This window comes from Amycolatopsis stemonae (assembly GCF_054781455.1).
In genome coordinates this window covers 165,289-272,126 of record NZ_BAAGUJ010000011.1, presented here as the reverse complement: position 1 = coordinate 272,126, position 106,838 = coordinate 165,289, and the positions used below count along the sequence as shown (strand labels likewise).

At 72.6% G+C, this 106,838-nt stretch carries 117 protein-coding genes and 1 pseudogene (2 of these 118 only partly in view); 51 read left to right on the top strand and 67 right to left on the bottom strand.

Features of this window, described 5'->3' with window-relative positions:
* Positions 1-18, top strand: the final stretch of a protein-coding gene (locus tag ACYVLJ_RS34630; RefSeq protein ID WP_460441839.1) for a hypothetical protein. 1,038 nt of this gene lie to the left of the window's left edge; 18 of the gene's 1,056 nt are visible here — the last part of the coding sequence; its start codon lies off the left edge, out of view; it ends in the stop codon at positions 16-18.
* A gap of 28 nt (positions 19-46) precedes the next feature.
* Positions 47-646: a TetR/AcrR family transcriptional regulator gene (locus ACYVLJ_RS34625; RefSeq protein WP_460441838.1), complete on the top strand. Its 600-nt coding sequence runs from the start codon at positions 47-49 to the stop codon at positions 644-646.
* Here the strand turns inward: ACYVLJ_RS34625 and ACYVLJ_RS34620 are convergent.
* From ACYVLJ_RS34620 to ACYVLJ_RS34605, 4 genes are read right to left on the bottom strand one after another with little or no spacing between them, the layout of a single operon-like run.
* Positions 585-881 carry a hypothetical protein gene (locus tag ACYVLJ_RS34620; protein WP_451985034.1) on the bottom strand — a complete coding sequence of 99 codons (297 nt, stop codon included), beginning with the start codon at positions 879-881 and terminating at the stop codon, positions 585-587. The genes ACYVLJ_RS34625 and ACYVLJ_RS34620 overlap by 62 nt on opposite strands.
* Positions 878-1,306 (bottom strand): hypothetical protein, encoded by a 429-nt coding sequence (locus ACYVLJ_RS34615; RefSeq protein ID WP_451985036.1) that lies wholly within the window; start codon positions 1,304-1,306, stop codon positions 878-880. Before ACYVLJ_RS34615 ends, ACYVLJ_RS34620 begins: the two co-directional genes overlap by 4 nt.
* The gene (locus ACYVLJ_RS34610; RefSeq protein WP_460441837.1) at positions 1,303-1,587 is read right to left on the bottom strand and encodes a hypothetical protein; all 285 of its coding nucleotides are present in this window, start codon (positions 1,585-1,587) and stop codon (positions 1,303-1,305) included. Before ACYVLJ_RS34610 ends, ACYVLJ_RS34615 begins: the two co-directional genes overlap by 4 nt.
* A 32-nt stretch (positions 1,588-1,619) precedes the next feature.
* Positions 1,620-2,285, bottom strand: a complete 666-nt coding sequence (locus ACYVLJ_RS34605; protein ID WP_460441836.1) for a type 1 glutamine amidotransferase family protein — start codon at positions 2,283-2,285, stop codon at positions 1,620-1,622.
* A gap of 121 nt (positions 2,286-2,406) precedes the next feature.
* Here ACYVLJ_RS34605 and ACYVLJ_RS34600 point away from each other — a divergent pair, with 121 nt between their 5' ends.
* The 3 genes from ACYVLJ_RS34600 (at position 2,407) to ACYVLJ_RS34590 (ending at position 5,385) form a co-directional block, all read left to right on the top strand.
* Positions 2,407-3,348: a GlxA family transcriptional regulator gene (locus tag ACYVLJ_RS34600; protein ID WP_460441835.1), complete on the top strand. Its 942-nt coding sequence runs from the start codon at positions 2,407-2,409 to the stop codon at positions 3,346-3,348.
* A gap of 43 nt (positions 3,349-3,391) precedes the next feature.
* A complete protein-coding gene (locus tag ACYVLJ_RS34595) occupies positions 3,392-4,345 on the top strand; it encodes a GNAT family N-acetyltransferase (protein ID WP_460441834.1) in 954 nt (317 codons plus the stop codon).
* Positions 4,346-4,452: 107 nt separating this feature from the next.
* Complete coding sequence (locus ACYVLJ_RS34590; RefSeq protein ID WP_460441833.1) at positions 4,453-5,385, top strand: glycoside hydrolase family 25 protein; 933 nt, start codon at positions 4,453-4,455, stop codon at positions 5,383-5,385.
* On the opposite strand, the gene ACYVLJ_RS34585 is transcribed toward ACYVLJ_RS34590, so the two are convergent.
* Positions 5,365-5,883, bottom strand: a complete 519-nt coding sequence (locus tag ACYVLJ_RS34585; protein ID WP_460441832.1) for a winged helix-turn-helix transcriptional regulator — start codon at positions 5,881-5,883, stop codon at positions 5,365-5,367. The genes ACYVLJ_RS34590 and ACYVLJ_RS34585 overlap by 21 nt on opposite strands.
* A gap of 93 nt (positions 5,884-5,976) precedes the next feature.
* On the opposite strand from ACYVLJ_RS34585, the gene ACYVLJ_RS34580 reads away from it, so the two are divergent.
* Positions 5,977-7,350, top strand: coding sequence for an MFS transporter (locus tag ACYVLJ_RS34580; RefSeq protein ID WP_460441831.1), 1,374 nt, complete (start codon positions 5,977-5,979; stop codon positions 7,348-7,350).
* On the opposite strand, the gene ACYVLJ_RS34575 is transcribed toward ACYVLJ_RS34580, so the two are convergent.
* The 5 genes from ACYVLJ_RS34575 to ACYVLJ_RS34555 all read right to left on the bottom strand — a co-directional run bounded on the left by ACYVLJ_RS34575 (position 7,335) and on the right by ACYVLJ_RS34555 (position 12,134).
* Positions 7,335-8,114 (bottom strand): SDR family NAD(P)-dependent oxidoreductase, encoded by a 780-nt coding sequence (locus ACYVLJ_RS34575; protein ID WP_460441830.1) that lies wholly within the window; start codon positions 8,112-8,114, stop codon positions 7,335-7,337. The genes ACYVLJ_RS34580 and ACYVLJ_RS34575 overlap by 16 nt on opposite strands.
* Positions 8,111-8,965, bottom strand: coding sequence for a helix-turn-helix domain-containing protein (locus tag ACYVLJ_RS34570; protein ID WP_460441829.1), 855 nt, complete (start codon positions 8,963-8,965; stop codon positions 8,111-8,113). The genes ACYVLJ_RS34575 and ACYVLJ_RS34570 overlap by 4 nt, the downstream gene beginning before the upstream one ends.
* 79 nt (positions 8,966-9,044) lie before the next feature.
* Entirely contained in the window at positions 9,045-10,481 is a 1,437-nt protein-coding gene (locus ACYVLJ_RS34565) for an alpha/beta hydrolase (RefSeq protein ID WP_460441828.1), read from the bottom strand.
* 32 nt (positions 10,482-10,513) lie between these two features.
* Positions 10,514-11,233 carry an ABC transporter permease gene (locus ACYVLJ_RS34560; protein WP_460441827.1) on the bottom strand — a complete coding sequence of 240 codons (720 nt, stop codon included), beginning with the start codon at positions 11,231-11,233 and terminating at the stop codon, positions 10,514-10,516.
* Positions 11,234-11,249: 16 nt separating this feature from the next.
* Complete coding sequence (locus ACYVLJ_RS34555) at positions 11,250-12,134, bottom strand: ABC transporter ATP-binding protein (protein ID WP_460441826.1); 885 nt, start codon at positions 12,132-12,134, stop codon at positions 11,250-11,252.
* A 108-nt stretch (positions 12,135-12,242) separates the two neighbouring features.
* Between ACYVLJ_RS34555 and ACYVLJ_RS34550 the strand changes: the two genes are divergently transcribed.
* From ACYVLJ_RS34550 to ACYVLJ_RS34525, 6 genes are read left to right on the top strand one after another with little or no spacing between them, the layout of a single operon-like run.
* Positions 12,243-13,382: a sensor histidine kinase gene (locus ACYVLJ_RS34550; RefSeq protein WP_460441825.1), complete on the top strand. Its 1,140-nt coding sequence runs from the start codon at positions 12,243-12,245 to the stop codon at positions 13,380-13,382.
* The gene (locus tag ACYVLJ_RS34545) at positions 13,379-13,981 is read left to right on the top strand and encodes a response regulator transcription factor (protein WP_460441824.1); all 603 of its coding nucleotides are present in this window, start codon (positions 13,379-13,381) and stop codon (positions 13,979-13,981) included. Before ACYVLJ_RS34550 ends, ACYVLJ_RS34545 begins: the two co-directional genes overlap by 4 nt.
* 42 nt (positions 13,982-14,023) lie before the next feature.
* Positions 14,024-14,338: a DMT family transporter gene (locus ACYVLJ_RS34540; RefSeq protein ID WP_460441823.1), complete on the top strand. Its 315-nt coding sequence runs from the start codon at positions 14,024-14,026 to the stop codon at positions 14,336-14,338.
* Positions 14,335-14,691 carry a DMT family transporter gene (locus ACYVLJ_RS34535; RefSeq protein ID WP_460441822.1) on the top strand — a complete coding sequence of 119 codons (357 nt, stop codon included), beginning with the start codon at positions 14,335-14,337 and terminating at the stop codon, positions 14,689-14,691. Before ACYVLJ_RS34540 ends, ACYVLJ_RS34535 begins: the two co-directional genes overlap by 4 nt.
* Positions 14,666-15,199 carry a TetR/AcrR family transcriptional regulator gene (locus ACYVLJ_RS34530; RefSeq protein ID WP_460441821.1) on the top strand — a complete coding sequence of 178 codons (534 nt, stop codon included), beginning with the start codon at positions 14,666-14,668 and terminating at the stop codon, positions 15,197-15,199. Before ACYVLJ_RS34535 ends, ACYVLJ_RS34530 begins: the two co-directional genes overlap by 26 nt.
* Positions 15,200-15,250: 51 nt before the next feature.
* Complete coding sequence (locus ACYVLJ_RS34525) at positions 15,251-15,937, top strand: GAF domain-containing protein (protein ID WP_460441820.1); 687 nt, start codon at positions 15,251-15,253, stop codon at positions 15,935-15,937.
* Here the strand turns inward: ACYVLJ_RS34525 and ACYVLJ_RS34520 are convergent.
* Positions 15,909-16,817, bottom strand: a complete 909-nt coding sequence (locus ACYVLJ_RS34520) for an SDR family NAD(P)-dependent oxidoreductase (protein WP_460441819.1) — start codon at positions 16,815-16,817, stop codon at positions 15,909-15,911. The genes ACYVLJ_RS34525 and ACYVLJ_RS34520 overlap by 29 nt on opposite strands.
* Positions 16,818-16,946: 129 nt before the next feature.
* Between ACYVLJ_RS34520 and ACYVLJ_RS34515 the strand changes: the two genes are divergently transcribed.
* The 4 genes from ACYVLJ_RS34515 to ACYVLJ_RS34500 all read left to right on the top strand — a co-directional run bounded on the left by ACYVLJ_RS34515 (position 16,947) and on the right by ACYVLJ_RS34500 (position 19,681).
* Positions 16,947-17,639, top strand: a complete 693-nt coding sequence (locus ACYVLJ_RS34515; RefSeq protein WP_460441818.1) for a TetR/AcrR family transcriptional regulator — start codon at positions 16,947-16,949, stop codon at positions 17,637-17,639.
* Positions 17,640-17,943: 304 nt separating this feature from the next.
* Complete coding sequence (locus ACYVLJ_RS34510) at positions 17,944-18,099, top strand: CopG family transcriptional regulator (protein WP_460441817.1); 156 nt, start codon at positions 17,944-17,946, stop codon at positions 18,097-18,099.
* Positions 18,099-18,443 (top strand): VOC family protein, encoded by a 345-nt coding sequence (locus tag ACYVLJ_RS34505; RefSeq protein ID WP_460441816.1) that lies wholly within the window; start codon positions 18,099-18,101, stop codon positions 18,441-18,443. The genes ACYVLJ_RS34510 and ACYVLJ_RS34505 overlap by 1 nt, the downstream gene beginning before the upstream one ends.
* A complete protein-coding gene (locus ACYVLJ_RS34500) occupies positions 18,440-19,681 on the top strand; it encodes an MFS transporter (RefSeq protein ID WP_460441815.1) in 1,242 nt (413 codons plus the stop codon). The genes ACYVLJ_RS34505 and ACYVLJ_RS34500 overlap by 4 nt, the downstream gene beginning before the upstream one ends.
* Here ACYVLJ_RS34500 and ACYVLJ_RS34495 read toward each other — a convergent pair.
* Both ACYVLJ_RS34495 and ACYVLJ_RS34490 read right to left on the bottom strand, forming a co-directional pair.
* Positions 19,668-20,756 (bottom strand): YeiH family protein, encoded by a 1,089-nt coding sequence (locus ACYVLJ_RS34495; RefSeq protein WP_460441814.1) that lies wholly within the window; start codon positions 20,754-20,756, stop codon positions 19,668-19,670. The two genes, ACYVLJ_RS34500 and ACYVLJ_RS34495, sit on opposite strands and share 14 nt — an antisense overlap.
* A gap of 106 nt (positions 20,757-20,862) precedes the next feature.
* Positions 20,863-21,351, bottom strand: a complete 489-nt coding sequence (locus ACYVLJ_RS34490) for a beta-class carbonic anhydrase (RefSeq protein ID WP_460441813.1) — start codon at positions 21,349-21,351, stop codon at positions 20,863-20,865.
* A 155-nt stretch (positions 21,352-21,506) separates the two neighbouring features.
* On the opposite strand from ACYVLJ_RS34490, the pseudogene ACYVLJ_RS34485 reads away from it, so the two are divergent.
* Together ACYVLJ_RS34485 and ACYVLJ_RS34480 are read left to right on the top strand one after the other, a co-directional pair.
* Positions 21,507-21,644: pseudogene (locus ACYVLJ_RS34485) on the top strand (cupin domain-containing protein); the annotation flags it as partial.
* Positions 21,645-21,681: 37 nt separating this feature from the next.
* On the top strand, positions 21,682-22,497 hold the full coding sequence (locus ACYVLJ_RS34480) for a hypothetical protein (RefSeq protein WP_451985087.1): 816 nt from the start codon (positions 21,682-21,684) through the stop codon (positions 22,495-22,497).
* Here ACYVLJ_RS34480 and ACYVLJ_RS34475 read toward each other — a convergent pair.
* Positions 22,494-23,399: a LysR family transcriptional regulator gene (locus ACYVLJ_RS34475; RefSeq protein WP_460441812.1), complete on the bottom strand. Its 906-nt coding sequence runs from the start codon at positions 23,397-23,399 to the stop codon at positions 22,494-22,496. The genes ACYVLJ_RS34480 and ACYVLJ_RS34475 overlap by 4 nt on opposite strands.
* Positions 23,400-23,469: 70 nt before the next feature.
* On the opposite strand from ACYVLJ_RS34475, the gene ACYVLJ_RS34470 reads away from it, so the two are divergent.
* Both ACYVLJ_RS34470 and ACYVLJ_RS34465 read left to right on the top strand, forming a co-directional pair.
* Positions 23,470-24,321, top strand: coding sequence for a Rossmann-fold NAD(P)-binding domain-containing protein (locus tag ACYVLJ_RS34470; RefSeq protein ID WP_460441811.1), 852 nt, complete (start codon positions 23,470-23,472; stop codon positions 24,319-24,321).
* 51 nt (positions 24,322-24,372) lie between these two features.
* Complete coding sequence (locus ACYVLJ_RS34465) at positions 24,373-24,759, top strand: hypothetical protein (RefSeq protein WP_460441810.1); 387 nt, start codon at positions 24,373-24,375, stop codon at positions 24,757-24,759.
* Here the strand turns inward: ACYVLJ_RS34465 and ACYVLJ_RS34460 are convergent.
* Complete coding sequence (locus ACYVLJ_RS34460) at positions 24,752-25,669, bottom strand: aldo/keto reductase (protein ID WP_460441809.1); 918 nt, start codon at positions 25,667-25,669, stop codon at positions 24,752-24,754. The genes ACYVLJ_RS34465 and ACYVLJ_RS34460 overlap by 8 nt on opposite strands.
* Before the next feature lie 85 nt (positions 25,670-25,754).
* Between ACYVLJ_RS34460 and ACYVLJ_RS34455 the strand changes: the two genes are divergently transcribed.
* Positions 25,755-26,339 (top strand): TetR/AcrR family transcriptional regulator, encoded by a 585-nt coding sequence (locus ACYVLJ_RS34455; RefSeq protein WP_451985098.1) that lies wholly within the window; start codon positions 25,755-25,757, stop codon positions 26,337-26,339.
* Here the strand turns inward: ACYVLJ_RS34455 and ACYVLJ_RS34450 are convergent.
* The 4 genes from ACYVLJ_RS34450 to ACYVLJ_RS34435 are packed head-to-tail and all read right to left on the bottom strand — an operon-like array spanning position 26,326 to position 28,090.
* Entirely contained in the window at positions 26,326-26,718 is a 393-nt protein-coding gene (locus ACYVLJ_RS34450; protein ID WP_460441808.1) for a hypothetical protein, read from the bottom strand. The genes ACYVLJ_RS34455 and ACYVLJ_RS34450 overlap by 14 nt on opposite strands.
* Positions 26,715-27,188, bottom strand: coding sequence for a hypothetical protein (locus ACYVLJ_RS34445; RefSeq protein ID WP_460441807.1), 474 nt, complete (start codon positions 27,186-27,188; stop codon positions 26,715-26,717). The genes ACYVLJ_RS34450 and ACYVLJ_RS34445 overlap by 4 nt, the downstream gene beginning before the upstream one ends.
* On the bottom strand, positions 27,185-27,628 hold the full coding sequence (locus tag ACYVLJ_RS34440) for a hypothetical protein (RefSeq protein ID WP_460441806.1): 444 nt from the start codon (positions 27,626-27,628) through the stop codon (positions 27,185-27,187). Before ACYVLJ_RS34440 ends, ACYVLJ_RS34445 begins: the two co-directional genes overlap by 4 nt.
* Positions 27,629-27,637: 9 nt before the next feature.
* Positions 27,638-28,090 (bottom strand): hypothetical protein, encoded by a 453-nt coding sequence (locus tag ACYVLJ_RS34435; RefSeq protein WP_451985106.1) that lies wholly within the window; start codon positions 28,088-28,090, stop codon positions 27,638-27,640.
* 192 nt (positions 28,091-28,282) lie between these two features.
* On the opposite strand from ACYVLJ_RS34435, the gene ACYVLJ_RS34430 reads away from it, so the two are divergent.
* The 4 genes from ACYVLJ_RS34430 (at position 28,283) to ACYVLJ_RS34415 (ending at position 32,225) form a co-directional block, all read left to right on the top strand.
* Positions 28,283-28,834: a Chromate resistance protein ChrB gene (locus tag ACYVLJ_RS34430; protein WP_460441805.1), complete on the top strand. Its 552-nt coding sequence runs from the start codon at positions 28,283-28,285 to the stop codon at positions 28,832-28,834.
* 96 nt (positions 28,835-28,930) lie between these two features.
* Positions 28,931-30,073, top strand: a complete 1,143-nt coding sequence (locus tag ACYVLJ_RS34425) for an MFS transporter (RefSeq protein WP_460441804.1) — start codon at positions 28,931-28,933, stop codon at positions 30,071-30,073.
* Positions 30,074-30,243: 170 nt separating this feature from the next.
* The gene (locus ACYVLJ_RS34420) at positions 30,244-30,420 is read left to right on the top strand and encodes a hypothetical protein (RefSeq protein ID WP_451985112.1); all 177 of its coding nucleotides are present in this window, start codon (positions 30,244-30,246) and stop codon (positions 30,418-30,420) included.
* Positions 30,421-30,446: 26 nt separating this feature from the next.
* A complete protein-coding gene (locus ACYVLJ_RS34415; RefSeq protein ID WP_460441803.1) occupies positions 30,447-32,225 on the top strand; it encodes an HEXXH motif domain-containing protein in 1,779 nt (592 codons plus the stop codon).
* Positions 32,226-32,282: 57 nt separating this feature from the next.
* Here the strand turns inward: ACYVLJ_RS34415 and fxsT are convergent, their stop codons facing one another.
* From fxsT to ACYVLJ_RS34390, 5 genes are all read right to left on the bottom strand, one after another.
* A complete protein-coding gene (fxsT, locus tag ACYVLJ_RS34410; protein WP_460441802.1) occupies positions 32,283-36,476 on the bottom strand; it encodes an FxSxx-COOH system tetratricopeptide repeat protein in 4,194 nt (1,397 codons plus the stop codon).
* Positions 36,477-36,479: 3 nt separating this feature from the next.
* Entirely contained in the window at positions 36,480-37,496 is a 1,017-nt protein-coding gene (locus ACYVLJ_RS34405; RefSeq protein ID WP_451985118.1) for an AAA family ATPase, read from the bottom strand.
* On the bottom strand, positions 37,493-38,974 hold the full coding sequence (locus ACYVLJ_RS34400; protein WP_460441801.1) for a VMAP-C domain-containing protein: 1,482 nt from the start codon (positions 38,972-38,974) through the stop codon (positions 37,493-37,495). The genes ACYVLJ_RS34405 and ACYVLJ_RS34400 overlap by 4 nt, the downstream gene beginning before the upstream one ends.
* Before the next feature lie 291 nt (positions 38,975-39,265).
* Complete coding sequence (gene katG, locus ACYVLJ_RS34395; protein ID WP_460441800.1) at positions 39,266-41,497, bottom strand: catalase/peroxidase; 2,232 nt, start codon at positions 41,495-41,497, stop codon at positions 39,266-39,268.
* A 24-nt stretch (positions 41,498-41,521) separates the two neighbouring features.
* Positions 41,522-41,947, bottom strand: coding sequence for a Fur family transcriptional regulator (locus tag ACYVLJ_RS34390; RefSeq protein WP_451985124.1), 426 nt, complete (start codon positions 41,945-41,947; stop codon positions 41,522-41,524).
* A gap of 276 nt (positions 41,948-42,223) precedes the next feature.
* Between ACYVLJ_RS34390 and ACYVLJ_RS34385 the strand changes: the two genes are divergently transcribed.
* The 3 genes from ACYVLJ_RS34385 (at position 42,224) to ACYVLJ_RS34375 (ending at position 44,444) form a co-directional block, all read left to right on the top strand.
* Positions 42,224-42,694: a hypothetical protein gene (locus tag ACYVLJ_RS34385; RefSeq protein WP_460441799.1), complete on the top strand. Its 471-nt coding sequence runs from the start codon at positions 42,224-42,226 to the stop codon at positions 42,692-42,694.
* Positions 42,695-42,711: 17 nt separating this feature from the next.
* Positions 42,712-43,329: a hypothetical protein gene (locus tag ACYVLJ_RS34380; RefSeq protein ID WP_460441798.1), complete on the top strand. Its 618-nt coding sequence runs from the start codon at positions 42,712-42,714 to the stop codon at positions 43,327-43,329.
* 92 nt (positions 43,330-43,421) lie between these two features.
* A complete protein-coding gene (locus tag ACYVLJ_RS34375) occupies positions 43,422-44,444 on the top strand; it encodes an LLM class flavin-dependent oxidoreductase (RefSeq protein WP_460441797.1) in 1,023 nt (340 codons plus the stop codon).
* Positions 44,445-44,448: 4 nt separating this feature from the next.
* On the opposite strand, the gene ACYVLJ_RS34370 is transcribed toward ACYVLJ_RS34375, so the two are convergent.
* Positions 44,449-45,213 (bottom strand): polysaccharide lyase family 7 protein, encoded by a 765-nt coding sequence (locus ACYVLJ_RS34370; RefSeq protein ID WP_460441796.1) that lies wholly within the window; start codon positions 45,211-45,213, stop codon positions 44,449-44,451.
* 246 nt (positions 45,214-45,459) lie between these two features.
* On the opposite strand from ACYVLJ_RS34370, the gene ACYVLJ_RS34365 reads away from it, so the two are divergent.
* Together ACYVLJ_RS34365 and bglX are read left to right on the top strand one after the other, a co-directional pair.
* On the top strand, positions 45,460-46,260 hold the full coding sequence (locus ACYVLJ_RS34365; RefSeq protein WP_460441795.1) for a S1 family peptidase: 801 nt from the start codon (positions 45,460-45,462) through the stop codon (positions 46,258-46,260).
* 143 nt (positions 46,261-46,403) lie between these two features.
* Positions 46,404-48,656, top strand: a complete 2,253-nt coding sequence (gene bglX / locus ACYVLJ_RS34360) for a glycoside hydrolase family 3 protein (RefSeq protein WP_460441794.1) — start codon at positions 46,404-46,406, stop codon at positions 48,654-48,656.
* A gap of 11 nt (positions 48,657-48,667) precedes the next feature.
* On the opposite strand, the gene mftD is transcribed toward bglX, so the two are convergent.
* From mftD to mftA, 7 genes are read right to left on the bottom strand one after another with little or no spacing between them, the layout of a single operon-like run.
* Entirely contained in the window at positions 48,668-49,861 is a 1,194-nt protein-coding gene (gene mftD, locus ACYVLJ_RS34355; RefSeq protein WP_451985138.1) for a pre-mycofactocin synthase MftD, read from the bottom strand.
* The gene (gene mftF / locus ACYVLJ_RS34350) at positions 49,858-51,288 is read right to left on the bottom strand and encodes a mycofactocin biosynthesis glycosyltransferase MftF (RefSeq protein ID WP_460441793.1); all 1,431 of its coding nucleotides are present in this window, start codon (positions 51,286-51,288) and stop codon (positions 49,858-49,860) included. The genes mftD and mftF overlap by 4 nt, the downstream gene beginning before the upstream one ends.
* Positions 51,285-52,064, bottom strand: coding sequence for an SDR family oxidoreductase (locus ACYVLJ_RS34345; protein WP_460441792.1), 780 nt, complete (start codon positions 52,062-52,064; stop codon positions 51,285-51,287). The genes mftF and ACYVLJ_RS34345 overlap by 4 nt, the downstream gene beginning before the upstream one ends.
* Entirely contained in the window at positions 52,061-52,735 is a 675-nt protein-coding gene (mftE, locus tag ACYVLJ_RS34340) for a mycofactocin biosynthesis peptidyl-dipeptidase MftE (RefSeq protein WP_460441791.1), read from the bottom strand. Before mftE ends, ACYVLJ_RS34345 begins: the two co-directional genes overlap by 4 nt.
* Before the next feature lies 1 nt (position 52,736).
* Positions 52,737-53,912 (bottom strand): radical SAM/SPASM domain-containing protein, encoded by a 1,176-nt coding sequence (gene mftC / locus ACYVLJ_RS34335; protein ID WP_460441790.1) that lies wholly within the window; start codon positions 53,910-53,912, stop codon positions 52,737-52,739.
* Positions 53,912-54,205: a mycofactocin biosynthesis chaperone MftB gene (gene mftB, locus ACYVLJ_RS34330; RefSeq protein WP_460441789.1), complete on the bottom strand. Its 294-nt coding sequence runs from the start codon at positions 54,203-54,205 to the stop codon at positions 53,912-53,914. Before mftB ends, mftC begins: the two co-directional genes overlap by 1 nt.
* A complete protein-coding gene (gene mftA, locus ACYVLJ_RS34325; RefSeq protein ID WP_451985150.1) occupies positions 54,195-54,302 on the bottom strand; it encodes a mycofactocin precursor MftA in 108 nt (35 codons plus the stop codon). The genes mftB and mftA overlap by 11 nt, the downstream gene beginning before the upstream one ends.
* A 106-nt stretch (positions 54,303-54,408) precedes the next feature.
* Here mftA and mftR point away from each other — a divergent pair, with 106 nt between their 5' ends.
* A complete protein-coding gene (gene mftR / locus ACYVLJ_RS34320) occupies positions 54,409-55,050 on the top strand; it encodes a mycofactocin system transcriptional regulator (protein ID WP_451985151.1) in 642 nt (213 codons plus the stop codon).
* Between the two features lie 202 nt (positions 55,051-55,252).
* On the opposite strand, the gene ACYVLJ_RS34315 is transcribed toward mftR, so the two are convergent.
* Positions 55,253-55,690: an SRPBCC family protein gene (locus tag ACYVLJ_RS34315; RefSeq protein WP_451985152.1), complete on the bottom strand. Its 438-nt coding sequence runs from the start codon at positions 55,688-55,690 to the stop codon at positions 55,253-55,255.
* A 49-nt stretch (positions 55,691-55,739) separates the two neighbouring features.
* Here ACYVLJ_RS34315 and ACYVLJ_RS34310 point away from each other — a divergent pair, with 49 nt between their 5' ends.
* The 3 genes from ACYVLJ_RS34310 (at position 55,740) to ACYVLJ_RS34300 (ending at position 59,711) form a co-directional block, all read left to right on the top strand.
* Positions 55,740-56,351, top strand: a complete 612-nt coding sequence (locus ACYVLJ_RS34310) for a TetR/AcrR family transcriptional regulator (protein WP_460441788.1) — start codon at positions 55,740-55,742, stop codon at positions 56,349-56,351.
* Positions 56,352-56,511: 160 nt separating this feature from the next.
* Positions 56,512-58,140, top strand: coding sequence for a GMC family oxidoreductase (locus ACYVLJ_RS34305; RefSeq protein WP_460441787.1), 1,629 nt, complete (start codon positions 56,512-56,514; stop codon positions 58,138-58,140).
* Positions 58,137-59,711, top strand: a complete 1,575-nt coding sequence (locus tag ACYVLJ_RS34300) for a succinate-semialdehyde dehydrogenase (NADP(+)) (RefSeq protein WP_460441786.1) — start codon at positions 58,137-58,139, stop codon at positions 59,709-59,711. Before ACYVLJ_RS34305 ends, ACYVLJ_RS34300 begins: the two co-directional genes overlap by 4 nt.
* Here ACYVLJ_RS34300 and ACYVLJ_RS34295 read toward each other — a convergent pair whose 3' ends face one another.
* Positions 59,712-60,482 (bottom strand): isocitrate lyase/PEP mutase family protein, encoded by a 771-nt coding sequence (locus ACYVLJ_RS34295; RefSeq protein WP_460441785.1) that lies wholly within the window; start codon positions 60,480-60,482, stop codon positions 59,712-59,714. It abuts the gene before it with no gap.
* 63 nt (positions 60,483-60,545) lie between these two features.
* On the bottom strand, positions 60,546-61,823 hold the full coding sequence (eno, locus tag ACYVLJ_RS34290) for a phosphopyruvate hydratase (RefSeq protein WP_460441784.1): 1,278 nt from the start codon (positions 61,821-61,823) through the stop codon (positions 60,546-60,548).
* 232 nt (positions 61,824-62,055) lie between these two features.
* Between eno and ACYVLJ_RS34285 the strand changes: the two genes are divergently transcribed.
* Positions 62,056-63,225 carry an alpha/beta hydrolase family protein gene (locus tag ACYVLJ_RS34285; RefSeq protein WP_460441783.1) on the top strand — a complete coding sequence of 390 codons (1,170 nt, stop codon included), beginning with the start codon at positions 62,056-62,058 and terminating at the stop codon, positions 63,223-63,225.
* Between the two features lie 4 nt (positions 63,226-63,229).
* On the opposite strand, the gene ACYVLJ_RS34280 is transcribed toward ACYVLJ_RS34285, so the two are convergent.
* Genes ACYVLJ_RS34280 through ACYVLJ_RS34270 form a run of 3 tightly spaced genes read right to left on the bottom strand, consistent with a single transcriptional unit; the run spans position 63,230 to position 66,257 of the window.
* Positions 63,230-63,694 (bottom strand): MarR family winged helix-turn-helix transcriptional regulator, encoded by a 465-nt coding sequence (locus ACYVLJ_RS34280; RefSeq protein WP_451985166.1) that lies wholly within the window; start codon positions 63,692-63,694, stop codon positions 63,230-63,232.
* A 29-nt stretch (positions 63,695-63,723) separates the two neighbouring features.
* Positions 63,724-65,280 (bottom strand): amidase, encoded by a 1,557-nt coding sequence (locus ACYVLJ_RS34275; RefSeq protein WP_460441782.1) that lies wholly within the window; start codon positions 65,278-65,280, stop codon positions 63,724-63,726.
* Between the two features lie 32 nt (positions 65,281-65,312).
* On the bottom strand, positions 65,313-66,257 hold the full coding sequence (locus tag ACYVLJ_RS34270) for a LysR family transcriptional regulator (RefSeq protein ID WP_451985170.1): 945 nt from the start codon (positions 66,255-66,257) through the stop codon (positions 65,313-65,315).
* A gap of 82 nt (positions 66,258-66,339) precedes the next feature.
* Here ACYVLJ_RS34270 and ACYVLJ_RS34265 point away from each other — a divergent pair, with 82 nt between their 5' ends.
* From ACYVLJ_RS34265 to ACYVLJ_RS34255, 3 genes are read left to right on the top strand one after another with little or no spacing between them, the layout of a single operon-like run.
* Complete coding sequence (locus ACYVLJ_RS34265) at positions 66,340-67,038, top strand: succinate dehydrogenase cytochrome b subunit (RefSeq protein ID WP_451985172.1); 699 nt, start codon at positions 66,340-66,342, stop codon at positions 67,036-67,038.
* The gene (locus ACYVLJ_RS34260; protein ID WP_460441781.1) at positions 67,038-68,960 is read left to right on the top strand and encodes a fumarate reductase/succinate dehydrogenase flavoprotein subunit; all 1,923 of its coding nucleotides are present in this window, start codon (positions 67,038-67,040) and stop codon (positions 68,958-68,960) included. The genes ACYVLJ_RS34265 and ACYVLJ_RS34260 overlap by 1 nt, the downstream gene beginning before the upstream one ends.
* The gene (locus tag ACYVLJ_RS34255) at positions 68,957-69,694 is read left to right on the top strand and encodes a succinate dehydrogenase/fumarate reductase iron-sulfur subunit (RefSeq protein WP_460441780.1); all 738 of its coding nucleotides are present in this window, start codon (positions 68,957-68,959) and stop codon (positions 69,692-69,694) included. The genes ACYVLJ_RS34260 and ACYVLJ_RS34255 overlap by 4 nt, the downstream gene beginning before the upstream one ends.
* A 123-nt stretch (positions 69,695-69,817) precedes the next feature.
* On the opposite strand, the gene ACYVLJ_RS34250 is transcribed toward ACYVLJ_RS34255, so the two are convergent.
* The 4 genes from ACYVLJ_RS34250 to ACYVLJ_RS34235 form a co-directional block, all read right to left on the bottom strand.
* On the bottom strand, positions 69,818-70,378 hold the full coding sequence (locus ACYVLJ_RS34250) for a class F sortase (RefSeq protein ID WP_460441779.1): 561 nt from the start codon (positions 70,376-70,378) through the stop codon (positions 69,818-69,820).
* Between the two features lie 5 nt (positions 70,379-70,383).
* Entirely contained in the window at positions 70,384-71,172 is a 789-nt protein-coding gene (locus ACYVLJ_RS34245; protein ID WP_460441778.1) for a choice-of-anchor P family protein, read from the bottom strand.
* A 312-nt stretch (positions 71,173-71,484) separates the two neighbouring features.
* On the bottom strand, positions 71,485-71,652 hold the full coding sequence (locus ACYVLJ_RS34240; protein ID WP_460441777.1) for a hypothetical protein: 168 nt from the start codon (positions 71,650-71,652) through the stop codon (positions 71,485-71,487).
* 630 nt (positions 71,653-72,282) lie between these two features.
* Complete coding sequence (locus ACYVLJ_RS34235) at positions 72,283-72,735, bottom strand: hypothetical protein (protein WP_460441776.1); 453 nt, start codon at positions 72,733-72,735, stop codon at positions 72,283-72,285.
* 108 nt (positions 72,736-72,843) lie between these two features.
* Here ACYVLJ_RS34235 and ACYVLJ_RS34230 point away from each other — a divergent pair, with 108 nt between their 5' ends.
* Both ACYVLJ_RS34230 and ACYVLJ_RS34225 read left to right on the top strand, forming a co-directional pair.
* On the top strand, positions 72,844-73,683 hold the full coding sequence (locus tag ACYVLJ_RS34230) for an LLM class F420-dependent oxidoreductase (RefSeq protein WP_451985186.1): 840 nt from the start codon (positions 72,844-72,846) through the stop codon (positions 73,681-73,683).
* 206 nt (positions 73,684-73,889) lie between these two features.
* Complete coding sequence (locus tag ACYVLJ_RS34225) at positions 73,890-74,186, top strand: DUF1540 domain-containing protein (RefSeq protein WP_086673666.1); 297 nt, start codon at positions 73,890-73,892, stop codon at positions 74,184-74,186.
* On the opposite strand, the gene ACYVLJ_RS34220 is transcribed toward ACYVLJ_RS34225, so the two are convergent.
* Positions 74,176-74,511: a hypothetical protein gene (locus ACYVLJ_RS34220; protein WP_460441775.1), complete on the bottom strand. Its 336-nt coding sequence runs from the start codon at positions 74,509-74,511 to the stop codon at positions 74,176-74,178. The two genes, ACYVLJ_RS34225 and ACYVLJ_RS34220, sit on opposite strands and share 11 nt — an antisense overlap.
* Positions 74,512-74,528: 17 nt before the next feature.
* The gene (locus tag ACYVLJ_RS34215; RefSeq protein ID WP_460441774.1) at positions 74,529-75,134 is read right to left on the bottom strand and encodes an SRPBCC family protein; all 606 of its coding nucleotides are present in this window, start codon (positions 75,132-75,134) and stop codon (positions 74,529-74,531) included.
* A 114-nt stretch (positions 75,135-75,248) separates the two neighbouring features.
* Between ACYVLJ_RS34215 and ACYVLJ_RS34210 the strand changes: the two genes are divergently transcribed.
* Positions 75,249-75,878, top strand: a complete 630-nt coding sequence (locus ACYVLJ_RS34210; protein WP_451985192.1) for a TetR/AcrR family transcriptional regulator — start codon at positions 75,249-75,251, stop codon at positions 75,876-75,878.
* Between the two features lie 7 nt (positions 75,879-75,885).
* Here the strand turns inward: ACYVLJ_RS34210 and ACYVLJ_RS34205 are convergent, their stop codons facing one another.
* Together ACYVLJ_RS34205 and ACYVLJ_RS34200 are read right to left on the bottom strand one after the other, a co-directional pair.
* Complete coding sequence (locus tag ACYVLJ_RS34205) at positions 75,886-76,350, bottom strand: hypothetical protein (protein WP_460441773.1); 465 nt, start codon at positions 76,348-76,350, stop codon at positions 75,886-75,888.
* Between the two features lie 36 nt (positions 76,351-76,386).
* Positions 76,387-76,704 carry a hypothetical protein gene (locus tag ACYVLJ_RS34200; RefSeq protein WP_451985196.1) on the bottom strand — a complete coding sequence of 106 codons (318 nt, stop codon included), beginning with the start codon at positions 76,702-76,704 and terminating at the stop codon, positions 76,387-76,389.
* Positions 76,705-76,864: 160 nt separating this feature from the next.
* Between ACYVLJ_RS34200 and ACYVLJ_RS34195 the strand changes: the two genes are divergently transcribed.
* Complete coding sequence (locus ACYVLJ_RS34195) at positions 76,865-77,443, top strand: hypothetical protein (protein WP_460441772.1); 579 nt, start codon at positions 76,865-76,867, stop codon at positions 77,441-77,443.
* Here ACYVLJ_RS34195 and ACYVLJ_RS34190 read toward each other — a convergent pair.
* The gene (locus tag ACYVLJ_RS34190) at positions 77,430-79,451 is read right to left on the bottom strand and encodes an MGH1-like glycoside hydrolase domain-containing protein (RefSeq protein ID WP_460441771.1); all 2,022 of its coding nucleotides are present in this window, start codon (positions 79,449-79,451) and stop codon (positions 77,430-77,432) included. The two genes, ACYVLJ_RS34195 and ACYVLJ_RS34190, sit on opposite strands and share 14 nt — an antisense overlap.
* A 331-nt stretch (positions 79,452-79,782) precedes the next feature.
* Here ACYVLJ_RS34190 and ACYVLJ_RS34185 point away from each other — a divergent pair, with 331 nt between their 5' ends.
* The gene (locus tag ACYVLJ_RS34185) at positions 79,783-80,148 is read left to right on the top strand and encodes a hypothetical protein (RefSeq protein ID WP_460441770.1); all 366 of its coding nucleotides are present in this window, start codon (positions 79,783-79,785) and stop codon (positions 80,146-80,148) included.
* A gap of 330 nt (positions 80,149-80,478) precedes the next feature.
* Here ACYVLJ_RS34185 and ACYVLJ_RS34180 read toward each other — a convergent pair whose 3' ends face one another.
* Together ACYVLJ_RS34180 and ACYVLJ_RS34175 are read right to left on the bottom strand one after the other, a co-directional pair.
* Entirely contained in the window at positions 80,479-80,904 is a 426-nt protein-coding gene (locus ACYVLJ_RS34180; protein ID WP_460441769.1) for a pyridoxamine 5'-phosphate oxidase family protein, read from the bottom strand.
* Between the two features lie 35 nt (positions 80,905-80,939).
* Complete coding sequence (locus ACYVLJ_RS34175) at positions 80,940-81,896, bottom strand: substrate-binding domain-containing protein (RefSeq protein ID WP_460441768.1); 957 nt, start codon at positions 81,894-81,896, stop codon at positions 80,940-80,942.
* An 81-nt stretch (positions 81,897-81,977) separates the two neighbouring features.
* Here ACYVLJ_RS34175 and ACYVLJ_RS34170 point away from each other — a divergent pair, with 81 nt between their 5' ends.
* Together ACYVLJ_RS34170 and ACYVLJ_RS34165 are read left to right on the top strand one after the other, a co-directional pair.
* On the top strand, positions 81,978-82,832 hold the full coding sequence (locus ACYVLJ_RS34170; protein WP_460441767.1) for a LysR family transcriptional regulator: 855 nt from the start codon (positions 81,978-81,980) through the stop codon (positions 82,830-82,832).
* Positions 82,833-82,896: 64 nt separating this feature from the next.
* Positions 82,897-83,439 carry a DUF6328 family protein gene (locus ACYVLJ_RS34165; protein WP_460441766.1) on the top strand — a complete coding sequence of 181 codons (543 nt, stop codon included), beginning with the start codon at positions 82,897-82,899 and terminating at the stop codon, positions 83,437-83,439.
* Here ACYVLJ_RS34165 and ACYVLJ_RS34160 read toward each other — a convergent pair.
* A complete protein-coding gene (locus tag ACYVLJ_RS34160; RefSeq protein WP_460441765.1) occupies positions 83,436-86,246 on the bottom strand; it encodes a helix-turn-helix transcriptional regulator in 2,811 nt (936 codons plus the stop codon). The two genes, ACYVLJ_RS34165 and ACYVLJ_RS34160, sit on opposite strands and share 4 nt — an antisense overlap.
* Positions 86,247-86,557: 311 nt before the next feature.
* Here ACYVLJ_RS34160 and ACYVLJ_RS34155 point away from each other — a divergent pair, with 311 nt between their 5' ends.
* Positions 86,558-86,710 carry a hypothetical protein gene (locus ACYVLJ_RS34155; protein WP_460441764.1) on the top strand — a complete coding sequence of 51 codons (153 nt, stop codon included), beginning with the start codon at positions 86,558-86,560 and terminating at the stop codon, positions 86,708-86,710.
* 63 nt (positions 86,711-86,773) lie between these two features.
* Here the strand turns inward: ACYVLJ_RS34155 and ACYVLJ_RS34150 are convergent, their stop codons facing one another.
* Genes ACYVLJ_RS34150 through ACYVLJ_RS34140 form a run of 3 tightly spaced genes read right to left on the bottom strand, consistent with a single transcriptional unit; the run spans position 86,774 to position 89,738 of the window.
* On the bottom strand, positions 86,774-87,787 hold the full coding sequence (locus tag ACYVLJ_RS34150) for an MDR/zinc-dependent alcohol dehydrogenase-like family protein (RefSeq protein ID WP_460441763.1): 1,014 nt from the start codon (positions 87,785-87,787) through the stop codon (positions 86,774-86,776).
* Positions 87,787-89,148, bottom strand: a complete 1,362-nt coding sequence (locus ACYVLJ_RS34145) for a dihydrolipoyl dehydrogenase family protein (protein ID WP_460441762.1) — start codon at positions 89,146-89,148, stop codon at positions 87,787-87,789. The genes ACYVLJ_RS34150 and ACYVLJ_RS34145 overlap by 1 nt, the downstream gene beginning before the upstream one ends.
* A gap of 17 nt (positions 89,149-89,165) precedes the next feature.
* The gene (locus ACYVLJ_RS34140) at positions 89,166-89,738 is read right to left on the bottom strand and encodes a VOC family protein (protein ID WP_460441761.1); all 573 of its coding nucleotides are present in this window, start codon (positions 89,736-89,738) and stop codon (positions 89,166-89,168) included.
* Positions 89,739-89,862: 124 nt separating this feature from the next.
* Here ACYVLJ_RS34140 and ACYVLJ_RS34135 point away from each other — a divergent pair, with 124 nt between their 5' ends.
* Complete coding sequence (locus ACYVLJ_RS34135; protein ID WP_460441760.1) at positions 89,863-92,601, top strand: helix-turn-helix transcriptional regulator; 2,739 nt, start codon at positions 89,863-89,865, stop codon at positions 92,599-92,601.
* Positions 92,602-92,638: 37 nt separating this feature from the next.
* Here ACYVLJ_RS34135 and ACYVLJ_RS34130 read toward each other — a convergent pair whose 3' ends face one another.
* On the bottom strand, positions 92,639-92,770 hold the full coding sequence (locus tag ACYVLJ_RS34130) for a hypothetical protein (RefSeq protein WP_451985224.1): 132 nt from the start codon (positions 92,768-92,770) through the stop codon (positions 92,639-92,641).
* Positions 92,771-92,870: 100 nt separating this feature from the next.
* Between ACYVLJ_RS34130 and ACYVLJ_RS34125 the strand changes: the two genes are divergently transcribed.
* Entirely contained in the window at positions 92,871-93,467 is a 597-nt protein-coding gene (locus ACYVLJ_RS34125) for a hypothetical protein (protein ID WP_460441759.1), read from the top strand.
* Positions 93,468-93,504: 37 nt separating this feature from the next.
* Here ACYVLJ_RS34125 and ACYVLJ_RS34120 read toward each other — a convergent pair whose 3' ends face one another.
* From ACYVLJ_RS34120 to ACYVLJ_RS34080, 9 genes are all read right to left on the bottom strand, one after another.
* The gene (locus ACYVLJ_RS34120; RefSeq protein ID WP_460441758.1) at positions 93,505-94,935 is read right to left on the bottom strand and encodes an aldehyde dehydrogenase family protein; all 1,431 of its coding nucleotides are present in this window, start codon (positions 94,933-94,935) and stop codon (positions 93,505-93,507) included.
* Between the two features lie 9 nt (positions 94,936-94,944).
* Positions 94,945-95,709, bottom strand: a complete 765-nt coding sequence (locus tag ACYVLJ_RS34115) for a Rossmann-fold NAD(P)-binding domain-containing protein (RefSeq protein WP_460441757.1) — start codon at positions 95,707-95,709, stop codon at positions 94,945-94,947.
* Complete coding sequence (locus ACYVLJ_RS34110; protein WP_460441756.1) at positions 95,709-96,587, bottom strand: dihydrodipicolinate synthase family protein; 879 nt, start codon at positions 96,585-96,587, stop codon at positions 95,709-95,711. The genes ACYVLJ_RS34115 and ACYVLJ_RS34110 overlap by 1 nt, the downstream gene beginning before the upstream one ends.
* Positions 96,584-97,369: a Clp protease/crotonase-like domain-containing protein gene (locus ACYVLJ_RS34105; RefSeq protein WP_460441755.1), complete on the bottom strand. Its 786-nt coding sequence runs from the start codon at positions 97,367-97,369 to the stop codon at positions 96,584-96,586. Before ACYVLJ_RS34105 ends, ACYVLJ_RS34110 begins: the two co-directional genes overlap by 4 nt.
* Positions 97,366-98,547 (bottom strand): CaiB/BaiF CoA transferase family protein, encoded by a 1,182-nt coding sequence (locus tag ACYVLJ_RS34100; protein ID WP_460441754.1) that lies wholly within the window; start codon positions 98,545-98,547, stop codon positions 97,366-97,368. The genes ACYVLJ_RS34105 and ACYVLJ_RS34100 overlap by 4 nt, the downstream gene beginning before the upstream one ends.
* Complete coding sequence (locus tag ACYVLJ_RS34095; protein ID WP_460441753.1) at positions 98,547-99,902, bottom strand: FAD-dependent oxidoreductase; 1,356 nt, start codon at positions 99,900-99,902, stop codon at positions 98,547-98,549. The genes ACYVLJ_RS34100 and ACYVLJ_RS34095 overlap by 1 nt, the downstream gene beginning before the upstream one ends.
* A gap of 10 nt (positions 99,903-99,912) precedes the next feature.
* The gene (locus ACYVLJ_RS34090) at positions 99,913-101,208 is read right to left on the bottom strand and encodes an MFS transporter (protein ID WP_451985239.1); all 1,296 of its coding nucleotides are present in this window, start codon (positions 101,206-101,208) and stop codon (positions 99,913-99,915) included.
* 71 nt (positions 101,209-101,279) lie between these two features.
* A complete protein-coding gene (locus ACYVLJ_RS34085; protein ID WP_451985241.1) occupies positions 101,280-101,879 on the bottom strand; it encodes a helix-turn-helix domain-containing protein in 600 nt (199 codons plus the stop codon).
* Positions 101,880-102,010: 131 nt separating this feature from the next.
* Positions 102,011-102,358, bottom strand: a complete 348-nt coding sequence (locus tag ACYVLJ_RS34080) for an STAS domain-containing protein (protein ID WP_451985243.1) — start codon at positions 102,356-102,358, stop codon at positions 102,011-102,013.
* A gap of 302 nt (positions 102,359-102,660) precedes the next feature.
* Here ACYVLJ_RS34080 and ACYVLJ_RS34075 point away from each other — a divergent pair, with 302 nt between their 5' ends.
* From ACYVLJ_RS34075 to ACYVLJ_RS34065, 3 genes are all read left to right on the top strand, one after another.
* Positions 102,661-103,080 carry a TOBE domain-containing protein gene (locus tag ACYVLJ_RS34075; RefSeq protein WP_451985245.1) on the top strand — a complete coding sequence of 140 codons (420 nt, stop codon included), beginning with the start codon at positions 102,661-102,663 and terminating at the stop codon, positions 103,078-103,080.
* A gap of 106 nt (positions 103,081-103,186) precedes the next feature.
* Positions 103,187-103,657 (top strand): molybdopterin-binding protein, encoded by a 471-nt coding sequence (locus ACYVLJ_RS34070; protein ID WP_451985247.1) that lies wholly within the window; start codon positions 103,187-103,189, stop codon positions 103,655-103,657.
* A 189-nt stretch (positions 103,658-103,846) separates the two neighbouring features.
* Entirely contained in the window at positions 103,847-104,938 is a 1,092-nt protein-coding gene (locus ACYVLJ_RS34065; RefSeq protein ID WP_460441752.1) for a S1 family peptidase, read from the top strand.
* Here ACYVLJ_RS34065 and ACYVLJ_RS34060 read toward each other — a convergent pair.
* From ACYVLJ_RS34060 to ACYVLJ_RS34045, 4 genes are all read right to left on the bottom strand, one after another.
* Positions 104,935-105,201: a GlsB/YeaQ/YmgE family stress response membrane protein gene (locus ACYVLJ_RS34060; protein ID WP_451985251.1), complete on the bottom strand. Its 267-nt coding sequence runs from the start codon at positions 105,199-105,201 to the stop codon at positions 104,935-104,937. The genes ACYVLJ_RS34065 and ACYVLJ_RS34060 overlap by 4 nt on opposite strands.
* A gap of 91 nt (positions 105,202-105,292) precedes the next feature.
* A complete protein-coding gene (locus ACYVLJ_RS34055) occupies positions 105,293-105,664 on the bottom strand; it encodes a hypothetical protein (RefSeq protein WP_460441751.1) in 372 nt (123 codons plus the stop codon).
* Between the two features lie 4 nt (positions 105,665-105,668).
* Positions 105,669-106,034: a DsrE family protein gene (locus tag ACYVLJ_RS34050; RefSeq protein ID WP_451985255.1), complete on the bottom strand. Its 366-nt coding sequence runs from the start codon at positions 106,032-106,034 to the stop codon at positions 105,669-105,671.
* Between the two features lie 65 nt (positions 106,035-106,099).
* Positions 106,100-106,838, bottom strand: the 3' end of a protein-coding gene (locus tag ACYVLJ_RS34045; RefSeq protein WP_460441750.1) for an HD domain-containing phosphohydrolase. It continues 851 nt past the right edge of the window; the window shows 739 of its 1,590 coding nt (coding positions 852-1,590); the start codon falls outside the window, past its right edge; its stop codon occupies positions 106,100-106,102.

Genomic DNA, 106,838 nt, shown 5'->3' with positions numbered 1-106,838 from the left:
GCCCCTGTCCCGGTGTGACCGGTCCCGCTCGGGGAAGATGGGCGGCATGGGGTACCACGGGTGGCGGGGCAACCCGCCCGGCACGGAAGACGAGGCGCGCCGGCGGATCGTCGAGGCGGCGACGGCGTGCTTCGACCGGTCCGGGCTGGCCAAGACCAGCCTGTCCGACGTCGCCGCCGAGGCCGGCGTGACGCGGCAGACCGTCTACCGCTACTTCCCGGGCCTCAAGGACATCCTCCGCGCCGTCGGCCTGGCCGGGGTCGAGGAGTTCGCCGGGCGGATGGAACGCCACCTGGCCGCCTGCGGCAGCGCGGAGGAGGCCGCCGTCGAGTCGGTGGTGTTCGCGGTCCGGACCGTTCCCGGCGAGCCCTACCTCGGCCTGCTCCTGCAGGCGGGCGAAGCCGACTTCTTCACCGACGGCGTCATCTCGCCGCTCGCTTTCTCGTTCGGCACAAGGATTCTGCGCAACCTCCCGGTGGACTGGCGCGCGGTCGGCGTCACGACCGACGAAGACCTCCAGGGGCTCGCCGAGATCCTGATGCGGCTCTTCATGTCCTTCCTGCAGCACCCGTCGACGCCGCCGCTCACCGACGACGGGCTGCGGGCGCTGGTCCGCCGCTGGCTCGGTCCGGCCCTGCGCGGATGACCCGGGCGGCGAGCAGCCCGCCGATCCCGGGGACCAGGGCCCGCAGCCAGACCCGGTGCCGCCCGCCGGCCGGCAGCACCGCGGCGATGACCGTGGCCGTGTAGGCGAGGCCGTGCACCGGCCCGAGGACGCGGGAGAACGCCGGGAGGTGGACGGTGACCAGGTTGAGCAGCAGGAGGACGAGCGTGGTCAGCTCGGCCGTGCCGAGGACGTGCAGGGTGCGGCGCGGGTTCACAGGGTGGCTCCCGTCGTCGAGCCGGGGCGGTAGACCATCAGCACGACCACGGCCACCCACAGCAGGTTGAACAGCCCGGTGGTCATCGCCAGCCGCCGGTCCGGGCGGCCGGTGTCGAGCACGCGCTGCTGGCCCGGCAGGACGACGGCCACCAGCAGGACGGCCGCGGCCGCGGTCAGCACCATCGAGACGATCAGCCACGCGTCGCCGAGCACGCCCAGCGCGGCCGCGGTCGCGATGCCGAACACCGGCACGAAGACCCCGATCACGGCGTAGACGCGGGTGATCCGGTTCAGCACGCCCAGCACCGCCGTCTTCTGGGGCTCTTCACGGGCGGCGGCCGGGAACATGCTCGCGGCGATCGCGACCGGGCCGATCGTGAGGACCGCGGCGACGACGTGGACCGACAGCAGGAACGGGGTCACGCGCCCGTCCGTTCGCCGGTGACGCGGGTGCGGGGGAGCCGGCCCGCGCGGGAGTGCCCGGCGAGGGTGTCGCCGGTGACCGTGACGTCGTATTCGAGGTTCAGCCGCAGCGGCTTGGTGATGCGCTGCCGCCAGGTGACGCGCTCGCCGTCGGCCGTCGCGGTGCGGACGACGTCCTCCAAAGTGGACTCTTCGCCGGCCCCGACGGCGGTGCCGGTGGTTCCGCCGGGGGTTTCGGTGAACCGGTAGCCGGCGTCGATCGTGCCGATGGGGGTCTTCATGCGCAGGCGCCAGGTTCCGGTGATCCCGCTCATCACGCGGCCCCCGTCGCGGCGAGCCCGCTGTGCTTCCACGGGGTGCCCCGGCGTTCGTACTCGAACAGTTCCTCGACGGCGTGCGCGATCCGCGGCCCGAAGTCGCGTTCGAGCAGGTACAGGCCGAGGTCGAGGCCGGAGGTGACGCCGCCGGCCGTGACGAGGTCGCCGTCGTCGACCACGCGGGCGCGCACGGCGGTGACCCCGGCCGCTTCGAGCAGGTCGACGCCGAGGACGTGGGTGGTCGCGGTCCGGCCTTCGAGCAGCCCGGCCATGGCCAGCGCGAGCGAGCCGCCGCAGACGGTCGCCACCGTGATCTCCGGGTTTTCGAGGCACCGGCCCAGCAGCGGAGCCGCGGCGCCGGCGGCGAACCGCGAGAGGAGCACCGGGATGGTGTCGATCTCGTCCGGGTCGCCGTCGACCGGGCCGGCCGCGCCGGGGACCACGACGTACCCCGGCGCGGCCGGGTCGAGCGCGGCGGTCGCGGTGAGCGTGATGCCGGGGGTGCCGGAGACGACCGCCCGGGCGCCTTCGGCGGAGACGAACTCGACGTCCAGCGCACCGCCCAGGAACGCCCGTCCGCCGGAGAGGACCTCGAACGGCGCGACGGCGTCGAGCGGGTCGAAGCCGTCGAAGAGAACGAACTGGGCAAGCGGGTTCGGCATCGGGTGATCCTTTCGGCTGGGTTCGCTGCCATGCTGCGCGTCGCCGGCCACGCCGGACAGTGGCGATCAAGACACAAGACGCCGGTATCTCGCCACGCGGATCACGGGGTACTTTCGGGGCATGTACACGGTTGTGGTGCTCGCCCTCGATGACGTGATCGCGTTCGATCTGGCCACGCCGGTCGAGACGCTCGGGCGCGTCCGGCTGCCCGACGGGCGCCCGGGCTACAAGATCGTCGTCGCCGGGCCGGAGCCGGTGGTCGACGCCGGCCCGGTGCGGCTGGCCGTCGGCGCGGGCCTCGACGAGACCCGGCGGGCGGACCTGATCGTCGTCCCGGGCCGCAACGACCCGTCCCGGCCCACGCCGCCTGACGTCGGCGAAGCGCTGCGTGCGGCCGTCGCCCGGGGAACGCGGGTGGCGTCCGTCTGCGTCGGCGCGTTCACGCTCGCCGAGGCGGGCCTGCTCGACGGGCAGCGGGCGACCACGCACTGGCTCGCCACCGACCACCTGGCGCGCCGGTACCCGGCGGTCCGGGTCGACGCGGACGCGCTCTACACCGACAACGGGCAGATCCTCACGTCCGCGGGTGCTTCGGCGGGGCTGGACATGTGCCTGCACATCGTCGAGCGCGACTACGGCGTGGCGGTCGCGGCCGACGCGGCCCGTCTCGCCGTCGCACCGTTGCAGCGCACCGGCGGGCAGGGCCAGTACATCCTCCGCAACCGCCCGACCTACCAGACCGCGACACTGGAGAAGGCCCTGGCGTGGATCGAGGAGAACGCGCACCGCGCGCTCACGCTCGCGGACATCGCGGGCGCGGCGGGCATGAGCAGCCGCACGCTCTCCCGGCGCTTCCAGGCGGAGACCGGGCAGAGCCCGATCCAGTGGCTCACCGGCGTGCGCATCCGGCACGCCCAGGAGCTCCTGGAGATCACCGACCACACGGTCGACCGGATCGCCGGGCAGGTCGGTTTCCCGTCGCCGAGCAACTTCCGGACCCAGTTCGCGCAGACCGTGGGCGTCAACCCGGGGGAGTACCGCAGGACCTTCCGGCCCGCCTGAAAACCGGGCGACAGCCGTCCCGGGCGCGGATAACGTCCGGCGGATGACCGAACTGACGTGGCGCCCGCTGACCCGCGAGGACGCCCAGGCGTCGGCCGACCTCCTCAACACCGTCGAAACCGTGGACGGGATCGGCGAGAACTACACGGCCGAGGACACCCTGCAGGAGCTGATCGACCCGTACGCGGACCTCGAACGCGCGAGCCTCGCCGCGTTCGACGGGGACGTCATGGTGGGGTACATGAAGATCCGCTTCAAGCCGTCCGCGGAAGAAGCGCACCGGGTGTTCCTCGACGGCGGGGTCCATCCGGCGTACCGGCGCCGGGGTGTGGGCACCTCGCTCGTCGAAGCCGGGATCGCGGCGGCGAAGGTGGTGCACGCGCTGCACCACCCGGACCGGCGGCTCGTGGTCGACGTCCACAAGGCCGAGCACATCGCCGGCCTGCCGGAACTCCTGCGCTCCCAAGGCTTCGCGCCCGTCCGGTACTTCCGGCGCATGGAGCGCCCGCTCGACGTCGCGCCCGGCGACCCGGCCGTCCCGGCCGGGCTGACGATCGAACCGTGGTCGGCGGGCAACGACGAGGACTTCCGGCTCGTCCGGAACGAGTCCTACCGGGACAGCTGGGGCGCGGTGCCGATGCCCGCGGACCTGTGGCACAACAAGATCACCAACCAGACGTTCCGGCCCGAGGCCAGCTTCCTGGTGCGCGCCGAGGTCCCGGTGGGGGTGCTCGTGACCATGCACTGGGAAGCCGACACGGCGGTCACCGGCGTCCGTGACGCGCACTTCATGGTCGTCGGAACCCGTCCGGAGCACCGGAACCGGGGCGTCGCGGGCGCGCTGATCGCGCACGCGCTGCGGGCGGCCGGTGAACAGGGGTACGACCGGGCCAGCCTGAGCGTGGACTCGGCGAGCCCGTCCGGTGCCTCCGGCATCTTCGCGAAGGCCGGTTTCGTGCCGAAGCTGCGTTACGTGCGCTGGGCGCTCGAAGTCTGACCACTCCGCGGCGTCGGCTGCACCCCCAGCGTCAGGATCGACGGATTGTCGACGGCTCGTGCGAACCTGCGGTCAGGTCGGGCCCTGCGCTGGTGAGGAGCTGAACGATGGCACGAGGAACCGATGTCCACCCCTTCTACCAGCGTGGGCTTCGCTGGGACCAGGTGAGCGACATCGCCTTCGCGTGGGTCAAGGTCTCCGACGGAGGCGCGCCCTACACCCGCTCCGAAGGCGGCGTCGTCCACCGGCCCGACACCCATGTGGCCGGCGCGAAGTCGCGCGGCATCCCCGTCGGCGGGTACCACTACGCCCAGCCGTCGCCGGGTGCCGAACAGCAGGCGGACGTGCTGCTCGGCGAAGTCGGCCGGCTCGGGGCGACCGGCGTCGCGCCGATGCTCGACCTCGAAGCGCCGTTCCGCCCGGACGCGGCGGCGAGGTCCTTCGGGATCGCTTTCTGCCGGCGCGTCGCGGCGGCGGGCCTCCGGCCGGCCGTCTACATGAGCGCGTCGTTCGGCGCCGCGCTGCGGCCGGACCAGTGGGACGTGCCGGGCCTGGTGATCGTGATCGCCCGGTACGGCGCGCGCCCGGAGGCAGCGGGCGCGGGCCGGTACCCGGGCCGCTACGACGTGCACCAGTACACCAGCGGCGGCAGCCTGCCCGGCTCGGCGGGCGCGGTCGACCTCGACGAGTCCTACACCGACAACCACCTCAGCCCGGAGGACGACATGGCCTTCACCAGCGACGACTTCGCCCACCTGATGTGGGGCAACGTCTTCGACCTCACCGGAAACCGCAACTACGCGCAGTTCATCAAGGACATGGACGCCAAGATCACGGCGCTCGGCTCGTCGCTGGACGCCGTCACGAAGCTCATCACGGACAGCTCGGCGCACCCGGTCGACCCGCAGCAGCTCGCCGAGGCGCTCGACGGCAAGCTGATCGCCGACCTCGTGCCGGCCGTCACGCAGGCGGTGACCCAGGCGGCGGGCGCCGAGACGGCCGACGAAGTCCGGCAGATGCTAGTGCAGCGGCTGCAGTAGTGACCGCGGCCGCGCCAGGATCGCGGTGACCTGGCCGTCGCCGGGGGACGGCGGGGGCAGGCCCGGCCCGGGGGTCAGGAGGGTGTCGGCGATCGGCACGTCCTTGCCGCACTTCCGGCAGGTGCCCGCGGGGCCCACCTCGCCTTCGCAGGACGCGTGCAGGAACACGCGGCGCCGTCCGTCCGGGGCGTAGTGCTCGTCGCCCCAGGCCGAGAGCGCGCGGACGACCGGCCACAGGCCCAGGCCCTTGGCCGTCAGCTCGTACTCGCTGCGCTTGCCGGGGCCCGGGACGCGCGTCAGGACGCCTTCGCCGACGAGGAACTCCAGTCGTTCGGTCAGCACCGCGCGCGGGATGCCGAGGTGCTCGACGAAGTCGCTGAAGCGGCGGACCCCGAAGACGGCGTCGCGGACGATCAGCAGCGTCCAGCGTTCGCCGACGATCTCGAGGGCGCGGACCATCGAGCAGGACTGGTTGCTGTATTCGCGGGGGAGGGCCACGCCACCAGTCTGCCACAAAAGAGTTCGTTCATCGAACCAACCGTGCTATCGTCGCGGCGAAAGAGTTCGGTGACCGAATCATCTGGAGCCCGCATGGCCGTCCGCCCCGGAGCCGTCCTCGTCGCGTCCGGCGGCGGGACCCTGCTCGCGCTCTTCGTCTTCACGGCGCCGCTCTCGATCGTCCCGGCGGTGGCCGGCGGGCTCGGCGCCGGCGCGGTCGCGACGTCGTGGATCCTCAGCTCGATGAGCCTCGGCCTGGCCGTCGCGCTGCTGCCGGCGGGCGCGATCGGCGACGACTTCGGCCGGCGACGCGTCTTCGTCGCCGGCGCCGTCGTCACCGCCGCCGGGTCGGTGGTGTGCGCGGTCGCGCCCGGCCCCCTGACGTTCGTCGCCGGCCGCGTCGTCGAAGGCCTCGGCTCCGCCGCGCTGATCGCGTGCGGGCTGGCCGTGCTCGGGCCCGCGTTCCCCGAGGCCGCCGGCCGCGGCCGCGCCACCGGCCTGTGGGGTGCCTGCCTCGGCGCGGGCATCGCGATCGGCCCGCTGGCCGGCGCCGCCCTGAACACCGGCTGGCGCGTGCTCTACGTCGTGATCGCGGTGCTGTCCCTCGGGGTCGCCGTGCTCGGGCGCGTCCTGCTGGACGAGTCCGTGTCGGGGCGGGCCCGGACGGTCGACCTGCCCGGCGCGCTGCTGCTGGGTGGCGGTCTCGCCGCGCTGCTGGCCGCCCTCACCGAAGGACGGCAGGGCTGGACCAGCCCGCTCGAACTGACGTTGATCGCGGCCGCGGTCGTGCTGCTCGTCGCGTTCTTCGCCCACCAGACCCGGTCCGGCGGCGGGATGCTCGACCTGGCGCTCTTCCGCCGTCCCGCGCTGGTGTCGGCGACGACCGGCGCGTTCGTCGCGGGCGCCGGGGTCACCGCCCTGATGGCGTTCCTGTGCACGATGCTCGAGAACGGCCTCGCGCTCAGGCCGCCGGCCGCGGCGCTCGTGGTGCTCGCGTGGTCGGCGACGAGCGTGGTTTCCGCGCTGCTGACCCGGCACCTGCCCGCCGCGTTCTCCGGCGGCGCGCGGCTGAGCGCCGGCCTGGTCGTCGTGGCCGCGGGACTGGTGCCGCTCGCGTTCGTCACGCCGGACTCGGGGGCGGCGTCCCTGCTGCCCAGCCTGGTCGTGGCCGGCTTCGGAACCGGCGTCGTGAACGCTTCGCTGGGCCGGGAAGCCGTGGCCAGCGTGCCGCCGCACCGGACCGGGATGGGCAGCGGCATCAACAACACGAGCCGCTACGTCGGCGCGGCGCTCGGCGTCACCGTGGTCAGCGTGCTGTCCGTGCACGGCACGCCGGCCCCGGCGAGCCTGACCGCCGGCTGGGACACCGCGGTGCTCGTCGGCATCGCCGTGTCCCTGGCCGGTGCCGCCGCGATCGCGGGGCTGACCGCGCGGGCCACCGCGAAAGCGGCTCAGCCGGTCCGGTAGCGGCCGGCGAGTTCGGGGCTCTGGCCGCCGAACGCGGCCAGGTCGGCCCGGAAGACGGCGTCGAGGAGACCCGGGTCTTCGACGCCGGGGGCGCAGACGACCTCGCCGAGTTCCAAGCCGCGCAGGGACGCGGTGACGACGTCGGCGGCGCTCATCCGGGGCACCGCGCTCAGGTCCAGGCCCTGCCGCTCGTGGAACTCGGTGGCGACCACGCCGGGGCAGACGACCTGCACCCGGACACCGGTGCCGTCGAGCTCGGCGCTGAGGGTCTGCGACAGCGCGACCAGGTGGGCGAGCGTGCCGGCGTAGACCGCGCGGCGCGGCAGCTGCGAGCTCGGCGCGGGTCCGCTGAAGGCGATCATGCCGGCCACGTTGACGATCGTGCCTTCGCCGCGTTCCTGCATGCCCCCGACGGCGGCGCGGGCGAGCAGCGTCGGCGCGAGGACCTTGACCTTGACCAGTTCGGACGCCTGGGCGGCGGGCAGGTCGGCCAGTGGCATGTAGTGCGCGACGCCGGCGTTGTTCACCAGCAGGTCGAGCGGCTCGGTGGCGCAGATTTCCGCGACGGCGCCGATGCCTTCGTCGGTCGAGAGGTCCGCGGCGACGGCGCGGACCTTGACGCCGGTGTGCGCGGCGGCGAACTCGTCCAGCCGCTCCTGTCGCCGTCCGACGACGACGAGGTCGTACCCGTCGGCGGCGAGGCGGTCGGCGAACGCCCGGCCGATTCCGGAGGTGGCGCCGGTGACGAGGGCGAGCTTGCTCATGCGTGCTTCTCTTCCTGTGCTGGGGATGGCGCGGGGGAAAGGGCGGCGGAGCCGAGGAGCGTGAGCTTGTCGGCGGCGTCCGTGCCGGGGTCGGGGTGGTAGACGGCGAGCACGAGCCCGGGTGCGTCGCTGAGGAGCAGCTTCTCGCGGTTCAGCACCAGCTCGCCGACCTGCGGGTGGTCGAACCGCACGGTCGCGCCCCGCCGGTTCGCCACGTCGTGCCGCGCCCACAGCTCGCGGAACCGCGGACTGGCCAGGGAAAGCTCCCCGACGAGCTCGATGAACCGCGGGTCGCCGGTGTCGGTCCCGACGGCCTGGCGGAACCCCGCGACCAGCCCCCGGGTGGCGCTTTCCCAGTCGGGGAACAGGGCTTTCTCGGCCGGGTCGAGGAAGACGTCGCGCAGCCGGTTGCCGCCGGCCACGAGACGCGGTGAGAGGGCCGCGGCGAGCGGGTTCGCGGCCAGCACGTCGAGGTAGCGGCCTTCGACGAACGCGGGCAGCCCGACCGCGGCCAGGAACTTGACGGTCCCCGGCGGGACGGTCTCCCGGCGACGTCGGCGCCGCCGGCGCCGCGGCGGGGGATCGGCGAGGCCGAGCAGGTACGCCGTGGTGTCGTCGTCGAGCTGGAGCACCCGGGCCAGGGACTCGAGGACCTGCCTCGACGGGTTGCGGTCGCGGCCCTGCTCCAGGCGCAGGTAGTAGTCGGCGCTGATGCCGGCCAGCATCGCGACCTCTTCCCGGCGCAGCCCGGGAACCCGCCGCAGGCCGACGGCGGGGATCCCGGCCTGCTCGGGGGTGAGCAGCTCCCGGCGGGCGCGGAGGTGGTCGCCCAGGAGGTTTTCGCCGGTCATGCCCCGACTGTAGGCCGAGGTGACCGCCGGTGCCTGGTCCTGTCACTCCCAGGAACACCGGCGGCCTCGTCCCCGGCGGTCAGGGGGTTTCCGCGGTGCAGAACCGATCCCGCGCGGGACGCGTGCCCGTCGTGAGGAAGTCCGTCACCGTGGTGTTGCCGCACTTGTTCGGTGCGAACAGGTACGCCCCGTGCCCGCCCTGGTCGATCGTCACCATCCGGGCGCGGTCGCCGAACGCCGCGCGCAGCTCGCGGGCGCCCGCCAACGGCGTTCCCGGGTCACGCTCGTTCTGCACCATCAGCACGTTCGACGGCCCGCGGCCGGTGATCCGCACCTTCGGCTCCAGCGGCGTCGCCGGCCAGAACGCGCAGGCCGCGATGTTCGCCGAAGCCGCGCCCAGCAAGGGATACCGGACCCGGTCGACGGCCACGTCCAGCTGGTAGCCCGCCACCGACCGCGGCCACGCCGAGTCCCCGCAGAGCACCGCGAACCGCGCCGCGAACAGGTTGTCCGTCGGGGCCGTCACGCCTTCCGGCGGCTTCGGTGCCTTGCCGTGGTCGAGGCCCTGCCAGTCCCCGGCCAGTTTCGTCAGATCGTTGGCGTAGAGCCCTTCGAACGTCAAGCCGCGGAAGAGTGAGCCGGTGATCCCCTCGACCGGCGTCCGGTCCAGCCGGGCGGCCAGCTCGTGGAACTTGGCGGTCACCTGCGCCGGCGTCGCGCCGAGCCCGTACTCCGGGTGCGCCGCGGCGAACTTCGCGAAGTCCGGGAACCGGTCCTCCATCCCGCGGCCGAACGCGCGCATCGCGTCGATGTCGTAGCCGCCCGGCCCGAGGTTGCTGTCGAGCACGAACCGGTCGCTGCGGTCCGGGAACATCGTCGTGTACACCGCCCCCAGGTACGTGCCGTAGGACGCGCCGAGGTAGGACACCGTGGACTCGCCGAGCGCCGTGCGGATCCGGTCCATGTCCCGCGCGGTGTTCGCCGTGGTCGTGTAGGGCAGCATCGACCCCGTCCTGGCGTCGGCGCACTGCTCGGCCTCGGTCTTCGCGACCTTCGCCTGCTTCACGACGTCGGCCGGGCCGTGCGCGTACGGCAGGTTCCCGATCATCATCTGCTCGGTCGTCAGGTCGCACGTCACGGGCGTGCTGTGCCCGACGCCGCGCGGGTCGAACCCGATGACGTCGTACTCGTCGAGCACGCTCTGCGGCAGCTTGAAGAGCTTGAGCACCTCCGGGTAGGCGAGGCCTTCGCCGCCGGGACCGCCCGGGTTGGTCAGCAGCACGCCGCGCCGCTTCGCCGGGTTCTTGCTGGGCAGCCGCGAAACCGCGACGTCGATCTCCGGGCCGTCCGGGTTCCGGTAGTCCAGCGGGACCTTCATCGTCGTGCACTGCAGGTCGGGGGTCGGGACGGCCCCGGCGGGGCACGGCCCCCAGTCGAGGCCGGCCGGAGCGGCGGACGCCGCGGGGGCCACGGCCGTCGCGCCGAGCACGGCAAGGGCCAGCAGGGTGGTGCGCATGGTGGTTCCCCTCGTTCGATTCCGGCCGCCGGTCAGCGGCGCGGTTCCCAGCGGAAGAGCCGCGTGGCCAGCGCGACGGCGACGGCGACCCAGGCGAGGGTCGGGCCGAACAGGGCCAGCGAGTCGACGACCGGGCGGCCGCCGTTCCAGGCGTCGAGCACCAGCTCGGTCGCCGATCCGCCCGGGAGCAGGCGCTTGAGCAGCGTGAGGTCGCCGGTGCCGGTGAGCCCGACCCAGCCCGAGACGGCGATCACGCCGACGCTGACCGGCAGCGTTGTCACCTGCGCGTGCTCGGGCGAGTTCGTCAGCCCCGCCGTGGCCAGCCCCAGCGCCAGCATCATGACCACGATGGACACCACGGCCGCGACCAGCAGGAGCGGGTTCGCCGGCTTGCCGGCGACGACCGCCAGCACGCCGAGGATCACCGCGATCTGCAGCACCGACAGCACGGTGATCGGCAGCACCAGGCCGCCGAGGATGCCGGCGTCGCCCGCCGCGGTCGAGCGCAGGCGCTTGAGGAACAGGTTCTGGCGCCGGGCGGCCAGCGTCGTCACCGTCGTGGTGTAGAGCCCGATGCCGGCCACGAAGAACAAGGCCAGCGAAGCGATGTAGCCGAGGCTGCCGGCCTGCGTGAACAGGTCGCGCTTGGCGATGAAGAACGCGCTGAGCGCGGCCGGCAGCACCAGCGCGGTGACCAGGACGAGCCGGTTCCGGAAGATCTGGATCAGCTCGCCGCGAGCGATCGTCCACATGGGAATGGTCCCTTCCTCAGGAGTTTTCGATGGCGCGGAAGACGTCGTCGAGCCGCGTCGGCCCGGCCTGGAGGTCGTGCAGCTCCACGGCGTGGTCCTGCGCCCAGCCGAGCAGCGTGTGGAGGTCCTTCTGCAGGCCGAAGGTCTCGACCAGGAACTGCCCGTCCGCGCCGCGCGTGGCGAGCAGCGGCGGGGCCGGCGTGTGCGGTGGCAGGCCGAAGCGGATGGTCGCCGGCAGGGTCCGCGTCAGCTCGGCGACGGTCCCTTCGCGGTGGAATTCGCCCTGGTGCATCAGGCCGATGCGGTCGGCGCGCTGCTGGGCTTCCTCGAGGTAGTGCGTGGTGAGGACGACGGTCGAGCCGTCTTCGCGCAGCCGGTCCACCGCCTCCCAGAGCGCGTCGCGCGACTGGATGTCGAGGCCGGTCGTGGGCTCGTCCAGGAAGACCAGCTCGGGCGTGCCGTACACGGCGGTGGCGAAGTCCAGCCGCCGCTTCTCGCCGCCGGAGAGCTGGCCGACCTTCGTGCTCGCCTTGCGGGTGAGGCCGACGAGCCCGAGCACGCGCCCGGCGTCGTCGGCCCGCTCGGTGAGCCGCCCGATCAGCCGGACGCTCTCGGCCACGGTCAGGTCGGGGGAGAACCCGCTCTCCTGCAGCATGATCCCCAGCCGCGGCCGGACGGCGGCTCGGTCGCGCGGGTCCTTCCCGAACACCCGCACGGTCCCCGAAGCCGGCTGGCGGTGGCCTTCGACCGTCTCGAGGGTGGAGGTCTTGCCGGCGCCGTTGGTGCCGAGCAGCGCGTACAGCTCGCCGCGTTCCACTTGGAACGAAAGGTCTTTTACGGCGGCGAAACCGCCATAGGTGAGGTTCAAGCGATCGACGTCGATGACGGGTGTCGTGGACATGCTCCGATTCCAGCGGTGCGCACCGCCGTCCGGCAGTGTGCTGACGTCACCCCGACACATGACGCAGTGTCACTGGTGGCGCCCGCCGATCCCGTTACGCTCGGGAGCATGGAGGTGCCCACGATCGCGCGCAGGAGCTCCTGGACCGGCGGGGCGGTCCAGGAGCGGCTGCGCCGGCTGAACCTGATCACCACGATCCCGCCGCTCGCGTTCGTCGGCGTCCTGCTGCTGGTGTTCACGGCCCACTCGTGGTGGCACGTCGTGATCCAGCTCGTCGGGCTGATCGCGGCCCTCGCGACGGCCGAACGCTGGACCGCGGGCGACTACCTCCGCGTCGCCCGCCCGAGCCTGGTCGTCACCGCGGTGGTCTGGCTGGCCGGGGCGCTGACCGACGACACCGCCGCGTTCTACGGGCTGTCCCTGGTCGGCTCGTTCCTCATCCCGCCGCTGCGGCGCCACCGGCTCGCGGCCCTCTTCGGGCTCGGCGGCCTGGTCGCCGTCCTCGGGTCGGCGAACCTGCTGGTGCACGACGACCGGCTGGTGCCCCGCCTGCTGCAGTACGTCGCCATCCCCGCGGTCGCCGTGCTGATCACGACCGCGTTCATGTTCGTCAGCCAGCGGTTCTTCGACCTGATCGCGGAGCTCGAGCAGTCGCGGGAACGGGAGGCGGAGCTGGCGGTCATCCGGGAGCGCGTGCGCTTCGCCGGCGACCTGCACGACATCCAAGGCCACACGCTGCACGTGGTGAAGCTGAAGGTCGCGCTGGCCGAGAAGCTGCTGGACCGCGACCCCGCCCGGGCGCGCGAGGAGCTGCGGGAGGTGCACACCCTGGTCGGCGACACGATCGTCCAGACCAAGGAGCTCGCCTACGCCCAGCGCCGGCTCAACCTGTCCGCCGAGCTGGAGAACGCGAAGAACCTCTTCGAAGCCGCGGGCATCCACGTGCGCGTCGAGCGGGAGGCCGAAGTGGACACCCGCGCGGGCGAGCTGCTCGGCCAGGTGCTGCGCGAGACGACGACCAACATCCTGCGCCACGCCGAGGCCCGGCAGGTGCGGATCACGCTTTCGCGGTCGGGGATCGCGATCGTCAACGACGGCGTCGCCGAGGCCGGCCCGCCCGAGCTCAGCGGGCTTTCGGCGTTGCGGGACCGGGTGGCGGCGAACGGCGGCGAACTGGAAGTGTCGCGTCGGGACGGCCGGTTCCTGACGGCGGCGGCCTTTCCCGGGCCGGAGGAGGACGTCCGATGACCACGGTGGTGCTCGCCGACGACGAAGTCTTGCTGCGGAAGGCCTTGGCGTCGCTGCTGCCCCTCGAAGGCGAGATCACCGTGCTCGCCGAGGCCGAAGACGGCGAGCAGGCGGTGGCGGCGACGTTGCGGCACGAGCCGGACGTGCTCGTCATCGACCTCGAAATGCCCACTGTGGACGGTCTCGGGGCGGTCGCGGAGATCCGGCGGGCGCGGCCGCAGCAGGTGATCCTGATGCTGACCCGGCACGCCCGGCCGGGCGTGCTGCGCAAGGCGCTGAAGCTCGGCGTCCAGGGCTTCGTCAGCAAGGCGGCCGAGCCGGCGCACATCACGTCGGTGATCAGGACCCTGCACGCGGGCAAGCGCTGGATCGACCCGGACGTCTCGGCCCTCGCGGTCGTCGACGACTGCCCGCTGACCGACCGCGAGATCGACGTGCTGCGCGCGACCCGCGAGGGGTTTTCGGTGGCCGACATCGCGGGTCAGCTGCACCTGGCCGAGGGCACGGTCCGCAACTACCTGTCGAACGCGATGCAGAAGACCCAGACGCGCACCCGCCACGAGGCGGCCCGCTACGCCCGCGAGCACGACTGGCTCTGAGCACCTTGCCAAGTATGAACGCGTGTACATACTCTGGCCGGCATGACGTTCGTCGTGCTCGCGCTCGCCATCGCTTCGGGGTTGTCGGGGACGCTGTTCACCCGCGCCTCCCGCGGGTTCGCCCGCCGGGTCCCCGGGCTGGCCGCGATCGCCTCCTTCGCCGCCGCCACCCTGTTGCTGTCCTGGCTGGTCCAGCGGCTGCCCGTCGGAGTCGTCTACGCGGTGTGGACGGGGACGGCGGCCGTCGTCCTGGTGCTCGTCGACCGGATCTTCTTCGCGGTGCGGACCAGCCCCGTGCAGCTGGCGGGCATGGCGCTGACCCTGGCCGGGGTCACGCTGCTGGGGGTGGCGGGATGAGCCCGGCGCGCGGGTGGCTGTGCCTGGCCGCCACCGTCCTGCTGGAGGTCCTGGCCACGCTGACGCTCACGGCGTCCCACGGGTTCACGGTCCTGGTGCCCTCGGTCGTCTCGGTGCTGGCCTACTGCGCCACCACCGTCGCGCTGGCGTTCGCGCTCAAGGTGGTGCCGATGAGCGTCGCGTACGTCGTCTGGACGGGCGCGGGCACCGCCGGGGTCGCCCTGCTCGCGGCGGTGCTGTTCGCGGATCGCCTGTCCCCGGTGGCGTGGGCCGGGGTCGGGCTCGTGGTGGCCGGTGTCATGCTGATCAACGCGCGGAAGGGGACCGGTGCGGCCGAAGAACACCCCGAATGACCCCGAGCGGCGGGAGCGGATCCTCGGTGCCGCCATCCGGGTGGTTCACCGCAGCGGGATCGCGAGCGTCACGGCCCGCTCGGTGGCGGCCGAAGCCGGCGTCCCGGTCGGGTCGGTGGCCTACCACTTCGAGTCCGTGCCGGGGCTGCTGCTCGAGGCGAGCGCCCGAGTGCTGCGGCTGCGTTCCGACACCCTCACGGAGCGGCTCGCCGGGACGCGCCCGCCGGACGTCGTGCGCCGCCTCGCCGAGCTGGTCCACCACCAGCTGACCGAGCAGCGCCCGACCAGCGTCGTCGCCTACGAGCTGTACCTGCTGGGCATGCGGGACGAGGCGTTCCGGCAGGTGAGCCGGGCCTCGAACGCACACCTGCGCGAAGTGCTGGCGGACCTGCTGCCGGCGGCCGAGGCGGCCCGCCTGGCCGCGGCCGCCGACGGTTATCAGCTCCAGTGCCTCTTCGAGGACGAGACGCCCTCGGTGGAGCGGATCCGCCGCGTCCTCACCGGCTGAGCGCACGGTCGGCTTCTGGACGTTTCGGCCGTCACGAGCGACCATGCGAACGTGAGTTATGAAGCGCGGCAACTGCTTGCCCAGGCCGCCGAGCTGCAACGCCACTCCGCCCGGCTGCGCGGGCAGCTCGCGGCCCGGTTCCACCAGAACGTCGTCGACTCCGAGGTCCGCGCCAGCCGCAAGCAGCTGCGGGAGCGGGCCCGCGAGCGCGCGGGCAACGACGTCGCGGTGCTGTTCGACCCCGAGTTCCTCGCCATCGCCGACGCGGCCGGGTTCGTGCACGCCACCCTCGCCGCGGCGCTGACCGCCGCCGACGCGTGCGACCTGCAGTTCCTCGACCGCGGCACGCTCCACATCGGCGGCCACCACGGCTTCACCCAGGAGTTCCTGGACTTCTTCGCCGCCGTCGACGCCGAAACGCTCACGGCGTGCGGCCGGGCCCTGGCCACGGGCGAGCCCGTGCTCGTCGAGGACATCGCCGAAAGCCGGGTCTTCGCCGAGCGCGCCATCCGGGAGACCCTGCTCGACGCGGGCTCCCTCGCCGTGGCCTCCTACCCGCTGCGCACCCCCGGCGGCGAGATCCTGGGCGTGCTGTCGTTCCACCACACCCGCCCGCGCCCGCTGGGTGACAGCCGGGAACGGCTCATCGCGCACGGCGCGAGCGGCGTGCTCGCCCGGCTGCCGAGGCGGGCCTTCGTGGCCCCGGCCGTCAGCCGACCGGGAACTTCACCGCCGTGAGCTCTTCGGAAACCGCCCACAGCCGCTGCTGGATTCGCACGTCGTAGGACTGCGGGCTCGAGGCGACGACCTCCGGGCGGCCGCGGTAGCCACCCAGGCCGGCGGGGCCGTAGTACTGGCCGCCGAGCGCCGCGGGGTCGGTCGCCGCGCGCAGGATCGGCAGCGCGCCCCGCTCCGAGCTCTGCGTGAACAGCGGCGCGACCACCGGGAAGAGAGCGCGGGCGACGGCGGGGGAGTTGCGCATCAGCTCCGTGCGGGCGACGCCGGGGTGGGCGGCGACGGCGGTCGTGGTGCCGTGCGCGGCGAGGCGGCGCTGCAGCTCGTAGTGGAACATCAGGTTGGCGAGCTTCGCCTGCCCGTACGCCGCGACGCGGTCGTAGGAGTTCTCCCACTGCAGGTCATCGAAGTGGATCGAAGCGCGGATGCGGTGGGCGATGCTGGCGACCGTCACCACGCGCGAGCCCTCGACCGGCAGCAGCAGGTCCAGCACCTGGCCGGTGAACGCGAAGTGCCCGAGGTGGTTCGTGCCGAACTGCAGCTCGAAGCCGTCGCGCGTGGTCTGTCGCGGCGGGTACATCACGCCGGCGTTGTTGATCAGCAGGTCGATCTTGGGCAGCGTGCCGTGCAGGTCGGCCGCGGCGGCGCGGACCGAGTCCAGTGAAGCGAGGTCCAGCTCCTGCACGGTGACGTCGGCACCGGTGCCCAGCTTGGCGGCGGCCTGCTTGCCCTTCTCGACGTCGCGGACGGCCAGCACCACCGTCGCGCCGCGCTCGGCCAGCACCTTCGCCGTGTCGAACCCGAGGCCTGTGTTCGCGCCGGTGATGACGGCGACGCGGCCCTTCTGACTCGGCACGTCGCGCTCGGTCCAGTTCTCGCCCATGGTGGCTCCCTTCGTGGCGGCCCTTGCGGACCGGCGGTCTGTTATGTCCCCGACGGTAAGGAACCGTCGGTCTGTTGTCAAGAGACTGCCGGTCTCCAAATTCGTGCGACGCGGGTTACGCTGGGTCGCATGACGTTCCAGCGAGCGCGCAGCGCGGAGCAGCGGGAGGAGCGCCGCCGCACGATCCTCGACACGGCGCTGGCCATGCTCGACGAAATGCCGGTGGCCGACGTGAGCCTCAACGAGCTGTCCCGGCGGGTCGGGCTGGCCAAGTCGAACGTGCTGCGCTACTTCGAATCCCGCGAAGCGGTGCTGCTCGAACTGCTGGACCGGGCGCTGCGGGACTGGCTGGCCGAGCTGGCTGTCGAGCTGGCTTCGGGCGTCGACCCCGACCTGCCCGCGAGCGAGCGGGGGGCCCGGTTCGCGGCCGTCACCGCGCACTCGCTGGCCCGCCGCACGGTGCTCTGCGACCTCATCGGCGCGCAGGCGGGTGTCTTGGAGCACAACGTGTCCGTCGACGTGGTGGTGCGCTTCAAGCGTTCCGCACTGACGGGCCTGGACACGATGGTCACGCTGCTGCGCCGGGCGGTCCCGGAGGTCGGCGCCGAGGCGGGCTCGGTGTGCATGCTGGCGATGATCCTGACGGGCGGCCTCTGGACGCACTGCCGTCCGGCGCCCAGCGCACTGGCGGCCTACGAAGTGGACCCGGCACTGGCCGCGCTGCACCTGGACCTGGCCCCGGCGCTGGAAAACGGCCTGGCGATGCTGATCGCGGGCGCGATGGCCCGCAACCCGGCGCCCTCCGCCGCCGAAAACCGGTAGGACGGCGTCGTCACCCCGGGCGTGGGTGAGGACCAAGCGGGCGGTTGCGGGTTCCCTGCTGTCCGGTTCATGAAGATCGCGGGAGTGCTCGCGGCAGTGGTGGTCCTGGGTGCCGGCCTGGCAGCGTGTTCGAACCCGACGGGCAAGTCATGGGCGATCACGTACGAGGTGACGGGCCAGAACGGCGGAACGCTGTCGAAGGTCGTGACGGCGGGCCAGAAAGCGGAGATCACAGCCACCCCGTCGGAAGGCGCGGCCCTCACGTGCCGCATTTCTTACATTGCGGGCATGCTAGCATGTGAGCATGCCCGCACAATCCAAGCGGCAGTTCAGCGTCTACCTGCCACCCGAGCTGGTCAGGCGGGTGAAGCACGCCTCGGTCGATGCCGACGAGTCGCTCTCGTCGTTCGTGGAGCGCGTACTCGAGGAGTACCTACGACAGAACGAGGAACGTCCCTGATGCGCGTGATGCCGATCCGCTACAGCGAAAACGTCGAGGCGCTGACGCGGTTCTACGAAGCCCTCGGTCTGAGCGTCGGCTCGGTCTCGCGGCCCGGCGGCTGGGTGGAACTGCCCGCAGCGGGCGGGATGCTGGCCCTGCACCGGTCCGAAGCGGACACCGGCCGCTGCGAACTCGCCTTCGAAGCCGACGAACCGCTGGAAGACGTCGCGGCACGGCTGAAGGCGGCCGGGTTCGAGCCGGGGCCCGTGATCGACGAAGGGTTCGGCAGCTCCCTGCGCGTCGAGGATCCCGACGGCGTCCCGGTGCAGATCAACCTGTACGACCGCGAGCTGTACACGTGAGCGTGCTGCCGCGGGGGACGCTGGTCCTCGCGGCAGGCATCGTCGCGCTGGAGTTCGCGGCCGCCGTCACGAGCTTCGTCGCCTCGACGCTCCTGCCGGTCGTAGCCGGGGACCTCGGTGCGCGGGACAGTCTCGGCCTGCTTGTCGCCGGCTCCAGTCTGGGGTTGTTCGTCGCGCTTCCGCTGGCGAGCCGGGTGCTGGGGCGGCTCGGGACGCGAGGGACCCTGGGCGCCGGGATGGTCGCCTACGTCGGCGGGCTCGTCGTCGCGGCGACCGCAGGCACGGCGTGGACGTTCGCCGTGGGGCAGTTCTCCACCGGGCTCGCCAGTGGTCTCCTGGCGGTGTTCGGGGTCGGGTCCGCGATCCGGCACCTCGACGAGCGCGTGCGCATCCGGGTGGTCGCCGCGTCGTCGGCGATGTGGATCCTGCCCGCCCTCGTCGGGCCCGCCGCGACGCTGGGGCTCGAACACCTCGTCGGCTGGCGGTGGACGCTGCTGGTGCCGGTGCCGTTCGTCCTCTTCGGACGGTTGCTCGTGGTGCGCGCCGTCCGGGACGACCCGCCCGGCGACGACGCACGCCGCCCCCTGGGGCGGACGCTGCTGGTGCCCCTGGGTGCGGCCGGGGTGGTGCTCAGCGCGGGGTGGTGGCCCGTCGCGGCCGGCGGGGCGGCCGTCGCGGTCGCCGGGATGGTCGCGATCCTGCCCGCGGGCACCGCGCGCCTCGGGCGGGGGACGCCCGCCGCGCTGGCCGCGATGGTGTTGTTCGCGGTGGGCTACTTCGGCGCGGACAGCCTGATCACCGTGCTGCTGACGGCCGGGTTCGGCGTCGGGCTCGGGCCGGCGGCGATCGTCCTGAGCGCGGCCCCGCTGGCCTGGGCGGTGACGAGCCTGGTGGCCACGTCGGTGCGACCCCGCCCCGCGATCGGGTTGGGCCTGACCGCGGCAGGCACGGCCGTGCTGGCCTTCGGCGGCTCGTTCGCCGTGGCGCTCGTCGCCTGGACCGTGGCCGGGATCGGCGTCGGGCTCGCCTATCCCGGCCTCTACATCCGGGCCACCACGGCGGACGACGGCGGGTTCACCGCCACGGAGCTGGCCACCGCGGTCATCACGGCCGAGTGCGTCGGGCAGCTCCTGGGCCGCGCCGTCGGCGGCGCGCTGAGCTCGGCCGGCGGGCTGTTCGCCTCCTACCTGGTGTTCGGGGCCGCGCTGGCCGCGGCGGCCGTCGTCAGCCGAAGGTGATCCACTGGGACGTCAGCAGCACCAGCCCGAGCGAGCACGCCGCCACCACGACCAGCCCGAGCGCGGCGACGACGAGCGGCCGGAACCCGCTGCGGGCCAGCTGCCGCAGGTCGAAGTTGAGGCCGACGCCGGCGAAGCACAACAGGAACGCCCACTTCGACAGGTTGCCGAGGCCGGCGACCTCGGCCTTGGTGAACACGTGCGCGGTCGCGAGGGCCGAAACGGCGATGAAGCCGAGCACGAACTTCGGGAACGTCCGCCACACGAAGGCGGCGCGCTCCTTCGGTCCACTTGCGACACTCCTGCCGCCGCGGGTGGACCAGTAGGCCGCGTACCCGAGGACGACCAGCCCGATCAGGGCGTTGCGCGTGCTCTTCACCGCGACGGCGACGTCCTGGGCGTGCGGTGAGTAGGCCGCGCCGGTCGCCGTCGTCTCCGCCGTGTTGTCCACCGCCAGGCCCGCCCACAGCCCGAACTGGGTGTCGGTCAGGTCGAGCGCGTGCCCGATCAGCGGGAACGTGAACAGGGCGACGGCGCCGAGCGCGAGGATCGCGGCGATCGCGTAGCCGGAGTCCTCGTCGTCGGCGTCGATGGAGCCCTTGCCCGCGATGATCGCCGACACCCCGCAGATGGACGTGCCGATCGCCAGCAGCGACGACAGTTTCCCGCCGAGCCCGAAGAGCTTGCCCACCAGCAGGATCACGGTGGTGGCCACGGCCATGTCGATCAGGATCAGGCCGAGGCTCAGGCCGCCGAGCTTGGCGAGGTCGCCCAGCACGAACCTGGCGCCGAGCAGCACGATGCCGGTCTTCAGCCAGAACTCGTAGGTCGCCACGCCCAGCCGGAACGCCGCCGGGACGCCGATCGTGTTGCGGATGAGCAGCCCGAGGATGATCGCCCACAGCACGTATTCGAGGTCGGGCAGCGCGGTCCCGGTCGCCTTGCCGATGCTGCGCACGCCGTTCTGCGCCAGCGTGCCGACCACGCCGACGGCGGCGAGCAGCAGCAGGCCGGGGACGTACCGCAGGACCGGGATCGCCGTGAGCCCGCCGCGGCGGGCGGTGTCCGCCGTCATTTGACGAGGAAGGGGATCGTCGGCAGCACGCCGAACGCCGCCAGCAGCACCAGCACCGCCGCGACCGCCACCGCGGCCCAGTCGGCGGTCAGCCGTGGTCTCGTGCTCATGCGACCTCGGCCAGCTTCCCGGTCGCGACGTCGAACACGAAGCCCCGCACGGACTCCTTCTTCGGGATGAAGGGGCTGTTCCTGATCCGCGCGATCGACTGGCGGACGTCCTCGTCGAGGTCGCTGAACGCTTCGGCGGCCCAAGCCGGTTTGACGCCGACGTCCTCCTGGATCGACTTCTTGAAGCCGTCGTCGGTGAAGGTGAGCATGCCGCAGTCGGTGTGGTGGATGAGGATGATCTCCTCGGTGCCGAGCAGCCGCTGGCTGATGGCGAGGGAGCGGATCTCGTCCTCGGTGACCACCCCGCCCGCGTTGCGGATCACGTGGGCCTCGCCTTCGTGCAGGCCGAGCACGCCGTAGACGTTGATGCGCGCGTCCATGCACGCGAGCACGGCGACGTGCTTGGCGGGCGGCAGCGGCAGCGGCCCGCTGAAACCCGCGGCGTAGTCGGCGTTGTTGGCCAGGAGCTCATCGGTGACCGACATGGTGAACCTTCCGGCGTAGGAACGGGTGCGCCGAGTGGACTCGCTTCGCGCACCCGGCGCAACGGCGCCCAGGATCTGGACCCGCCGAGGGGGCGGAACGCCCGCCGGTAGGCCCGGCGTGGTGCCGACGTGGCGCGGGGTGCCGCCTCCGTCCACTGTGGACCGGGGCGGCCGGCGCGCACGCCACCGTCCTGGAGATGGACCACGGCCCCGAGGAGGTGTACGTCGTCGCCGGGACGTTCGACGACGGCGCGCGCGACCACCCGGCGGGCACGTTCCGGCACGCCGCGGCCCTGGTGCCACGCGGTTCACTGCGGTACAACGGGACGCGTGGCCGAGCGCGGGCAGCGCCCCGGCCGGCACGCCGCGGTGGAGCGGGACGTGCTGGTCCGGTACCTCGACGCGTGGACGGCGAAGGTGGTGCGGTCCCCGCGCGGCGGCACGTACGTCGAGTGCGGTGGCTTCGCGGCCGACGCCCTCCGCGTCTTCGGCGAGTTCTCCGACCGGCTCGACGGGCACCACCTGGAACTGGTGGTGGTCGGCTCGGCGGCGCCCGGCGGCGCCCCGGACGGGTTGTCCGTGCGCGAAGAACCGGACGCCGGCGACCTCGAGGTGGCCGGGCCGCTGCTGGCGCATTTGGACGGCCCGGGCGCGTGGCCGCTGCTCGCTGCGCTCGCGCGCGGCAAGGGACACGAGGTGGTCGTCACCGCGCCCGTCCCGGACACGGACTACCGCGCCGGGCTGCGGGCGGCGTGCGCGGTCGAGCTGGTCGCCGACGACGGGGAAGTCCGGCTGCTGGTGTTCGCCACGAGCGACAGCAAGCACCTCGCGACGTTCAAGAGCGAACTGTGGGCCGTGGACGAGTTCGCGGGCATCCGCTACCGCGACCCGCGGGACGCCGAAGGCACGCTCGTCGACATCTCCTTGACGCCGCAGCTGCTGCCACTGCGGCGCGCGCTGGAAGCGGAGCTCGCGCGCCACGGCCGCCGGACGGTCGCGGAGCTGCAGCAGTTCACGCTCCTGGAGACGATCTACCGCCCGGAAGACGCGATCGGGGCGGTGACGTCCGCGGTCACGGCCGGCGAAGTCGCCCGGGAGCCGGAAAAGGGGCGGCTCACCTCGCGGACCGTCATCGGGTTGCCCTAGCGTTCCAGGGCCGCTTCGCGCAGCGCGGCGGCGACGCGGGCCGCGGCTTCCGGCAGCGGCCGCGGGAGGTGGGCGAGCAGGACGCGGCGCTGCTCGCCGGGCCCGCCGCGCACGGCCAGGACACGCACACCGGGCGGTGCGAGGCGGCCGAGCGAGCCGGGCACCGTCGTGATCCCGCAGCCGGCGGCGACGAGGTGCAGCTTCGCCAGCCAGTCGCGCGCGGTGTGGGCGATCTCGGGCCGTTCGTCCAGCCCCGGCCACACGCCCAGTGCCCGGTCGTCGCCCGAGCCCGCGATCCAGCGCTGACCGCGCAGGTCGACGACGTCGATGTACTCCCGGCGCGCGAGCGGGTGGGACTCGGGCACGGCCACGCGCAGGCTGCGTTCGGTGAGCGTGTGCACGGCCAGCGCCGGGGTCTCGGTGTCGGGCGGGCGGAACGGCGGCGCCGAAGCCAGCAGCGCGAGGTCCACGGTGCCGGCCCGCAGGGCCCGGACCAGCGCCGGGGTGCCGCCTTCCCGGCTGAGCACGGTGATGGCGGGGTGGGTGCGCCGCAGCGTCGCGAGGGCCCGGGGGAGCAGCTCGGCGCCGGCGGTCGGGAACCAGCCGAGCCGGACCGTGCCCTGCTCGCCGGGCAGTCCGGCCAGCTCGCGCGCGGTGGCGTCGAGCTGGTCGAGGACGCCCGCCGCCCGGCGCACCACGATCTGCCCGGCCGAGGTCAGCCGCACGCCGTCGTGGCGGCGCTCCAGCAACGGCGTTCCCGCCGCGCGTTCCAGGGACGCGATCTGCCGCGAGACGGCCGACTGCGTGTAGCCGAGCGCCGTGGCCGCGGCGGTGAGCGTGCCCCGCTCGGCGACCTCGCGGAACACCCGCAGGGCGGTCAGGGAGGCGTCGGCGAAAGGCATGACGTTTACGCATACCAGGTCTGCGTTTCTTTCGCTGTTCGCATGCCCGAAACGGTCCTAGCTTGGACTCATGGATGCGAAGCGCACGAAGGTCGCCCTCGTCACCGGCGCCACCCAAGGTCTCGGGCTCGCCCTCGTCGAGGGGCTCGCCCAGCGGCTGTCCACCGAGGACACCGTCTACCTGACCGGTCGTGACGCCGGGCGCGTCGCGCAGGCCGTCGAGGCGATGCCCGCCGGCGGTGCCGAAGTCCGGGGTGAGGTCCTCGACGTCGCCGACCCCGGTGGCGCCGGCCGGCTCGCGGCGCGGCTGCGCGAGCGCCACGGCGGCGTCGACGTCGTGTTCGGCAACGCCGTGATGCGCGTCGGCCCCGACGACGACCCGCGCGCGATCGTGGGCGCCTACGCGGAGGTCAACAACTTCGGCACCACCCGGCTGCTGCGGGCGTTCGCGCCGCTGCTGCGGGACGGCGGCCGGTTCCTCGTCGTGGCCAGCTCGTTCGGCACGCTGAACCACCTCGCCCCGGCGCTGCACGACCGGTTCGACGGACTGTCCTCCCTGGACGAAGTGGACAAGCAGGTCGCTGCCTGGCGCGACGCCGTCGCGGACGGCAGTGCCCGCGGCGGCGACTGGCCGGGCTTCGTCAACATCCCGTCCAAGATCGGCCAGGTCGCGGCGGTCCGCGCGCTCGCCGCCCAGCGGCGCGACGACGACCTCGCGCGGGGGATCCTGCTCGCCGCCGTCTGTCCCGGGATGATGAACACCCCGACATCGGCGCTGTGGTGGGACGTGCGTGACGCGCCCAGCCCGGCGCAGGCCGCGGACACCTTGCTGGACCTGGTGTTCCGTCCGGCCATTCCGGACCAGTACGGCGAACTGGTCCGGAATGGAGCGGTGCTTCCCTGGGCACCGGGCCGGCGGTAGATCGACTAGGCTGGGCCGGGACCTGGGGGCCGCTGGTGGGAGGAGCGACCCGTGCCGACCTTGACCGAACTGCCGCCCTGGACGATCCGCACGTCCGGCGGCGAGGTGACGTTCACCCACGCCGTCGCGCGCGACGGCGTGGCGCCGGGCAGCGACCTGGCCCTGCACCCGCACGACGTGCGGGGGTTCGCGAAGGCGCTCGGCGAGGTGATGAAGCTGCCGGCCTACTGGCGGGCGCGCGCCCGGTCTGCACGGCCCGAGCCGGTCTGGTCGGCGCCGCGGCACAACGCGGACGACGGCTACGTGCACGTCACCGGGCCGTGCCGGCCGGCCGAGCGGAAACCCGGCGCCCGGCCGGCCGGGTCGTTCACCCTCGACCTGGTGGACGTGCGTGAACTGCGGGTCCGGATCGCGGCGTACCTGCAGCAGGTCAGCTGAGCGCGGAGTCCATCGAGCGCGACGGGACCGCGTCCAGTTCGGCGAGCGTCCCGGCGTCGAAGGCGATGTCGCCGGCGGCGATGTTGCCTTCGAGGTGCGCCACGCTCGCGGTGCCCGGGATCAGGTGGACGTTCGGCGCGTGGTGCAGCAGCCAGGCCTGGCCGACCTGCGCCGGGGTGCGGCCGAGGGCGTCGGCGACCGCCTTGACCACGGGCTCGTCGGTCACCTTGGGCAGGGCGGGGAAGGCCCCGCCGAGCGGGAAGAACGGCACCCAGGCGATGTCCTCCGCGACGCACACCCGGAGCATCTCTTCGTCGTCCCGGCTGACGAGGCTGTACGCGTTCTGCACGCAGGCGATGCCGGCCGGGAGCGCGCGGCGCAGGACGTCGAGGGTCACGCTGCTGAGCCCGATCGCGCCGATCTTGCCTTCCTCGCGCAGGGCCGTCATGACCGCGAGCTGGTCGTCGAGGTCGACGACCTGGTCACCCTCGGCCGTGACGCCGGGCCGGCGGTCCGCGCGGCGCAGGTTCACCAGCGGGATCCGGTCGAGCCCGAGCGACCGCAGGTTGTCCTCGACGCTCGCCCGCAGCTCCTCGGGCCGTTGCGCCAGGCGCAGCGGGATGGGGCCGCCGGGGTCGGGATCGGCGCCGACCTTGCTGGCGACCAGGACGTCGTCTTCGGGCCGGATCGCCTCGCGGAGGACCTCGTTGACGAAGCCGTTGCCGTAGAACTGCGCGGTGTCGACGTGGTCGACGCCCAGGTCGAAGGCGCGGCGCAGGAGCGCGACGGCCGCGGCGCGGTCGTCGTGGAGGCGTTCGAGCTGCATCGCCCCGTAGCCGACGCGGGAGACGGTGCGGCCGGCGAGCGTGCCGGTCCCGCCCGGTCGCGGGGCGGTTTCGGTGGAAGGCATGGCTGTTCCCCGTCTTCGTGCGACAATCGTGAAGCGGAGGGACCTCCGCTAAGTCGACCGTAGCACAACCGGAGGTGCCTCCGCTTTGCCATCGCCCGAACCCGAGCGCCCGGTGCGCGCCGACGCGCGCCGCAACCGGGAAAAGCTCGTCGCGGTCGCGCGTGCCGCTTTCGCCGGCGCCGAGGGACCCGTCGCGCTCGAAGCCGTCGCCCGCGAGGCGGGCGTCGGCATCGGCACGCTCTACCGCCACTTCCCGACCCGCGAAGCGCTCGTCGAAGCGGTCTACGCGGCGGAACTCGACGACGTCACGGCCAGCGCCCCGGCCCTGCTCGAGGAGCTGCCGCCCGAGGCGGCGCTGCGCGCCTGGATGGACCGCTACGCGGCCTTCGTGCAGACCAAGCGCGGAATGGGCGACGTCCTGCGCGCGAGCCTGGCGTCGGGACGGATCACGACCCCGGTGACGCGCAAGCGCATCAGCACCGCGATCGGCGCGATCCTCGAAGCGGGCGCGCGGGCGGGCACCCTGCGCGCCGACGCCCGGCCCGAGGACGTCACGCTGATGGTGCTCGGCGTGTTCCTGTCCACCACGGGCGACCAGGACCCGGGACGGATCGGCCGGCTGCTCGACCTGGTCGCGGACGCGCTGCGCCCGGACCTCAGCAGGCCCTGACGACGTCCGACCGGCCGCGCCAGCTGTTCCGGACCGTGCGCACGCTGAGGTAGGCGGGCCTGTACGGCAGGTCGAGGTCGGCCGAGGTGCCTTGCGACGTCGTGAGCACGGTGTAGGCGGTGCTGTCCGCGGCCGGCGCCGCCACGACGTCGAGGCCGGTCCAGAGCCCGGGAGCCGGGTTGGTCCAGGACACCGAGGCCTTCGGCTTCCCGTTGTTGCAGTTGGTGCCGGTGAGCTTGAACCCGGCCGGCGCCGGCAGGCTGTCCGCCCGGGCGGCCGCCGTGCCCGGGCCGCTCTTCTGCCACGCCGCCTCCGCCGTGGCCGTCCCGGTCACGACGAGTCCACTGAGGACGAACGCGGTCAGCGCCCGCCCGTTCACGAGCTCACCGTGACCGTGACCGGGATCGAGAAGACCGCGCCCTGGCAGCCGTCGTCGGCGGTCGTCGCCATCGAAACCGCGTTCGGCAGGGTGAGCGTCGCGGTGCCGCCGGCGGCGATGGCGCTGCCGGGCTGCTGCAGGGTCCAGGTGACGCCGGTGGTGCCGCAGCTGCCGGTCCCGCCGGTGCCGGTGGCCGCGCCGTTCGCCGCGATCCTCGTGACCGTCACGGCGTACGGGTTGGGGTTGGTGATCTGGATCTTCGCGGTGCCCTGGCCGCCGGGGTAGAGCAGGCCGGTGGTGATCGCCGACGCGTCGACGGTCCCGGTGGCGGGCGCCGCCGCGGTGCCGGCTTTCGCGCCGGCGGTGCCCGCGCCGGTGCTCGTCCACGCCGCGACGGCGATCCCGCCGCCCAGCGTCGCGCCGACCACCGTGGTCACCACGAGGGCGCGGCGCAGAGTGGGGTTCTTCATGGCTTGACCGCCGTTCCTGTGTAGCTCAAGGGAAAGGTGAGCGCGCGGCACGCGGGCGGCGCGCCGGGCAGCATGTGGGTCCGGAGGGCGACGTCGGCGCTCCCGCCGCCGGTGACGGGCACCGGCCGCGCGAGGGCGTCGACGCGGACCGACGTCGCCGGGCACGCGGTCACCGGCCGGCCGCGGGCGTCGAGCGGGGTGCCGACCTTCGCCTCGACCGTCTTGACCTGGATCGCGAACTTCTCGGGATTGCTCAGCCGGATCCAGCGGGTTCCGGTCGCGCCGGGGTACAGCGGGCTCGCCCGGCCCGGGAGGTCGGCGATGCCGAACCGCTTGCCGCCGTTCGGATCCGGCCGCCCGGGCTGTGGGGCCCCCGCGCACCCGGCGAGCACCGCGACCGCCAGCGCGGCGGCCGGGGCGCCGTGTCTCCACCTGGGCATCGGGGTGCGTCAGGCGTTCGACGCGAGGGTCGCGGTGAGCGGCAGGCTGAAGGTCTGGCTCTTGCAGGCGTCGTCGGCGGTGCCGCTCATGTGCGCGTGCAGGGTGTAGGTGCCGGTGCCGTGCGCGGCGATGGTGCCGGCCGGTGCGGTGGCGGCGTCGCTGGTGACCGTGCCGGCCGCGCACGTGCCGTTGACGAGCGCGGAGGAGCCGCCGCTGATCGAGGTCACGACCACGGGGTAGTCGTTCGGGTTGCTGACCGTCACGGTGAAGTCCGTGCTCGCCCCCGGGTAGAGCGCGCTGCCCGAAGTGGCGGGCGAGATCGCCGAGTCGACGGAGGTCGTCGAGGTGACCGAGCCGGTGCCGGAGCCCGAGCTCGTCCAGGCCGCGTAGGCGACCCCGGCCACGACGAGGGCGCCGGTGGCGCCGAGGACGACCGCGGACCGCTTGCTGATCTTGCGCATGGATGTCTCCTGGGAGTGCGTTACGGGGAACCCGCCCGACTGGGCTGTCACGAAGAGTGTGCGGAATTCGGGGCGTTCGTCACTGCGGGCTACCGGCCTGACCGTGAAGGCCGGAGTCCCCTTGATCCCGGTCGTCACCTTGTGTTACACGCGAGACCGGTCTCTGATGTAACAGCTGATACATTCGACGTTGTGACTGAGTCTCGGGACACGCCGCGGTGGTCGGTGCTGGTGGTGCGGGTGCCGGCCGAGCCGAGCCGGCACCGGGTCGCCGTCTGGCGTGAGCTGCGGCGGGCGGGCGCGCTGTCGCTCGGGCAGGGCGCCTGGGTCGTGCCGGACGCGCCGGTGTTCGCGGCCGGCGTCGCGCGGGTGATCGAGCTGGCCGGCCGCGGGGACGGCGAGGTGCTCGTGCTCGACGCGACCGGCCGGTCGGAGCCGGATGCCGCGCGGCTGGAGGCCCTGTTCACCGCGGAGCGAGCCGAGGAGTGGGCCGAGTTCCTGGCCGACTGCGGCAAGTTCGACGCCGAAATCGACAAGGAGATCCGGACCCGCAAGTTCACGATGGCCGAGCTCGAAGAGGAAGAGCAGAGCCTGGAGCGGCTGCGGCGCTGGCACCGCGACATCAAGGCCCGCGACGTCTTCGGCGCGCCGGCCGCCGCCGAGGCGGACGAGCGGCTGAAGCACTGCGCCGACCGGCTGGCCGACTACACCGACCTGGTCTTCCAGGCGCTCCACCAGATGTGAGGCCGGCGTGGACTTCTTCTTGACTGTCAACGACTTCGCGCGTGACACGCTCTGGCCGCACGCGATGCCGGCCGGCCCGGCCACGGCGCCGACGTCGTGAAGGGCCGGTTGCTGCCCGTCTACGCGGCGGGGTTCGTCACGGCGTTCGGTGCGCACAGCATCGCGGCCGGGCTCGGGGGCTACACCCAAGCCGAGCACGCGTCGCTGCTCACGTTGGGGTTGCTGCTGGCGGTCTACGACGGTGCCGAGGTGGTGCTGAAGCCGGTGTTCGGGGCCTTGGCCGACCGGATCGGGCCGCGGCCCGTGCTGCTGGGCGGGTTGCTGGTGTTCGCCGTCGCGTCGGCGGCGTTCGTGCTGGCCGGCAATCCCGCGCTGGTCGGCTTCGCGCGGCTCGGGCAAGGCGCCGGCGCCGCCGCGTTCTCGCCGGCCGCGGGGGCCCTGGTGGCCCGCCTGGCCCCGAAAACCGGCCACGGCCGCGCTTTCGGCGGCTACGGCGCGTGGAAGGGCATCGGCTACACCCTGGGCCCGGTCCTCGGCGGGGTCCTGATCACGCTCGGCGGTTATCCGCTGCTGTTCGGCACCCTCGGCGTGCTCGCGCTGGCGGTCGCCGGCTGGGCCGCGGCCGCCGTCCCGGGCGTGGCGCCACTTCCGCGTGCCCGGCAGACGGTGCTCGACCTCGCCCGCCGGCTCGCCACCCGGGGTTTCCTGCGCCCGACGGCGACTCTCGCGGGCGCGACCGCCGCCGTCGCGGTCGGCGTCGGGTTCCTGCCGGTGGCCGGTGCGGGTGCGGGACTCGGCCCGCTGGCCACCGGGGCCGTGGTGTCGGTGCTCGCGGCCGTGGGCGCGCTGGTCCAGCCGTGGGCCGGCCGAGCGCGCGACGCGGGCCGGATCCGCGACGGCGCCGGCATGGCGGGCGGGCTCGCGATCACCGCGCTGGGACTGGCGTCGGCCGTCGTCCTGCCGGGGATCGCCGGACTGCTCGTGGCCGCGCTCGCCATCGGCGCCGGAACCGGGTTGGCCACGCCGATCGGCTTCGCGCACCTGGCCGCCGCGACCCCGCCCGAACGCCTCGGGCAGACGATGGGCTCGGCCGAAGTCGGCCGCGAACTCGGCGACGCGGGCGGCCCGCTCCTCGTCGGGGCACTGGCCGCCGCCGGCTCGCTTGCCGTCGGTTTGTCCGGCTTGGCGGTGGTATTGGCCTTGTTCGCGGTCGCGGTGGCGAGCACGGCACGCCGCTAGTGCCCGGCGTCCGTCAGTTTCCCTGCGAATGGCGAGCTTCGGCGTTGTGGAAACGCACCGTATTCGGACCGGAGCGATTGATCCGCCATGCGGACGCTCACAAATCCCGTTTCGTGTTGCATGATGATTACTCCCCCGATCGCGGGGCGTGTCGTGAGGGAGGACCTGATATGGGACAGGCGCGAGGCGAAGTCACCACGGGCATGGTCGATCTGAGCGCGTTCCCGCTGGCCGATCTGCGCGACAGTGACGACCCGGCGCTGCTCCACTCGCTCCGGAAGGTCGCCGGGCAGGCCGAGTGCAGCCGGACCGGCGTGCTGCAGAACCAGGCCCCGGACGCTCGTTGAGCGGGGGTTAGGGAACCCGCGACCCGATGCTGGACACCCACCGGGTGTCACTGACGAACCTCGACGCGATGGCCGCGGGGACCAGCGACGCGGCCGTCGTCGGGCAGCTCAGGCAAGCCGACCGCAGCAGGCGGCTGACGCTGCTGCGCGCGGTGCTCGACAGTGCCGCCGAGCTGAAGCCCGCGATGTCCCCGCTGTCGCCGCTCGACCAGGCCTGGACGCTGTTGATCGAGGCCCAGCAGCGTGATCCCGCGGCGGCCGACCGCGTCATCGCGCACCCGCACACGGGCCTGTGGGCGGCGAACGTCCTGCAGCGGCTGAGGAACGGCGGCACGGAACCTTCGCCGCTGTGGGCCGAGCTCGGTGGTCTCCACCGGCTGGCCACCGCCGCGGCGATCCGCGCGGGTCACGACTTCCGGTCCCGGGTGCCGGTCTGGCGCGGCCGGCTCATGCTGCCCACCCTGGGCCTCGCCGACGTCCGGAGCCGCCGGGAATGGGATTTCGCGCAGGTGCACGCGGACCGCGGGCACGTCCTGGTGCGGGGGCCGGCCGGGAGCGTGCAGATACCCGACGACAGCTCGGCCGACGGCCCGGGCTGGCTCCCGCTCCGGACGCTGCGCGCCGGCGACGGCGAGCTCTTCCTCGACGACCTCGATCCGTTCCGCCGCTTCGACGGACCCCAGCCGCCTCAACGGCTCGACGACGGCGAAGTCGCGCGGTGGGCGGAAATCCTGACGGAGACCTGGCAGCTGCTGACCGAGCACCACCCGGCGGTCGCGGCGGAGCTTTCCGCCGGCCTCACCACCCTGGTGCCCGCACCCGCCATCGACCGGTTCACGCCGTACAGCGCGTCCCACAACGACGTCTTCGGGTCCTTGGTCCTGTCCCGGCCGCCGGACGCGACGACGTTCGCGGCGACCTTGGTGCATGAGTTCCAGCACAGCAAGTTCGGGGTCCTCCTGGTGCTGGTCGATCTCCTCGATCCGTTGGCGGACAACGAAACCGCACTTCTCTACGCGCCCTGGCGCGACGACCCGCGGCCGGCCGTCGGCCTCCTCCACGGCGCCTATTCGTTCCTGGGGGTCACGGCTTTCTACCGCGAGCACTACCCGGTGGTGAAGGGACTGGCGGCGCGGGCCGCGCAGTTCGAATTCGCCTACCGGCGCGAACAGACCGCGCACGCCGTCGGCACGTTGCTCACTGACGCGGTCCCCTCGGCGCTGGGCCGCCGGTTCCTCGCGATTTCACGGGATCGGCTCCGCGACTGGGCTACCGAGCCGTTGCCGGACGACATCGGGCACGCGGCCTCGCGCGCGAACCTCGACCACCGGCTGGCGTGGCGGCTGCGGCACCTGCGCGTCGCCGACCGCGTGGCGGCGGAGCTGGCCGAGGCCTGGTTGCGCAACCGGCCGTGCCCGCTCATCCCGGCCGCACCGCCGATCCTCGTGCCGGCACCGGGTTCCGCCGGGTCGGCCCGGCTCACGCTCACCCGGACCTGGGTGACGGACCCGGACCTGTACGACGTCTACCGCGCCGAACCGGAACTCGCGATGGCCGAGATCGCCGGGATGTCGGCGGCGGACCTGGCCCTCGTCGACGGCGACACCGGGAACGCGGCCGAGCTCTACCGGCAGGAGCTCGCGACGGCTCCGGACTCCCCGGCGGCCTGGGCGGGGTTCGCCCTGGCGACGCGGTACCCGGTGCTGCTGAACCGTCCCGAGCTGGTGTACGCGGTGCACCGGCAAGTACGCCGGCAGCACGGGATGGCGCCCAACCCGGACCGGCTGGCGCGCTGGCTCGGCTGAACGACGAAGGCCTCCGGCCGGGGGATCCCGACCGGAGGCCTTCGTGGTTGCCGCGAGCTAGATCTGCATCGGGTCGATGTCGCAGTTGGCGCGGTGGTTGAACTGCGCGTCCGCCGTCGCCGGGTGCTCCGACCCGAGGACCTGACGCAGTCGCTGGACCGCGTTCAGCTGCAGGCTGTCCGCCTCTTCGCCCCGGCCGAGCCCGCGCAGGTCGAGTGCCTGGTTGACCAGCAGGGCCAGCGTCGACGGGTGGTCGGCGCCGAGCACGCGCTCGGAGCGTTCGAGCGTCGCCTGGTCGAGTGCGTAGGCGCGTTCGTAGTCACCCGACTCGGCGAGGTCGCTCGCGTGGTTCGTCGCGCAGACGAGCGTGAACGGGTGGTCCGCGCCGAGCGCCTCGGTCATGTCGGTCAGGGCCCGCTCGCCCAGCGCACGCGCCTGCTCGACCGAACCGAGCAGGCGCAGCGTCACCGCGAGGTTCGTCGCCGCGGCCACGCTGAACGGGTGCTTCTCGCCCCAGCTCGCTTCGTACAGGCCCATGACGTGCTCGCCGAGCCGCCGCGCCTCGGCGAGGTTGCCGTCCTGGCGGTGCTCAATCGACAGGTCCATGGTCGCGGACATCGCGTCGGGGTGGGATTCCCCGTACTTGGTGACCAGCCCGTCGGTGGCCTCCATCGCGAGGGTGAGCGCCTTCTTGTCGCGGTGCAGACCCGCCTTGCGGTAGGCGATCGCGAGGTTCTTGATGGCCGAGAGGGTCATCGGGTGCCGGGCACCCAGCTGGGTCCGCATCCGGCGGACGGTGTCCTCCTGCTCGGTGCGCGCCCGGAGGTAGTCACCCGTCTCGCGCAGGTCCACCGACCAGTTGTCCAGCGTCAGCAGCGTGTGCCGGTGGTCCGGGCCCAGGACGGTCTGCTTGCGCTGCGCCGTCCGCTCGTCCAGGTCGCGCGCCGCGGCGAAGTCGCCGACCAGCCGCAGGCTCAGCGCGTAGTTGTTGGCGGCGGCCAGGGTGTCGGGATCTTCGTCGCCGAACCGGTCCAGTGCGCTCAGGTAGGCGAACTCGTTCATCTGGCGCGCCCGCTCGAAGTCGCCCTTCGCCCGCAGGTCCGAGGCGACGCCGTGCATGGTCAGCAGCGTCTCTTCGTGCGTTTCGCCCAGGGTCTCCTGCATCAGGGCCAAGGTCCGCTCCGCGACGGCGCGGCCTTCTTCGAACCGCCCGAGCGCGCGGAGCATCCGGCCCCACCAGCGCGAAACGACGAGCGTGTCCGCGTGCTTTTCCCCGAGCTTCGCGTTCCAGAACTGCGCGTAGTCCTCCGCCATCCGCAGCGCACCCGCCGGGTCGCCGAAGGCGAAGAGGTAGTTGACCGCGTTGATCGCCATCCGGCGCACCCAGCGGTCGGTGCAGTTGCGGGCGTCGACGGCGCGGATGTGCGGGAGCATTTCCGCGTACCGCGCCCAGTAGTCGACCGAGTCGGGCTGCTTGGGGTCCCGGTTGGCGAGCAGGAGGTGGGCGGTGTGGCGCACCCGTTCCTGGTCGTCCGGCCCGAGTTTGTTGCGCAGCACCAGCTGCACGAGGCGGTGCAGCTGGAGCGTGTCGCTGCGGTGGTCGATCTTGGCGAGGCTGTAGCGGTTGATTTCGCGGATCGCCCGGCTCAGCTGGATGGGGTCGCCCAGGGTCTGCTCGAGCGCCTCGGAGGTCGGGACGTTGCGGACGCCGCTGAACATCGCCCGCGGAATGGGTTCCGGGGAGAAGAACGCGCACACTTCGAGCAGTTCCAGTGCGCCGGGGTTCTCCTCGCGCAACCTGTCCAGCGAAACGTTCCACGCCGCTTCGACCGCGACGTCGTAGTCCGCCGGCGGCCGCGACTGCAGCAGTTCGGTGCGCTTGTTCTCGAACAGTTCCAGGTATTCGTCGGTGGCCATCCCCGTTTCGGCGCGCCAAGCGGCCGCCTGCTCGACCGCCAGCGGCAGGTCGCCCAGGACCGTCGCCAACCGGTCGGCGTCCTCGTCGGCGAGGTCGTGGTTGCGGCGCTGGAGCAGCTCCCGGCTTTCCGACCGCCGGAAGACGTCGACCTCGACCGCTTGGGAAACCTCGGACCACTGCGGGTTCCGGGACGTCACGAGGATGTGGCCCTCACCGCGCCGCGGCCAGAACTTGCGGACGTCTTCGGGCCGGTCCGCGTTGTCGAACACCAGCAGCCAGCGGCGATACGGTTCGCCGCCGCCCAGCGCCTCCAGCACGGCGGGCACCGCGGTGTCCACGGACTGCTCCACCGGAAGATCGAGCCGCTTCGCCAGCTTCACCAGCGACGCCTGGATTTCCGAGGGGTTCTCCGACGGGATCCACCAGATCAGGTCGTATTCTTCGGCATGGCGGTACACGTATTCGACCGCGATCTGGGATTTGCCGATGCCGCCCATCCCGTGCAGCGCACCGGGCAGTACGGCCGTACGGGTTGATTTGGAGAGTTCACCGTGCAACGCGCGCAGGATGTCCCCGCGTCCGATGAAGTTGACGTTGCGCAGGGGGACTCCGCCCCAGACGGCGGGCTGCTGGCCGGAGAGGCGGACCTCAGTGCCCGGCTCCGAACTCGTGGTCGTCACTGAGATCCCTCGAGGGTTGATCGGTTCAGCTTGCGGCTGGGACCCTACCGGATGGTGGCCTGGAGTTACCCCTAGGCCTTCCGTCGTCCTAGTCGCGTGCGCACCGCCATCGTTACGGGACCCCCGAAACCGTTCCAAGGCATCACCCAATCGGTTAGCCCTCCGGGTGTACGGACCCGAGAGTGCTCTTAGAACGTCACGTTGGACAGTCAACAACGGTTCAGAGCGGGATGTAACCACCGGTAGAGTGGCGTCGTCCGGAGCGGCCAGCGCGGTGCGCAGATTCGCGACCGCGGGCTCGTCGGGACCCAGCACGTCCTGGACCACTCGCTGCACGCGCGCGGTGTCGGCCCGCGACACCAGGGCCAGCAACCGGCGGCGCAGCCCGGGCGCGAAATCGTACTCGACTGGGCTTTCGCCGCCCGCCGGGACGCGGTGCAGCAAACGGCCCAGCTGGATTTCCGCCAAGTGCACGGGCCGCGCCTGCGGCATCAAGGTGCCGTGCACCGCTTGCATCACGCGGAGTGTGAGGGGTGCTGCGGCGAGCAATCCGGCCAGCCGGATGGCGGGCGAAGTACCCGTGGCGAGGAACTGGTCGAGCCGTTCCGTCGGCGACGGCGGTTCTTCCGTGCTCTCGGCGCCGGCGGCGAGGTCTTCGTCGGACGGCGGCACCAGCACCGGAAGCCGCACGCCGGGAGTGCCCGACACCAGTTCTGCCCAGCGGTGCACGTGCCGGGGTTCCAGCTCCAGCACGGGAATCGGGTTCGCGGTGCCGGGGCGGACGCCGCGCAACGTCCGTGACACCACGCGAACCCCCGTCCAGCTCCAGCGTTCGGCCGGCAGCAGGTGGAACAGGGTGACCTGGCACGTCTTGGCCCACAGGGACAGGAGCCGGAACATCGACCCGCTGCGCCACGCAGGGCCGACGCCGTCGCTGAGCACGACGATCACGCGCCTCCCGGTGGGGTCGGCCAATTGCGCCGGCTCGCACCCCGTGCCCGGTGCGGTTTCCACGGACCGCACGTCGGAATCGTCGGTGTCCACCGAAACCGTCTTGACGTCGGAAAACGCGCCTTGCCTTTCCAGCAGGGCGCGGAAAGCGCGGGAAGTGCGTTCCCAGAGCACCATGGAAGAACCGCGGTCGACGACCAGCACGACCTCGAACGGATGACCCCGGGCGGGCCGGTGCACCGGCAGCCACACCCGCGTTTCGGCCGCGGCGACCGCGGTTTCTTCTTCGTCCAGTTCGGCGCGGTGTTTCAACCGCACGAGCCGGTTCAGCGGCCGCAGGGCCTTGGCCAGTCCCTTGGGGAGACTCGGCGGCAGTACCCGGACGGGTGGCGCCGCCGGCGGCTTGCGGGCACGCGACCGCACCGGGACCGGCTCGAGGGGGAGCGGGGCGGGTTCCGGGTGGTCGGGCGGCCGGGTGGGTTCCTGACGACCCGGCGGCGGGTGCTCGATCCGGTGGTCCGGCGGCGGTTCCGGCTCGGGTTCGGGTTCCGGCGGGGGCGGTGGTGGTGCGGGCTCGGGCCGCGGCTCGGCTTTCACGCGCGGTGGCTCGCTCGCCGCGATGCGGGCGGCGAGCCAGACCGCGTCCGCGATCTCGTCCGCGTGGAGGGCCTCGGTGGCGAGGCGGTCGACCGGGTCGGCCATCGCTCAGTCCGTTCCCCGGACGTTGAGCCGCCGCCACAGGGTGTCGCGCAGCACCTCCCAGTTCGAGTCGTGCTGGTGCGCGCCCGACGTCGTCAGGTGCAGCGCGTTCAGCAGCTGGTCGTTGGCGAGCCCGCCTTCCTGCCCGCTGCTGGCGAGGAACTCGTGGATCAGGTCGTCACTGCGCGAAGGCACGTCGCGGAAGTGGGCCGCGACCATGCTCACGAGCTGTTCGAAACCGGGCTGCGGCATGTCGAGCCGGAGGCAGCGGCGCAGGAACGCCGGCGGGAAGTCCCGTTCGCCGTTGCTCGTCACGACGACGACCGGGAAGGCCCGGCACCGCACGTGCCCGTCCTGCACCTTCGCCCGCCCGCCGCGGTCGTGCGTGAAGACGCTGACTTCCGGCTGGGTGGCGGCGATCCGGGCCAGCGGCTGGATTTCGTAGTCGCCGTCTTCGAACACGGCCAGCAGGTCGTTGGGCAGGTCGATGTCGGACTTGTCGAGCTCGTCGATCAGGAGCACGCGCGGCCGGTCGTGGGGGAGCAGCGCCGTGCCGAGCGGACCGAGGCGGACGAACCCGCCGATGTCCGCGCCTTCCTCGGTCGCCGCGGCCTGGACGCGGCCGATGGCGTCGTAGGTCCACAGCCCGTCGCGGGAGATCGTGCGGCTGCTGATCGGCCAGCGCAGCACCGGGCCGAGCCGCAGCTCCCGCGCGATCTTGTAGGCCAGGCTGGACTTCCCGGTGCCGGGGTTGCCGGTGATCAGCAGCGGGCGCCGCAGGTACAACGCGGCGTTCACGGTCAGGACCTCTTCGAGCGTCGCGTCCCGCGCCGACGCCAGGGCCGGTACGCCGAGCCGCCGGACGAACTCGGCGTCGGACGCCGAAGGGACCGGCAGCGCCGGCCCGCCGTCGAACGTGCGCCAGCTGGGCGGCGCGGGCAGCTCCGGCGCGTCGTCACCGGCCGGCGGCGGCAACCCGTGACCGCGGTAGACGCACCATGGCGGGATCTCGGCACCGCTCATCGGGCGGGCACCTCCTCGATCGGGGCCGCGGGGGGATCCTGCGGCTCGACGGGCCGGTCCGGGTCGTCCCAGAGGAGCGAAACCCGGCTGCCCACGTGGGAATCGGGCCGGGCCGCCTGCCGGGCCCGGCTGCGCAGCAGGCGCAGGTGTTCGACGAGCTCGGGCAGGAAGTCGCGCAGGGACTTGATCTCCGCTTCGAACGCGGAGCGGGCTGACTCGGTGCGGTGCCAGATCATCACCGGGATCCCGGTCCGGACGCCGACGAGCACCTCGCCGGGGTCCGCGCTGTCGGGCACCGACCGGAGCACGAGGGAGACGACCTTCTTCTGCTCGGCGAGCTTGGCGTCGAGCGCGGTCAGGTGCCGCCGCTTCGCGCCGTCGCTCCACAGCCAGTGCTCTTCCGGCGTGGTGAGCCCGGCGGGGACCTTCTTGAGCAGGTCCCACCGCCGCCGCCATTCCCGGTGCCAGCGCGGCGAGCGCGCGCGGTCGAGACTGCGGACGACGACCTGGTAGTGCAGGCCGAGCGGGCGGGGGAGCGAACTGCCCGCCTCGAGGTCCCATTGGTCCACGGGCAGGTTCAGCAGCGAGAACGGGAGCAGGAACTCGATCCGGATGGCGGCGGCGTCCTTGGCCCAGCCGGTTTCGGCTTCGGCGACGAGGTCGGCCACGTGCGCGCGAACGGCGTCGAGGTCACCGGCGAACGGCTCGCTCCGCCGCGGCCGCCAGCCCGTGGGATCGTTGTGCCGCCAGTGCACGGCGACGAGCAGGCCGGTGTCGAGCAGGTCCGGTTCGATGCGGACGACGAGATAGGCGACGACCTCCTCCGGCGTGGCGGGTTCGGCGGCCTGCGCCAGCCGGACGGCTTTGATCTGCTCGGTCACGCCCAGGCGCGCGGCCTGCCGGTCGTTCCAGTCGCGCAGGCCTTCCGCGCGCTGGCCGTCGGCGGCGGCCGCGAGGTATTCGACGAACAGCAGCAGCGGCGGGATCCCGTCGGGCTGCGCGTTCATCCGCTCCAGCGTCGCCAGCGCGTCGGCCGGCCGGTGGTCGGCCGAGGTCAGCTCGGCGGCGGGCCCGGCGGCCGCCCGGACGAGCTCGGCGAGCCGGCTGCTGGGGTTCTCGCCGAGCAGGTTCAGCAGTTCCCGGCGGTCGAACTCGGTGACGAGGTCGAGCGTGGCCATGTCCTCGACGGCCGACCGCGCCCGCTGCACGGGAATCGACCCGGGCTCCATCTGCTCGACGGCGTCGACGAACGCGGCGAGCGCCTGCGGGTGCTGCCGCCGGCAGGCCTGCACGATGCCGATCAGGCTGGCCCGCGTGGTGGGCAGCTCCTCGACGACCAGGGGCACGCCGAGGTGATCGGCGAGCAGCTCCAGGCACAGCCGGCGGCTGCCCGGGTCGCGCAGGGACGGGATCTGCTCCAGGCAGTCGATGAGGAAGCCCAGGGAGCTCGGGTAGTCAGCCCCGTTCCACGACGTCACCCCACCCCTCCCTCGCCCTCCGGAAGTAACGGGATATCCCAGCATCGCCCACCGGGACAACCGCTGGGGTGCGATCTCAACCGGACGGCCTATCGCGCGCGCCCGGACGGGCCCGGGCTCGCCCAGTACGTGACGGACGGCGCGTGACTTCGGTCAGCCGGGGAGGGTGCCGATGGGGTGCTCGGGTGTCCGCCGTTCAGCGCAGCACTTCCGGCCAGTGGTCCAACACCCGCAAAAGAACGGGCCCGGCCGATCGAAAAGATCGGCCGGGCCCGCTCGGCGAACCAGGGATCAGTCCAGGTCGAACCGGTCCAGTTCCATGACCTTCGTCCACGCCTTCACGAAGTCCTCGACGAACTTCTCGCGGGCGTCGTCGCTCGCGTACACCTCGGACAGTGCCCGCAGCTGGGAGTTGGAGCCGAAGACGAGGTCGACCGCGGTGGCGGTCCACTTCACCTTCTCCGTGCTCACGTCCAGGATCTCGTACACGTTCTCCTCGGACTCCGATGCCTTCCACTTGGTGCCCGGGGCGAGCAGGTTGGCGAAGAAGTCGTTGGTGAGCACGCCCGGCTGGTCGGTGAGGACGCCGTGCGAAGAGCCGCCGTGGTTGGTGCCCAGTGCGCGCAGGCCGCCGACCAGGACCGTCATCTCCGGGGCCGTCAGGTTCAGCATGTACGCGCGGTCGACCAGCAGGACCTCCGGCTGGAGCTTCTCGCCGGCCCGCAGGTAGTTGCGGAACCCGTCGGCGCGCGGCTCGAGCACCTTGAAGGAGTCGACGTCCGTCTGCTCCTGCGTGGCGTCCGTGCGGCCCGGGTGGAACGGCACGGTCGTCTCGACGCCGGCGTCGCGCGCCGCGCGCTCGACCGCCGCCGAACCGGCCAGCACGATCAGGTCGGCCAGCGAGATCTGCGCGCCGCCGGCCTCGTTGAACTCGCGCTGGATGGCCTCGAGCTTGTCGAGGACCGGCCCGACCTGGCCGTTGACCTCCCAGTTGCGCTGCGGCTCCAGGCGGATCCGGGCGCCGTTCGCGCCACCGCGCTTGTCGGTGGAGCGGAAGCTCGCCGCGGACGCCCAGGCCGTGCCGACCAGCTGGGCCGTCGTCAGACCGGACTCGAGCACCTTCGCCTTGAGGGCGGCGATGTCGGCCTCGCCCACGAGGTCGCCCTCGACGGCCGGGACCGGGTCCTGCCACAGCTGCGGCTCGGCGACCCACGGGCCGAGGAAGCGGCTGACCGGGCCCATGTCACGGTGCAGCAGCTTGTACCACGCCTTGGCGAACGCCAGCGCGAACTCGTCCGGGTTCTCCAGGAACCGGCGCGAGATCGGGCCGTACACCGGGTCGAAGCGCAGCGACAGGTCCGTCGTGAGCATCGTCGGCTTGTGCTTCTTGTCCGGGTCGAACGGGTCCGGGATGATCTCCGGCGCGTCCTTGGCGACGTACTGCTTGCCACCGCCCGGGCTGGTGGTGAGCTCCCACTCGTAGCCGAAGAGGATCTCGAAGAAGCGGTTGCTCCACTGGGTCGGCTTGTCGGTCCAGGTGACCTCGAGACCACTGGTGATGGCGTCGGGGCCCTTGCCGGAGCCGTACGTGCTCAGCCAGCCGAGGCCCTGGGCCTCCAGCTGCGCGCCCTCGGGCTCCGGGCCGACGTGGTCGTCGGCGTTGCCGGCACCGTGCGTCTTGCCGAAGGTGTGGCCGCCGGCGATGAGGGCGACGGTCTCCTCGTCGTTCATCGCCATCCGGGCGAAGGTCTCGCGGATGAAGTGCGCCGCGGCCTCGAAGTCGGCGCTGCCGCGCGGACCCTCCGGGTTGACGTAGATGAGGCCCATCTCGGTCGCGCCGAGCTCCGGCACCATCTCGGTGTTGGTGGCGTAGCGCTCGTCGCCCAGCCAGTCGTCCTCGGGACCCCAGAAGATCTCCTCGGGCTCCCAGGTGTCGACGCGGCCGAAACCGAAGCCGAAGGTCTTGAAGCCCATCGACTCCAGGGCGACGTTGCCGGCGAGGACCAGCAGGTCGGCCCACGAGATCTTCTGGCCGTACTTCTGCTTGACCGGCCAGAGCAGGCGGCGCGCCTTGTCGAGGTTGGCGTTGTCGGGCCAGCTGTTCAGCGGCGCGAAGCGCTGACCGCCGTCGCCGGCACCGCCGCGGCCGTCGTGGATCCGGTAGGTGCCGGCGGCGTGCCAGCTCAGGCGGATCATCAGGCCGCCGTAGTGCCCGAAGTCGGCAGGCCACCAGTCCTGCGACGTCGTGAGCACCTCGGTGATGTCGCGCTTCAGGGCGTCGACGTCGAGCTTCGCGAACTCCTTGGCGTAGGCGAACTTCTCGCCCAGCGGGTTGCCCTTGGCCGAGTGCGCGTGCAGCACCGAAAGGTCCAGCTGGTTGGGCCACCAGTCCTTGTTGGTGCGCGGACGGCCGCCCGTCTTCGCGGACGGCGAACCGATCGCCGGGTTCTCGCTCTCACTGCCGTGCGCGGTCACGGAGTCGTGCGCGACCGGGCAGCCGGCGTTGTCCTGGGTGTTGCTCATCTACTTCCTTCCGGGCGGGGCGGATCATTTCGGGGTGCGGGTGGTCGCGCACTCGGGGCAGGTGCCCCAGTAGACGACCTCCGCCTGGTCGATCACGAAACCGTGGTCGTCCGAGGCGGTCAGGCACGGGGTGTGGCCGACGGCGCAGTCGACGTCTTCGATCGCACCGCAGGTACGGCACACGACGTGGTGGTGGTTGTCGCCGGTCCGGGACTCGTACCGGGCGGTCGCGCCGGCGGGCTGGATGCGCCGCACCAGGCCGGTGTCGGTCAGCGCCCGCAGGACGTCGTAGATCGTCTGGTGCGAAACCGTCGGGTGTTCGGCCCGGACCAGCGCGATCACCGTCTCGGTGTCGACGTGCGGGTGGTCGCGCAGCGCGGTGAGCACGGCCAGCCTGGGCCGCGTCACCCGCAACGAGACCGCCCGCAGCTGCGCCTCGAAGTCGGTCATCACGAGGAGAACCCTAGAGCGCTTCTCTGGAATGAGTCAAGTTACGACACGCGGAATTTTCATGATCATGTCACCGAGGGTGACGAGATCGACGGCGTGCGTCACCGGGTCGGCGTACTGTACCGCCGGTCCGTCCGGCTCGCACACCGGCGCCGGGGCGCCCAGGGGAATGGGGCAGACCCCGCGGGCCCGACGGGCAACGCGCGCGCATTAACCGTCGGGCCCGACGTATTTTCGAATCATAAGATCGATTCGCAGTCGATGAAAGGTTTTCACATGTCGGGGAAATGGACCAGAAGTGCACTGACGACCATGGCCGTGGCGGCGAGCGCGTCCCTGATCGGCGCCGTTCCGGCGGCGGCCACGCCGGCGACCCGGCACTGCGTGCTGAATATCGGAACCGGGGTGCAGAAATGCACCACGGGCGCGCAGCGTTCCGCGCTCGTCGACGAGAAGGCCGACGGTGTCACACAGGGCACCTTCTTCGACGGGCCCGACTACACCGGGGACTCGCTGACGATCACCGGACCGGAGCTGTGCAAAAAGGACGGTTGGGTGAACTGGCAGTTCGACCTCGGCGACGACTGGAAGAACAAGATCTCGTCCGTGCAGCCGTGGGGGGACTGCTGGATCTGGCTCTACCCGGAGCCGAACCTCGGCGGCGACCGGGACGGCCCGTTCAAGGAGAACACCGGCAACATCGGGTCCTTCATGGACAACCGCACCCAGTCCATCGGGTTCAGCTGAGCAGAGGAGTGACCACTATGACCAGCAAGCGCACCGCGTGGACGGCGGCGGGCCTCGGCCTGCTGACCGCCGCCGGAATCGTGTTGACCGCCCCGGTCGCGTCGGCCGACGGCCAGCCCACCGCCCGGGAACTGCTCGACAAGTGCAACAACGGCACGGACTCCTGCGTGTTCCACCCGGCGGGCCCGCCGGAGGAGCACACCGGGGCCGGGCACCAGGTCGGCGAAGCGGCCTACAACTGCACCGGCGACCTGCAGCGCAGCACGGTGAACTGGTCCGACACGACCGGCGAGTCGAACAGCTTCGGCGTTTCCCTTTCGGCCGAATACGGATTCTCGGAAGTGTTCAAGGTTTCGATCGAGACGTCGTACCAGCACACCTGGGAGTCTTCGCACACCGAAGGGCAGGCGACGAACGTCGACGTGCGGCCCGGGGAAAAGGGCTGGGTGGAACGCGCGCCGAAGATGCAGAAGGTGCACGGCACCTACGAAATGCATTTCCCGGACAAGTTCTACGACCACTACATCTGGTACCAGGACTTCGACGCGGACGGCCCGGTGCCCGGCTCGACCGGGGACATCACGCAGCACACCGCGCCGATGACCGACCAGGAGCGCGCAGAACACTGTGGGTGAGATCCTCCGGCCGCCGCCGCGCTAGGGGTGCGGCGGCGGTCGGGCCGCTCACAACCGGGAATCATTCCCGGCTCCCGGACGCTGAACCGGGTGTGAAAAAGATCGGCTTCCTCTCGTTCGGCCACTGGTCGCCGGGCCCGCACTCCGAGACGCGCTCCGCCGCCGACTTCCTGCACCAGTCGATCGACCTGGCGGCCGCGGCGGAGGAGCTGGGCGTCGACGGCGCGTACTTCCGCGTGCACCACTTCGCGCGGCAGGCGGCGAGCCCGTTCCCGCTGCTCTCGGCGATCGGCGCGCGCACGTCGAAGATCGAGATCGGCACCGGCGTGATCGACATGCGGTACGAGAACCCGCTGTACATGGTCGAGGACGCGGGTGCGGCCGACCTCATCTCGGGCGGCAGGCTCCAGCTGGGCATCAGCCGGGGATCCCCCGAGCAGGTGATCGACGGCTGGCGCTACTTCGGGTACGCGCCGGCCGAGGGCGAGACCGACGCCGACATGGCGCGTCAGCACACCGAAGTCTTCCTCAAGCTGCTCGAAGGCGAAGGCTTCGCGCAGCCGAACCCGCGGCCGATGTTCGCCAACCCGCCGGGCCTGCTGCGGCTCGAGCCGCACTCCGCGGGGCTGCGGGACCGCATCTGGTGGGGGTCGGGCTCCAACGCGACGAGCGTCTGGGCCGCGAAGCTGGGCATGAACCTGCAGAGCTCGACGCTGAAGGACGACGAGACGGGCGAGCCGCTGCACGTCCAGCAGCGCAAGCAGATCGAGGCCTACCGCGAAGCGTGGAAGGAAGCCGGCCACGAGCGGGAGCCGCGCGTCTCGGTCAGCCGGAGCATCTTCGCGTTGACGAACGACGTCGACCGGGCCTACTTCGGCCGCGACCGCCACTCGCGCGACCAGGTCGGGATGATCGACGAGAACACCCGGGCGATCTTCGGCCGGTCGTACGCTGCCGAGCCGGACGAGCTGGTCCGGGAGTTGAAGGAGGACGAGGCGATCCAGGCCGCGGACACCCTCCTGCTCACCGTCCCGAACCAGCTCGGCGTCGACTACAACGCCCACGTGCTGGAGAGCATCCTCACGCACGTGGCCCCGGAGCTCGGCTGGCGCTGACCGGTCAGCCGTGCGAGACGGTCAGGCCGTAGAACGCCACCCGCGCGCCGTTGGTCGTGCTGCTCGACGAGGACTGGTTGTACGAGCCCGCCTTGAAGTACTGCTTGTACGCCTGGAAGGACGACGGGATCGAGTAGTGGGTGGTGCTGCCGTTGACCGTCAGGTCGATGGTGGTGCCGCCCGAGATGCCGATCGTGTACGTCCAGGTCTTGCCGATCGACACGTGGCCGACGGTGTGCGGGGTCTGGCCGCCGTCGGGGGAGTTCTCGGTGCCCAGCACGATGTCGCCGTTGGAGTGGTAGTACAGCTCCAGCAACGGTTTCGTCGAGGAGCCGCCGGTGCCGAGGTGCACCTGGCCGACGCACACGTTCTTCGTCACCGACACCACGCGCAGGGTCGCGTTGAGCTTGTGCGAGCCGCTCAGCGACCAGTTCGCGGCCGAGCCGTCGGGGTTCATCTCGCGCAGCTCGGACCGCGCGTAGTTCGAATTCGGGGTCGTAACGCCCTTTTCCGGCGCCCAGAACGTCATCGCGCCGTCTCGGGTGTCGGTGTAGAAGTAGCTGTCCTGGAAGCCGTTCGGGCCCTTCAGCCGGGACGAAGAGATGGTGGTCGGCGACCCGGGGGAGCCGACCGGCTCCTGCAGCTGCCAGATCGACAGGTCGAAGTTGCCGCCGGGGGCCACGGTCGGGTCGGCCGCGGCCGCGGGCAACGCGACGGCGGTGGCCAGGGCCGGGACCGCCAGCAGGACGAGCAGGGCTCGTGCGCGCATCGAGGTGTCCTTTCACGATGGAACGCTGGACCATTCGTTCACGGCGGTGAGTAAATGGTCTGGACAACCCGGCGGCGTGAGGGAACGGTAAGACGGCGTTGGCGAGTTGTCAAGGATGCCTTCGTCGGACAAAAACCAACTATCGGCCACAAGTGGTCAATAAGCGACTTTCGTAGGTGACCGGCACCCGAGCCGGTCTGGTCTGCTCGTGAACACCACCTTCCAGGTCCCTGAAGGGAGATGTTCATGCAGGTAGACGGACGTTCCGTGGTCCGGCGGGCCGCGACGGTCCTCGCCGCGGCCGCCACCGCCGGAGCCCTCGCGGTCGTCGTCGCACCCGGTGCGTCGGCCGGTGACCCGCGGATCGTGGGCGGTTCGCCGACCACGATCGACGAGTTCCCGGCCACCGTGATCTTCAACGTCAACGGCGCCCAGCACTGCGCGGGCACGCTGGTCGCGAAGAACAAGGTGCTCACCGCCGCCCACTGCACCGACGGCGTCGAGGCGTCGCAGATGCAGATCATCGGCGGCCAGACGAAGTTCAGCGACACCTCGGGTGAGAAGGCCGGCGTCAAGGACGTCTGGCAGAACCCGGACTTCACCATGGAGGGCATGCAGCACGACAACTCCGTGCTGACGCTCGACAAGGACCTGTCGTACCAGCCGGCGACACTGGTGCAGTCGGCGGACGACCCGTCCTACCGGACCGGCGCCGACGTCACCGTGGTCGGCTGGGGCGCGACGTCCGAGGGCGGCGACGTCTCGGACACCCTGCTCAAGGTCTCGGTGCCGGTGGTCGACAACGCCTCCTGCGCGGAGAAGTACACCGCGGCCGGCTCGAAGTACGACAAGGCCTCGATGTTCTGCGCGGGCGTGCCCGAGGGCGGCAAGGACTCCTGCCAGGGTGACTCGGGCGGTCCGGCCTACGTCGACGGCAAGCTCGCCGGCATCGTCTCCTGGGGTCAGGGCTGCGCCCGCAAGGACTTCCCGGGTGTCTACACCAACGTCGGCAACGACTACACGGTGATCAGCTCGCACATCGGCTGACCCCGCCGGACCCCGGACGGCGGTGCGCCGCCGCCGTCCGGGTGCGCGGGGTGCGGAAGGGACGAGCACGGCGTTCAGGCGGAAAAGAACCGGCTTCCGTGCTTATGCTGTCGCCCTCGTTCTCTCGCGAAAGGGTCCCCGCCATGGAACAGCCCGAGAGTCAACCCGCCGACGGTGTCAACCGGCGAAGCCTGCTCACCGGCGTCGGCGGCCTGCTCGCCGCCGGAGGAGTCGCGACGCTGCTCGCGCCGCCCGCCGAGGCGGATCCCGCCGGCTCGCCCGAACGGAACCCGCGGGTCGAGGACCTGCTCCGGAAGATGACGCTCGCCGAGAAGCTCGGCCAGCTCCAGCTGGTCGGCACCGAGGACCTGGCGCGGACTTCCCTCGCCGGCGGCCGGCTCGGCGGGGTGTTCTCCGTGGTCGGTGCCGCGAAGCTCAACGCGCTCCAGAAGATCGCCGTAGAGCGGACGCGGCTGCGCATCCCGCTGATCTTCGGCCTCGACGTGATCCACGGCTACACCACGAACTTCCCGATCCCGCTGGGCCAGGGCGCGAGCTTCGACCCCGGCGTGACGGGCGCCGACGCCACGGTCGCGGCGAAGGAAGCCCGGCGAAGCGGGATCCACTGGACGTACGCGCCGATGATGGACGTGACCCACGAGCCGCGCTGGGGGCGCATCGCCGAGGGGTACGGCGAAGATCCTTATCTCGCTTCGCAGCTCGCCGTGGCGAAGGTCCGTGGCTTCCAGGGCGACGACATCGCGTCGCCGGACCGCCTCGCCGCCTGTGCCAAGCACTTCGTCGCCTACGGCGGGGCCGAAGGCGGCCGCGACTACAACACCGTCGACGTCTCCCTGCAGCGGCTGCACAACTTCTACCTGCCGCCGTTCAAGGCCAGCGTCGAGGCGGGTGTGGCGACCGTGATGGCCAGCTTCAACACCATCAGCGGCGTGCCCGCGCACGGCAACGGCTACGTCCTGCACGACGTCCTCAAGGGCACCTACGGCTTCCGCGGGTTCGTCGTCAGCGACTACACCGGCGTCGAAGAGCTGATCCTGCACGGGCTCGCCGGCGACGGCGCGGACGCCGCGGCCGCGGCACTGCCGGCCGGCGTCGACATGGAGATGGTCAGCACCAACTACGTCAAGTACGGCGAGCAACTGCTGAACCAGCGCCGGATCACCCGCGACCAGATCGACGACGCCGTCCGCCGGATCCTGCTGGTCAAGGTCAAGCTGGGGCTCTTCGAACGCCCGTACGTCGACGAAGCGGGCGAGGTGAAGGCGCCGTCGCCGGCGGCGCTCGCCGCGTCGCGCCAGGCCGCCGCGCGGTGCATGGTGCTGCTCAAGAACGACGGGCCGGTGCTGCCGCTGGCGAAGTCGGTCGTCTCGGTGGCCGTGGTCGGGCCGCTCGGCCAGGCGACCTACGACCTCAACGGCACCTGGGCGGGCCTCGGCACCGGCGCGGGCACGACGCCGCCGGTGACGGTGGTCGACGGCATCAAGGCCGCCGCGCCCGGCGCCCGGGTGAGCTACACCGCCGGCTGCACGGTCGACGGCACCGACACCAGCGGGTTCGCCGCGGCCCAGCAGGCGGCGCGGGCGGCCGACGTGACCGTCGTGGTGGTCGGCGAGACCGCCGCGATGAGCGGCGAAGCGGCCGCGCGCAGCGACATCGACCTCCCGGGCGTGCAGCAGCACCTGGTCGCCGCGATCAAGGAGACCGGGAAGCCGTTCGTCGTGGTCCTGGTCAACGGCCGCCCGCTGACCATCCCGTACCTGCACGACAACGCCCCCGCGATCCTCGAAGCCTGGGCGCCGGGCGTGCAGGGCGGGAACGCCGTCGCCGACGTCCTGTTCGGCACGGTCAACCCGGGCGGCAAGCTGCCGGTGAGCTTCCCGCGCGCGGTCGGCCAGATCCCGGTCTACTACAACCACGAGAACACCGGGCGCCCGGCCGATCCGAACAACAAGTACACGTCGAAGTACCTCGACCTCGAGTCCGGCCCGCTCTACGAGTTCGGCCACGGCCTGTCGTACACGACGTTCCGCATCGACGGCCTGCGGCTGTCCGACACCCGGATGCCGGCCCGCGGCGGCAAGATCCAGGTCACCGCCACGGTGACCAACACCGGGAGCCGGGCGGGCGACGAGGTCGTCCAGCTCTACCTGCGCGACCCGGTCGCGAGCATCGTGCAGCCGGTCCGGCGGCTGCGCGGCTTCCGGCGCGTGACGCTGAACGCGGGCGCCTCGCAGCCGGTCTCGTTCACGCTCACCCCGGACGACGTCGGCTTCTACGACAACGCCGCCCAGTTCCGCGTCGAGCCGGGCAAGATCGAGGTCTACGTGGGCAACAGCTCCGCGGCCACGCTGACCGCGAGCTTCACGGTCACCTGACGCACACCGGATCAGCGTGCGGTGACCGGCGTTTCGGCACCCAGTACGCGCGCGAAGTCCGCCGGGATCCGGACGTCGTCACGGCTCAGGTCGTGCACGCTCCGGTGACCGAGGGCGAGCAGCGTCGAGTCGATGCCGTTGCGCAGGACGTCGAGGACGTTTTCCACGCCCGCCTGGCCGTTCGCCGCCAGGCCCCAGAGGTACGCGCGTCCGATGAGGACCGCGCGGGCGCCGAGCGCGAGGGCCTTGACGACGTCGCTGCCCCGCCGGATCCCGCCGTCCAGCAGGACTTCCACCTGGTCGCCGACGGCGTCCGCGATCGCCGGCAGCGCGCGGATCGTGGCCGGGGTGCCGTCGAGGTTGTTGCCGCCGTGGTTGGACACCGAGATCGCGCTGACGCCGGCGTCGACCGCGCGGCGGGCCTCGTCGACGCGGATGACGCCCTTGAGCAGGAACGGCCCGTCCCACTGCGAGCGCAGCCAGGCGACGTCGGCCCAGGTGGCCGGCGGGGTCCCCATCCACTGGCCGTACGCGCCGAAGAACGTCGGGACCGGCGTCCCGGGCTCGGCCATGTTCGGCACGCTGAGGTCGGGCAGGCGGCGGGTGCGCGCGTAGTCGAGCAGCCACCGCGGGCGGGACAGGCCTTCGGGCGCGAAGCGCAGCAGCTCGCGGAAGGTCAGCTTCTCGGGGATGTGCGGGCTGCCCCAGTCGCGGCTGTGGGAGAACGACCAGTCGAGCGTCAGGATGATCCCGGTGGCGCCGGCGCGCCGGGCGCGGTCCAGCCGGCCGAGGATGTCGTCGCGGCTGCCGGTCCAGTAGACCTGGAAGAACGTGCTCGGGTTGGCGGCGACGACCTCTTCGACCGGCTTGCTCGCGAACGAGCTCAAGCCGATCGCCGTGCCGCGGGCGGCGGCCGCGCGGGCGACGGCGACCTCGCCGTCGGGGTGCACGGCCTGCACGCCGGTCGGGGAGATCACCACGGGCAGCGCGATGTCCTGCCCCAGCACGGTGGTGGCCAGCTCGCGCCGGCCGGGCAGCCCGGCGGTGCGCGGCGCGAACGTCAGCTCGTCGAACGCGTCGAGGTTGTCCTTCAGCGTCAGGCCCTTTTCGGAGCCGGCGATCAGGGCCGAGTAGACGGACGCGGGCAGGCGCTTCTTCGCCCGCCGCTGGGCTTCGGCGATGGACTCGAACCAGGTGGTGCTCATGCGGGGCCTCGCTTTTCCTTGCTGTCGATGCGCAGGGGGCGCCAGGTGATCTTCGGCCGCACCGGCACGGTGGTCCGGTGGGCCAGGCAGCCGGCCCAGACGCCGGTGCCGTAGGCGATGTCGTCGGCGAGCGCGCCGGCGGTGAACCGGACGGGATCCAGGCCGGGCCGGCCGGCGAACCAGCGGCCGAGCGGGGGACCGAGCAGCAGCGACGCGATCGCGGCGCGCCGTCCCCACCGGCGGCGGCCGCCGGGGACGAGCAGGGCCACGAGCGCGGGCGCGGCGAACTGCGTGCCGTAGCGGCCGGTGCCGAGCCAGGTCCGGTGCACGGCGGTGACCGTCGCGCGGACCAGGCCGCCGGGTGGGATGTCGTGGGCCCGCAACGTCTTCAGCATGCTGAGCACGGCTCCGGCGAAACCGCCGGCCGCGAGCACCGGCCGCCGGGCGAGCAGGGCGCCGACGGTCACCGCGGGCCAGCCGTGCAGGACGAGCGGCGCGAGGTTTTCCGGATGCCGCTTCGCGAGCGGCGCCGCGGACGTCCCGTATCGCGCGCGGCGCACGAAAAGCTCGCGCCAGGTCGCCGGTTCCCGGTGGCCGACGTGGACGTCCGGCGCGTACCGGACGCGGTGCTTCGCCGCGTGCAGCCGCCAGACCAGGTCGACGTCCTCGCCGAAGCGCAGGTCCGGGTCGAACGCGCCGGCCGCCGTCACCGCGGCGCGGCGGACGACGAGCGCGGCGGTGGGGACGTAGGTCAGCCGGGTCCCGGGTGCGACGCGGGCGAGCCGGTCGCCGAGGTCGAGGCTGCTGGCGGCGCGCGTGTAGCGCCCGGCCGCCGTGTCCGGGGCGAGGGGGCGGACGCGCGGCGCGACGGCGGCGAGCAGGGGGTCGGCGAAGTGGGCCGCGAGCCGGCCGGCCCAGTCCCCGGCCGGCACGCAGTCACTGTCCACAAAGGCCACCAGGTCGGTGGAGACGTGCTCCAGCGCGGTGTTCCGCGCGGCCCCGGGCCCGCCGTTGACGTCGCGGCGCCGCAGTTTCGCGCCGTGCGCGGCGGCCACCGCGGCGATCGCGGCCGGGTCGTCGGAACCGTCGTCGACCACGAGCACGGGGTGCGTGCCGTCGAGCGCGGCGAGGCAGCGGGCCAGCGACTCGGCCCGGTCGAGGACCGGGACGACCACGGTGAGGTCCGCTGGTGAGTCCGGCTCGGGCGGTACCGGGTGGGCGAGCCCGGTGTCGGTGAGCCGCCGGGCGAGCGTGCCGCCGGCGGTGGAGACGATCGGGCCGGCTTCGAGTTCCCGCCAGGCTTTCCGCCCGGCCGCCGTCAGGCGCAGCACGCGGGCCGGGGAGCCGCCGAACCAGAGGTCCGCACGCAGCTGCCGGGTGTCCTGGTCGAGTTCGACGCGGAAGCCGGCGGGCAGGGGAGCGGTCACAGGGCCAGCCCTCCGTCCACCGGCACGACCGCGCCGGTCATCGCGCTGCTTTCCGGGCCGGCCAGGAAGGCCAGCACCGCGGCCACTTCGTCCGCTTCGAGCAGCCGCTCGACGGGCTGCTGCGCGGCGAATTCGTGCGCGCCGGGCAGGGCGTAGAGGCGGGCGCTCTCGGCGAGGATCGGGGTGTCGGTCGACCCCGGGCTGACGGCGTTGGCGGTGACCCCGGAGTTCCCGAGTTCGCTGCCGAGCGCGCGGACGAGCCCGGCGACGCCGGCTTTCGCCGCGCAGTAGGCGGCCAGCATCGGCAGGCCGCGCGTCGCGGCGGCGGAGGCGACCGCGAGGAAGCGGCCCGACCTCGGCGCCGGCCGGCGCAGCAGCGCCGGGATGGCGACCCGGGCGAGGTTGACCACGCCCCGCAGGTCGACGTCGAGGCCGGCGTCCTCCTGCTCGGCGGGCATCTCCCACAGCGGCACCCCGCCCGCGATGACGCCCGCGGCCGCGACGGCGACGTCGAGCCCGCCCCAGCGGCGTTCGGCTTCGGCGACCGCGTCGGCCAAGGCCACCGGGTCTCGCACGTCCGCGACGTAGGTGCCGACGGCCGGGCCCGCGCGGTCGGCGACCGCGGCCAGGTCCCCGGCGCTCCCCATCGGGTAGGGGAGCGCGGGGTCGTCGGCGGCGAGGTCCACGGCCAGGACCGCGTACCCCTGGCGGGCCAGGCGCAGCACGGTCGCGGCGCCGATCCCGCGGGCCGCGCCGGTGACGAGCGCGGCCCTCATGCCCAGCCGTCCACATGGGACACAAGCTGGGCGGTGAGCTCGGCCAGCAACGTTCGCCCTTCGGGCGCGGTCGCGGCCGTCGGGTCGCCGAGCACCCCGGTCGGGGTCACCGCGCGCACCCCGCCGTCCCGCAGCAGCGGCAGCACCTCGCCCAGCGGCCGCGGGTCGCCGGGTGCCGCCAGGTCCATCCGCACGTCATCGGGCCGCAGGGCCAGCTGCAGTGCGGTTTCCGGGCGCCCGGCGTGCGGGTCGCCCGTCCAGCGGGGCCGGAACACCTCGACGTCCCGCGACTCCGCCCGCAGGCGCGCGACGGCCCGGGCGACCGGCCCGGCGTTGCCGCCGTGGGCGGAGACGAACAGCAGCCGCGAGAACGTCTCCGACGCGGACCGGCCCAGCTCGACCAGCAGGAGCTCGGTCGCCTCCTGGCCGATCGACAGCGTCCCGGCGAACCCGGCGTGCTCGCCGCTGGAGCCGTACGCCACGGCCGGGGCGACGAGCACGTCCGGCCGCTTCTCCGCCAGCCGGTCGCACAGCGCGAGCGCGATGTCGGTGTCGGTGGCCAGCGGCAGGTGCGGGCCGTGCTGCTCGGTCGCCCCGACCGGCACGGCCAGGATCGCGCCGGACGCCGCGCGCTCGGCGACGTCCGGCCAGGTGAGGTCCGCGAGCCGCATGTCAGGGCCGGAACCCGGCGAGCGGGCTTTCGTCGCAGGCGCGCTCCGGCGGGCGGCGCATCCCGATGGTGACCGGGACCGGCTCGCGCTCGCGCGTCCGGTGCGAGTGGTCGAGCGACGGCTTCGGCACGCTGGTGACGGCCGCGAGCGCGAGCTCGCCGTGGCCGCGCACGCATTCCGGGTCCGGGCCGTCGAGCGGCAGGCCGGTGAAGAACTTCGCCGCCATGCAGCCGCCGCGGCAGGCGTCGAACGCCGAACACGACTCGCAGGCGCCGCCGCTCTGCGGACTGCGCAGCTCGGTGAACAGGGCGGACTCGCGCCACACGCTCGTGAACCCGCCGTCGCCGCGCACGGTGCCGGCGAGGAAGGTCTCGTGGATCGCGAACGGGCAGGCGTAGACGTCGCCGACCGGGTCGACCAGGCACACGACGCGGCCGGCGCCGCACAGGTTGAGGCCGGGCAGGCCGCCGTCGCCGTACCCGGCGAGGTGGAAGAACGAGTCGCCGGTGAGGACGTGCTCGCCGCGGGCCACCAGCCAGTCGTAGAGCTCCCGCTGCTGCGCCGCGGTCGGGTGCAGTTCGTCCCAGACGTCGGCGCCGCGGCCGGACGGCCGCAGCCGGGTGATGCGCAGCTGGGCGCCGTAGCGGTCGGCGATCGCCTTGAACTCGTCGAGCTGGCCGGCGTTCTGCCGGGTGACCACGACCGAGATCTTGAAGTTCTCGAAGCCCGCGTCGGAAAGGTGCCGCATGGCGCGGATCGCGGTGGCGTAGGAGCCGGGGCCGCGGACGTGGTCGTTGACCTCGGCGGTGGCCCCGTCCAGGGAGATCTGGACGTCGACGTAGTCGCTGGCGGCCAGGCGCCGGGCCACCTCGGGCGTGATCTTGATGCCGTTGGTGGAGAACTTCACGCCGACGTGGTGCTCGGTCGCGTAGTCGACCAGCTCCCAGAAGTCCGGGCGGACGGTCGGTTCGCCGCCGCCGATGTTGACGTAGAAGACCTGCATGCGCTCGAACTCGTCGATGAGCGCCTTGCACTCGGCGGTGCTCAGCTCCCGGGGGTCCCGCCGGCCCGACGAGGAAAGGCAGTGCACGCAGGAGAGGTTGCAGGCGTAGGTGAGTTCCCAGGTGAGGCAGATGGGGGCGTCGAGCCCGTACTGGAATTCGTCCACAAGGGACATCAGCGACTCCTCGGCTGGATCATGCTGGACGCGGCCAGTGCGGCGAGCGCCGCGCGGTACCGCGGCAGCTCGCCGGTTTCGACGCCGGCTTCGGCGCACGCCGTCCGCGCGTCGGGGTGCGCGGCGAGCCCGCGGACGACGTCCAGGAGGGCCGGGCTCTTCAGGAAGGAAAGCCGGCGGGTGCCGAAGTGGTACAGCAGGGCGCCGAACCGCTCGGGCCGGATCGAGACCCGGTCGTCCAGCCGCCACGCGCCGTCCAGGTCGAACCCCGCCGGCTTGTCCTCAGTAGACACCGCACATGCCGTCGATCGACACTTCTTCGACCAGGAGGTCCTCGGTGAGGGGTTCCTCGGTGGCGGCGGGTTCGGTGGGGGTGGTGTTCTCGGGCATCCTGACTCCTTCGGCAGAGATGATTTACGACACCGAGTGTCGAATAACGGGGAGAGTAGTGTCACACCGTGTCAATAAGCAAGACCCTCGACGGAACGGCACCCGGATGACCGATGACCTGACCACCCGTCCGGCGGCCCGCCGCGGCCGGCCGCCGGGTACGAGCGCGCGGGAGCTCGAGGTCGCGGCCCTGCGGCTGTTCAGCGAACAGGGTTTCCACGAGACGACCGTGGACCAGATCGCCGCGGCGGCCGGGGTGAGCAGGCGGACGTTCTTCCGCTACTACGACGCCAAGGCGGACGTGCTCTGGAACGAGTTCGACACCGAGGTCGAGACGATCCGCGCGCTGCTCGCCGACATGCCGGCGGAGCTGCCGGTCCTGGAAGCCGTGCGGCGGGCGGTGCTCGAGGCCAACCACTACCGCGCCGCGGACGTGCCGGAGCTGCGCACCCGGATGACACTGGTGAGCTCGGTGACGGAGCTCGCCGCGAGCGCGGCCGTCCACTACGACGCGTGGGAGCGGGCGGTCAGCGCGTTCGTCGCCCGGCGGTCCGGGCAGCCGGAGGAGTCGTTGTACCCGCTGGTGGTGGGGCGCGCGGTGCTGGCGGCCTGCCGCGCGGCCTACGAGCGCTGGTCCGCCCGCGCGGACGCCGACCTGACGGTCTACCTCGACGCGGCGTTGCGTGCCCTGGCGGCGGGCTTGGCCGACGACGTGCTGGTGGGCGAGCCGGACCCGGTGCCGAGCTGAGGCGGCGGCCCGTCGCCGCGCGCACCGCTTGGGCGGCTTCACGCACCGCCGCTGCGGCGGGGGCCCGCGCCCTCGGCGGGATCCTGCCGGCCCTGGGCCGCGCCGAGGTCGCCAGAGCGCGCGCCGACCGGATCGTGCCACTGGCCTGCGGTGGCGGGGACCGGTGCCGCGCGGTGGTGGCCCGGCACCGGTCGCCGAGCCGTCACCAGTCGCTCGCCGCGAGCACCTCCGGGAAGCCTTCCGCCAGCATCCGGCGCCGGACCCGGTGGAGCAGCCTGGCCATGAAGAAGCCGCCGACGCCGCTGAACCCCGTGTGCCGGTAGGTGAGCCGGGTTCCCCCGCCGGTCTCGGCGAGGTGGCACGTCACCGTGCTCGGTGCGTCGGTCTCCTGGTTGCGCCAGCTGAAACTCAGCAGCTCGGGCGCGTCGGCCGCAAGGACTTCGCACCGGACGACGCCGTCCCAGCCGGGGACCGGCCTGCCGATGAACCGGAACCGCGTGCCGACCTCCGGCGCGAAGCCTTCGGGACGGCCGCCTCGCCCGGTCGACGTCCAGCGCGGGACCAGGGCCGGGTCGGTCAAGGCGCGCCAGACGCGGGGCCGGGGCTGGGGGTACTCCCGGACGATCTCGAACTCGCTCATGGTGGGTGGCTCCCTTCGTTACAGTCACTGTAAACAGTACACTTGCTGTATGAGTGCCGAGACGCTGCGGGACCGGCGGAAGCGCGAGCTGCGGCAGCAGCTGTCCGACACGGCGGCCCGGATGTTCCTGGAGCGCGGGTTCGAGGCGGTCCGCGTCGCCGACGTCGCACGCGCGTGCGGCGTCACGGAAAAGACCGTCTTCAACCACTTCGGCAGCAAAGAGGCCCTGCTCGCCGACCGCTGGGACACCCAGATCGACGCCTTGGGTACCCGGCTGGCCGACCCGGCGACCACGCCGCTGGACGCCGCGTTGGCGGTGCTCGGCGACGAGCTCGACTTCCTGGTCGCGTCGGCGCGCGAGGAGGGCTGGGACGACGTCCGGCGGTTCGGCGAGCTGATCCGCTCGACGCCGGCGCTGGTGGCCCACCACCGGGAGAGCCGGGACCGGCTGGCCGACGCCGCGGCGGCGGCACTGGCCACGCGGACCGGCGCGTCCCCGGCCGACCCGGTCGTCCGGATCACCGCGGGCGCCGTCGCCGGGCTGTGGACCGTCTACGCCGTCAGCCTGCAGCGGCACCTGGCGAAGGGCCCGGCGCGCGTCGCCCGGGCGGTGCGGGCCGACCTCGCGCGGGCGGCCGAGGCGCTGCGCAACGGGCTTTGACCGGGCGTTGCCCGTCGCCCGGCCGGCGGCGGCGACACCGGGCGGGCCGAGGCCGTGGACGGGAAGCAGGCGTACCCGTTGCGCTCCGAGGCGGCGACGCTATACCGTGAGCAAACTAGAACAGGTTATAGTTTGTGGCGGGCCGGATCGAGGAGCGGACATGGCGAACAGGGCGCCGCGCGGCGACGAGGCCGACTACGTCGTCGTCGGGTCGGGGAGCTCGGGGGCGGCGATCGCGGGGCGGCTGGCGCAGGGCGGGGCCAGCGTGATCGTGCTCGAAGCGGGGAAGAGCGATGAGAAGCTCCTGATCAAGAAGCCGGGCCTGGTCGGCCCGATGCACGCGGTGCCCCAGCTCAAGAAGCCCTTCGACTGGGGTTTCTACGGCGTCCCGCAGAAACACGTTCTCGATCGCCGGATGCCGGTGCCGCGCGGCAAGGTCGTCGGCGGCTCCAGCTCCATCAACGGCATGGTCTACGTCCGCGGCAACCGCGCCAACTTCGACTCCTGGGCCGCCGAAGGCAACACCGGCTGGGACGCCGACAGCGTCAACGCCGCCTACAAGCGGATGGAGGACTTCGAGGACGGCGAGAACGCCTTCCGCGGTGCGGGCGGCCCGATCCGGGTCACCCGCAACAAGATCCCCCAAGAAGGCTCGCTCCAGTTCGTCGAAGCGACTTCCGACGCCCTCGGCTGCAAGATCCTCGACGACTACAACGCCGAGTCCCAAGAGGGCGTCAGCCGGATGCAGCAGAACGCCGCGGACGGCCTGCGCTACAGCGCCTCACGCGGCTACCTGCACAACCTCGCGCCCGCGACGCTCGAAGTGCAGTCCGGCGTGCTGGCGAAGAAGGTGGTCTTCGAAAACGGCCGCGCGGTCGGCGTCGAGGTCGCCGACGGCCGGGGTCACCGCGTCGTCCGCGCCGGCAAGGAGGTCATCCTGTCGGCCGGGTTCGTCGGCTCCGCGCAGCTGCTCATGCTGTCCGGGATCGGCCACGCCGAGCACCTCAAGGAGCACGGCATCGACGTCCTCGCCGACCTGCCGGTCGGGGACAACATGCACGACCACATGTTCCACGCGCTGACCTTCAACGTCACCTCGAGCAAGAACAAGGGGTCGGCGCCGTACTTCGCCCGCGGCCTGGCCCGCGAGCTGCTGAAGCCCGGCACGACGTTCCTGGCGAACTCGGTCTTCGAGGCCGTCGCGTTCCTCCGGACGTCCCAGGCCGGCGCGGTGCCCGACCTCCAGCTGCACCTGCTGCCCTGGGCGTACGTGTCGCCCAACCAGGACGCGCCGATCCGCCACGACGTCGACAAGCGCCCGGCGCTCACGGTGCTGACGACGCTGATCTACCCCAAGAGCCGCGGGACGCTCCGGCTCGCCTCGGCCGACCCGACGGCCGCGCCGCTCATCGACTTCCAGTACCTGTCCGATCCGGCCGACCTCGAAGTGCTCGGCGAAGGCTCGGAAATGGTCCGCGAGATCTTCGCTTCGAAGGCGTTCAAGGGCTCGGTCAAGGAGGAGATCCACCCGGGCAAGGACCTGCGCGGCCAGCCGTTGCGCGACGCGATCCTGAACCGCGCGACGTCGGTCTACCACGGCGTCGGCACCTGCCGGATGGGCGTCGACGAGCTCGCGGTCGTCGGCCCCGACCTCAAGGTGCGCGGGGTCGAGGGCCTGCGGGTCTGCGACGCCTCGATCATGCCGTCGATCACCGGCGGCAACACCAACGCGCCCGCCATCATGATCGGCGAGATGGGCGCGCGGCTCGTCCTCGGGAGTGGATCGTGACCGTGACCCCGCTCGAGCTGACCCGCCCGGCGTCGGTGACCGGCGCGTTCCTGCGCGAGCTCGTCGCCCGCGTGCCCGGCTCCGCCGGCGAGACGTGGAAGCTCACCGAGGTCTACACCGGCGAGCCGCTCGTCGACCTGCCCCAATCGACGCCGGCCGACATCGAGCAGGCCTTCGACGTCGCCCGCGAGGCGCAGCGGAAGTGGGCCGCCACGCCGCTCAAGCAGCGGCTGGCGGTGTTCAAGCGGGCGCACACGCTCTTCGTCGACCACGCGCGCGACGTCGCCGACCTCATCCAGGTCGAGAGCGGCAAGAACCGCCGGATGGCGATCGAGGAGACCTGCGACCCGGCGATGGTGATGAGCCACTACCTGCGCCGGGCCGCGAAACTGCTGGCGCCGACGAAACGCGGCGGTCCGGTGCCGCTGGTGACGACGTCGACCGAGATCCGGCAGCCGAAAGGCGTCGTCGGGATCATCGCGCCGTGGAACTTCCCGTTCGCCACCGGCATTTCCGACGCGATCCCGGCGCTGATGGCCGGCAACGCGGTCGTGCTCAAGCCGGACAACAAGACGGCGCTTTCGCCGCTCTACGGCATCCGGATGCTGGAGCAGGCCGGCCTGCCGGAGGGGCTGTTCCAGGTCGTCTGCGGCGAAGGCCCCGACGTCGGCCCGACGCTCATCGACCGGGCCGACTACGTGATGTTCACCGGCTCCACGGCCACCGGCAAGGTGATCGGCGAGCGGGCCGGCCGCAACCTCATCGGCTGCTGCCTCGAGCTCGGCGGCAAGAACCCGATGATCGTCCTCGACGACGCCGACATCGCGGAAGCCGTCCAGGGCGCGATCTTCGGCGCGTTCGGCAACACCGGCCAGATCTGCATGCACATCGAGCGGATCTACCTGCCGGAGTCCCGGTACGCCGAGTTCAAGGACGCGTACGTGGCCGCCGCGAGCGCGCTGGACGTCCGCGCGTCCTACGACTTCGGGCCCGACATGGGCTCGCTCGTCTCGCCCGACCACCTGCGCCGCGTGAAGGAGCACGTCGACGACGCCGTCGCGAAGGGCGCGACCGTGCTCTGCGGCGGCAAGCCGCGCCCGGACCTCGGTCCGGCGTTCTTCGAGCCGACGATCCTCGAAGGCGTCACCAAGGACATGCTCTGCGGCGTCACGGAAACCTTCGGGCCCGTGGTCGCGCTGCACCGGTACGGCACGGTCGACGAGGCCGTGGACCTGGCCAACGACACCGACTACGGCCTCAACGCGTCGGTCTGGGGCCGTGACGTCGACGCCGCCCGCGCGGTGGCCGCGCGCCTGGAATCGGGCAACGTCAACGTCAACGACATCCTCGCCACGGCGTTCGCCGCCAAAGGGACGCCCTCCGGCGGCGTCAAGAGCTCCGGGGTCGGCGCCCGCCACGGCGACCAGGGCCTGCTCAAGTACACCGACGTGCAGAACCTGGCCGTGCTGAAGAAGCAGGTCATGGGCCCACGGCCCGGACAGGGCTACGAGAAGTACGTCGAGAGCATGCTGTCCGGGCTCAAGCTCATGCGGAAGCTGCGGATCCGCTGATCAGTTGAGCTTGCGGGTGTCGGCGGGCAGGCCGCCGCCGGCGTAGACGTCCTCGGCGAGCTTGGCCAGGGCGGTCAGGGCGACGTTCTGGCTCCACGGGCCGTAGGACACGCGGGCGACGCCGAGTTCCTGCGCGCGCTTGAGCGGGATCGAGCCGGGGATGCCGATGAGGTTGACCTTGCGCTCGCCCAGTTCGCCGACGAGCCGCTCGACCTGGTTCTCGTCGAGCTTGCCGGGCACGAAGAAAGTGGACGCGCCGGCCTCGAGGTAGGCGCGGCCGCGGGTGATCGCCTCGGTCAGTGCCGTCTCCGGGTCGGTCTTGAGGAAGGCGTCGGTGCGGGCGTTGAGCACGAAGTCGACGCCGGCCTTCTCCGCGGCCGCGACGGCGGCTTCGACCGCCTTCACGGCGTCACCCAGCGGCTTCATCCGGTCTTCGAGGTTGGCGCCGACCGCGCCGACGTCGATCGCCCGGGCGATGGTGCCGCCGGGGTCGCCGTAGCCGGCTTCTAGGTCGGCGGTGACAGGCAGGTCGCCCGCCGTCCGCACGATGAGGGCGACCTCGGCGATCATCTCGTCGCGCGGGATCCGTTCGCCGTCCGGGTAGCCGCGCGAGGCGGCGATGCCGTGACTGGGCGTCGCGAGGGCCTGGGTGCCGGGCGTCTCGGCGACGACCTTGGCGGTGATCGCGTCCCAGACGTTGACGACGAGCAGCAGCTCGGGGGCGGCGTGCAGCTCCTGCAGCCGGGTGGCCTTCTCGGCGGTGGAAGTCATGCCGCCAATCTAGGGCTTCCGCGCCGCCGGGGCCCGTCCCGCCGGACGGGCCCCGGGGGTGGATCAGCCGCGCAGGGTGGCCCGGCCGGCGTACTTCGCCTCCGCGCCCAGCTCCTCCTCGATGCGGATGAGCTGGTTGTACTTGGCCGTGCGGTCGGAGCGGGACAGCGAGCCCGTCTTGATCTGGCCGCAGCCGGTGGCGACGGCGAGGTCGGCGATCGTCGTGTCCTCGGTTTCGCCCGACCGGTGGGACATCACGACCGAGTAGCCCGCCTTGTGCGCGGTGTCGACGGTCAGCAGCGTCTCGGTCAGCGTGCCGATCTGGTTGACCTTGACCAGGATCGAGTTCGCGATGCCGCGGTCGATGCCGTCCTGCAGCAGCTTGACGTTGGTGCAGAAGACGTCGTCGCCGACGAGCTGCACGCGGTCGCCGATGGCGTCGGTGAGCTGCTTCCAGCCGTCGTAGTCGTCCTGCGCGAGGCCGTCCTCGATGGAGACGATCGGGAAGCGCGCCGTCAGCTCCGAGAGGTAGGCGACGTGCTCCTCGACACTGCGCTTGCGGCCCTCGCCGCGGTAGTCGTAGACGCCGTTGTCGTAGAACTCCGACGCGGCCGGGTCGAGCAGCAGCGCGATGTCCTCGCCGGGGGTGTAGCCGCTTTCCTCGATCGCGCGGACGACGAACTCGAGCGCCTCGTCGGCCGACGCGAGGTTGGGCGCGAAGCCACCTTCGTCGCCGACGTTGGTGCCGTGCCCGGCCTTGCGCAGCGACGCGCGCAGCGTGTGGAAGACCTCCGAGCCCATCCGCACGGCCTCGGCGAACGTCTCCGCACCGACCGGGCCGATCATGAACTCCTGGAAGTCGATCGGGTTGTCGGCGTGCGCACCGCCGTTGATGATGTTCATCATCGGCATCGGCAGCTGGTGGGCGAAGACGCCGCCGACGTACCGGTACAGCGGCAGGGTGTTCGCCGCCGCGGCGGCCTTCGCGACGGCCAGGGAGATCCCGAGCGTGGCGTTGGCGCCGACGCGCGCCTTGTTCGGCGTTCCGTCGGCGGCGATCAGGGCGGCGTCGACCTCGGACTGCGCTTCGGCGTTCAGCCCGACGACGGCCTCGGCGAGTTCCGTGTTGACCGCGGTGACGGCCTTGCGGACGCCCTTGCCGTGGTAGCGCGCCTTGTCGCCGTCGCGGAGCTCGACCGCCTCGCGCGTGCCGGTGGAGGCACCCGACGGGACCGCGGCCCGGCCCAGCGAGCCGTCCTCCAGCACGACGTCGACCTCGACGGTCGGGTTGCCCCGGCTGTCGAGCACCTCACGGCCACGAACACGGGCGATTGCCGTCATCTCAGCTCCTCGAAGAGTTCCCCAGGGGCGCCGGCGGCGCTGCCGTGCGCGGGTCCGTGCCGGAGGCTAGCAGAGTCCTTCTGAATCGATAAGGGCCATTTCACGTGCGCACCTGTTCGCGTCGAGGGCCCGGCCGAGGAGAAGACGGGGGCGACGGCCGCCCCGGCCAGCGCCGACTGGCGTTCGCGAGGACGGTGCCACACGTGCGCGTCGGTCCACGATCGTGATAGTCATGAATCTGGACCAAATCGAGGGAGCGCGGATGGCCGTCGTCGAACTGACCACCTTCACCGTCCGGCCGGACCGGACGTCCGCGATGCTCGCGGCCCGGCCCGGCATGGTGGCCGCCTTCCGGGAAGGTCGCCGGGGTTTCGTCTCGGCGAAGCTCGTGCGTCTCGACGCCGGGACCTGGCTGGACGTCGTCGAGTGGATCGACGACACCGCGTGGGACGAGTCGAAGGCCCGAGGCGGCGACGATCCGCGGATCGCGGCGTTCTTCGGCACCATCGACGCGCTGGTGAGCGCGCGGCGCGGTGCCCGCTACGACGACGAACAGGACGCGCCGCGGCCGGTGCGCACCGTCGCCTACGGGCCGCACCCGGCGCAGGTGGGGGAGCTGTACGTGCCGGCGGGCGAGGGCCCGTTCCCGGTGGTCGTGCTGCTGCACGGCGGGTACTGGACGGCGATGTTCGACCGCCGCTCGATGACCCGGCTCGCCGACGACCTGGTCGCCCGCGGGTACGCCGTGTGGAACGCGGACTACCGCCGGCTCGGCGACGGCGGTGGCTGGCCCGCGACGTTCGAGGACACCGCGGCCGCGCTCGACGTCGTCGCCGGGGTGGACCCGGCCCTCGATCCCGCCCGGGTCGCGGTGATCGGGCACTCCGCGGGCGGCCACCTGGCGGCATGGACCGCGCACCGCGCGGCCTTGCCCGCCGACGCCGTGGGCGCGGCGCCGAAGGTGGTGCCGGTCGCGGCCGTGTCGCTCGCCGGGGTCCTCGACCTGGCCGAGGCCGACCGGACGGCGTTCGGTGCGCTCCTGGCGGACCCGGACCTCGTGCGCCCGGCGAACGCCCCGAAGCCCGCGGCCCCGGAGTTCTGGCCGGCGGTGGCGGAAGGAGCCGGTGAGGGCGTGGTGAACCTGCTGCTGGGCGGGCACCTCGACCAGGTCCCGCAGCGGTACGCGACGGCGTCACCGAGCGCCCTCGAGAGTGCCGGGGTCCCGGTCCTCGTGCTGCACGGCGACGCCGACGACATCGTCCCGATCGAGTACAGCCGCACCTACGCCGAGCACGCGCCGGACGCGCAGTACCTGGAGGTGGCCGGCGATCACTTCGAGGTGATCGATCCCGCGCACGGAAGCTGGCCGCCGGTGGTCGAATGGCTCCGGACGCGGGTGTAGCCGGTCAGTCCCCGGCGACGGCACCGCGCTGGTGCTCGGTGATGTCGGCCAGGACCCGCTTGAAGTGCTCGTAGTCGGCCCGCCCCAGGCGGTTCGCGTGGCGCCGCTGGATGCCCGCCATGATCGCGTCCGCGGCCTTCATCTGCGCGAGACCGCGTTCGGTGGGGCAGATCAGCTTCGCGCGGCGGTCACTCGGGTCGGGCCGCCGTTCGACGTAGCCGAGTGCTTCCAGCTCGTCGGTGAGCGTGCCGATGATCTGCTTGTACTGCCCCGAAAGCCGGGACAGTTCGGTCGGCCGGACGCCGTCCGGGTCCAGGTAGGCCAGCACCGCGCCGTGCCGGTGCTTCAGGTCGTCGAACCCCTGCGCGGCCAGCGTCGCGAAGAGCTCCCGCTGCACGGCGAACAGCAGCCGTCCCGACAGGACACCCAGGTCGGGGTCCGTCGCGTTCCGCTCCGCGCGGGTGACCATCGGCTGCCCTCCTCACCGTCGAGACCACCCTAACCAGAGCTGGGCAGGAAGGCGGGCGCCCGGCGCGCCGGGGCGGCACGCTCGAACGCCGCGGCGAGGGCGAGCACCCGGGCGTCGGCCCAGCGCCCGGCGAAGAACGAGACGCCGATGGGCAACGGACCCGCGAACCCGGCCGGCACCGACACGTTCGGGTAGCCCGCGACGGCCGCCGGGGTCGACGAGCCGAGCACGAACGCGTCACCCGCGGCGTAGTCCGTCTTCCACGCCGGGCTGTTGGTGGGCGCGACGATCGCGTCCAGGTGCAGCTTGGCGAGTGTCTCGTCGATCGACCGCTTCGCCAGGTCCGTCGCCGTGGCCCGCTGCTGCCGGTAGGCCGGGTCGCTCGGGCCCGGCGCGGCCGCGGCCTGCTCGAACAGCTCCTGGCCGAACTTCGACAGCTCCACCGGATCCCGGCGGTCGAACGCGATCAGTTCGTCGAGCGTCGCGGGGTGACCCGGGCGGTGCGTGAAGTAGGCGTCGAGGTCGCGCTTGAACTCGGTCAGCAGCGCCGGTGTCTCGGCCGCGCCGATCTGGTCCTGGTACGGCAGATCGACGTCGACGACGGTGGCGCCCTGCGCGGTCAGCGTCCGCACGGCGTCGCCGACGACCCGGTCGACGTCGGCGTCCAGGCCGGCCAGCCGCCACACGCCGATCCGGGCCCCGCGCAGGGCACCCGGGTGCAGCAGCGCGGCGTAGTCGCGCGGCTGTCCCGCGGGGATCGCCGCGGTCGCGGGATCGGCCGCGTCACGGCCCTGCAGCACGGAAAGCGTGATGGCGGTGTCGACGACGTGGCGCGCCATCGGCCCGGCCGTGTCCTGCTCGGCGGAGATCGGGACGACGCCGGTCCGGCTGACCAGCCCGAGCGTCGGCTTCTCGCCGACCACGTCGTTGGCGCCGGCGGGACACACGATCGAGCCGTCGGTTTCGGTGCCGATCGCGACCTGCGCCAGCGTGGCGGCCACGGCGGCGCCGGAGCCCGACGACGAGCCGCACGGGTTGCGGTCGAGGACGTAGGGGTTGTTCGTCTGGCCGCCGATCCCGGACCAGCCCGACGTCGAGTGCGTGGATCGGAAGTTGGCCCACTCGGACAGGTTCGTCTTGCCGAGGATGACCGCGCCACCGCGCTGCAGCCGCTCCACCAGCGCCGCGTCGGCGGCCGGGCGGCTGCGCGGCAAGCCGCGCGAACCGGCGGTCGCCGGCTGGGTGCGCGTGTCGATGTTGTCCTTGAGCAGCACCGGGATCCCGTCGAGCTGCCCGAGCGGGTGACCCGTGCGGCGGCGCGCGTCGCTGGCCGCGGCGGCCCGCAGCGCACCCGGGTCGACGGCGAGGACCGAGTGGATCTTCCCGTCGAAGGCGTCGATCCGGTGCAGGTAGGCCGTGGTCAGCCGCACGGACGTGAGGCTGCCGTGGGCCATCCGCTGCTGGAGTTCGGGGATGGTGGCGGCGTCGAGGTCGAAGCCGAGGCCGGTGGCGGCGACGGCGGGCACCGGGGCCACGAGAGAACCGGCGAGGACGACGAGCACGGCGGCCGAGCGCAGACGATTCACGGCCTACATGGCACTCCTGAACGCCGCGCCGGTCAACCCTCCGATGGTCGGGTGCCCCCTCTGTCCACAAGGGACTCGATACCGGGCGGGAGGCTCGCCCGGTCGGCCACGAACCCGACGATCGCGGTGCGCAGCGCGCGGACGGCCCGGGTGGGTTCGACCTCGGTCCGGGCGGCGAGCTGCACGATCCGCGTCATGCCCGCTTCGGGCGCGAACCGCGTCCGCCGGAACCGTTCGCCCGCCACGGTGCTCGGCACGACGGCCGAGCCGACGCCGGCGCGGACCAGCTCCAGCACGGCGTCCATCTCGCCGCCCTCGATCGCGAACGACGGCTCGAACCCGGCCGCGCGGCAGGCGTTCACCGTCGCCTCCCGGACGTCGTAGCCGCGACGGAACATCACCAGCGGGACGTCGGCGAGCTCGCGGACGTCGAGCCGGCCGGTCCGCGCCGGCGCGTCCGGCGGGGAGATCACGACCAGCTCTTCCAGCAGCAACGGCGTCGCCGCCAGGTGCGGGTCGCCCATCGCCCGGGCACCGGCCAGCAGCGCCAGGTCCAGCGCGCCTTCCGACAGCCGCTGCCGGAGGTCGCCGGACCCGCTTTCGTGCAGCTCCAGCTGGATGCCCGGGTACCGGCGGCGGAACGCCGACAGCATCGCCGGCAGCAGGCCCGTGCACAGGCTGGGCGGCGCGCCGAGCCGGACGCGGCCGCGGTCGAGCTCGGCCAGCTCCCGGATCGCGAGCCGCGCGCTTTCGGTCTCGGCCAGGATGCGCCGGGCGATCGGCAGCAGGACCTCGCCGGCCTCGGTGAGGGAGACGTTGCCGCGGATGCGGTGGAACAACGGCGCGCCGAGGTCGTGTTCGAGCGCGCGGATCTGCTGCGACAGCGACGGCTGGGCGACTCGCACCTCCTCGGCGGCGCGCGTGAAGTGCCGGTGCTCCGCGACGGCGACGAAGTAGGCGAGCTGGTGCAGCTGCATGCGACCACGATAGCCGATGGCTATCGAATGCAGAGTTATCATGTCTTTGACCTCTGGTGAAGCCGCTCCTACCGTCGGTCAGGTGGTCAACGCCCTCGAGCACCGTTCGAACGTCCGCCGGTTCTGGGACTCGACGATCGGCAAGAAGATCGTCATGGCGGTCAGCGGCGCCCTGCTGCTGGCGTTCGTCTTCGCGCACATGGTCGGCAACCTCAAGACGTTCCTGGGGGCCGGCGACCTCAACGCGTACGCCCACTGGTTGCGGACCCTCGGCGAGCCGGTCCTGCACTACGCCTGGTTCCTCTGGATCCAGCGCGCGGTCCTGCTCGTCGCGCTGGTCCTGCACGTCACCGCGGCGGTCCAGCTCGTGCGGCGCGACCGCCGGGCGCGACCCGTGCGCTACGTCCACCGGCCGCCGGTGCGCGCGACCTTCGCCGTGCGCACGATGCGCTGGGGCGGCGCGACCCTGGCGGTGTTCGTCGTCTGGCACATCCTCGACTTCACCGTCGGCACGGTGAACCGGGACTTCGTGCCCGGCGACCCGTACCACAACCTCGTCGCGGACTTCCGGGTCTGGTGGGTGAACCTGATCTACCTCGTTGCCCTGGCCATGCTCGGCCTGCACATCCACCACGGCTTCGCGAGCGCCGCGCGGACCATGGGCGTGACCAGCGCCAAGCGGGAACGGGCGATCAAGATCCTCGGCAGCACGACGGCGGTCGTGATCGCGGGCGGCTACGCGCTCGTCCCGGTCGCGGTCATGACGGGACTGGTGGACTGATGAGCGACTACACCGTGGGCGACCCGATCGCCGACACCAAAGCCCCGGCCGTCCCGCTGGAAAACCGCTGGGACGAACGGAAGTTCGCGGCGAAGCTGGTGAACCCGGCCAACCGGCGCAGGCACCGGGTGATCGTCGTGGGCACCGGCCTGGCCGGCGGCTCGGCCGGCGCGACACTGGCCGAGCAGGGCTACCACGTCGTCCAGTTCTGCTTCCAGGACTCGCCGCGGCGGGCGCACTCCGTCGCCGCGCAGGGCGGGATCAACGCGGCGAAGAACTACCGCAACGACGGCGACTCCGTCTACCGGCTGTTCTACGACACGGTGAAGGGCGGCGACTTCCGGTCCCGGGAGTCCAATGTGTACCGGCTCGCCCAGGTGTCGGCGCAGATCATCGACCAGGCCGTGGCGCAGGGCGTGCCGTTCGCCCGCGAGTACGGCGGCCTGCTCGACACGCGCTCGTTCGGCGGGGTGCAGGTCCAGCGGACGTTCTACGCGCGCGGCCAGACCGGCCAGCAGCTGCTGATCGGCGCCTACCAGGCGTTGTCGCGGCAGATCGACGCGGGGAACGTCGAGCTGCACGCGCGGACGGAGATGCTCGACCTGGTCGTCGACGGCGGCCGGGCGCGCGGCATCGTGGCCCGGGACCTGGTGACCGGGGAGATCACGACGCACCTGGCCGACGCCGTAGTCCTGGCCAGCGGCGGCTACGGCAACGTCTTCTTCCTCTCCACCAACGCCAAGGGCTCGAACGCCACGGCGATCTGGCGGGCGCACAAGCGCGGCGCGTACTTCGCCAACCCGTGCTTCACGCAGATCCACCCGACGTGCATCCCGCGCTCGGGCGAGCACCAGTCGAAGCTGACGCTGATGAGCGAGTCGCTGCGCAACGACGGCCGCATCTGGGTGCCGAAGCGCGCGGGCGACGAGCGGCCGCCGGCGGACATCCCCGAGGACGAGCGCGACTACTACCTCGAGCGGCTGTACCCGAGCTTCGGCAACCTGGTGCCGCGCGACATCGCTTCCCGGGCCGCGAAGAACGTCTGCGACGCGGGTCTCGGTGTCGGGCCCGGCGGTCTCGGTGTCTACCTGGACTTCGCCGACGCGATCGAGCGCATGGGCCGCCCGGCGATCGAAGCCCGCTACGGCAACCTCTTCGACATGTACCAGCGCATCACGGCGGAGGACCCCTACCGGACCCCGATGCGGATCTACCCGGCCATCCACTACACGATGGGCGGGCTCTGGGTGGACTACGACCTGCAGAGCACGATCCCCGGGCTGTTCGTCATCGGGGAGGCGAACTTCTCCGACCACGGTGCCAACCGGCTCGGCGCGTCCGCGTTGATGCAGGGCCTCGCGGACGGCTACTTCGTCCTGCCGGCCACCTTGAACGACTACCTCGGCGGCACCCGGTTCGACGACGTCTCCCGCGAGACGGTCACGCAAGTGGAAACCGAAGTGCGCGACCGGATCACCCGGCTCTTGTCGGTGCGCGGGACGCGGTCCGTCGACTCGTTCCACCGCGAGCTGGGCCTGCTGTTGTGGGACCGGTGCGGGATGTCCCGCACCCGCGAAGGCCTGCGCAAGGCCCTCGAGCGCGTGCCCGGGCTGCGCGCGGAGTTCTGGCGGGACGTCCGCATTCCCGGCACTGCCGCCGACCTCAACCAGGAGCTGGAGAAGGCGCTTCGCGTCGCCGACTTCCTGGAGCTGGCCGAGCTGCTGCTGATCGACGCGCTCGCCCGCGAAGAGTCGTGCGGCGGGCACTTCCGCGAAGAACACCAGACCCCCGAAGGCGAGGCGCGGCGCGACGACGAGAACTTCGCGTACGTCGCCGCCTGGGAGTACGGGGAGAAACCCGTGCTGCACCGAGAAGAGCTCGTCTTCGAGCACGTCCACCCGACCCAGCGGAGCTACACATGAACCTCACCGTCCGCGTCTGGCGCCAGGCCGGCCCGGCCGCCGAAGGCCGGCTGGTGTCCTACCCGGTCGCCGACGTCAGCCCGGACATGTCCTTCCTCGAACTGCTGGACGTGCTGAACCAGGAGCTGATCGCCGCCGGGGAGGAGCCGGTGGCCTTCGACCACGACTGCCGCGAGGGCATCTGCGGTTCGTGCGGCGTGGTGATCAACGGACAGGCCCACGGCCCGGAGCGCACGACGTCCTGCCAGCTGCACCTGCGCTCGTTCACCGACGGCGACGTCGTGGACGTGGAACCGTGGCGGGCTCGCGGTTTCCCGGTGGTCAAGGACCTGGTCGTCGACCGCTCGGCCCTGGACCGGATCGTCCAGGCGGGCGGCTACGTCAGCGCCCCGACGGGCAGCGCCCCGGACGCGCACGCGACCCCGGTCCCGAAGCCGGACGCGGACCTGGCGTTCGACAACGCGACGTGCATCGGCTGCGGCGCCTGCGTGGCGGCGTGCCCCAACGGCTCGGCGATGCTCTTCACAGCGGCCAAGGTGACCCACCTTTCGCTGCTGCCGCAAGGACAGCCGGAACGGGCCCGGCGGGTGCTGGACATGGTGGACACGATGGACGCCGAGGGCTTCGGCGGCTGCACCAACACCGGTGAGTGCGTGGCGTCGTGCCCGAAGGGGATTCCGTTCGCGAGCATCGCCGGCCTGAACCGGGAGTTCCGGAAGGCCCGGCGCTCCTGAACGTCCCGTTCCCGCCCTACCTCGTCCGCCACGTCGCCGACGCGGCCGGGCGGATCGTCCGCGACGGGCACTGGATCCCGACGAGGCGTGACGATCCGCCGCACCGGCGCCGACGGCTCGGCGTCACTTCTTGAGCTTGGCGTACACGATCACGTTGTCGAGGTAGTTCCGGTTAGCTGCGTCGTACTTACCGCCGCACGTGATCAGCCGCAGCTCGGGCTGGGTCGTGTTGCCGTACACGGCTTCGGTGGGGAACTCCTTCTTCGCGATCTGGTCGACCTTCGTCACCTCGAAGGTCAGCGTGTGGCCGTCGGCGCGGTCGACGTGCACCGGGTCGCCCGGCTTCAGGTCGCGCAGCCGCCAGAAGATGCCCTTCTGGTGGTTGCCGTCGATGTGGCCGAGGATCACCGCCGGGCCGACCTCGCCGGGCGTCGGGCTGTACTCGTACCAGCCGGCCTGCAGCGGCTGGTCGACCGGCGGCACCTCGATCGTGCGATCGGGGTTGAGGCCGAGCGAGACCAGCGTCGACTTCGCGTCGATCGCGGGGACGTCGAGCGCGGTCGGCAGGGACCGCGACAGGCCCGCGGCGGCGGGCACCGGCGGCGGGGCGGCCGGGGTCGTCGTCGCGCCGCAGCCGGCGAGCAGCAGCGCGGAGACGACGATGAGGAGTGCGCGGCGCAGCATCGGGCTCAACGCTCGCCGGCGAGGCTGCCGTCGCCGGTCTGCGGGGCACCGGCGGGGACGACGACGACCTGGCCGGGGCCCTGCGGCTTCGGCGGCGCCTGGGGCGACGGGAGCGACGGGGGCGCCTGCTCCTTCGACGGGCCGCAGGTGACCGAGGCGAGCTTGACGTCGCCGCGGCCGAGCGCGCCGGTGGCGGCGCCGCCGAGCAGTTTGATGTGCAGCGCCGTCACTTCGAGGCTGCCGTCGTAGCGCTGGGTCTGCTCGTTGACGATCACCTCGGCCACGCCGGGGATGCCCAGCTTCTGGTTGGGCGAAGTGGCGACGGGGAGCGTGCCGAGCCGGCCGAGGTTGACGCCCGCGATGTCGCTGCTGCCGGTGACGTGCCCGTCCGACGACGCGCAGCGGGCGCTGATCAGGCGGATCGACGGCACCCGGCCGGCGGCCGCCGCGAGCAGCGGCAGCGTCACTTCGGCGACGCTCGCCTTGGCGGCCACGGAACCCGCGCCGGGCGTCACCGAGCTGGTGATCGCCTTCGCGGTGACGAGCCCCTTGAGCGGGACGTCGGCGACGCTCGCCGTGGCCGGCCCGGCGCTCGTGGTCTTCGCGAGCTGCCCGGTGTCGACGGTGATCCCCTTGCTGTCGGTCAGCACCCCGGGCAGCAGCGAGACGCTGGCCGAAGCTCCGTAGGCGGATCCGGTGACGGCGTCGTCGGCGGTGGCGACGGCGGACGAGCCGGCGAGAACGGCGACGGTCACCCCGGCCAGGCTCCCGGCTCGGAGCAGGGTCGTGCGCATTTGGAAAGTCCTTTCACCGCAAGGGAAAACAGGGAGACGCCGCATCGGGGCACAGCCCGGCGGCGGGGGAAGGCCTGGCCACGCTATCAAAATCGCTACGCGGGGCAAGGATTCGTTGCGGTGGCGGTGTTTGCGCCGGTTTGCCATAAGTGATCTCCAGCTTCGAGGACAACTCGAAGCGGTCACTCAAGCACCGGGATTTTCCGGATTTGTCGACGCGCGGTAACGCGCATTGCGACATTCGAGGCGATTTGACGCCCGAGCAGACACGGATGAGTGATTACCTGGATGGGCGGCGGCGAACACGCAGCGTCATGTGACCACCACGCCTTTTCCGGCCGGCCGGCGCCGGACGAGCCGGTCGAGCTTCCGCCAGGCCGGGGATTCGGCGTTGACGGCCCCTTGGATCAGGCCGGGGATTTCGGAGCCGGTGTCCTGGCCGGGCAGGTCGTCCCCGTAGCGGGCCAGGGTCGCGGCCACGATGCGCTCCGCGAGGTCTTCGAGGGCGGGGTCCGCCGGCTCCAGGTCGTGCGCGCGGTCGTACTCCAGGTACGTCCGCCGCGTCTCGGGCCGGGTGAGCGCGTCGGCCTGGTCGCGGAACAGGGCGAGCGCCGTGTCCGGGTGGGCGGCGCGTCCGGTGAAGCCGAGGCCGGGAAGGGCGTCGAGGTGCGCGGCGACCTCCGGGGGCAGGCCGTGCGGGGGACCGGACTCCAGGCGGCGCAGGCGGTCCCGCGTCTCGCGCAGCCGCCGGGTCCGGGCCGTCAGGTCGGCGTCGACCTGGTGGAGCGCCTGCCGGACCTGCTCGGGCGGCGCGTCGGCGAGGGTGCGGATCTTGATCAGCTCGACGGCGTGCCAGGCGGTGTAGCGCCGGTATACCGAGGCGTCCCGCTCGGGCTCGGGCAGCAGGCCCTTGCCGTGGTAGACGCGGACGGTCTTGGTCGATACGCGAGCGACTCGACGAAGGCAGCACGCACGCGGGCGAGCTGCTGACCCGGCGCGCGGTCGCGGCGCGGAACCTGCGGGAGCTGCAGCGGCTATCCGACGCGGGCTACGACGCGGCGGGCGACGAGCTGGCGCGGTTCCTGTCCGGCCCCTGGCCCGTCCCGGCGGTCAGGTCCGGTACGGGCCGTGGTCGCCGAGGTCCGGGCTCACGTGCGGCGGCCGTCCGTCCTGGCCGGGCACCGGCGTGACCGTCGCCTGCTCGAGCTCGGACGCCACGACCGGGTCGTCGCCCTCCTGGAAGTGTGCTTCGACGATGTGGTCCTGCCGCCGCCGGGCCATCGCCAGCAGCGTCAGCCCGTGCACCGCCGCCAGCATCAGCAGGAAGACGCCCAGCCGGCCGACGAGGGCGGCCGTCGAGCCCGACCAGCCGGGGCCCACCACCGACAGCAGCGCGAGCAGGCCGAACGCGACCAGGTGGAAGACGGTCACCAGCATCCATGCCAGCGAGCCGGCGCCCGCGACGTTGAGGTACCGGCAGCCGCCGCGGTAGAGGACCTGGCCGTCCGCCAGCACGAAGACCAGGCCGATGAGCAGGAACGCCGTGAGTTCGTTGTCGGGCATCGCGCCTCCTCTTTCCGGTGGGGTACCCGGGGAACGCGGCGCGGCCGGGCACTTCACCGGATCGTGCGACCCGCTTCCTGGAGGAACTCCAGGTTTACGATCAAGATCATGCGATTCGCCATCAAGACTTCGCCGCAGAACACGGTCTGGGCGGACATGCTCGCCGTGTGGCAGGCGGCCGACGAGATCGAGCTGTTCGAGTCCGGCTGGACGTTCGACCACTTCTACCCCATCTTCTCCGACTCGAGCGGTCCGTGCCTGGAAGGCTGGGTCACGCTGACCGCGCTGGCGCAGGCCACCCGGCGGCTCCGGGTGGGCACGCTCGTCAGCGGGATCCACTACCGCCACCCCGCGCTGCTCGCGAACATGGCCGCGACGCTCGACATCGTGTCCGGTGGCCGGCTGGAGATCGGCATCGGCGCGGGCTGGAACGAAGAGGAGTCCGGCGCCTACGGCATGCGCCTCGGCCCGGTGAAGGAGCGCAGCGACCGGTTCGAGGAGGCCTGCGAAGTGCTCGTCGGCTTGCTGACCCAGGAGACGACGACGTTCCAGGGCGAGTACTACCAGCTGGCCGACGCCCGGTGCGAGCCGAAGGCCGTGCAGCGCCCGCACCCGCCGATCTGCATCGGCGGCAGCGGCGAGAAGCGCACCCTGCGCACGACCGCGAAGTACGCCCAGCACTGGAACTTCGTCGGCGGCACGCCGGAGGAGTTCGCCCACAAGCGCGACGTCCTCCACCGCCACTGCGCGGACATCGGCCGCGACCCGGCCGAGATCACGCTGTCCTCGCACGTCCGCCTGGGCCCGGACGCCGACTACGCGAAGGTCGCGGCGGAAGCGGAGGCGCTCGGCGAGGCGGGCCTCGACCTGGCCATCGTGTACCTGCCGCCACCGCACACCCCGGCGGTGCTCGAGCCGCTGGCGAAGGCCCTCGAACCGCTCCGCTGAGACTCACGACAACCTGAGCCGCGTCCTGGCATGCCGCGGGGCAGGTCGTCGTGCACGGCGGTGCCCTGCTCGGTCACGAAACCGATTCTCACCCGGGCGTGCGGCCCTGGTCACCCGGCCGAGTTGCCGCGAATTGCGGGACCCCGGACCCGATGGGAGCGTCGGTTCACCGAACTGTTTTCCCACCACGGAGACCGGAGCCGAGCATGACCACCACCGAAATGCCCGCCGTCCACGAATGCACCGTCAGCGGCTGTTCCTACAACCACGACGGCTGCCACGCGTTCGCCATCACCGTCGGTGGCGACAACGGGTCCGCCGACTGCGGCACCTTCGTCCCGCTGAACACCAAGGGCGGCCTGGACCGCGTCGTGGCCCAGGTGGGCGCATGCTCCCGCGCCGACTGCCGGCACAACTCCTCGCTGGAGTGCACCGCTTCGAGCGTCCGGGTCGGCCCGGGCGAGGGCGGCCACTCCGCGAACTGCCTCACCTTCACGAAGTAGCGCGCGGCGCGGTGTCGGCCGGCCGTCGCCGCAGCCCGGCGGCGGCCGCGACACCCGCCACGACCACGGCTCCGGTGGCGACGGGGCCCAGGAACTTCGACAGGCTCGGCGCGGTGCTCGGCCCGATGAGCCAAGCCGCCAGCGGGACGGCGTAGGCCGCCGCCAGCAGGCCGCTCCACCAGCGCGTGGCCCGCGACCCGGCGGTGCGGGCCAGCACGATCGCGACCGGGATCCCGGCGAGCAGGGCGAACTGACCGGCGACCATGACCGGGAACGCCCACGCGGCACCGAGAACGCCCTTCGACGGGCGACTGGTGACAGTCATCTTCTTCTCCTTCGAGCTCAGCAGGGGGCTTCAGCGGCGGTCTTGAGGTCGGCGAGCCACTGGTCGAGGCCCGGCGCGAGGTACTTGATCGCCGTGGCCGGGTCGGCTTCGACCTGGGCGCCCGTCCAGCTCTCTTCGGTGCGGACGACGACGCCGCCGCGGGCCGGCGTGAACGTCCAGACGTGCACGCCCCGGTCGATGCGCAGGCCGTCGCCGATGGCCGGGCCCGACCAGCGGATGCAGTGACCCGGCCGGACCTGCTGGACCGTGGACGTGATGACGAGCGTGGTGGCGGGGGAGGACGGCGTCGCCGGGGCGGGCGTCGTCCAGCGGAACCGCGCACCCGGGTGCAGGGGGCCGGGATCCAGCCGCTTCGCGCTGGTGACCGCGGACTGCCAGGCCGGCCACCCTTCGATGCCGGTCTGCACCTTCCAGACGGTGTCCGGCGACGCCTTGACGAACGTTTCCGTCCGGTAGTGCAGCCGGGCGGCGGGGTCGATGCCCTGACCCCGGCAGGTCAGCGGGCCCGTCGTGGCGGCGTCCGCCGGTGCGGCGGCGAAGAGGGCCGCGGCGGCCAGCGGGACGGCGAGCGCGGCGGACCGCAGCCGGGTGGTGTCGAACATGGGCTTCTCCTCGGGCTTGTTAGTTCATCTCGCGATAGTTAGAAGCTATAACTAACAGCGTCTTAGTGTCAATAAGAAAAGTGATAGCCTCTAACTCGCCGGAAGGAGACACCCATGACGGACGCGGGGCCGAGCTCGCGGGAGCGCTACCGGGCCCAGGTTCGGGCGGAGATCAAGCAGCACGCGTGGGCGCAGATCGCCGCGGCGGGCGTGCCGGCCCTGTCCCTCAACGCGATCGCCAAGCAGCTCGGCATGAGCGGCCCGGCTTTGTACCGCTACTTCGCGAGCCGCGACGAGCTGGTCACGGCGTTGATCCGCGACGCCTACCGCAGCCTCGCCGACACCGTCCGCGAGGCCCACGACGGCGGCGCGGACCTGGCCGGGCTCGCGCACGTCATCCGGGACTGGGCCCGCAGCGACCCCCAGCGCTACTTCCTGATCTACGGCACGCCCGTCCCGGGATACCACGCGCCCGACGACACGACCGCGATCTCGGCGGAGGTCATGGCCGTGCTCATCGAGGCCTGTGACGCGCTGCCGGGAAAGGCGACGCCGTTCGACGCGCACCTCGAGAACCACCGCGCGTGGGCCGGTGACCACCCGGCGCCGACCGCGGTGCTGCACCGCGCGCTGTCGTTCTGGACGCGCCTGCACGGCGTGCTCTCGCTCGAGCTGGCGGGCCAGTTCGCCGGGATGAGCTTCGACACCGATCTGCTGATCGACGAAGAGGTCGCCGCGATCTGAGGGGCGGTCAGCGGGCGAAGCAGCTCAGCGGCGGGAGCGTCGCCAATGCGGGGTCCGACAGCTCGACGAGCCACACGAGCAGGTGAGTCATGGCCCCGATGACGTCTTCGGGCCGCCCCCGCGTGGCCAGGCCGATGTGGATGTCGCGGCTCTCCACGTCCCGGCAGAGGGTTGCGAGGAGCGCGCGCAGGGCAGCGAGCGGGCCGGGCGGGAGCCGGTCCACTTCGACCCGCTGGGCCTGGTCGTCCTCGACGACGACGGTGAAGACCGCGCCGGCGTCGGCCGGGTGCCGGGCGCGGACCTCGGCCGCGCACCGGTCGACGAGCTCGCCGACGACCCCGGCGGGCAGATCCGTCGAGCCGACGCGGCCGAGCAGGTCGATCGCGTCGGCGACGTCGTCGTAACGGCCGTTCACCGCGGCTTCGACGAGCTCGGTGGCGAACTGCCGGACCGCGTCTCCGTTCTCCGTCATCGGGTCGAGGTACCCGGCAGGAGCGCGCCTAACCGGTCAGCCCGGTTCCGGCAGGGCGAAGAGGACGTGCTGGTGCGGATCGTCCGGTTCGCCACCGAGGCGCAGGCACTTGCGGCAGCTGACCGGATCGTGGGTCGGCGTGATCTCGCCGGCGGCGCCCAGCCCGGACCACCCCTGGTGACAGGCGGGGGCGGGCAGCGTCAGGTCGTCGAGCCAGGGCACCCACGTGACCCGGTGGGCGATGCCGGACCGGCCGATGTGCAGCCGCATCCCGGTGAAGAGGCGGTGCTGAGCGTCGGCGAACCGCGCGGGATCGACGCGCGTCACCGGGAACAACGGGATCGGTTCGCTCACCCGTCCAGTATGCGGGGAACGGACCGCTGTGCGCGGTGGCCGGCCGGTCGGGGGGCGTGCCGCCCGGCCACCGCGGCACCCATCGAGAGTGGGGTCCGGCGCGCGCATGACGGCCGGGCCCTGAGTTCACCGATTCGGGTGATGCGGGGAGGATGGTCGGATGACGGACAAGCGGGACCGCGTGCTGGTCCGGCCCGGGTTCCGCGAACGGGTCGAGGATCTGGTGCGCGAAGAGTGGCCGGAACCGGTCGTCGCGCTGCGGCTCGCGGACGACGACCTCGGCTTCGCCGTCCCCGGCCGCCGGCGCGACGGCACCGTGCGTGGCCGGCGGCTGGTGCGGCGGTTCCTCTGGAACGTCGTGCGCGGCGTCGGTGGTGCGGCGTTCTTCCTCTTCGCCCTGGTCAACGGCGGTGTGGTGAACCCGTTCCAGCGCGAAGTCCGCGTCACCGGCCCGGCCGGCGCGATGGCGCTCGGCCTGCTCGACGCGCTGCGCCCGGCGCGGGGGCCGTGGCTGGTGTGCTCGGCGTCGGGGGTCGCCGTGGTGGACAGAGGCCCGACCTACCTGGACCCGGCCGACGCGCCCGCGCCGAGGATCCTTTGGCAGGCAAGGGAACCGGACGCGCCGGAGGTCGCCTTCCGCAAGCGGACGCTGACCTGGCCCGACGGGTCGTGCTTCCGGTTTGCGCTGCACGGCCGCACCGAGGACCGGCACCTGCGGGAGTACCTCAGCCGCCTGTGACGGCAAGCCAGTCGAGGTTCACGCGGCCGGTGTCGCCCGGGCCGTACGACAGGGTGACCACCGGGTCGCGGCCACCGAGCGGGACGTCGGTGAAGGTCGTGGTGCCCCAGGCGTCCCAACTGTCGGAGACCTTCGGGAAGCTCACCTGGCGCACGGCGTGGCCGTCGACGGACAGCGTCATCGTGCGGGTGTCGCCGGTGGCGTTGGCGTACCGCACGGTGATCGCGGCCTGCGCCGTGCCGGACGTCGTGCGGTGCACCGTGAACGCCGACGCGGCGCCCTCGGTCCAGAGCCCGTCGAGGAACGCGCGGCCGGAGTAGCCGGTGTGGTTGTCGTTCGTCTTGACCCCGCCGGTGTTGAGCGCGTCCTCGGCTTCGAGGTGGGTGGGGGACGGGCAGCCGTCGACGGTGCCCGCCGTGTCGGCGCACCGGTCGCGCGAGTCGGGCACGTGGTCGCCGTCACGGTCGCCGTCGGCCGCGCCGGTGAGCGTGATCGCGATGGTGTGGTCGCCGGTCAGCGTGTCCGGGACGGCGTTGCCGGGCGCGGGCCGGCCGTCGACGGTGAACGAGCCGATCCGGGTGCCCGCGCCGTGCAGGGCGATCGTGAGGTTCGCGGCGCGGTAGCGGAGGTTCCGCAGGGTGACGTCACCCCAGCCCGCCGGGAGGTCGGGGGCGAAGGCGAGGCCGTGGTCGGTGAAGGTCAGCCCGAACAGGCCGCTGTGGACCATGTCGAGGAACGCCGTCGCCGACCACGTCTGGTCGGGCTGCGAGCCCCAGTGGAACTTCACGGTGTCGCCGAGCCGCTGCCAGCCGCCGTCGACGACGCCGGTGCCGCCGTTGTGGATCTCCCAGAACCCGCTGTTGTTGCCGGCCAGCTTGGCCAGGCGGGCCGTTTCGGCGGCGAAGCCGGCCTGGTCGCCTTGCTGCGCCAGGGCTTTCGCCCACAGCCCCTGCACCAGCGGCCAGACGATCGCGTTGTGGCGGCCGGGTTGCGCGTCCGAGTAGCGGTCCCAGTTCGGGTAGGTGTCGGGCATGCCCCACGTCAGCTCGCGGGCGTGGGCGAGGATCGACCGGGCCTGGGCCGGGTTCGCGATGCCGAAGACCACGGCGAAGGCCAGCCCGGCGCCTTCCTGGTAGGCGCCGGTGGTGCCGTCGGCCAGCAGCTGGTAGTCGTACAGGCCGGTCTTCGGGTTCCAGAAGCGCTTGGTGATCGCCGCTTTCAGCGCGTTCGCCTTGGCGCGGTAGCCGGCGATCTCCGCGGCGGGGCGCCCGAGCTTCTCGGCCATGTCGGCGGCGCTGACATAGGCGGCGTAGTAGACCTCGTTGGTGCTCAGGTACATCCCGCTCGCGACGCCCGGCCACGGCATGCTGCCGGTGCTGACCGACTCGGTGGCGTCGGCGGGCGGCGCGGGGTAGCCGGCGATGCCGTCGTTGAAGAAGGAGGCGCCGGTGAACAGGCCGTACTTGGCGTTGAAGCCGGCGGTGGTGGCGTGTTCGCGGATGGCCAGGGTGTCGGCGGTCGTCCGGTAGGCGTTGCCGAGGAAGTCCCGGTCGCCGGTGACCAGGTAGTGGTGCCACGCGGCGGTCGCCCAGACGACCTGGTCCCACTGCTGGTCGTCCTGCTGGACGCGCAGCGCCCCGGCGGCGTCCTTGTCGACGACCGCCCAGAGCGTGTTCTCGGCCAGGGCGGGGGAGAGGAGGCTGGTGGCGTTCCAGCTGTTGATCGACGCGTCCCGCGTCCACGGCTGGTCGTACCCGCCGCCGGCGCGGACGACGCCGACGGACGGGTCGAGCAGCCCGCTCTTGTCGTACTTCGCGTCGTAGCCGATGGTGTTGGTGCGCAAGAGGTTCCGCAGCGCGGCGTCGTAGGCGGTGCCGAACAGCGCTTGGCTGCCGGGGTTCGCGAACTCCAGCGACGGCGTCGCAGCCGAGGCCGCGGGTGCCGCGGCGCCGAGCGTGCCGGCCGCGACGGTGAGGGAAACGAGGACCGAGCCGAACCGCTGCCGCATGGTGCGCACCCCTTCCCGGCGCCCGCCTCGAACGGCGACCAGTGCACCACAGGATGGGTGGCTTTCCCCGCCCGCGGGCGAATCCTGTCCATTTCTGTCCGTTGCCCGGCTTTGGCGGTCCGGGTGGCGGGTTGATCACCCAGTGCGACGTCTCTCGTGTGGTGCGGCGTGGGTCACCGTCGTCGAAATCGGGCTTCCCGTGCGGCGTTGACCTGCGGGTTCTCGGATCCAGTGGGTGCTTTGCCCGAATTGCGGGGCGCCGCCACTTGGCCCCGCCCGGCTGCGGGTTGCATACTGCGACCATGGCGCGAGGGAAAGCGGAGACCGCGCGGTGAGTCCCCGGGAGGGGCCGTCCCGCCCGAAGTTCGGCCGGATCGATCCGTACTGCCTGATGGCGGTGCTGCCGGTGCTGCTGGTGGCCGGGATCATCGGGTCGCTCGTCAACGTGATGCTGGGTGTGGTCTGCGCGGTGTTCGCGGGCTTGATCGTGCTGTTCGACTCGTGGGTCAACCGCCCCGCCCGCCGCCCCCCGGCACCCGAGCCGGCGGAGGAGCGCCCGGCCCGAGCCCCGCGCCCCCAGACGCGCCCAGCCCCGGCGGCGGCCCGCGCTCCGGTGCGCCGCACGGGCCCACCACCGCCCCGGCCCCAGCAGCCGCGCCCGGTACGCCAAGCCCCGCGAGGCGCGCCGTACCGCTGAGCCCGGCCGCGGGTTCTGCCGTGTGCGGTGAGGCTGAGCCCGTTGTGGGGTTGCCGGGTTGTGCTGTGTGGCTGAGCCCATCGAGGGTTGCCGGGTTGCGCAGCAGCGCCGAGTAATCGTGGGGTTGCTGCGGCGTGCCGTACCGCCGAGCCCGTCGCGGATTGCCGGGCTGCCCTGTGTGGCTGAGCCCGTCGGGGGTTGCTGTTGTGCAGCAGCCGAGCCATCGCGGGGCGCGAGGTAGCGCCGAGCCCGTCGCCGGTTGCCGTTCGCGATGTACGACTCGGCCCGGCGCGAGGTGGCGGTCAGTCCGAAGTGGACTTCACCGGCCCATCACGACGGGCCCATGTCCAGCGACAGCCAGTGCTCCGGCCGCATGAACACCGCGATGTGCTCGCCGATCTGCGTGCGCTCGAACTCCAGGTACTCCGCCACCTTCTCCGCCGGCAGGTAGCGGGCCGCCAGCTCGTGGGCCAGTTCCGGGGTGTCCGGCTCCGTTCGGGTCACCGGGCCCTCCACCGTCACGTACCTGACCGTCGGCTCGACCCGCTGCGCCATCAGGGTGAACCGGCCCGTCGCGTCGATCGCGCGCATCTTGCGGGAGCCCGGCAGGGTGCGCAGCCACAGCTCGCCGCCCGGGGTGTACTGGTACCACAGGGGAACCGTCAGCGGGGCGCGGTCGGGCCGCTCGACCACCGACAACGCCCCGACGTGCGGTTCCGCCAGGAATTTCTCGCGTTCCTCCGCCGAAAGTGCCATGCGCCCGACGCTACCCGCCACCACCGACAAAACGATCACGTGTCCAGGAGCGCGAAGACCTCCTCGACCGACCACAGCCGCGAGGAGAGGCCCTGCTCGAAGTGGTAACGCAGGTACGTCTCCAGCGCCGGGCGGTTGGCCGAAATCCCGTACGGCCACCACTCCGGGCCGAACTGTGCGGAGTTGCGCTCCACCAGGGCGTTCATCCACGGGACCATCGTCGGCACCTGGTAGAGCCGGCGGTCGCGCCGGTAGCGGTCCGCGGCCGACGTCGCCGCCTCCGAGAACAGCCGGTAGACCTCCGGGGCCCGGTCCAGGAGCTCTCGCCGGATGACGATCGCGTGCATCATCGGGAAGATCCCCGTCCGCCGGTGGTAGTCGCGCTCCACCCGTTCGTAGTCCGGGAACAGGCGCGTGACGTCCGGGGAACCGTCGAGCACGCACTGCGGGACGTTCGCCGAGAACAACGCGTCGATCTCGCCCGCGGCCAGCAGATCGCCGAGCGTCCGGTCCGTGGTGGTCACGGACACGTCGGCGGGGTGCGGGTGCGGGGTGAAGGCGAACGGGGGCGCCGGGTGCTCGAGCCCGCCGATCACCCACCGGTTCCGCGCCGGCTCGAAGCCGTGCTCGTCCGCCAGGATGCCCTTGGCCCACACGCCGGAGTCCTGGCCGTACGTGCCGAACTCGCCGATGGTCCGGTCCACGAGATCACCCGGTCCGGTGATCCCCGAACCCCGGTGGACGAACACGCACGAGTGCCGGAACACCCGGTTGGGGAAGATCGGCAGCGCGACGTACGGCAGGCCCGATTCCAGCAGCCGCAAGTAGAACGTCAGGCCGAGCTCGGCGACGTCGAACTCCTCGCCCCGGACCGCTCGCTCGAAGATCTCCGGCAGCGTGCCCGCGGTCTTCACGGCGACGTCGGCCGGCACCGTCCCGTCGAACAGCGCCCGCGTCGTGTCGTACTGGTAGCACCCGATCGTGAGAGTCATACCCCCGATCGTTCGCCCGGACGGCCCCCGGCGTCCAAGTCCGGCTCGGACCACCCGATACCGCGAAGGTATCGTGGCGCCGTGGATCTGCGTTCGCTGCGGTACTTCGTCGCGGTCGCCGACGAACGGCACGTCGGCCGCGCCGCGAGCCGCCTGCACATGACGCAGCCGCCGCTCAGCCGGGCGATCCGGCAGCTCGAGGACGAGCTCGGCGCGACCCTCTTCGAGCGCACGTCCAAGGGCGTCGCCCTGACCCCGGCCGGCACCGCCCTGTACGGCGAAGCGGACGCGTTGCTGAAGCAGGCCGACCGGATCCGCGGCCGGGTGACCGCCGCGGCGGGCGCGGCGACCCTGACCGTCGGCACCCTGGCCGACGCCGCCGAGCACGTCGGCGGCCGGCTGGTCCCGTTGTTCCGGGAACGCCACCCGCACGTGGACGTCCGCGTGCACGAAGCCGACCTCGGCGACCCGACGGCCGGCCTGCGCGCCGGGCTCGTCGATGTCGCCCTCACGCGAACTCCCTTCGACACCAAGGGAATCGGCACGCAGGTGCTGCGCTCGGTGCCGGTCGGCGTGGTGGTCCGGGACGACGACGCTCTCGCCGGTCGCGACTGCGCGTCATCGGCCGACCTGGCCGGCCGCCGGTGGGTGCGGCTGCCCGACGGCACCGATCCTCTGTGGACGGCCTACTGGACCGGCGGTCCGCCCGGCGCCGCGGCGCCGGTGCTGCGGACCGTCCAGGAGTGCCTGCAAGCGGTGGTGTGGAACGGAACCGCGGCGCTCGCCCCGGTCGACCAGCCGCTGCAGGCCGGCTGGGTCGTCGTCCCGCTGGCCGACCGGCCGCCGAGCGACCTCGTCGTGGCGTGGCCGAAGACCGGCCGCAGCCCGCTGGTCCGCGGCTTCGTCCAGGTGGCCTGGACCGGTTACCGCGAGTAGCGGCGGTTCCGGGATCCGTCGGCCGACCGATGTCTCCGCCCGCCGCGGCGCGCATCGTCGGAGCATGAAGGTGAACGAGATCGACACGACGGCTTTCGGCCGGCCGCTGCCGCTGGACGACCACGACGAGTGGAACTTCGCGGTGCGCCGCGAGACACCCACCCAACGGCTGGACCGCAACTACGCGGAGATACTGCAGGAAGTACGGGTGGCGCAGACCGGCGTGCAGCTGCTGCTCGCGTTCCTGCTGACCGTCGCCTTCACCCCGCGGTTCGCGACGCTTTCGGAGTTCGAACGGCGCGTCTACGTCGGCGCGCTCGTGCTGGGCGCGGCGTCGACCGCGCTGCTGATCGCGCCGGCGGCCTTCCACCGGCTGGTCTTCCGGCGCCGGCTCAAGCGGGAGCTGGTGCTCGCGTCCAGCTGGTTCGCGCTCTTCGGGCTGGCACTGCTGATGCTTTCGATCAGCGCCGCGCTGCTGCTGATCCTCAGCGTCACGCTGGGCGCGGCGGTCGCGACGTGGATCACCGCCGGGACGACGGGGTGGTTCGTGCTGTGCTGGTACGTCGTGCCGTTGTGGAGCCGGCTGCGGGGTTCGCGGCGCCCTTAGCCCGACGCCGAGTTGTTGGCCGCCTCGCGGGCGATGTCGATGCGCGAGTGCACGCCCAGCTTGGTCAGGATGTGCGAGACGTGCGTGCCGACGGTGCGCGGCGACAGGTACAGCCGGGCCGCGATCTGGGGGTTCGACAGGCCCGCGACCACGAGCCCGGCGATCTTGCCCTCGGTCGGGGTCAGGCTGTCCCAGCCGTGCGTGGCCTGGCGGTGCTTCACCGTCGGGCCGCGCCGGATCCCGAACGCGCGGAAGCGGGCGCGCAGCCGGGCGACGTCCCACTGCGCGTCCAGGGCCGTGTAGCAGTCGAGGGCCCGGGTGAACGCCGCCCGCGCCGAACCGCGGTCGTCCGCTTCGGCGAAGGCGACCGCGGCGGCTTCCAAAGCCTTGGCCCGGGGGAGCGGACGGCCCGCGTCGCGGTAGCCGTCGGCCGCGCGCAGCAGCGTCGCCCCGTCCCGCGAAACGAGGCCGTCGCAGTAGAGGGCCAGCGCGTTCCGGTGCGGCACCGAGGATCCCGCGGTGATCGCCCGGACGCGGGACACGAGCCGGGCCGCCGTCGCCGTGTCACCGAGTTTCATCGCCAGGCGGACGGCGTCGCCGAGGAGGGCTTCGCCTTCGTCCTCCCCGGTCAGCCGCGCGGTCAGGGCGGCGAGGGCCCGCGCCGGGGCGCCGGCCTGCTCGGCGGCGAGGCTGCGGGCCTGCGCCAGCGGCTCCACGACGAGATCGCCGATCCGTTTCGTCACCGGCGCCGCGACGGCCAGGTGCTCCCGCGCCGCGGCGGCGTCGCCGCGGTGGAGGTGGATGATCGCGGCGACCCCGTGGTCGCAGCACACCACGCTGGGATCCTTGAGGTCGTCCGGGACGACGTCGACCTCGGCCAGCGCGTCGTCCCACCGGCCGGCGCCCAGCAGCAGCTGGCCCAGCGCGCTCTGGGTCTGGATCAGGCGCACCACGCTGCCGGTGCGGTCGGCCAGCTCGCGCGCCCGCTCGGCGGCGGCCAGCGCCTCCGGGTAGCGGTCGAGCGCGCCGAGGGTGACCGCCTGGTTGATCCGCAGCAGCAGGCTGAGGTCGATGAGGGTGGGATCGCCGTGCGCCACGGAGATCGCGCGCTCGAACACCCGCAGCGCCTCGGCCCATTCCCCCCGCATCATCGCGACCAGGCTCAGCACGTGCAGGGCCCACCCGACGGCCCAGCGGTCGTCGATCCGGGCCGCCTCGGCCAGCGCCTCGGTGCCGGCGCGGCCGGCGAGCTCGACCTGGCCGAGGTTGCGGTGCATCCGCGCGGCGAGCACCTGCAGGCGGGCCCGGTGCCGGGCCTCGACACCGGGCATGGTCATGGCCCGGGTGAGCGCTTTCAGGGATTCCGCGCAGTGCCCGGTCATCCGGTGGCACTGGGTCAGCGTCATGTGCAGGTCGACGAGCAGGTCGGGGTCCGTGACGCGCTTCAGCGCGCGGCCGGCCATCCGCTCGGCGTCGGCCACGTCGCCCACCCGGTAGAGGGCTTCGGCGAGCCGGCAGGACAGCACCCCGGTGGCGTCCGAACCGCGCACGGCGCGCCGCAGGATCGCGACGGCGACCGCGGGTGCCAGGCCGATCAGGGGCGGGGCGGCGTCGGCCAGCCAGCCCGGAACCCAGGCGGGGACGGGGTCGCGGCCGTCTTCGGGGGTCATGGCGGGGAGCAGCTGCCGCGCCACCCGCTCGACGGGCGCGCCGGCCTTGGCCAGTGCCTGCGCGGCGGAGCCGTGCCACGCGACGCGCACCGCGGCCGGCATGTCCTCGTACAACGCCGTGCGGATCAGCGGGTGGCGGAACGCGAGGCCGTCGCCGGCGTCGGCCAGCACCCCGGCAGCCCGCGCTTCGTCGAGAGCCGGCAGCACGCCGGCCAGCCCGGACCCCACGACGGTCGTCAGGTCGCCGACCGAGAAGACCACCCCGAGCAGGGCCGCGGCCCGCAGGACCTCGCGCACGGGCTCCGGCAGGAAGCCGAGCCGGTCCGCGATCGCCTCGGCGAGCGACACGGGCGTGGGGCCGCCGGTCAGTTCCGCGATGCCCGCCTCGTCGACGGCCAGCCGTGAGCTCCGGGCCAGCGCGTCGACCAGTTCCGTGAGGTACAACGGGTTCCCGGCCGCGCCGTCGGCCAGCTCCGCCAGCTGCCCGCCCGGCTTGCCACCGGCCAGCGCCGCCACCAGCTCGAGCACCGCGGGCGCGCCGAGCCGGCCCATCCGCAGCCGTTCGGTCCGGTCGACGGTCCGGCGCAGCGCGCGGAGGTCGTCGCGGCGCGGCACCGGGCGCATCACGCCCACGAGCAGCAAAGGAAGCTGACGGACCGCGCGCGCGAGCCGGCTCCACACCGTCACCGTCGTCTGGTCGGCCCACTGCAGCTCGTCGACGACGAGCACGGCCGGCCCGGCGAGGCAGAGCTCCTCGACGAGGGCGAGCACCTGCTCGGCGGCCGCGGCGGCGAGGTCGATGGCCGAGTCGGCGGCGGTTTCGCCGCGCAGCAGCCCGGCGATGGCGCCGCGGCGCGGGTCCGGCGCGGAGGTCGTGATGCGCAGGGCGTCCAGCAGCGGGAGCAGGGGCAGGGCCTGGCCGAGCTCGTCGCCGGCGCCCCAGTACACCTGGCACCCCGCGTCGGCCGCGATCGCGCAGCCGGCCCGGACCAGCGCGGACTTGCCGATGCCCGGTTCGCCGTCGACCAGCACCGCGCGCCCGCGGCCGCCGGCCACGTCACGGACCCAGTCGGCCAACCGGGACAGCTCGCCGTCCCGGCCGACCAGCAGCTCAGCACCGTCCGTGAGCGGTCGCACACAATGATAATAGAAGTAAAACTCTTGTTGAACAAGAGATGTACGGCGAACGACTGTTCAGTGGTCCGGTCACCGACGGTTCCCGTGGTGGAAACATCGATTTGGGGCGCTGTTCGGACAAATTTCACCCGAGCGATTCCGCCACCGGCAGTTCGACGCTCATTAACCTGATATTGGCCGCCGGTTGTCCCGGTTCTGTCATCGTCCCCAAGCCCGAAAAGTCAGTCACGTACGATTGACCACCCGGAGGAATGATGCGGGTTCGTCGAACGGCCGCCGTCGGTGCCGCGGTCGTTTTGAACATTTTCGCGATGGGTATCCTCAGCGTTTCCGAGGCGAGCGCCACCGGTGGTGTCAGCACCGCGCCGGCGACGGTCAGCCCCGCTGAGATGGGCTACAACAGCGTGACCCTCAGTGAGATGGGGTACAACGCGGTGTCCATGGACGAAATGGGCTACAACTGAGTCGTTTCGACGAAACGGCCGCAGCGGGAACGATTCCCGGCTGCGGCCGTTTCGCGTGGTGAATCATTCCCGGGCGTCGAGGACCACGCGGAACCGCGCCTCCCCGGACATCATTCGTTCATACGCCTTCGGCGCTTCCGACAGGGGCATGACCTCGTTCCGGCTGCGGATCCCGCGGTCGTGCGCCAGCCGGAGGCTGTCCTCGTTCTCGATCGACGAACCCGTCAGGGCGCCGACCACCGAGCGCGTGCCGAAGATCAATTCCGGCGTGCGGATCTCCAGCGGATCCGGGGCGGCGCCGACGACGAACAGCCGTCCGCGGTCGGCGAGACCGGACACGAGCGGTGACATCGACGTGCCGCTGGCCGCCGTCGCGACGATCGCCGCCGCGCCGCCGAGGCGCGCGAGCGCCGCGCCCGGGTCGCCCGCCGTGCTGTCGACGTACTCGTCCGCGCCGAGTTCCGCGGCCAGCCGGGCCTTTCCGGCGCCGCGGGCGATCGCCGCGACGCGGTAGCCGAGCGTCTTGGCGTACTGGATCCCGAGGTGGCCGAGGCCGCCGATGCCCTGGATCGCGACCAGCGAGCCGGGCCGGGCGCCGGCGGTCAGCAGCGCGCGGTACACCGTGAGCCCCGCGCACAGCAGCGGTGCCACGTCCAGGGACTGCGCGCCGTCCGGGATGCGGACCAGGCCGGTGGCGCGGGCGTACGCCACCTCGGCGTAGCCGCCGTCGGTCGTCGTCCCGGTCCACGGCTGGTCGGCGCAGTTGACGAAGTCGCCGCGGCGGCAGGCCTCGCACTGGCCGCAGTGGCCGTTGAGGTAGCCCACGCCCACGCGGTCACCGGCCGCCCAGGCCGTCACGCCGGGGCCCACCGCCTCGACCACGCCGACGATTTCGTGGCCGGGCACGACCGGCACCGACGGGTCGGCACGCAGCCCTTCGACCGCGAGGGTGTCGCTGTGGCAGACACCGCAGGCTTCGACGCGCAGCCGGACCTCGCCCGGCAGCGGGTCGCGGACTTCGCGCTCGACCAAGGCGAACTGCCGCGTCCCGGTCACTTCGAACGCACGGTAGGACATCACTGGGCTCCCAACGGGTTGACCTGGCGGTCGAGATCGCGCAGGACGTGGAGGAACGCTTCGGAGAAGGTCGGGAACGGCTGGACGACGTCCAGCAGCACGGCCAGCGGCACGCGGGCGCGGATCGCCAGCGTCGCCTGCTGGAGCCACTCGCCGGCTTCGGGGCCGACGGCGTAGGCGCCGGTGAGCCGCTCGCCGTCGGAGAAGACGGTCAGGAAACCGGGTCGCGTGTCGTAGGCGCGGGTGTAGGTCGACGTCCGCGGTATCCCGGAAAGCTGCACGGTGGCGGTGAAAGCGCCTTCGGCGGCACCGACGGCCGCGGCCTGCGGGTCGGTGAAGACCACGCGGGGGACCGCCTCGTAGTGCACCTTCGCGGGCCGGCCGAGGATGTTCGAAGCCACCACCCGGCCCTGGTACTCGCCGGCGTGCGTCAGGTTCCACTGCCCGGTGACGTCGCCGACCGCCCACAGGCCGTCGCCGGCCGCCATCCGGTCGTCGACCGGGATCCCGTGCGGGTTCGCCTCGACGCCGACGGTTTCGAGCCCGATGCCGTCGACGCGCGGCCGCCGCCCGGTCGCGACGAGCAGCCGGTCGGCACGCAGCCGCGTGCCGTCGGGGAAGCCGAGCACGTACTCGCCGTCTTCGAGTGCCGCCGCGCTCGCGTGCTGCCCGAGGTGCAGCGCGATGCCGTCGGCGCGCAACGCCTCTCCGACGGCCTCGCCGAGTGCCCGGGGCTCGCGCGGGAGCACCCGGTCGGCGCCGTCGACGAGGGCCACGTCCGCGCCGAGCCGCGTGAACGCCTGGGCCACCTCGACGCCGGTCGGCCCGGCCCCGAGGACCAGGAGCCGGCGCGGAACCTCGGTGGCGCCGGTGGCTTCGCGGTTCGTCCACAGGCCGGGCAGCTCGCGCAGGCCGGGCACGGGCGGGACGACGGGCGCGGAGCCGGTTGCGACGACGATGTGGCCGGCGGTGTACTCCGTCCCGCCGACGGCGACGGTGTGCGGGCCGGCGAGCCTGCCTTCGCCGCGCAGGACTTCGATGCCCGCGCCGTCGGCCCACGCCTGCTGGCCCTTGTCGTCGTACGACGAGACCATGAAGTCCCGCCAGGCGAGCGCCGCGGCGGCGGTCACCTGCCCGGTCACCGCTTCGGCGGCACCCGGGACGGTGCGGGCCGCGGCCACGGCTTCACCCGGCCGCAGCAGGGTCTTGGACGGGATGCACGCCCAGTAGGAGCATTCGCCGCCGAGCAGCTCCCGTTCCACGACGGCGACCCGGAGGCCGCCCGCGGCGATCGCGGCCGCGGTGTGTTCACCCGGTGCGCCGCCGCCGAGGACGACGGCGTCGAAATCGCGTCGAGCCATGACTTCCTTCTTCCGGTTCAGGCGTCCTGGTGCGCGGCCATGTACTGGGCGTACCAGGTGGGCCATTCCTCGTCGTACTGCCCGGTTTCCTTCTCGTGCTCGCCGTGCGCGGCCGCGGCCGCGCGCAGGCCCTGCTCCAGCTTCGCGGTGGACTCGTACGTCACGCCGGTGACGCGTCCGGGCAGCCGCACGGTGATCTCCTGCAGCAGCCAGGTGTTCCCGTCCGGGTCGCTGAACGACGCGAACGACGAGTAGGTGCCGCGGCCGGGGTGCACGCCCGGGGCGAACGCGCCGGTCTCGTCGCGGTGGAACACCTCGCTCACCTCGGCGCCGTGGGCGGCGAGCTCGGCGCGCGCCGCTTCGATGTCGTCGACGACGAGGTAGGTGCCGCGGACCGAGCCGGGGGCGGCGTCGGTGATGCCGGTGCCGAAGTGCACGGACGCCGGCGACCCCGGCGGGGTCAGCTGCACGATCCGCGAGCCGCCGAAGACGATGTCGGCGTCTTCGCGCCAGCCGAGTGCCTTGTAGAAGTGCTTGGTCCGGTCGACGTCGGTGACGGGCAGGACCACGACTTCGAGCTTCATGTCCATGGTGCCAACTCCTTCGTGGGTGGGTGGCGGGTTTGCCGCTCGCCCTCACCCTCGTCCTTCGCCGGGCGCGTTCGCACCAGTGAGACACCCTGGTCGTGCCCCGGGGCCCGGTAGTGTCCCGGGCATGGCGGGCAAGGGGTACCGGCTGCTCGGCCGGGAGGGCGAACGCGCGGTGCTCGACCGGCTGCTCGCCGACGCCCGGACGGGGGAGGGCCGGGTGCTCGTCCTGCGCGGCGAGGCCGGCATCGGCAAGACCGCGCTGCTGGACCACTTCGAGGCGCGGGCGTCCGGTTACCGGGTCGCGCGGGCGATCGGCGTCGAGTCGGAGCGCGAGCTGCCCTACTCCGGGCTGCAGCAGCTGTGCGCGCCGTTCCTCGACCGGCTCGGGCACCTCCCGCCGCCACAGCGCACCGCCGTCGGCACGGCGTTCGGCCTGACCGCGGGCGAGCCGCCGGACCGGTTCCTGGTCGGGCTCGCCGTGCTGACCCTGCTGGCCCAGGTGGCCGAGGAGGAACCGCTGGCGTGCGTCGTCGACGACGCGCAGTGGCTCGACCGCGTCTCCGCGCAGACCCTCGCGTTCGTCGGGCGGCGGCTGCTGGCCGAGCGGATCGCGCTGCTGATCGCGGTGCGCGAGCCCGCCGACGAGCTCGACCTGGCCGGGCTGCCGGACCTGCCCGTCCACGGGCTGGGCGACACCGCGGCCCGCGCGCTGCTCGACTCCGTGATCAAGGGCCCGGTCGACCCGCGCGTGCGGGACCGGATCGTCGCCGAAACCCACGGAAACCCGCTGGCCCTGGTCGAACTGCCGCGGTTCTGGACCGCCGCCGAGCTGGCCGACGGGTTCGCGCAACCCGGCGTCCTCCCGCTGGCCGGCCGGATCGAGCAGTGCTTCCGCCAGCAGGTGGACCCGCTGCCCGCCGACACCCGGCAGCTGCTGCTGACCGCGGCCGCGGAACCGCTCGGGGACGCCACGCTGCTCTGGCGCGCGGCCGGCGAGCTCGGTCTGGGCGCGGACCCGGCGGCCGCGGCCGAGGCGACGGGACTGATCGAGTTCGGCGCGCGGATTCGGTTCCGGCACCCGCTGGTGCGCTCGGCCGTCTACCGCTCCGCCACGGCCGCCGAGCGGCAGGAGGCGCACCGCGTGCTGGCCGACGTCACCGACGCGGCCCTCGACCCGGACCGCCGCGCGTGGCACCGCGCCCAGGCCACCGTGACCCCCGACGAAGACGTCGCGGCGGAGCTCGAACGTTCGGCGGGCCGGGCGCAGGCCCGCGGTGGGCTGGTCGCGGCCGCAGCGTTCCTCGAGCACGCCGCCACGCTCACACCCGACCCGGCGCGACGCGCTCGCCGTGAACTGGCGGCGGCGCGGGCGAAACGCGGCTCGGGCGCGCTCGAAGCGGCGCTCGGGCTGGTGGGTGTCGCGGAAAACGGGCCACCCGACCCCGTCCGCCGCGCGGAGGCGGAACGCCTGCGCGGTCAGGTCGCGTTCGACCAGCGCCGCGGCAGCGAGGCGACGCGGCTGCTGCTGCGGGCGGCCGGCCACCTCGCGCCGGTCGACGCCGAACTGGCCCGCGAGACCTACCTGGAAGCGCTGGGCGCGGCCGTCTGGGCCGGGACCGGGCTCGCCGAAGCGGCCGAAGCGGCGTGCGGCGCACCGCCGGGCCGGGTGCCCCCGAGCGCCGTCGACCTCGTGCTGGACGGGCTCGCGACCCGGCTCACCGACGGCTACGAGGCCGCCGCGCCGGTGCTGCTGCGGGCCGTCGAGGCCGTTTCCGCCCTCGACGTCACGACCGAGGACGCCGCCCGCGTGCTGTGGCTGCTGGGCAACCGGGCGGGCGGCACGCTCGCGACCGAGATCCTCGACTTCGCCGCCGGGCACGCGTTGGCGGCGCGTCAGGTGCAGCTCGCGCGCGAGACCGGCGCGCTCGTCCAGCTGCAGTTCGCGCTCAACTTCCTCGCCAACCACGAGCTGGTGTCCGGCGACCTCGCCGCGGCGGAGGCGATGGTCGAGGAGGACCGCCTGCTCGCCGACGTGACCGGCGGCCGGCCGGTCGGGTACAGCGCGGTCCTGCTCGCGGCGATGCGGGGCCGCGAGGCACCCGCGGCCGAGCTGATCGCCGCCACCGCGAAGGAAGCCGCCGCGCGGGGCCAGGAGCGGGTGGTGACGTTCGCCGACTACGCGAACTCGGTGCTGTACAACGGGCTCGGCCGCCACGACGCGGCCAGGGACGCCGCTCGCCGCGTGTTCGAGCGTGACGCCGTCGGCCACCAGGGCCTCGCCACGGCCGAGCTGGCCGAAGCGGCGTCACGGACCGGCGACGCGGATCTCGTCGAGGCCGCGCTGCAGCGGTTCGCGGGCCGGGTGCGGGTGACGCCGAACGCGTGGACGCGGGGTCTCGACGCGCGATTGCGCGCGCTGGCGGGGATCGAGCCCGGCCGGCACCACCGCGAGTCGATCGAAGCGCTGACCGGGACACCGCTGCGGGTCGACCTCGCGCGGGGGCACCTGCTGTACGGGGAATGGCTGCGCCGCGAAGGCCACCGCGTCGACGCGCGGGAGCACCTGCGCACCGCACACGACATGCTGGCCGCGATGGGCCTCGAAGCGTTCGCCGAGCGCGCCCGGCGAGAACTGCTCGCCACCGGCGAGACCGCGCGCAAGCGCACTCCGGAACCGAGCGGCGAACTGACCCCGCAGGAGCTCCAGATCGCCCGGCTCGCCCGGGACGGCTTCTCCAACCCCGAAATCGGCACGCGCCTGTTCCTCAGCCCCCGCACGGTGGAATGGCACCTGCGCAAGATCTTCGGGAAGCTCGGGATCAGCTCACGCCGTCAATTGCGCGACACGGCGCTGGCGCGCTGAACCGGCCCCGGTGCGCCGGCGCACCGGGGCCCCGGGTTCACTGGCAGGCTTCGCAGTCCGGGTCGTCGATGCGGCAGGCCGCGCCGTCGTCGAGCGGGAAGTCGAAGTCGTCGAGCACGGGCACCACCGGAGTGGTCGACGCTGCTTCCGGCGTGGTGGTGGCGGACATGGCCCTCCCTAGGGTTCGGAACGGTTCCTACCCTCTGTAGCGCCCAAGATCGCCCGGCATTCCGTGACGCGGAGCACACCCGGTGTGCTAGCTTCCCCGCATGCGCCTCGCCTGGGTCCGGACGCTCGCGATCTTCGCTTCCCTGCTCGTGTTTTCCCTGGTCGGCCCGCCCGCGAACGCGTCACCGGCGGGCGGGTGCGCGACCCCGTCGATCGACCGGCTGCAGCAGTGGCTCGCCAGTGGCGAGGGCACCACCGTCCCGGCCACCGGGAGCCTGCTCGTCCGCGAAGGACGGGGCTACGCGGCGAAGATCGACTTCCTGAACGCGGAGTGGCACGTCGCGGTCGTCTGGCTGGGCAACCGGTTCGAGGCGCAGGCGGACCTCGCGCGCTCAGCCGGCTTCCGGCTCACCTACCGCGCGACCGACGACCTGTACGTCCAGCTGCGCCCGGCGTCGCACTGGAGCGGCGGCGACAAGTGGCTCACCCGGGTGCCGTCGACGGGCGGGAAGCTCGTCACGAAGTTCTTCAGCTTCAAGCCGCGCGCCTGGACGTCGCTGCCGGAGCTGGGCACGCCGGCGTACTCCTTCGCCTCCGCACTGACCGAAGCCCGCGGCCTGGTCTTCGTCGGCAAGACCCCGAACCGGCTGGAATTCCGCGGCCTGCGCATCGACGGCTACCGGCCGCCCTGCCTCTGACGGGAACCACGCAGCAATCGCCGGGAACAGCGACCGCTCAGCGGTCGTGTCCCAGGTAGACGGTCTTCGACCACGTGTAGAAGTCGACCGCCGACGGCCCCTGCTCCCGGAACGTGTTGGACGAGGAGTCCTTGACGCCGCCGAACGGCACGTTCAGGTCCAGGCCGGTCGTCGGCCGGTTGACCTTCACCACGCCCGCCTGCGCGTGCGCGGCGAAGTGGTGCGCCAGCGCCAGGTCGCGCGTGCACAGGCCGGCGGTCAGCCCGTACGGCGAGTCGTTGACCAGGGCGAGGCCTTCGTCGTAGCCGTCGGCCGGCAGCACGGCGAGGACCGGGCCGAACACCTCCTGCCGGGCGACGTCGTGGTCGTGGGCGACGTCGACCAGGACCGTCGGGGCGAGGAACGCGCCCTCGGCCGTCCCGCCGAAAGCCACGGACGCGCCCTGGGCCGTGGCGCGCTCGACCGCGGACAGGTCGGTCGCCAGCTGCTGGTCGCTCACCACCGGGCCCATGGTCGCCGCCTCGGCCAGGCCGTCGCCGGGGGAGAACCGGGACGCCTCCTTGACGAGCGCTTCGGTGAACTGCTCCCGGACCCGCGGCGTGCAGTAGACGCGGGAAGTCGCGGTGCAGGCCTGGCCGGTCAGGCCGAACGCGCCCGCGGCGACCACCCGGGCCGCGGCCAGCGGGTCGGCGTCGTCGAGGACCAGGTACGCGTTCTTCCCGCCCATCTCGAGCTGGACGCGGGCCCGGCGGGCCGAGACGACTTCGTGCAACCGCAGCCCCACCCGCGTCGAGCCGGTGAAGGAGATCGCCCGCACCTGCTCGTCCGCGGCGAGAGCCGCGCCGAGCACGGATCCCTTGCCGTGCACGACGTTGAGCACGCCCGGCGGCAGCCCGGCTTCGGTCAGCGCGGCGGCGAGGTGCGTGGCCGACGCCGGGGTCAGCTCGGCGGGTTTGAGCACGACGGTGTTCCCGCTGACCAGTGCGGGCGCGAGCTTCCACGCCGGGATGGCGATGGGGAAGTTCCACGGCGTGATGAGCCCGGCGACGCCGAGCGGCTCGGCGCGGGTGAAGACACTCGTGTCCGGTGTGCCGCTGGGGAAGGCGTCGCCGCCGAGCCGCCAGCCGTGCGAACCGAAGTACCGCAGGACGTCGATGGCCCGCCGGACCTCGCCGCGGGCCTCGCCCAGGGTCTTGCCTTCTTCGCGGACGAGGTCGGCGGCGACGTCTTCGTGGCGTCGGCGCAGGAGGTCCGCGGCGTCGAGCAGGATCGCGCCGCGCGCCGGCGCCGGGGTCACGGCCCAGGCGCGGTGGGCCGCCGAGGCGGCCGCGATCGCGTCCTCCACAGTGGACAGATCGCCGCTCGGGGCCCGCACGGCCACCTCGTCCGGCCGCGCCGGGTTGCGGCGCTCGGTCGTGGGCTCGCCGGTCCATGCTCCGTCGATCAGGTGCCGGACGGTCGTGGTCATGACGCTCCTTCAGAGGGTGGGCACCAGGCCGCCGTCGCAGCGGAGCGCGGTGCCGGTGATGTAGGAAGCCGGTGCGCCGCAGAGGAAAGCGGCCGCCGCGCCGAACTCGGCGGGCTCGCCGTACCGGCCGGCGGGGATGGCGGCCCGCGCGTCGCGGGCGACGTCGGCGACCGGCCGGCCCGCCCGGCGGGCGTTGGCTTCGTCGAGGGTGGCGACGCGGTCGGTCGCGATCCGGCCGGGCAGCAGCAGGTTGACGGTGACGCCGTCCGCGGCGACCTCGGTGGCCAGGGTCTTGAGGTACCCGGCGAGCGCGGCGCGCCCCAGGTTGGACAAGGCGAGGTTCGGCAGCGGCGCGGCGACGCCGCTGGACCCGACGGCGAGGATGCGGCCCCAGCCCCGGTCACGCATCCCGGGCAGCAGCCGCCGCACGAGCTGGACGTGCGGGCGCACCAGCGCGGCGATGGCGGAGTCGGCGTCTTCCACGGTGGTCTCGGCCGCGGTCCCCGGTGGGGGGCCGGGCCCGTTGAGCACCAGGATGTCCACGGGACCGGGCGCGGCGTCGACGAGCCGGTCCGGCCCGTCCTCGCTGGTCAGGTCCACCTCGACGCCGATCGCGCCGGGCAGCTCGGCGGCGATGGCTTTCGCGCGGTCGCCGCGCCGCCCGCTGATGACCACTCGCGCGCCTTCGGCGGCGAGCGCCCGGGCGACGCCTTCGCCGAGCCCGCCGGTCGACGCGCAGACGACCGCGACGCGGCCGGTGAGTCCGAGATCCATCAAGCCTCCACGGCGTCGAGCTGGCGGGCGAGCTGGTCCCGCAGCGGTTCGGGCAGCGGCGCCGCGGGCGGGCGGACGGCCGCGTCGAGGATGAACCCGCGCCGGCGCAGGCACTCCTTGCGGATGGCGAGAGCGATCTTGGCCTGCTGTTCGAAGTTCACCAACGGCAGGTAGGGCAGGAACGCCTTCCGCGCGGCCGGGTAGCCGCCCTCGCGCCACGCGTCGACGCAGGCGAGCAGGCCTTCCGGGTACGAGAAGCCGGTCATCGCGCCCGCGGATCCCGCCGCCAGTTCGTCGAGCAGCCCGAGGCCGCCCAGGCCACCGAACACCGGCACGTCCAGCTTCGCGGTCAGCACGGCGATCGCGGGCGGGGTCGGCGGTGCTTCGGCCTTCACGGCGACGACGCCGGGTGTGTCCGCCAACGCGGCCGCCAGCACCGACGGTCCGATGTGGACACCCGAGACCAGCGGGTAGTCCTGCACGACCAGCCCGGCGCCGGTGGCCTCGTGGACCGCGGTCAGGTGCCGGACCAGAACGTGCGGGTCGGCCGAGTTCACCTGGACCATGACGCCCGCGAGCCGGTCACCCACGACTTCCGCCGCCAGCTCGGCTTCCTCCAGGACCGGCCGTGTCGCCAGGGAGGCCGCCCCGACCACGAGGGGCAGGCCGACCGTGTCCACCACCGTCTCGAGCACGGCCCGGCGCTCGTCAAAAGCCAGGGCCGCGGCCTCGCCGAAGACGCCGAGAACCGTCAGCCCGCTGACCCCGAGACTCTCGTAGTGCTCGACCAGCCGCGCCAGGCTCGGCTCGTCGAGTTCGCCGGTGGACCCGCTGAACGGCGTCGCGACGACGCCCCAGACTCCGGGTGCCAGGCTCATCGGCCCGGCCAAACCGGCGGCCGCTTCTCCTGGAACGCCCGGACGCCTTCGGCGCTGTCCTCGCTGTCGAGCGCGGCCATCAGCGCGGGCAGCCGCGCGGCCCACGCTTCACGGGCGGTCAGGTCGGACGTCCGCTGCACGATCTGCTTGATCGCCCGCAGCGACGTCGGCGCGCAGGCCAGCACGTCGGCGACCCAGCGGTCCACGACGGCGTCCAGCTCACCGGCCGGCGCGACCTCGTTGACCAGGCCCATCGCCTGCATCTCCGCGGCGGGCGCCCGGCGGCCGGTCAGCAGCAGCCCCATGGCCTGGGTGTGGGGAAGGCGCCGGACCAGCTGCGCGACGCCGCCACCGAGCGGGAGGCGGCCCACACGCGGCTCGGTCAGGCCGAACTGCGCGTGTTCGGCGGCGATGACGATGTCGCAGCCCAGCACCATCTCCATGCCGCCGCCGAGGGCGTAGCCGTTGACGCGGGCGATCACCGGGACGTCGAGCGTGGTGCGCAGGCACAGCCCGCCGAACCCGGTCTCCGGCTCGTCGGCCCAGAACTGCAGGCCGGTCTTCCCGATCGCGTTCGCCGACATGTCCGCCCCGACGCAGAACGCGCGCTCGCCGGCCCCGGTCAGGACGACCACCCGGACGTCGGGGTCGTGCTCGATGGCGTCCCAGATCTCCCCGAGCCGGCGCTGGGTGTCCGGCGCGACGGCGTTGAGGACGCCGGGCCGGTCGATCGTCACGCGGGCGACGTGCTTGTCGACCTCGAAGCGGACCTCGTCGGTCATCGCAGGACTCCTGCCGCGGTCAGCGCGGCGATGCGCTCGGCGTCGTAGCCGTGTTCGGCCAGGACTTCGGCGTTGTGCTCGCCGAGCCGCGGCGGCACCCGGCGGACCGACGCCGGCGTCTCCGACAGCCGGATCGGCGCGGCCAGGGCCCGGACCGTCCCGGCGGTCGGGTGCTCCATCTCCAGGACCATCCGGTTGACCGCGGTCTGCTCGTCTTCGAGGGCCTCGGCCAGGCTGTGCACCGGCGCGCACAGGATGTCGACGCCTTCGAGGCGTTTCACCCAGTACTCGGTGGTGTTGGTGGCGAACCGTTCGCGGAAGATCTCCTGCAGCTGCGGCTTGTGCGCGAACTGCTCTTCCAGCGTGGCGTACTCGGGCCGCGCCGAGAGGTCCTCGCTCAGCTCCAGGGCCGTGCAGATGTCGCGCAGCGGGTTCTCCTTGAACGCGCCGACCATGCAGACGGCGCCGTCGGCGGTGGTGAACACCCCGGACAGCGGCATCGCCGCCCAGTTCACCTCGCGGCCGCGGTTGAGCTGCATGCACGCCTCCTGCATCTGCATGTGGAGCATCGAGTCGTACATGTTCACCTCGACCTTCTGCCCCTCGCCGGTGCGCTCGCGGGCCAGCAGCGCGAACAGGACGCCCTGCAGCAGGTGCATGCCGGTGGTGTAGTCGCACAACGTCGTCGGGTACACCGAGAGCGGGACGTCGCCGGACGCCCGCCGCCACATCACGCCCGAGTAGGCCTGCGCGATGACGTCCTGGCCGCCCTTGTGCCGGTACGGGCCCTCCTCGCCGAACCCGGTGCCGGACGCCCAGACGATCCGCGGGTTGCGGGCCCGGCAGTCGTCGTAGCCGAACCCGATCCGCTCCATCACGCCGGAACGGAAGTTGCTGACGACGACGTCCGCGGTGGCGATCAGGTCGGCGATCACCTTCTTGCCGTCCTCGGTCCGGGTGTCGACCGAGACGCTGCGCTTGTTCCGGTTGATGGACAGGAAGATCGGGTTGTCCGCGCCGTCCGGGTCCGGAATGGACGACCGGGACAGGTCACCGACGCCGGGGCGTTCGACCTTGATCACGTCCGCACCGTAGTCGCCGAGCAGCTGCGTGCAGCTCGGTCCCATGTAGACCTGCGTGAAGTCGACGACGGTGACGCCGTCCAGCGGCAGGGACATCAGGCAACCTCCAGTTCCACGGTGGCGTTCGGGGCGGGCACGTCGCCGGGGTCGGCGCCCTGGGCGTGCATCCCGGCTTGGACGAGCTCGGGGTCGACGTCCCGGACGGTGCTCCCGCGGTCGACGGCGATCCCGGCGGCGACGCCGGCCGCCTGGCCCATCGCCATGCACGGCGGGATCTCCCGCGAGATCTTCTGCGCTTCCGGCGTCGCCGAGTAGTGCCGGCCGGCGACGAGCAGCTGGTCGACGTCCCGGGGGAGCAGCGCGCGGTAGGGCGTGTAGTAGTCGCGGCCGCGGGCCACCGAGTCCGGGAAGTGCCGCCGCTGCTGGATGTCGTCCTTGGTGACGACGTATTCCCCCTGCAGCAGCCGGGTCTGGCGCACGCCGATCTGCTCGGCGACGTCCAGCAGGTAGCAGTTCTCGAAGCCGGGCAGTTCGGCCCGGACGTGGTCGAGGACCGCGGAGATGCGAGCCCGGGCGTCGAACTCGGCCGCGGTCAGCGACTCCGGGTCGGCGCCGTCGTAGCCGGTGAGGTGCGGGCAGTTGCACCACACCACGCCCGGCACCGGCGTCTTGAGCCACCACAGTTCCCAGGCGCCGCCGAGCATCCGCTTGACCTTGCGGTTGATCGCGCGGGCCTCGCGCGGGTGCTCCTGCTCGAAGCGTTCCGCGGCGGCCGTGTCGATGCCGCCGAGCCGGAAGACGAGCGTCACGAGGTAGCTGTCGTGGGAGTAGGCGGCGCCCGCGCGGGAGGCGACGTCGATGTCGCCGGTGGTGTCGATGACGACGTCGCCGAGGACGGCCTGCGGCCCGGACTTCGTCTCGCAGACGACCCCGCGCAGGACGCCGTCGTCGACGACCGGCCGCGAGAACCAGCTGTGCAGCCGCAGGTGCACGCCGGCCTGGCGGACGAGGTCGTTCGACACCCGCTTCCAGCCGTCGGGGTCGAAGGCGACGGCGTAGCAGATCGGCTTGGGGGAGGCGTGCGAGTGGAAGTCGAAGGCGCCCCAGCGGCTCCAGCGCCGCCACATCTCCGGCGAGGAGATCCGGTCGGCCTCCGGCGGGAACACCGCCAGGCCCATCCGGTGCATCCGCTCGACGTACTCGGCGACGATGCCGCGCACCGACACCTCGGGGCCGTTGACCATGTCGTCGAGCACCAGCACCATGCCGCCCGAGGCGAGCCCGCCGAGCGCGGCGTAGCGCTCGAGCAGGGTCACCGAGGCGCCGGTCCGGGCGGCGGCGACGGCGGCGCTGACGCCCGCCGGCCCGCCGCCGACCACGACGACGTCGCTGCGCCGCACCACCGGGGCCGTCAGGTCCTCTGTGGACACCGCGAGGTCCGCCAGGTTCATCCGATACTCCTCATTCGCCACGGTAGGTTCCGGTGCGGCGCAGGGCCGCGAGGTAGAGCACCACGCTGATCAGGCACAGCACGGCGGTGTAGGCCGGGAACATCCAGGGGGCGCCGTACTGGCCCAGCCACACCAGCAGGTAGGACGCCGTGCCGCCGAACAGCGCGACCCCGATGCCGTAGCCGAGGCCGACGCCGGTGGCGCGGCAGGGGACGGGCAGCAGCGTCGTGCTGACCACGTTGTAGAGCGTCATGTTGAGCACCAGCACGAGCCCGCCGCCGAGCAACACGGCGCTGAACCCGCCGAGCCCGGGGCCGGCGTAGAGCAGCATCAGGAACACCGACGGCACGGCCAGCAGCCGCGTGACGACGAACGTGCGGGAGAGCTTCTTGCGGTCGGCCAGCATCCCGGTGAAGATCGAGCCGACGACGAGGATCACGCCCAGCGCCGAGGTGACGGCGAAGACGCTCGTCGCGTTCTCCTTGTACGTGCTGCGCGCCAGGCTCGGCAGGCCGACGTTCCACGCGTAGTTGTACGCCTGCGCGGCGCCGACCACGAAGACCATCGCCAGCAGCGCCAGCCAGTGCTTGCCGATGCCGCGCCAGACAGCACGGTTGTCCGCGGCCGGCCGGGTTTCCTGTTCGGTGTTCAGGCTTTCCGGCAGGTTCCGTCGCATGTAGACGATCACGACGCCGAGCACGGCCCCGGCCGCCATCGGGATCCGCCAGCCCCAGTCCTGCATGGCCGGGCCGCCGATCGCCGCGCTCGTCGCGAAACTGATCAGGGACGCGGCGAGGATGCCGGTGTTGACGAACACGCTCATGACGCCGGCGGCGCGGCCTTCGCGCCCTTCGGCGGTGAGCTCGACCGCGTACGCAGTCGCAAGCGGACCTTCGACACCGGTCGAAATCCCTTGCACCACGCGGCAAAGAAGCAGGATCACCCCGGCCCACACGCCGAGGGTGCGGTAGCCGGGCAGGATGGCGATGACCGCGGTGGCCGCCGCCATCGCGGCGACGGACCCGAGCATCACGCGGCGCCGGCCGAACCGGTCGGCGACCATCCCGAGCAGCACGCCGCCGAGCGGCCGGAAGACGAACCCGACGGCGAACACGGCCAGCGCGCTCAGCGTCGCGGCGACGGGGTCGGAGTTGGGGAAGAACTCGGGGCCGAGGAAGGCCGACAGCAGGCCGAAGATCTGCCAGTCGTACCACTCGAGGGTGCCGCCCAGGCCGAGGGCGACAAGGGGCCGTCGCGCGGCGAAGGTTCTGACGTCGTCGGATTGACGGGTCGACAAAGAAGCCATGGTTTCCGCCTCGCGGGAAAGTGGCTGATAAAGGGGAGGGAGGAGACGCCGCTACGAGGAGCGACCGGTGATCACCAGGTGGGGGGCGTGATCACCCAGACGGCGACGCAGGTTTCGTCGCCGGAGTTGACGTACCAGTGGGGGATGGTGGACGCGTAGCGGATCGAGTCGCCGGCCTCGAGGTGGTGCCGGACGCCGTCGAGGTACACGTCCTTGGCGCCGGAGAGGATGAGCCCGAACTCCTCGCCGTTGTGCCGGTAGGGGGTTTCGCTGCTGTCGTAGCCGGGCGGGGTCTCCACCCAGGTGGCCTCGAGTGCCCCGTTGAGGTCGGGGGTGAGCAGTTCGTACAGCCCGCCGTCGCCCTCGGCGAGCCCGTGCCCGTCGATCCGGCGGCGTTCGAACTTCCGGACCACGGGCGAGCGGTGGTCGTCGCCGTCGAACAGGCGGCCCACGGAGATGCCGAGCCCGTGGGCGAGCTGCACCATGGTCGAGAAGGACGGGTTCGCCTTCCCGCGCTCCACCTGGCTGACGATGCCGGTCGAGACGCCGGAGAGTTCACTGAGGCGTTCGACGGTGAGCCCGCGTTCCTTGCGCATGGTGCGGATCTTCGCCCCGATGGCGGTCAGCATGGAGGCGGTGGGGAGCCCGTTGCCTTCTTCCGCTGACACCATCGCCGACCCTTCAGTTTCGTGATGTGAATGTCAGCATAATGACGGTCTTCACTGAGTCAAGGGTTTCGTTCAACTTGTTGAAGACGAATGAGCGGCCGTACTGCGGACTCGCCCGCCGAACGAGAGCCGGCTCAGCCGTGGGCGGTGATCGCGGCCTCGGCCGTCGGGTAGGTGACGAAGAATTCCGCCAGCCCGGTCAGCTCGAACGTCCGCGTGATCCGGGCGGGGACTGCCACCAGGGCGACCTCCGCGTTCGCCGCCTGGGCCGCGTTCCGGGCCGCGATGAGCGCCGAAATCCCGCTGGAGTCGCAAAAGGTCACCCCGGCCAGGTCGACCACCAGCAGCTGGCCCGCGTCCAGGGTGAGCTCGCCGATCCGGGTGCGGAGCTGGGGCGCGGTGGCCACGTCGAGCTCCCCGCGGACGGTCAGGACCGGGCCGCTGCCCGCCGAAGCGGTCGAAGTGGAAAACGGGCTCGTCACAGTTGATCGCCTCCGCGCAGTGGGGACCGCCAGCCTCTCTTCCCGGCCGGTGACGAGCACGCCGTGCATGCTCACCGCCACATCCTGCCACTCGCGCCGCGGTGGCGTCGGGTGACCGTCGCTACGGCGCCCTTGCCGACGAGGCGCGGCGGGCAGGGCAGGTCGGGTCCCGTCCGTAGTGTTACGTGCTGCAATTGTTGGCGGAAGCCACGTTATGGGCGGTCCAGGGCGATGCAGCGGTCCGGCGAATCCGGCGCCAGGCGTGAAATGCGCAGCTCGCGGCGCCCGGCTAGAGTCCGGCCATGGGACTGAGCATCCGCAACCAGCTCGCGGGGACGGTCGCGGCCGTCACACCGGGCGAGGTGATGGCGACCGTCAAGGCACGCCTGTCCGGCGGGCAGGAGATCACCGCCGCCGTCACCCGGGAAGCCGTCGAGGACCTCGGCCTCGCCGAAGGCGCCGCCGTGCGCGCGCTGATCAAGTCGACCGAGGTGTCGCTGGCCACCGGGCCGGTCGAGGGGATCAGCATCCGCAACCAGCTGCCGGGCCGGGTCACGGCCGTCGCGACCGGCGGTGCGATGGCGACGGTGAAGGTCGCCGTGGACGGCGGTGAGCTCACCGCCTCGATCACCCGGGAAGCCGTCACCGAGCTGGGCCTCGAAGCGGGCTCGCCGGTCGTCGCCCTGGTCAAGTCCACGGAGATCTCGCTGGCGACCGGCTGAAACAGCCGCGCCTGCGGTGCTTTGGCGCGAATCGTGCCGCAGTTGCGTCCGAGCTGTGCCTGATCGGTGGATGTGCGCGGCCGTGGGGCCGACTTAGCGTGGACGCATGGAGCCCGCCCGCGACCAGCACGTCCTGCCGCCGGCCGGGGCGCTGCTCGTCACCGGGACGGGGTGTGCGTCGCGGCTGATCGACGTCGGTGACCTGCGGGCCCGCCCGCAGATCCGGCTCGACGTCGAGTACGTGACCCGCCGCAAGCGGGAACGGCACGAGGTGCACGGCGTGCACCTCTACGACGTGCTCGCCGAAGGGCCGCTGCCGCTGGACCCGCGGCACAAGATGTCCGGGCTGACCGTCGTCGTGGTGGCGGTGGCCGAGGACGGGTTCCGGGTGGTGCTCTCGCTGGCGGAGATCGATCCCGAGTTCGGCCACTGCGCGGCCCTGCTCGCCACCCGGTACAACGGCGAGGTCCTGCCGCGCCCGACGCTCGTGATGCCGAGCGACCTGCGGGCCAGCCGCTACGTGCGCGGGCTGGCCGAGCTGAGCCTGCTGACCGTCGCCCCGCGGCCCGGCGGATAACCCGGGGCGGACCGGGTTCCTGTCCGGGTGCTCTGCGCGGCACGATGGTGGGCGAATTGCCCGGTACCTATCTTTTGTCCTGTCCGACGAAAGTCGGTACCGCGGGGTCCGGGCCGCGGCTCACCCTCGGGCGCACCCCGGCGCGGCCATCCCTCGCGCCGGCCGTCCCCGTGAAAGCGAGTCAACGGCATGCGCACACCACACCCGCTCGCCCGTTTCGCCACCACACTGGCCGTCGCCGCGGCGGCCGCCGGATTCCTGTCCGTCCCCGCCGGCGCCGCGACCGTCGAGGGCTACTCGCCCGAGGTGCAGGCCGACGTCGTCGCCTCCCTGATGGCCGACGCCGGGATCGGCGAGTCCGCCGCGGTCGCCCTGCTGCAGACCCAGGCCGCCGGCGTCGAGACCCTGCACCGGGTCACCGGCGCCCTCGGCACCCGGGCCGCCGACGGCTACCTCGACGCGGCCGCGAAGCCGGTCGTCAACGTGCTCGACCAGGCCGCCGCCGACCAGGTGACCGCCGCCGGCGGACAGGCCCGGCTCGTGAAGAACTCCAGCGCGGCCCTCGCCGGCGCGCAGCACGCCCTGCAGGCGCTGCCCGCCGTGGCGCACACGGCGATCGGCCTCGACCCGAAGACCAACCAGGTCGTGCTGACCGTGGCCGACGCGGCCAAGGGGACCGATGCCCTGCTGACGGCCGCCGCGTCGCTCGGCGACCGCGTCCGGGTGGAACGCGTCGCCGGCGAGATGCACACGGCGATCTACAACGGCGAAGCCATCACCGGCGGCGGGGTCCGCTGCTCGGTCGGCTTCAACACCCAGCGCGGCGGCCAGAACTACATCGTCGACGCCGGCCACTGCACCCGCGCGGTGTCGACGTGGAACGTCGGGCCGTCGCAGGGTTCGAGCTTCCCGGGCAACGACTACGGGCTGATCCGCAACACCACCGGCAGCGCGCCCGGGGCGGTCACCCTGTGGAACGGCTCGACGCAGCGGATCAGCTCCGCCGGCACCGCGACGGTCGGCCAGCGGATCAGCAAGAGCGGCAGCACCACGCACCTCACCTCGGGCTCGGTCACGCGGACGAACGTGACCGTGAACTACGCCGAAGGCTCGGTGTCCCAGCTGATCCAGACCGACGCGCTGGTCAACCCCGGCGACTCGGGCGGCTGCCTGTTCGCGGGCAGCGTCGGGCTGGGCATCACGTCCGGCAAGGGCAGCGGGACGTCGTTCTTCCAGCCGGTCGGCGAGGCGCTGAGCGCGTACGGCGTCAGCTTGACCTAGTCGCGGCGGCCGCGGCCGAACGCCATCCGGTAGATCACCAGGATGATCAGTGCGCCGAGGACCGCCAGACCCCAGGTGCGCAGGTCGAAGAAGGTGCCGAGGTCGGTGTGGAACAGGGTCTTGCCGACCCAGCCGCCGACGAAGGCGCCGCCGATCCCGAGCAGGATCGTGATGATGCAGCCACCCGGGTCCTTGCCCGGCATGAGGGCCTTCGCGATCAAGCCCGCGATGAGCCCGAGCACGATCCAGCTGATGACGCCCACGGTGCCTCCGTCCGCCTGTCTTCCCGACCGCAAGAGGATGGCAGGCGGACGGCCGCTCGGCGCGCCGAGCCACGCCGACGTGACCGGATTCTCAGCCGCGGAGCGACCGGTAGCCCGAGCAGAGGACGCGCAGCCAGACGATCTCGCCGTCCCGCGCGGTGTAGTAGGCCTGCTGCTCGACCAGGTGGTCCACGTCGTCGCGGCGGACCCGCAGCCGGTAGGCGACGTGCCGGCAGCCCGCCACCCGGCCGGTGCGCACCGAGCACAGCTCGACGATCCGGTGGCCGGGGCCGAACCACTGGCCCAGGACGATGTCGTCGACGATCTCCGCGGCGTCCGAGGCCGTCCAGTGCCGGCCCGGGGTGAGGGCGGCGAAGTCGACGTCGCCGGCCAGCACCGCCTTCAGCGCGGCGGCGTCCCGGACGGCGAGCGCGCGGGCGAACCGTTCGCCTTCGGTGGTCATGGCTTCAGTAGCTGAACGTCGTGACGGGCTCGTCGCCGATCCACTCCCACATCGGCACCGTGCCGCCGAGGGAGGCGTTCGCGACCAGGCCGTCGTCGGCGAGGTGGCGGGCGGTGAAGCAGATCGGGCAGACGAGGAAGCGCCCGCCCGCGGCTTCGTAGCGCTTGACCAGTTCGGCCAGGGGCGGGCAGCCTTCGCACGCCGTGGCCTGGGCGAAGCCGTCGAGCGCGAGCCGGACGGCCTCCTTGGTGAGGAACATCAGGGTCGCGCGGTGCTGTTCGGCGGCACCGACCGCGACGAGGAACGCGACGGTGACCTTTTCCGGGTCTTCGAGTCCGGTGGTGAGGCTGACGACGGCGCGGGTGGGCATGGCGGGCTCCTTTCGGCCGGAGTCAGCCTCGCCCGGCCGGGCCGCCCGCGCATGGGGCGGATGCCTCATCTTCCGGGCAGGCCGGTGATGCCGTGCTCGAGGGCGAACAGCCCGGCACCGGTCCGGTTGGACACCCCGGCCTTGGCGTAGATGTGCTCGACGTGGTTGCGGACGGTCTTCTCGCTGATCGACAGCGACCGCGCGATCTCCCGGTTCGAACCGCCGCCCGCCAGCAGGCGCAGGACCTCGACCTCGCGGCCGGTCAGCCCGGCGGGGTAGGCGGTGCGGCGGCGCGCGTGCCCGGCGGCGAGCACGACGGCGTCGACGGCCTCGGCGTCCAACCGGGACTCCCGCGCCTGCTGCCGGAGGATCTCGGCGGCGTCGACGTCGTCGCGGGCCAGCAAGTGCGGCCGTGGTTCGCGCAGCGCGTGGTAGACGTCGGCGGCGGCGAGCAGCCGGGCGTGCGGGGCCAGCGCCGCGCCTGCCGCGCCGAGCGGGTAGCCGGAGCCGTCGAGCCGCTCGTGGTGCGCCGCCGCGACGACGGCGACCTGCTCCAGACCGCTTACCCGGCGCAGGATCCGGCCGGTCAGGTAGGGGTGCAGGCGCACGCGTTCCCATTCGGCTTCGGACAGCGGGCCGGGCTTTTCCCAGATGGTGTTGGGCACGCCCATCCGGCCGAGGTCGTGCACCAGCCCGGCCCGCCGGACGAGCCGGACGTCCGGCTCGGGCAGCCCGGCGTGACGCGCTGCCTCGGCGGCGAGGTCCGCGACCCCGCGCGAGTGCCCGAGGGCGAACGGGCACTTG

Excerpts from the sequence above, each read along its gene's own strand:
- ACYVLJ_RS34365 (WP_460441795.1), top strand. The coding sequence starts at position 45,460 with ATGCAGGTAGACGGACGTTCCGTGGTCCGGCGGGCCGCGACGGTCCTC.
- ACYVLJ_RS34295 (WP_460441785.1), bottom strand. The coding sequence starts at position 60,482 with ATGACTTCCACCGCCGAGAAGGCCACCCGGCTGCAGGAGCTGCACGCC.
- ACYVLJ_RS34580 (WP_460441831.1), top strand. The coding sequence starts at position 5,977 with ATGGCCGTCCGCCCCGGAGCCGTCCTCGTCGCGTCCGGCGGCGGGACC.
- ACYVLJ_RS34125 (WP_460441759.1), top strand. The coding sequence starts at position 92,871 with ATGCGCCTCGCCTGGGTCCGGACGCTCGCGATCTTCGCTTCCCTGCTC.
- ACYVLJ_RS34570 (WP_460441829.1), bottom strand. The coding sequence starts at position 8,965 with ATGACCGGCGAAAACCTCCTGGGCGACCACCTCCGCGCCCGCCGGGAG.
- ACYVLJ_RS34195 (WP_460441772.1), top strand. The coding sequence starts at position 76,865 with ATGACGGACAAGCGGGACCGCGTGCTGGTCCGGCCCGGGTTCCGCGAA.
- ACYVLJ_RS34050 (WP_451985255.1), bottom strand. The coding sequence starts at position 106,034 with ATGCCCACCCGCGCCGTCGTCAGCCTCACCACCGGACTCGAAGACCCG.
- ACYVLJ_RS34475 (WP_460441812.1), bottom strand. The coding sequence starts at position 23,399 with ATGCCTTTCGCCGACGCCTCCCTGACCGCCCTGCGGGTGTTCCGCGAG.
- ACYVLJ_RS34110 (WP_460441756.1), bottom strand. The coding sequence starts at position 96,587 with ATGAGCCTGGCACCCGGAGTCTGGGGCGTCGTCGCGACGCCGTTCAGC.
- ACYVLJ_RS34385 (WP_460441799.1), top strand. The coding sequence starts at position 42,224 with ATGTCGGGGAAATGGACCAGAAGTGCACTGACGACCATGGCCGTGGCG.
- ACYVLJ_RS34540 (WP_460441823.1), top strand. The coding sequence starts at position 14,024 with ATGACGTTCGTCGTGCTCGCGCTCGCCATCGCTTCGGGGTTGTCGGGG.
- ACYVLJ_RS34510 (WP_460441817.1), top strand. The coding sequence starts at position 17,944 with ATGCCCGCACAATCCAAGCGGCAGTTCAGCGTCTACCTGCCACCCGAG.
- ACYVLJ_RS34495 (WP_460441814.1), bottom strand. The coding sequence starts at position 20,756 with ATGACGGCGGACACCGCCCGCCGCGGCGGGCTCACGGCGATCCCGGTC.
- ACYVLJ_RS34130 (WP_451985224.1), bottom strand. The coding sequence starts at position 92,770 with ATGTCCGCCACCACCACGCCGGAAGCAGCGTCGACCACTCCGGTGGTG.
- ACYVLJ_RS34600 (WP_460441835.1), top strand. The coding sequence starts at position 2,407 with ATGTACACGGTTGTGGTGCTCGCCCTCGATGACGTGATCGCGTTCGAT.
- ACYVLJ_RS34470 (WP_460441811.1), top strand. The coding sequence starts at position 23,470 with ATGGATGCGAAGCGCACGAAGGTCGCCCTCGTCACCGGCGCCACCCAA.
- ACYVLJ_RS34435 (WP_451985106.1), bottom strand. The coding sequence starts at position 28,090 with ATGCGCAAGATCAGCAAGCGGTCCGCGGTCGTCCTCGGCGCCACCGGC.
- mftA (WP_451985150.1), bottom strand. The coding sequence starts at position 54,302 with ATGCCCGAGAACACCACCCCCACCGAACCCGCCGCCACCGAGGAACCC.
- ACYVLJ_RS34550 (WP_460441825.1), top strand. The coding sequence starts at position 12,243 with ATGGAGGTGCCCACGATCGCGCGCAGGAGCTCCTGGACCGGCGGGGCG.
- ACYVLJ_RS34405 (WP_451985118.1), bottom strand. The coding sequence starts at position 37,496 with ATGAGCGGTGCCGAGATCCCGCCATGGTGCGTCTACCGCGGTCACGGG.
- ACYVLJ_RS34545 (WP_460441824.1), top strand. The coding sequence starts at position 13,379 with ATGACCACGGTGGTGCTCGCCGACGACGAAGTCTTGCTGCGGAAGGCC.
- ACYVLJ_RS34445 (WP_460441807.1), bottom strand. The coding sequence starts at position 27,188 with ATGAAGAACCCCACTCTGCGCCGCGCCCTCGTGGTGACCACGGTGGTC.
- ACYVLJ_RS34205 (WP_460441773.1), bottom strand. The coding sequence starts at position 76,350 with ATGACGGAGAACGGAGACGCGGTCCGGCAGTTCGCCACCGAGCTCGTC.
- ACYVLJ_RS34595 (WP_460441834.1), top strand. The coding sequence starts at position 3,392 with ATGACCGAACTGACGTGGCGCCCGCTGACCCGCGAGGACGCCCAGGCG.
- ACYVLJ_RS34180 (WP_460441769.1), bottom strand. The coding sequence starts at position 80,904 with ATGGCACTTTCGGCGGAGGAACGCGAGAAATTCCTGGCGGAACCGCAC.
- mftE (WP_460441791.1), bottom strand. The coding sequence starts at position 52,735 with ATGCGGCTCGCGGACCTCACCTGGCCGGACGTCGCCGAGCGCGCGGCG.
- ACYVLJ_RS34390 (WP_451985124.1), bottom strand. The coding sequence starts at position 41,947 with ATGACCGACTTCGAGGCGCAGCTGCGGGCGGTCTCGTTGCGGGTGACG.
- ACYVLJ_RS34520 (WP_460441819.1), bottom strand. The coding sequence starts at position 16,817 with ATGGGCGAGAACTGGACCGAGCGCGACGTGCCGAGTCAGAAGGGCCGC.
- ACYVLJ_RS34415 (WP_460441803.1), top strand. The coding sequence starts at position 30,447 with ATGCTGGACACCCACCGGGTGTCACTGACGAACCTCGACGCGATGGCC.
- ACYVLJ_RS34310 (WP_460441788.1), top strand. The coding sequence starts at position 55,740 with ATGAGTGCCGAGACGCTGCGGGACCGGCGGAAGCGCGAGCTGCGGCAG.
- katG (WP_460441800.1), bottom strand. The coding sequence starts at position 41,497 with ATGAGCAACACCCAGGACAACGCCGGCTGCCCGGTCGCGCACGACTCC.
- ACYVLJ_RS34535 (WP_460441822.1), top strand. The coding sequence starts at position 14,335 with ATGAGCCCGGCGCGCGGGTGGCTGTGCCTGGCCGCCACCGTCCTGCTG.
- ACYVLJ_RS34285 (WP_460441783.1), top strand. The coding sequence starts at position 62,056 with ATGAATCTGGACCAAATCGAGGGAGCGCGGATGGCCGTCGTCGAACTG.
- ACYVLJ_RS34590 (WP_460441833.1), top strand. The coding sequence starts at position 4,453 with ATGGCACGAGGAACCGATGTCCACCCCTTCTACCAGCGTGGGCTTCGC.
- ACYVLJ_RS34230 (WP_451985186.1), top strand. The coding sequence starts at position 72,844 with ATGCGATTCGCCATCAAGACTTCGCCGCAGAACACGGTCTGGGCGGAC.
- ACYVLJ_RS34625 (WP_460441838.1), top strand. The coding sequence starts at position 47 with ATGGGGTACCACGGGTGGCGGGGCAACCCGCCCGGCACGGAAGACGAG.
- ACYVLJ_RS34075 (WP_451985245.1), top strand. The coding sequence starts at position 102,661 with ATGGGACTGAGCATCCGCAACCAGCTCGCGGGGACGGTCGCGGCCGTC.
- ACYVLJ_RS34145 (WP_460441762.1), bottom strand. The coding sequence starts at position 89,148 with ATGGCTCGACGCGATTTCGACGCCGTCGTCCTCGGCGGCGGCGCACCG.
- ACYVLJ_RS34220 (WP_460441775.1), bottom strand. The coding sequence starts at position 74,511 with ATGACTGTCACCAGTCGCCCGTCGAAGGGCGTTCTCGGTGCCGCGTGG.
- ACYVLJ_RS34490 (WP_460441813.1), bottom strand. The coding sequence starts at position 21,351 with ATGTCGGTCACCGATGAGCTCCTGGCCAACAACGCCGACTACGCCGCG.
- mftC (WP_460441790.1), bottom strand. The coding sequence starts at position 53,912 with ATGTCCCTTGTGGACGAATTCCAGTACGGGCTCGACGCCCCCATCTGC.
- eno (WP_460441784.1), bottom strand. The coding sequence starts at position 61,823 with ATGACGGCAATCGCCCGTGTTCGTGGCCGTGAGGTGCTCGACAGCCGG.
- ACYVLJ_RS34055 (WP_460441751.1), bottom strand. The coding sequence starts at position 105,664 with ATGACCACCGAAGGCGAACGGTTCGCCCGCGCGCTCGCCGTCCGGGAC.
- ACYVLJ_RS34140 (WP_460441761.1), bottom strand. The coding sequence starts at position 89,738 with ATGGACATGAAGCTCGAAGTCGTGGTCCTGCCCGTCACCGACGTCGAC.
- ACYVLJ_RS34235 (WP_460441776.1), bottom strand. The coding sequence starts at position 72,735 with ATGCCCGACAACGAACTCACGGCGTTCCTGCTCATCGGCCTGGTCTTC.
- ACYVLJ_RS34105 (WP_460441755.1), bottom strand. The coding sequence starts at position 97,369 with ATGACCGACGAGGTCCGCTTCGAGGTCGACAAGCACGTCGCCCGCGTG.
- ACYVLJ_RS34190 (WP_460441771.1), bottom strand. The coding sequence starts at position 79,451 with ATGCGGCAGCGGTTCGGCTCGGTCCTCGTTTCCCTCACCGTCGCGGCC.
- ACYVLJ_RS34100 (WP_460441754.1), bottom strand. The coding sequence starts at position 98,547 with ATGTCCCTGCCGCTGGACGGCGTCACCGTCGTCGACTTCACGCAGGTC.
- ACYVLJ_RS34420 (WP_451985112.1), top strand. The coding sequence starts at position 30,244 with ATGGGACAGGCGCGAGGCGAAGTCACCACGGGCATGGTCGATCTGAGC.
- mftR (WP_451985151.1), top strand. The coding sequence starts at position 54,409 with ATGACCGATGACCTGACCACCCGTCCGGCGGCCCGCCGCGGCCGGCCG.
- fxsT (WP_460441802.1), bottom strand. The coding sequence starts at position 36,476 with ATGGCCGACCCGGTCGACCGCCTCGCCACCGAGGCCCTCCACGCGGAC.
- ACYVLJ_RS34380 (WP_460441798.1), top strand. The coding sequence starts at position 42,712 with ATGACCAGCAAGCGCACCGCGTGGACGGCGGCGGGCCTCGGCCTGCTG.
- ACYVLJ_RS34280 (WP_451985166.1), bottom strand. The coding sequence starts at position 63,694 with ATGGTCACCCGCGCGGAGCGGAACGCGACGGACCCCGACCTGGGTGTC.
- ACYVLJ_RS34225 (WP_086673666.1), top strand. The coding sequence starts at position 73,890 with ATGACCACCACCGAAATGCCCGCCGTCCACGAATGCACCGTCAGCGGC.
- ACYVLJ_RS34515 (WP_460441818.1), top strand. The coding sequence starts at position 16,947 with ATGACGTTCCAGCGAGCGCGCAGCGCGGAGCAGCGGGAGGAGCGCCGC.
- ACYVLJ_RS34605 (WP_460441836.1), bottom strand. The coding sequence starts at position 2,285 with ATGCCGAACCCGCTTGCCCAGTTCGTTCTCTTCGACGGCTTCGACCCG.
- ACYVLJ_RS34135 (WP_460441760.1), top strand. The coding sequence starts at position 89,863 with ATGGCGGGCAAGGGGTACCGGCTGCTCGGCCGGGAGGGCGAACGCGCG.
- ACYVLJ_RS34155 (WP_460441764.1), top strand. The coding sequence starts at position 86,558 with ATGGGTATCCTCAGCGTTTCCGAGGCGAGCGCCACCGGTGGTGTCAGC.
- ACYVLJ_RS34345 (WP_460441792.1), bottom strand. The coding sequence starts at position 52,064 with ATGAGGGCCGCGCTCGTCACCGGCGCGGCCCGCGGGATCGGCGCCGCG.
- ACYVLJ_RS34460 (WP_460441809.1), bottom strand. The coding sequence starts at position 25,669 with ATGCCTTCCACCGAAACCGCCCCGCGACCGGGCGGGACCGGCACGCTC.
- ACYVLJ_RS34255 (WP_460441780.1), top strand. The coding sequence starts at position 68,957 with ATGAACCTCACCGTCCGCGTCTGGCGCCAGGCCGGCCCGGCCGCCGAA.
- ACYVLJ_RS34175 (WP_460441768.1), bottom strand. The coding sequence starts at position 81,896 with ATGACTCTCACGATCGGGTGCTACCAGTACGACACGACGCGGGCGCTG.
- ACYVLJ_RS34555 (WP_460441826.1), bottom strand. The coding sequence starts at position 12,134 with ATGTCCACGACACCCGTCATCGACGTCGATCGCTTGAACCTCACCTAT.
- bglX (WP_460441794.1), top strand. The coding sequence starts at position 46,404 with ATGGAACAGCCCGAGAGTCAACCCGCCGACGGTGTCAACCGGCGAAGC.
- ACYVLJ_RS34165 (WP_460441766.1), top strand. The coding sequence starts at position 82,897 with ATGAAGGTGAACGAGATCGACACGACGGCTTTCGGCCGGCCGCTGCCG.
- ACYVLJ_RS34440 (WP_460441806.1), bottom strand. The coding sequence starts at position 27,628 with ATGCCCAGGTGGAGACACGGCGCCCCGGCCGCCGCGCTGGCGGTCGCG.
- ACYVLJ_RS34210 (WP_451985192.1), top strand. The coding sequence starts at position 75,249 with ATGACGGACGCGGGGCCGAGCTCGCGGGAGCGCTACCGGGCCCAGGTT.
- ACYVLJ_RS34250 (WP_460441779.1), bottom strand. The coding sequence starts at position 70,378 with ATGCTGCGCCGCGCACTCCTCATCGTCGTCTCCGCGCTGCTGCTCGCC.
- ACYVLJ_RS34065 (WP_460441752.1), top strand. The coding sequence starts at position 103,847 with ATGCGCACACCACACCCGCTCGCCCGTTTCGCCACCACACTGGCCGTC.
- ACYVLJ_RS34095 (WP_460441753.1), bottom strand. The coding sequence starts at position 99,902 with ATGAACCTGGCGGACCTCGCGGTGTCCACAGAGGACCTGACGGCCCCG.
- ACYVLJ_RS34120 (WP_460441758.1), bottom strand. The coding sequence starts at position 94,935 with ATGACCACGACCGTCCGGCACCTGATCGACGGAGCATGGACCGGCGAG.
- ACYVLJ_RS34090 (WP_451985239.1), bottom strand. The coding sequence starts at position 101,208 with ATGGCTTCTTTGTCGACCCGTCAATCCGACGACGTCAGAACCTTCGCC.
- ACYVLJ_RS34070 (WP_451985247.1), top strand. The coding sequence starts at position 103,187 with ATGGAGCCCGCCCGCGACCAGCACGTCCTGCCGCCGGCCGGGGCGCTG.
- ACYVLJ_RS34245 (WP_460441778.1), bottom strand. The coding sequence starts at position 71,172 with ATGCGCACGACCCTGCTCCGAGCCGGGAGCCTGGCCGGGGTGACCGTC.
- ACYVLJ_RS34215 (WP_460441774.1), bottom strand. The coding sequence starts at position 75,134 with ATGTTCGACACCACCCGGCTGCGGTCCGCCGCGCTCGCCGTCCCGCTG.
- ACYVLJ_RS34560 (WP_460441827.1), bottom strand. The coding sequence starts at position 11,233 with ATGTGGACGATCGCTCGCGGCGAGCTGATCCAGATCTTCCGGAACCGG.
- ACYVLJ_RS34085 (WP_451985241.1), bottom strand. The coding sequence starts at position 101,879 with ATGGTGTCAGCGGAAGAAGGCAACGGGCTCCCCACCGCCTCCATGCTG.
- ACYVLJ_RS34270 (WP_451985170.1), bottom strand. The coding sequence starts at position 66,257 with ATGCAGCTGCACCAGCTCGCCTACTTCGTCGCCGTCGCGGAGCACCGG.
- ACYVLJ_RS34260 (WP_460441781.1), top strand. The coding sequence starts at position 67,038 with ATGAGCGACTACACCGTGGGCGACCCGATCGCCGACACCAAAGCCCCG.
- ACYVLJ_RS34565 (WP_460441828.1), bottom strand. The coding sequence starts at position 10,481 with ATGCGCACCACCCTGCTGGCCCTTGCCGTGCTCGGCGCGACGGCCGTG.
- ACYVLJ_RS34370 (WP_460441796.1), bottom strand. The coding sequence starts at position 45,213 with ATGCGCGCACGAGCCCTGCTCGTCCTGCTGGCGGTCCCGGCCCTGGCC.
- ACYVLJ_RS34305 (WP_460441787.1), top strand. The coding sequence starts at position 56,512 with ATGGCGAACAGGGCGCCGCGCGGCGACGAGGCCGACTACGTCGTCGTC.
- ACYVLJ_RS34150 (WP_460441763.1), bottom strand. The coding sequence starts at position 87,787 with ATGTCCTACCGTGCGTTCGAAGTGACCGGGACGCGGCAGTTCGCCTTG.
- ACYVLJ_RS34115 (WP_460441757.1), bottom strand. The coding sequence starts at position 95,709 with ATGGATCTCGGACTCACCGGCCGCGTCGCGGTCGTCTGCGCGTCGACC.
- ACYVLJ_RS34315 (WP_451985152.1), bottom strand. The coding sequence starts at position 55,690 with ATGAGCGAGTTCGAGATCGTCCGGGAGTACCCCCAGCCCCGGCCCCGC.
- ACYVLJ_RS34575 (WP_460441830.1), bottom strand. The coding sequence starts at position 8,114 with ATGAGCAAGCTCGCCCTCGTCACCGGCGCCACCTCCGGAATCGGCCGG.
- ACYVLJ_RS34610 (WP_460441837.1), bottom strand. The coding sequence starts at position 1,587 with ATGAAGACCCCCATCGGCACGATCGACGCCGGCTACCGGTTCACCGAA.
- ACYVLJ_RS34505 (WP_460441816.1), top strand. The coding sequence starts at position 18,099 with ATGCGCGTGATGCCGATCCGCTACAGCGAAAACGTCGAGGCGCTGACG.
- mftD (WP_451985138.1), bottom strand. The coding sequence starts at position 49,861 with ATGAGCACCACCTGGTTCGAGTCCATCGCCGAAGCCCAGCGGCGGGCG.